This window comes from Streptomyces sp. NPDC006235, from assembly GCF_040613735.1.
Lineage (GTDB): Bacteria > Actinomycetota > Actinomycetes > Streptomycetales > Streptomycetaceae > Streptomyces.
The window spans coordinates 113452-226356 of the sequence record NZ_JBEXSR010000009.1 but is presented as its reverse complement, the minus strand read 5'-3'; the positions used below and the strand labels follow the sequence as shown (position 1 = coordinate 226356).

The 112905-nt window shown below is 72.6% G+C and carries 98 protein-coding genes and 3 pseudogenes (2 of these 101 cut by a window edge); 42 read left to right on the top strand and 59 right to left on the bottom strand.

What is annotated here, in order from left to right:
• Both cbiE and ABZ192_RS14535 read right to left on the bottom strand, forming a co-directional pair.
• On the bottom strand, nucleotides 1-555 hold the 5' portion of the coding sequence (gene cbiE, locus ABZ192_RS14540) for a precorrin-6y C5,15-methyltransferase (decarboxylating) subunit CbiE (protein ID WP_356924824.1). Its footprint begins 720 nt before the window's first position; the window shows 555 of its 1275 coding nt (coding positions 1-555); its start codon is at nucleotides 553-555; the stop codon falls past the left edge of the window.
• Nucleotides 556-694: 139 nt separating this feature from the next.
• The gene (locus tag ABZ192_RS14535) at nucleotides 695-1081 is read right to left on the bottom strand and encodes a (2Fe-2S) ferredoxin domain-containing protein (protein ID WP_356924822.1); all 387 of its coding nucleotides are present in this window, start codon (nucleotides 1079-1081) and stop codon (nucleotides 695-697) included.
• A gap of 133 nt (nucleotides 1082-1214) precedes the next feature.
• Between ABZ192_RS14535 and ABZ192_RS14530 the strand changes: the two genes are divergently transcribed.
• A complete protein-coding gene (locus ABZ192_RS14530; RefSeq protein ID WP_356924821.1) occupies nucleotides 1215-1988 on the top strand; it encodes a hypothetical protein in 774 nt (257 codons plus the stop codon).
• Here the strand turns inward: ABZ192_RS14530 and ABZ192_RS14525 are convergent.
• Nucleotides 1979-3145, bottom strand: coding sequence for an aromatic ring-hydroxylating dioxygenase subunit alpha (locus tag ABZ192_RS14525; protein WP_356924820.1), 1167 nt, complete (start codon nucleotides 3143-3145; stop codon nucleotides 1979-1981). The genes ABZ192_RS14530 and ABZ192_RS14525 overlap by 10 nt on opposite strands.
• A gap of 103 nt (nucleotides 3146-3248) precedes the next feature.
• Nucleotides 3249-4814 (bottom strand): IucA/IucC family protein, encoded by a 1566-nt coding sequence (locus tag ABZ192_RS14520; protein ID WP_356924851.1) that lies wholly within the window; start codon nucleotides 4812-4814, stop codon nucleotides 3249-3251.
• Nucleotides 4815-4941: 127 nt separating this feature from the next.
• On the opposite strand from ABZ192_RS14520, the gene ABZ192_RS14515 reads away from it, so the two are divergent.
• Genes ABZ192_RS14515 through ABZ192_RS14505 form a run of 3 tightly spaced genes read left to right on the top strand, consistent with a single transcriptional unit; the run spans nucleotide 4942 to nucleotide 8548 of the window.
• Nucleotides 4942-6438 (top strand): IucA/IucC family protein, encoded by a 1497-nt coding sequence (locus ABZ192_RS14515; protein ID WP_356924819.1) that lies wholly within the window; start codon nucleotides 4942-4944, stop codon nucleotides 6436-6438.
• A 44-nt stretch (nucleotides 6439-6482) separates the two neighbouring features.
• Nucleotides 6483-7757 (top strand): VWA domain-containing protein, encoded by a 1275-nt coding sequence (locus tag ABZ192_RS14510; protein WP_356924818.1) that lies wholly within the window; start codon nucleotides 6483-6485, stop codon nucleotides 7755-7757.
• Nucleotides 7757-8548 carry a hypothetical protein gene (locus ABZ192_RS14505; protein WP_356924817.1) on the top strand — a complete coding sequence of 264 codons (792 nt, stop codon included), beginning with the start codon at nucleotides 7757-7759 and terminating at the stop codon, nucleotides 8546-8548. The genes ABZ192_RS14510 and ABZ192_RS14505 overlap by 1 nt, the downstream gene beginning before the upstream one ends.
• Before the next feature lie 53 nt (nucleotides 8549-8601).
• On the opposite strand, the gene ABZ192_RS14500 is transcribed toward ABZ192_RS14505, so the two are convergent.
• Complete coding sequence (locus ABZ192_RS14500) at nucleotides 8602-9228, bottom strand: helix-turn-helix domain-containing protein (RefSeq protein WP_356924816.1); 627 nt, start codon at nucleotides 9226-9228, stop codon at nucleotides 8602-8604.
• Nucleotides 9229-9314: 86 nt separating this feature from the next.
• On the opposite strand from ABZ192_RS14500, the gene ABZ192_RS14495 reads away from it, so the two are divergent.
• The 3 genes from ABZ192_RS14495 to ABZ192_RS14485 all read left to right on the top strand — a co-directional run bounded on the left by ABZ192_RS14495 (nucleotide 9315) and on the right by ABZ192_RS14485 (nucleotide 11741).
• The gene (locus ABZ192_RS14495) at nucleotides 9315-10523 is read left to right on the top strand and encodes a pyridoxal phosphate-dependent aminotransferase (RefSeq protein ID WP_356924815.1); all 1209 of its coding nucleotides are present in this window, start codon (nucleotides 9315-9317) and stop codon (nucleotides 10521-10523) included.
• Between the two features lie 85 nt (nucleotides 10524-10608).
• The gene (locus tag ABZ192_RS14490) at nucleotides 10609-11238 is read left to right on the top strand and encodes a hypothetical protein (RefSeq protein WP_356924814.1); all 630 of its coding nucleotides are present in this window, start codon (nucleotides 10609-10611) and stop codon (nucleotides 11236-11238) included.
• An 80-nt stretch (nucleotides 11239-11318) separates the two neighbouring features.
• Complete coding sequence (locus ABZ192_RS14485) at nucleotides 11319-11741, top strand: acyl-CoA thioesterase (RefSeq protein WP_356924813.1); 423 nt, start codon at nucleotides 11319-11321, stop codon at nucleotides 11739-11741.
• Here ABZ192_RS14485 and ABZ192_RS14480 read toward each other — a convergent pair.
• The 9 genes from ABZ192_RS14480 to ABZ192_RS14440 all read right to left on the bottom strand — a co-directional run bounded on the left by ABZ192_RS14480 (nucleotide 11738) and on the right by ABZ192_RS14440 (nucleotide 20073).
• Nucleotides 11738-13423: a serine/threonine-protein kinase gene (locus tag ABZ192_RS14480; protein WP_356924812.1), complete on the bottom strand. Its 1686-nt coding sequence runs from the start codon at nucleotides 13421-13423 to the stop codon at nucleotides 11738-11740. The two genes, ABZ192_RS14485 and ABZ192_RS14480, sit on opposite strands and share 4 nt — an antisense overlap.
• 94 nt (nucleotides 13424-13517) lie before the next feature.
• Nucleotides 13518-14906 carry a nucleobase:cation symporter-2 family protein gene (locus tag ABZ192_RS14475; RefSeq protein WP_356924811.1) on the bottom strand — a complete coding sequence of 463 codons (1389 nt, stop codon included), beginning with the start codon at nucleotides 14904-14906 and terminating at the stop codon, nucleotides 13518-13520.
• A gap of 221 nt (nucleotides 14907-15127) precedes the next feature.
• On the bottom strand, nucleotides 15128-16507 hold the full coding sequence (locus ABZ192_RS14470; RefSeq protein WP_356924810.1) for an 8-oxoguanine deaminase: 1380 nt from the start codon (nucleotides 16505-16507) through the stop codon (nucleotides 15128-15130).
• A gap of 119 nt (nucleotides 16508-16626) precedes the next feature.
• The gene (pucL, locus tag ABZ192_RS14465) at nucleotides 16627-17550 is read right to left on the bottom strand and encodes a factor-independent urate hydroxylase (protein ID WP_356924809.1); all 924 of its coding nucleotides are present in this window, start codon (nucleotides 17548-17550) and stop codon (nucleotides 16627-16629) included.
• A 6-nt stretch (nucleotides 17551-17556) separates the two neighbouring features.
• Nucleotides 17557-17949 (bottom strand): hydroxyisourate hydrolase, encoded by a 393-nt coding sequence (uraH, locus tag ABZ192_RS14460; protein WP_356924808.1) that lies wholly within the window; start codon nucleotides 17947-17949, stop codon nucleotides 17557-17559.
• A 7-nt stretch (nucleotides 17950-17956) separates the two neighbouring features.
• Nucleotides 17957-18466 carry a 2-oxo-4-hydroxy-4-carboxy-5-ureidoimidazoline decarboxylase gene (gene uraD / locus ABZ192_RS14455; protein ID WP_356924807.1) on the bottom strand — a complete coding sequence of 170 codons (510 nt, stop codon included), beginning with the start codon at nucleotides 18464-18466 and terminating at the stop codon, nucleotides 17957-17959.
• Nucleotides 18467-18626: 160 nt separating this feature from the next.
• Entirely contained in the window at nucleotides 18627-18995 is a 369-nt protein-coding gene (locus ABZ192_RS14450) for a helix-turn-helix domain-containing protein (RefSeq protein WP_010039054.1), read from the bottom strand.
• Nucleotides 18992-19243, bottom strand: coding sequence for a hypothetical protein (locus ABZ192_RS14445; RefSeq protein WP_356924806.1), 252 nt, complete (start codon nucleotides 19241-19243; stop codon nucleotides 18992-18994). Before ABZ192_RS14445 ends, ABZ192_RS14450 begins: the two co-directional genes overlap by 4 nt.
• Nucleotides 19244-19443: 200 nt before the next feature.
• Complete coding sequence (locus ABZ192_RS14440) at nucleotides 19444-20073, bottom strand: LysE family transporter (RefSeq protein ID WP_356924805.1); 630 nt, start codon at nucleotides 20071-20073, stop codon at nucleotides 19444-19446.
• 200 nt (nucleotides 20074-20273) lie between these two features.
• On the opposite strand from ABZ192_RS14440, the gene ABZ192_RS14435 reads away from it, so the two are divergent.
• The 5 genes from ABZ192_RS14435 (at nucleotide 20274) to ABZ192_RS14415 (ending at nucleotide 25003) form a co-directional block, all read left to right on the top strand.
• The gene (locus tag ABZ192_RS14435) at nucleotides 20274-21095 is read left to right on the top strand and encodes a TIM barrel protein (RefSeq protein WP_356924804.1); all 822 of its coding nucleotides are present in this window, start codon (nucleotides 20274-20276) and stop codon (nucleotides 21093-21095) included.
• A 26-nt stretch (nucleotides 21096-21121) separates the two neighbouring features.
• Nucleotides 21122-22018, top strand: coding sequence for a 2-hydroxy-3-oxopropionate reductase (locus ABZ192_RS14430; protein WP_356924803.1), 897 nt, complete (start codon nucleotides 21122-21124; stop codon nucleotides 22016-22018).
• 200 nt (nucleotides 22019-22218) lie between these two features.
• Nucleotides 22219-23676 (top strand): catalase, encoded by a 1458-nt coding sequence (locus ABZ192_RS14425; protein ID WP_356924802.1) that lies wholly within the window; start codon nucleotides 22219-22221, stop codon nucleotides 23674-23676.
• Nucleotides 23677-23989: 313 nt separating this feature from the next.
• Nucleotides 23990-24229, top strand: coding sequence for a hypothetical protein (locus ABZ192_RS14420; RefSeq protein WP_356924801.1), 240 nt, complete (start codon nucleotides 23990-23992; stop codon nucleotides 24227-24229).
• A gap of 156 nt (nucleotides 24230-24385) precedes the next feature.
• Nucleotides 24386-25003, top strand: coding sequence for a TIGR04222 domain-containing membrane protein (locus tag ABZ192_RS14415; RefSeq protein WP_356924800.1), 618 nt, complete (start codon nucleotides 24386-24388; stop codon nucleotides 25001-25003).
• Between the two features lie 79 nt (nucleotides 25004-25082).
• Here ABZ192_RS14415 and gcl read toward each other — a convergent pair whose 3' ends face one another.
• Nucleotides 25083-26867, bottom strand: a complete 1785-nt coding sequence (gcl, locus tag ABZ192_RS14410) for a glyoxylate carboligase (protein ID WP_356924799.1) — start codon at nucleotides 26865-26867, stop codon at nucleotides 25083-25085.
• Between the two features lie 211 nt (nucleotides 26868-27078).
• Between gcl and ABZ192_RS14405 the strand changes: the two genes are divergently transcribed.
• Nucleotides 27079-27855 (top strand): hypothetical protein, encoded by a 777-nt coding sequence (locus ABZ192_RS14405; protein WP_356924798.1) that lies wholly within the window; start codon nucleotides 27079-27081, stop codon nucleotides 27853-27855.
• Here ABZ192_RS14405 and ABZ192_RS14400 read toward each other — a convergent pair.
• Nucleotides 27782-28535, bottom strand: a pseudogene (locus tag ABZ192_RS14400) (alpha/beta fold hydrolase). The gene ABZ192_RS14405 and the pseudogene ABZ192_RS14400 overlap by 74 nt on opposite strands.
• Nucleotides 28536-28618: 83 nt before the next feature.
• Between ABZ192_RS14400 and ABZ192_RS14395 the strand changes: the two are divergent.
• Both ABZ192_RS14395 and ABZ192_RS14390 read left to right on the top strand, forming a co-directional pair.
• Nucleotides 28619-29125 (top strand): GNAT family N-acetyltransferase, encoded by a 507-nt coding sequence (locus tag ABZ192_RS14395; RefSeq protein WP_356924797.1) that lies wholly within the window; start codon nucleotides 28619-28621, stop codon nucleotides 29123-29125.
• 39 nt (nucleotides 29126-29164) lie between these two features.
• On the top strand, nucleotides 29165-29689 hold the full coding sequence (locus tag ABZ192_RS14390; RefSeq protein ID WP_356924850.1) for a GNAT family N-acetyltransferase: 525 nt from the start codon (nucleotides 29165-29167) through the stop codon (nucleotides 29687-29689).
• Here ABZ192_RS14390 and ABZ192_RS14385 read toward each other — a convergent pair.
• Nucleotides 29602-31200 carry an AMP-binding protein gene (locus ABZ192_RS14385; RefSeq protein ID WP_356924796.1) on the bottom strand — a complete coding sequence of 533 codons (1599 nt, stop codon included), beginning with the start codon at nucleotides 31198-31200 and terminating at the stop codon, nucleotides 29602-29604. The two genes, ABZ192_RS14390 and ABZ192_RS14385, sit on opposite strands and share 88 nt — an antisense overlap.
• On the bottom strand, nucleotides 31197-32912 hold the full coding sequence (locus tag ABZ192_RS14380; protein WP_356924795.1) for an AMP-binding protein: 1716 nt from the start codon (nucleotides 32910-32912) through the stop codon (nucleotides 31197-31199). The genes ABZ192_RS14385 and ABZ192_RS14380 overlap by 4 nt, the downstream gene beginning before the upstream one ends.
• A gap of 125 nt (nucleotides 32913-33037) precedes the next feature.
• Here ABZ192_RS14380 and ABZ192_RS14375 point away from each other — a divergent pair, with 125 nt between their 5' ends.
• The 3 genes from ABZ192_RS14375 (at nucleotide 33038) to ABZ192_RS14365 (ending at nucleotide 37944) form a co-directional block, all read left to right on the top strand.
• A complete protein-coding gene (locus ABZ192_RS14375) occupies nucleotides 33038-33883 on the top strand; it encodes a helix-turn-helix transcriptional regulator (RefSeq protein WP_356924794.1) in 846 nt (281 codons plus the stop codon).
• 205 nt (nucleotides 33884-34088) lie between these two features.
• The gene (locus tag ABZ192_RS14370) at nucleotides 34089-36941 is read left to right on the top strand and encodes an AAA family ATPase (RefSeq protein WP_356924793.1); all 2853 of its coding nucleotides are present in this window, start codon (nucleotides 34089-34091) and stop codon (nucleotides 36939-36941) included.
• Nucleotides 36942-37152: 211 nt separating this feature from the next.
• Nucleotides 37153-37944, top strand: coding sequence for a serine protease (locus ABZ192_RS14365; protein WP_356924792.1), 792 nt, complete (start codon nucleotides 37153-37155; stop codon nucleotides 37942-37944).
• 107 nt (nucleotides 37945-38051) lie between these two features.
• Here ABZ192_RS14365 and ABZ192_RS14360 read toward each other — a convergent pair whose 3' ends face one another.
• The gene (locus tag ABZ192_RS14360; RefSeq protein ID WP_356924791.1) at nucleotides 38052-39170 is read right to left on the bottom strand and encodes a winged helix DNA-binding domain-containing protein; all 1119 of its coding nucleotides are present in this window, start codon (nucleotides 39168-39170) and stop codon (nucleotides 38052-38054) included.
• Nucleotides 39171-39297: 127 nt separating this feature from the next.
• On the opposite strand from ABZ192_RS14360, the gene ABZ192_RS14355 reads away from it, so the two are divergent.
• On the top strand, nucleotides 39298-39723 hold the full coding sequence (locus ABZ192_RS14355; RefSeq protein ID WP_356924790.1) for a DUF6003 family protein: 426 nt from the start codon (nucleotides 39298-39300) through the stop codon (nucleotides 39721-39723).
• A 70-nt stretch (nucleotides 39724-39793) separates the two neighbouring features.
• Here the strand turns inward: ABZ192_RS14355 and ABZ192_RS14350 are convergent, their stop codons facing one another.
• Nucleotides 39794-40759 (bottom strand): YihY/virulence factor BrkB family protein, encoded by a 966-nt coding sequence (locus tag ABZ192_RS14350; RefSeq protein ID WP_356924789.1) that lies wholly within the window; start codon nucleotides 40757-40759, stop codon nucleotides 39794-39796.
• Between the two features lie 127 nt (nucleotides 40760-40886).
• Between ABZ192_RS14350 and ABZ192_RS14345 the strand changes: the two genes are divergently transcribed.
• The 4 genes from ABZ192_RS14345 to argG all read left to right on the top strand — a co-directional run bounded on the left by ABZ192_RS14345 (nucleotide 40887) and on the right by argG (nucleotide 47404).
• Nucleotides 40887-42695, top strand: coding sequence for a methylmalonyl-CoA mutase subunit beta (locus ABZ192_RS14345; RefSeq protein ID WP_356924788.1), 1809 nt, complete (start codon nucleotides 40887-40889; stop codon nucleotides 42693-42695).
• On the top strand, nucleotides 42695-44887 hold the full coding sequence (scpA, locus tag ABZ192_RS14340) for a methylmalonyl-CoA mutase (protein ID WP_356924787.1): 2193 nt from the start codon (nucleotides 42695-42697) through the stop codon (nucleotides 44885-44887). The genes ABZ192_RS14345 and scpA overlap by 1 nt, the downstream gene beginning before the upstream one ends.
• A complete protein-coding gene (gene meaB / locus ABZ192_RS14335) occupies nucleotides 44884-45876 on the top strand; it encodes a methylmalonyl Co-A mutase-associated GTPase MeaB (protein ID WP_356924786.1) in 993 nt (330 codons plus the stop codon). Before scpA ends, meaB begins: the two co-directional genes overlap by 4 nt.
• Before the next feature lie 73 nt (nucleotides 45877-45949).
• On the top strand, nucleotides 45950-47404 hold the full coding sequence (gene argG, locus ABZ192_RS14330) for an argininosuccinate synthase (protein ID WP_356924785.1): 1455 nt from the start codon (nucleotides 45950-45952) through the stop codon (nucleotides 47402-47404).
• Between the two features lie 75 nt (nucleotides 47405-47479).
• Here the strand turns inward: argG and pntB are convergent, their stop codons facing one another.
• Both pntB and ABZ192_RS14320 read right to left on the bottom strand, forming a co-directional pair.
• Nucleotides 47480-48913: a Re/Si-specific NAD(P)(+) transhydrogenase subunit beta gene (gene pntB / locus ABZ192_RS14325; RefSeq protein ID WP_356924784.1), complete on the bottom strand. Its 1434-nt coding sequence runs from the start codon at nucleotides 48911-48913 to the stop codon at nucleotides 47480-47482.
• A gap of 6 nt (nucleotides 48914-48919) precedes the next feature.
• Nucleotides 48920-50476, bottom strand: a complete 1557-nt coding sequence (locus ABZ192_RS14320) for a Re/Si-specific NAD(P)(+) transhydrogenase subunit alpha (RefSeq protein WP_356924783.1) — start codon at nucleotides 50474-50476, stop codon at nucleotides 48920-48922.
• 301 nt (nucleotides 50477-50777) lie between these two features.
• On the opposite strand from ABZ192_RS14320, the gene ABZ192_RS14315 reads away from it, so the two are divergent.
• Both ABZ192_RS14315 and ABZ192_RS14310 read left to right on the top strand, forming a co-directional pair.
• A complete protein-coding gene (locus tag ABZ192_RS14315; RefSeq protein WP_356924849.1) occupies nucleotides 50778-52310 on the top strand; it encodes an MFS transporter in 1533 nt (510 codons plus the stop codon).
• A gap of 256 nt (nucleotides 52311-52566) precedes the next feature.
• Nucleotides 52567-54200, top strand: a pseudogene (locus ABZ192_RS14310) (IS200/IS605 family accessory protein TnpB-related protein).
• On the opposite strand, the gene ABZ192_RS14305 reads toward ABZ192_RS14310, so the two are convergent.
• From ABZ192_RS14305 to ABZ192_RS14280, 6 genes are all read right to left on the bottom strand, one after another.
• Nucleotides 54190-54615 (bottom strand): VOC family protein, encoded by a 426-nt coding sequence (locus ABZ192_RS14305; protein ID WP_356924782.1) that lies wholly within the window; start codon nucleotides 54613-54615, stop codon nucleotides 54190-54192. The pseudogene ABZ192_RS14310 and the gene ABZ192_RS14305 overlap by 11 nt on opposite strands.
• A 65-nt stretch (nucleotides 54616-54680) precedes the next feature.
• Entirely contained in the window at nucleotides 54681-55508 is an 828-nt protein-coding gene (locus tag ABZ192_RS14300; RefSeq protein WP_356924781.1) for an AraC family transcriptional regulator, read from the bottom strand.
• A gap of 20 nt (nucleotides 55509-55528) precedes the next feature.
• Nucleotides 55529-57190: a glycoside hydrolase family 13 protein gene (locus tag ABZ192_RS14295; protein ID WP_356924780.1), complete on the bottom strand. Its 1662-nt coding sequence runs from the start codon at nucleotides 57188-57190 to the stop codon at nucleotides 55529-55531.
• A gap of 22 nt (nucleotides 57191-57212) precedes the next feature.
• Entirely contained in the window at nucleotides 57213-58046 is an 834-nt protein-coding gene (locus ABZ192_RS14290; protein WP_356924779.1) for a carbohydrate ABC transporter permease, read from the bottom strand.
• Entirely contained in the window at nucleotides 58043-59107 is a 1065-nt protein-coding gene (locus ABZ192_RS14285) for a sugar ABC transporter permease (RefSeq protein WP_356924778.1), read from the bottom strand. The genes ABZ192_RS14290 and ABZ192_RS14285 overlap by 4 nt, the downstream gene beginning before the upstream one ends.
• Before the next feature lie 11 nt (nucleotides 59108-59118).
• On the bottom strand, nucleotides 59119-60420 hold the full coding sequence (locus ABZ192_RS14280; protein WP_356924777.1) for an ABC transporter substrate-binding protein: 1302 nt from the start codon (nucleotides 60418-60420) through the stop codon (nucleotides 59119-59121).
• Nucleotides 60421-60733: 313 nt separating this feature from the next.
• On the opposite strand from ABZ192_RS14280, the gene ABZ192_RS14275 reads away from it, so the two are divergent.
• Together ABZ192_RS14275 and ABZ192_RS14270 are read left to right on the top strand one after the other, a co-directional pair.
• On the top strand, nucleotides 60734-61774 hold the full coding sequence (locus tag ABZ192_RS14275) for a LacI family DNA-binding transcriptional regulator (RefSeq protein WP_356924848.1): 1041 nt from the start codon (nucleotides 60734-60736) through the stop codon (nucleotides 61772-61774).
• A gap of 54 nt (nucleotides 61775-61828) precedes the next feature.
• Nucleotides 61829-62641 (top strand): methyltransferase domain-containing protein, encoded by an 813-nt coding sequence (locus ABZ192_RS14270; RefSeq protein WP_356924776.1) that lies wholly within the window; start codon nucleotides 61829-61831, stop codon nucleotides 62639-62641.
• Here the strand turns inward: ABZ192_RS14270 and ABZ192_RS14265 are convergent.
• Nucleotides 62528-63115, bottom strand: a complete 588-nt coding sequence (locus ABZ192_RS14265) for a transcriptional repressor (RefSeq protein WP_356924775.1) — start codon at nucleotides 63113-63115, stop codon at nucleotides 62528-62530. The genes ABZ192_RS14270 and ABZ192_RS14265 overlap by 114 nt on opposite strands.
• Before the next feature lie 232 nt (nucleotides 63116-63347).
• On the opposite strand from ABZ192_RS14265, the gene ABZ192_RS14260 reads away from it, so the two are divergent.
• The 3 genes from ABZ192_RS14260 to ABZ192_RS14250 all read left to right on the top strand — a co-directional run bounded on the left by ABZ192_RS14260 (nucleotide 63348) and on the right by ABZ192_RS14250 (nucleotide 66235).
• Entirely contained in the window at nucleotides 63348-64763 is a 1416-nt protein-coding gene (locus ABZ192_RS14260; RefSeq protein ID WP_356924847.1) for a family 43 glycosylhydrolase, read from the top strand.
• A 79-nt stretch (nucleotides 64764-64842) separates the two neighbouring features.
• Complete coding sequence (locus tag ABZ192_RS14255) at nucleotides 64843-65751, top strand: polysaccharide pyruvyl transferase family protein (RefSeq protein WP_356924774.1); 909 nt, start codon at nucleotides 64843-64845, stop codon at nucleotides 65749-65751.
• 163 nt (nucleotides 65752-65914) lie between these two features.
• The gene (locus ABZ192_RS14250) at nucleotides 65915-66235 is read left to right on the top strand and encodes a hypothetical protein (RefSeq protein WP_356924773.1); all 321 of its coding nucleotides are present in this window, start codon (nucleotides 65915-65917) and stop codon (nucleotides 66233-66235) included.
• A gap of 54 nt (nucleotides 66236-66289) precedes the next feature.
• Here ABZ192_RS14250 and ABZ192_RS14245 read toward each other — a convergent pair whose 3' ends face one another.
• The 12 genes and pseudogenes from ABZ192_RS14245 to ABZ192_RS14190 form a co-directional block, all read right to left on the bottom strand.
• On the bottom strand, nucleotides 66290-67186 hold the full coding sequence (locus tag ABZ192_RS14245; RefSeq protein ID WP_356924772.1) for a glycosyltransferase: 897 nt from the start codon (nucleotides 67184-67186) through the stop codon (nucleotides 66290-66292).
• Complete coding sequence (locus ABZ192_RS14240) at nucleotides 67183-68064, bottom strand: glycosyltransferase (RefSeq protein ID WP_356924771.1); 882 nt, start codon at nucleotides 68062-68064, stop codon at nucleotides 67183-67185. The genes ABZ192_RS14245 and ABZ192_RS14240 overlap by 4 nt, the downstream gene beginning before the upstream one ends.
• The gene (locus ABZ192_RS14235; RefSeq protein ID WP_356924846.1) at nucleotides 68061-69056 is read right to left on the bottom strand and encodes a glycosyltransferase family 9 protein; all 996 of its coding nucleotides are present in this window, start codon (nucleotides 69054-69056) and stop codon (nucleotides 68061-68063) included. The genes ABZ192_RS14240 and ABZ192_RS14235 overlap by 4 nt, the downstream gene beginning before the upstream one ends.
• Before the next feature lie 59 nt (nucleotides 69057-69115).
• On the bottom strand, nucleotides 69116-70480 hold the full coding sequence (gene rfaE2 / locus ABZ192_RS14230; RefSeq protein ID WP_356924770.1) for a D-glycero-beta-D-manno-heptose 1-phosphate adenylyltransferase: 1365 nt from the start codon (nucleotides 70478-70480) through the stop codon (nucleotides 69116-69118).
• Nucleotides 70481-70721: 241 nt separating this feature from the next.
• A pseudogene (locus tag ABZ192_RS14225) lies at nucleotides 70722-71288 on the bottom strand (SIS domain-containing protein); the annotation flags it as partial.
• Nucleotides 71288-72505 carry a glycosyltransferase gene (locus ABZ192_RS14220; protein WP_356924769.1) on the bottom strand — a complete coding sequence of 406 codons (1218 nt, stop codon included), beginning with the start codon at nucleotides 72503-72505 and terminating at the stop codon, nucleotides 71288-71290. The pseudogene ABZ192_RS14225 and the gene ABZ192_RS14220, both read right to left, overlap by 1 nt.
• Nucleotides 72502-73452, bottom strand: a complete 951-nt coding sequence (locus ABZ192_RS14215) for a glycosyltransferase (RefSeq protein WP_356924768.1) — start codon at nucleotides 73450-73452, stop codon at nucleotides 72502-72504. Before ABZ192_RS14215 ends, ABZ192_RS14220 begins: the two co-directional genes overlap by 4 nt.
• Entirely contained in the window at nucleotides 73449-74441 is a 993-nt protein-coding gene (locus tag ABZ192_RS14210) for a glycosyltransferase family 9 protein (RefSeq protein ID WP_356924767.1), read from the bottom strand. The genes ABZ192_RS14215 and ABZ192_RS14210 overlap by 4 nt, the downstream gene beginning before the upstream one ends.
• A complete protein-coding gene (locus tag ABZ192_RS14205) occupies nucleotides 74438-75037 on the bottom strand; it encodes an HAD family hydrolase (RefSeq protein ID WP_356924766.1) in 600 nt (199 codons plus the stop codon). The genes ABZ192_RS14210 and ABZ192_RS14205 overlap by 4 nt, the downstream gene beginning before the upstream one ends.
• Entirely contained in the window at nucleotides 75034-76032 is a 999-nt protein-coding gene (locus ABZ192_RS14200) for a glycosyltransferase (protein WP_356924765.1), read from the bottom strand. The genes ABZ192_RS14205 and ABZ192_RS14200 overlap by 4 nt, the downstream gene beginning before the upstream one ends.
• Nucleotides 76029-77687 carry a carbamoyltransferase C-terminal domain-containing protein gene (locus tag ABZ192_RS14195; RefSeq protein ID WP_356924764.1) on the bottom strand — a complete coding sequence of 553 codons (1659 nt, stop codon included), beginning with the start codon at nucleotides 77685-77687 and terminating at the stop codon, nucleotides 76029-76031. Before ABZ192_RS14195 ends, ABZ192_RS14200 begins: the two co-directional genes overlap by 4 nt.
• A gap of 142 nt (nucleotides 77688-77829) precedes the next feature.
• Entirely contained in the window at nucleotides 77830-78792 is a 963-nt protein-coding gene (locus ABZ192_RS14190; protein WP_356924763.1) for an NAD-dependent epimerase/dehydratase family protein, read from the bottom strand.
• 126 nt (nucleotides 78793-78918) lie between these two features.
• Here ABZ192_RS14190 and ABZ192_RS14185 point away from each other — a divergent pair, with 126 nt between their 5' ends.
• Entirely contained in the window at nucleotides 78919-79686 is a 768-nt protein-coding gene (locus ABZ192_RS14185) for a polysaccharide deacetylase family protein (protein WP_356924845.1), read from the top strand.
• 291 nt (nucleotides 79687-79977) lie between these two features.
• Nucleotides 79978-80871, top strand: coding sequence for a virginiamycin B lyase (locus ABZ192_RS14180; RefSeq protein ID WP_356924762.1), 894 nt, complete (start codon nucleotides 79978-79980; stop codon nucleotides 80869-80871).
• A gap of 9 nt (nucleotides 80872-80880) precedes the next feature.
• Here ABZ192_RS14180 and ABZ192_RS14175 read toward each other — a convergent pair whose 3' ends face one another.
• Nucleotides 80881-81090 (bottom strand): hypothetical protein, encoded by a 210-nt coding sequence (locus tag ABZ192_RS14175; protein WP_356924844.1) that lies wholly within the window; start codon nucleotides 81088-81090, stop codon nucleotides 80881-80883.
• Between the two features lie 270 nt (nucleotides 81091-81360).
• Between ABZ192_RS14175 and ABZ192_RS14170 the strand changes: the two genes are divergently transcribed.
• Nucleotides 81361-81801, top strand: coding sequence for an SRPBCC family protein (locus ABZ192_RS14170; protein ID WP_356924761.1), 441 nt, complete (start codon nucleotides 81361-81363; stop codon nucleotides 81799-81801).
• A gap of 39 nt (nucleotides 81802-81840) precedes the next feature.
• Here the strand turns inward: ABZ192_RS14170 and ABZ192_RS14165 are convergent, their stop codons facing one another.
• From ABZ192_RS14165 to ABZ192_RS14145, 5 genes are all read right to left on the bottom strand, one after another.
• Nucleotides 81841-82992, bottom strand: a complete 1152-nt coding sequence (locus ABZ192_RS14165; RefSeq protein WP_356924760.1) for an XdhC/CoxI family protein — start codon at nucleotides 82990-82992, stop codon at nucleotides 81841-81843.
• A gap of 43 nt (nucleotides 82993-83035) precedes the next feature.
• A complete protein-coding gene (locus ABZ192_RS14160) occupies nucleotides 83036-84493 on the bottom strand; it encodes an NCS2 family permease (protein WP_356924759.1) in 1458 nt (485 codons plus the stop codon).
• 111 nt (nucleotides 84494-84604) lie between these two features.
• The gene (locus tag ABZ192_RS14155; RefSeq protein ID WP_356924758.1) at nucleotides 84605-87004 is read right to left on the bottom strand and encodes a molybdopterin cofactor-binding domain-containing protein; all 2400 of its coding nucleotides are present in this window, start codon (nucleotides 87002-87004) and stop codon (nucleotides 84605-84607) included.
• A 2-nt stretch (nucleotides 87005-87006) separates the two neighbouring features.
• A complete protein-coding gene (locus tag ABZ192_RS14150) occupies nucleotides 87007-87591 on the bottom strand; it encodes a (2Fe-2S)-binding protein (RefSeq protein WP_356924757.1) in 585 nt (194 codons plus the stop codon).
• Nucleotides 87591-88481, bottom strand: a complete 891-nt coding sequence (locus ABZ192_RS14145; RefSeq protein WP_356924756.1) for a xanthine dehydrogenase family protein subunit M — start codon at nucleotides 88479-88481, stop codon at nucleotides 87591-87593. The genes ABZ192_RS14150 and ABZ192_RS14145 overlap by 1 nt, the downstream gene beginning before the upstream one ends.
• Nucleotides 88482-88798: 317 nt before the next feature.
• On the opposite strand from ABZ192_RS14145, the gene ABZ192_RS14140 reads away from it, so the two are divergent.
• Both ABZ192_RS14140 and ABZ192_RS14135 read left to right on the top strand, forming a co-directional pair.
• Complete coding sequence (locus tag ABZ192_RS14140; RefSeq protein WP_356924755.1) at nucleotides 88799-90469, top strand: PucR family transcriptional regulator ligand-binding domain-containing protein; 1671 nt, start codon at nucleotides 88799-88801, stop codon at nucleotides 90467-90469.
• A 163-nt stretch (nucleotides 90470-90632) separates the two neighbouring features.
• A complete protein-coding gene (locus tag ABZ192_RS14135; protein WP_356924754.1) occupies nucleotides 90633-91397 on the top strand; it encodes a hypothetical protein in 765 nt (254 codons plus the stop codon).
• A 300-nt stretch (nucleotides 91398-91697) separates the two neighbouring features.
• On the opposite strand, the gene ABZ192_RS14130 is transcribed toward ABZ192_RS14135, so the two are convergent.
• The gene (locus ABZ192_RS14130) at nucleotides 91698-92516 is read right to left on the bottom strand and encodes a GntR family transcriptional regulator (RefSeq protein WP_356924753.1); all 819 of its coding nucleotides are present in this window, start codon (nucleotides 92514-92516) and stop codon (nucleotides 91698-91700) included.
• Nucleotides 92517-92686: 170 nt separating this feature from the next.
• On the opposite strand from ABZ192_RS14130, the gene ABZ192_RS14125 reads away from it, so the two are divergent.
• On the top strand, nucleotides 92687-93538 hold the full coding sequence (locus tag ABZ192_RS14125) for a (2Fe-2S)-binding protein (protein ID WP_356924752.1): 852 nt from the start codon (nucleotides 92687-92689) through the stop codon (nucleotides 93536-93538).
• A gap of 314 nt (nucleotides 93539-93852) precedes the next feature.
• Nucleotides 93853-94893, top strand: a complete 1041-nt coding sequence (locus tag ABZ192_RS14120; protein WP_356924751.1) for a DUF2637 domain-containing protein — start codon at nucleotides 93853-93855, stop codon at nucleotides 94891-94893.
• Between the two features lie 96 nt (nucleotides 94894-94989).
• Here the strand turns inward: ABZ192_RS14120 and ABZ192_RS14115 are convergent, their stop codons facing one another.
• Entirely contained in the window at nucleotides 94990-95472 is a 483-nt protein-coding gene (locus tag ABZ192_RS14115; RefSeq protein WP_356924750.1) for an ATP-binding protein, read from the bottom strand.
• A 430-nt stretch (nucleotides 95473-95902) separates the two neighbouring features.
• A complete protein-coding gene (locus ABZ192_RS14110) occupies nucleotides 95903-96526 on the bottom strand; it encodes a hypothetical protein (protein WP_356924749.1) in 624 nt (207 codons plus the stop codon).
• Between the two features lie 231 nt (nucleotides 96527-96757).
• On the opposite strand from ABZ192_RS14110, the gene ABZ192_RS14105 reads away from it, so the two are divergent.
• Nucleotides 96758-98098 (top strand): helix-turn-helix transcriptional regulator, encoded by a 1341-nt coding sequence (locus ABZ192_RS14105; RefSeq protein WP_356924748.1) that lies wholly within the window; start codon nucleotides 96758-96760, stop codon nucleotides 98096-98098.
• Here ABZ192_RS14105 and ABZ192_RS14100 read toward each other — a convergent pair.
• Nucleotides 98095-99837, bottom strand: coding sequence for a pyruvate dehydrogenase (locus tag ABZ192_RS14100; RefSeq protein WP_356924747.1), 1743 nt, complete (start codon nucleotides 99835-99837; stop codon nucleotides 98095-98097). The genes ABZ192_RS14105 and ABZ192_RS14100 overlap by 4 nt on opposite strands.
• A gap of 66 nt (nucleotides 99838-99903) precedes the next feature.
• Nucleotides 99904-102060 carry a protein phosphatase 2C domain-containing protein gene (locus ABZ192_RS14095; RefSeq protein ID WP_356924746.1) on the bottom strand — a complete coding sequence of 719 codons (2157 nt, stop codon included), beginning with the start codon at nucleotides 102058-102060 and terminating at the stop codon, nucleotides 99904-99906.
• Nucleotides 102061-102272: 212 nt separating this feature from the next.
• On the opposite strand from ABZ192_RS14095, the gene ABZ192_RS14090 reads away from it, so the two are divergent.
• The gene (locus tag ABZ192_RS14090) at nucleotides 102273-102755 is read left to right on the top strand and encodes a DUF456 domain-containing protein (RefSeq protein WP_356924745.1); all 483 of its coding nucleotides are present in this window, start codon (nucleotides 102273-102275) and stop codon (nucleotides 102753-102755) included.
• A gap of 13 nt (nucleotides 102756-102768) precedes the next feature.
• Here ABZ192_RS14090 and ABZ192_RS14085 read toward each other — a convergent pair whose 3' ends face one another.
• The 5 genes from ABZ192_RS14085 to ABZ192_RS14065 all read right to left on the bottom strand — a co-directional run bounded on the left by ABZ192_RS14085 (nucleotide 102769) and on the right by ABZ192_RS14065 (nucleotide 109107).
• Nucleotides 102769-103254, bottom strand: coding sequence for a methylated-DNA--[protein]-cysteine S-methyltransferase (locus ABZ192_RS14085; protein WP_356924744.1), 486 nt, complete (start codon nucleotides 103252-103254; stop codon nucleotides 102769-102771).
• The gene (locus ABZ192_RS14080) at nucleotides 103254-104669 is read right to left on the bottom strand and encodes an AlkA N-terminal domain-containing protein (RefSeq protein ID WP_356924743.1); all 1416 of its coding nucleotides are present in this window, start codon (nucleotides 104667-104669) and stop codon (nucleotides 103254-103256) included. Before ABZ192_RS14080 ends, ABZ192_RS14085 begins: the two co-directional genes overlap by 1 nt.
• Before the next feature lie 72 nt (nucleotides 104670-104741).
• Nucleotides 104742-105848, bottom strand: a complete 1107-nt coding sequence (rsgA, locus tag ABZ192_RS14075; protein ID WP_356924742.1) for a ribosome small subunit-dependent GTPase A — start codon at nucleotides 105846-105848, stop codon at nucleotides 104742-104744.
• Nucleotides 105849-106055: 207 nt separating this feature from the next.
• Nucleotides 106056-107546, bottom strand: coding sequence for a cellulose-binding domain-containing protein (locus ABZ192_RS14070; RefSeq protein WP_356924741.1), 1491 nt, complete (start codon nucleotides 107544-107546; stop codon nucleotides 106056-106058).
• Between the two features lie 235 nt (nucleotides 107547-107781).
• The gene (locus ABZ192_RS14065) at nucleotides 107782-109107 is read right to left on the bottom strand and encodes a radical SAM protein (protein ID WP_356924740.1); all 1326 of its coding nucleotides are present in this window, start codon (nucleotides 109105-109107) and stop codon (nucleotides 107782-107784) included.
• 196 nt (nucleotides 109108-109303) lie between these two features.
• On the opposite strand from ABZ192_RS14065, the gene ABZ192_RS14060 reads away from it, so the two are divergent.
• Together ABZ192_RS14060 and ABZ192_RS14055 are read left to right on the top strand one after the other, a co-directional pair.
• Complete coding sequence (locus tag ABZ192_RS14060; RefSeq protein WP_356924739.1) at nucleotides 109304-109969, top strand: hypothetical protein; 666 nt, start codon at nucleotides 109304-109306, stop codon at nucleotides 109967-109969.
• Entirely contained in the window at nucleotides 109966-110304 is a 339-nt protein-coding gene (locus tag ABZ192_RS14055; RefSeq protein ID WP_356924738.1) for an inner-membrane translocator, read from the top strand. The genes ABZ192_RS14060 and ABZ192_RS14055 overlap by 4 nt, the downstream gene beginning before the upstream one ends.
• A 21-nt stretch (nucleotides 110305-110325) precedes the next feature.
• On the opposite strand, the gene ABZ192_RS14050 is transcribed toward ABZ192_RS14055, so the two are convergent.
• On the bottom strand, nucleotides 110326-111333 hold the full coding sequence (locus tag ABZ192_RS14050; RefSeq protein WP_356924737.1) for a hydroxyacid dehydrogenase: 1008 nt from the start codon (nucleotides 111331-111333) through the stop codon (nucleotides 110326-110328).
• A gap of 227 nt (nucleotides 111334-111560) precedes the next feature.
• On the opposite strand from ABZ192_RS14050, the gene ABZ192_RS14045 reads away from it, so the two are divergent.
• Entirely contained in the window at nucleotides 111561-112817 is a 1257-nt protein-coding gene (locus ABZ192_RS14045) for a D-arabinono-1,4-lactone oxidase (protein WP_356924736.1), read from the top strand.
• A gap of 34 nt (nucleotides 112818-112851) precedes the next feature.
• On the opposite strand, the gene ABZ192_RS14040 is transcribed toward ABZ192_RS14045, so the two are convergent.
• On the bottom strand, nucleotides 112852-112905 hold the 3' end of the coding sequence (locus tag ABZ192_RS14040) for a helix-turn-helix domain-containing protein (RefSeq protein ID WP_356924735.1). It continues 297 nt past the right edge of the window; the window shows 54 of its 351 coding nt (coding positions 298-351); the start codon falls outside the window, past its right edge; the stop codon is at nucleotides 112852-112854.

Genomic DNA, 112905 nt, shown 5'->3' with positions numbered 1-112905 from the left:
GCCGCCGAGCTGTTCGAGGACGCGCATCCGGCTGGGCCCGAAGCCCCGGTCCCGCAGCAGGGCGGCGACCTCGCCGGGGGTGCCGGCGTCCGCGCTGAGGACGAGGAGCCGCCGGTTGTCGTGGAGGGCGGCGGCCAGGCGGGCGGCGGGCCGGCCGACGAGCGTGACGACCTCCACGTCCTCCAGCGGCCAGCCGAGCCGGGCGGCGGCGTAGGAGACCGAGGAGGGGTGCGGCAGGACGCGCAGGGCACCGGTCTCCTCGGCGAGGGCGCGGCCGATGCCGTAGAACATGGGGTCCCCGCTGGCCAGTACGGCGACCCGGCGGCCGGCGTGCGCGGCGAGCAGGCCGGGGACGGCGGGGCGCAGCGGCGAGGGCCAGGCGACGCGCTGCCCGGTGCACTCCGGGGGCAGCAGATCCAGCTGGCGGGGCCCGCCGATGACGACCTCGGCGTCACGCAGTGCGGCGCGGGAGGCGTCGGACAGTCCGGCCCAGCCGTCGGCCCCGAGCCCGACGACGGTCACGGCGGCGGTCGGTGCGGAGGGTTCGGGGGTCACTGCGCGGTACCTCGGGGCTCGGGGGCAACAGAGGCGCACTCTACTGGGCGCTGACCAGCGCACCTCTGCTCGGGGGCACCTGCCCTCGCCCGGCGCGGTGACCGTCCCGGCCCCGTCCCGGTGCAAGGCGGCTCCGGGGTCAGGGGGAGTCGGGGCGCCGTCGCGCGCGGGGACTGAAGACGTACAGGTCGAGGATGTCGGGCCGCGGGGCCACGCCCGGGCCGCCCTCGCGGACCCAGGAGACGACGTCCTCGGTCGCGGCCGGGTCGTTGACCAGCCCGAGCCACACCGGCCGGGCGCCGGCGGCCCGGCCCTCGGCGGACGGCTGGACGACGATGACGTTGGCCTGGTCGCAGACGTCGAGACAGGCGGAGATCCGCACCGGCCCCGCCGTGCGCAGCCGCTCGGTCTGGGCCGCGTGATCGACCCCGGTCACCTTGCCGCTGCCGCAGCAGCAGTCCCGGCACACGACGATGCGGCAGGGGGCCCGACCGGTCGCCGCTCCGTCCAGGGGATCGTCGCTCACACCGGGCTTCCTCGTCGTTCCGTCCTCACGCTGCCGCTGATCATCATTTCATGAGGCCGTCAGGTGCCAGGGGCTCGGCCCCGACGGGTTCGGATACCGTTCGGGCGGATCCGGCGAGACGTGGGGAGGCACGATGGGGTCGGGGGGACGGCAAGGGCCGGGGAACGTGATGTGGCTGCTGATGGGTGTCGCGACGCTCGTCACCGCGGTGGCCATGGCCCTGGAGGTCCGCGGTGCGCTGGACCGGGAGCGGGAGTTCCGTGCCGCGCCGGCCTGCGGCTCCGTCCCGGTGAAGGCGTCGGCGTGCCGGTGGGAGCAGGAGTTCACCGTCCGGAAGACCGACCTGAACCTCGGCAGGCGGAACGGCTCACCGGAGGCGGAGCTGCTGCTGCCCTCCGGCAAGCCCTGGCACGTGACCTTCCGGACGACCGATCCGGTCCTGTCGGAGCTCGAGCCGGGCGAGAAGGTCGTCGGCCTGATCTGGCACGGGCAGGTCGTCGAGGTGCGGGACGCCGACGGGCGGCGGCAGCAGACGTCCCGCGGGCCCGTGGGCTGGCCCGAGGACCGCCTCGGCGGCGCGCTCGCCTGTTTCGCGTTCGGCCTGCCCGCCCTCGTGGGCGGGGCGTGGCCGCTGTTCGCGCGGGGCGACCGGCGGCACGCGACAGCGGGAAGCGTGGTGCGGTGGCACGGCGTCTGCATGGGCGTCGCGGCCCTGTTCACCCTGTGGGCGCAGAGCGCCAACGGCTGGCCGTTCTGGGCGATTCCGGCGATCTGGGGACCGCTCGCACTGCTCGGCCTGGCCTCCATGACGGCCTTCGTCATCGCCGCCCTGCGCGGCGACATGGACGACGAGACCCCGCCCGTTCCGGAGCCGGATCCGACGGCACCGGCGTCAGGTCACTCCTGACCCCGGAGGCCGTCAGGAAGCCCCGCACCGTCGCACAGTGCCGCGCCGCCGCAGGCGGCGGCCCGGGCCCGGAGGGGGACGCCGTTTCTGCGCAGCACCTCGCGGACGTCGAGGATCAGCGGGAAGACCTCGTGGTTGCGGTCCTCGCCCTGCTCGTCCCAGGCCCGCTGCTCGGCTTCCACGGCCATGCGGTCCTCGGCGAACACCCGCTCGGTGAAACGCCTGATGAACGGCCAGGCCACTTGGAGGAGTCCGGGGATCCCGGGCTTCTCGATCATGAGCAGGCCGAAGGCGTGACACGTGCGCTGCTCGGCGTCCTCGGGCACGTAGGCGGCCCAGAGGCGGAAGGCCGGCCGTTCGGCGTTCTCCGGGACCAGGTCGAGCGTCTGGTACGGGTACTCGGTGCGGATCGTCATGACGTCGGCGGTGCCGCCCCCGAGGCCCTCGGCCGCCAGCAGCCCGGCGCTGCGGTTGCGCTTTCCCCCGGTGTGGGTGAACAGGTACCTGGCCTCCACGGACCGCTCGTCGGCCTCGTATCCCAGCAGTTCGGGGTGGAGCCTGCCGACGACGCCCCGGTGGAGGAACTGGTGGTTCATGTCGAGGAGGTTCTCGTGCATGAACGAGTAGTGGCAGCGCACGGTCCGGGAGTACGTCATGGTCCGGTACCGCGGGGAACCGAAGGCGGGCAGGTGCGGCAGCGGCGTGGCCGCAGCCAGCTGCGGGTCGCCCGGGAAGACGAAGACCAGGCCGTACGCCTCGCGCACGGGGTAGCCGCGCACGCCGCGGGGCGGCCGGCGATCGCCCTTGGCCAGGTACGGGATCTGCGAGATGCGGCCGTCGCCGCGATAGGCCCAGGCGTGGTAGCGGCAGCGGAGCGTCTCACCCTCCACGACGCCCATGCTCAACGGCACCTGCCGGTGGGCGCACCGGTCCTCCAGCGCGTGCACGTCGCCGCTCTCCGAGCGGAACAGGGCGATGCGCTCCCCCGCGAACGTGGCCGCCAGCACCCTGCCGGCGCGCACGCGCCGGGACAGGGCGACCGGATACCAGTGGTCCGGGTGCGCGCCCACCCTCCGCAGATCGGCCTTGGCGGGATCCGGGTCGGTGTGCTCCGAGGGCTCGGCGGCGAGGGCGGTGGCCCTGTCGGTCTCGGTCATACCTCTCCTCGCAGGGGGGACACGGCACGGACAGCCACCCTCACCCTGACCATGGCCCCGCGCCGGTGCCCTGCCGGAGGGTCCGGACGGGTGACCGGCTCGCTCAGGCGCCGCGCAGCGGGTTGGGCAACGGCAGGTAGCGCGCGTCCGCGCCGTTCGCGCCGGTCCAGCGCAGCAGCAGGTTCGTCTTGCCGGGGAGGGTGGGTGAGGCGAGCAGGGCGGGGATCTCGGGCACGTCGTGGTGGGCGAGTTCGCGGCGGGCCGCGGGCCAGGGGTCGAAGCCGGGATGGCGTTCCACGAGGGCGCCGGCGATCTCGCTGAGGTGGTTGACGACCAGGCAGTACACGAGCCGCTGCCAGCCGGCTTCGCGCGAGACGTCCGGCAGCAGTTTCACGCCCTCGGCGTCCCGGTACAGCGCCTGCACGGGCATGCCGCCGGCGTCCACGGCGACCAGGGTGTTCTGCAGGTGCGCCTCGATGACGACACCGTGCCGGGCGAAGGCCGTCAGGGCCGGGGGCACCACCCGCGCCAGGTACGCCGCCCACCAGGCCCCGGGGTCGGCGGCCCCGTCGAGCGGGCTGCCGTCGAAGCCCTCGACGAGACCGGCGGCGAGCAGCGGGGTCGCGCCGGGCAGGAGACGGCCTCCGAAACCGTCCCGGACGAGGACGGCCAGGGCCTCGAAGGCGAAGTCGGCGGTGCGGTACCCGCGGTCGCTCAGCCAGGCCGGGGGGCCTTCGAACGTGTCGAGGGCAGCGCGCACGGCGGTGTCGGTGCGGCGCAGGGCGAGCAGGTCGTGCCGCCACAGCCGGCGGATGTCGTTGGTGATGCGCACGTCCAGGCTGAACTTCAGGAAGAGGTCGTGCCCGGGCGCGTAGAGCGTGCGGATCGCGGCCGTCGGCCAGGTGCCGGGGGCGGCCGGGCCGAGCCGGACGAGTCTGCCGTCCGCGAAGGCGTCGGCGAGTTCCGCACCGGCCAGGTCGAGCTGCCAGGGGTGCGCGGGCAGCAGCCGGTAGCCGGGCGGGGCCGTGCCGAGGGCGTCGAGGGCGGAGGTGTCGCCCTCCTCGACGACGGTGTCCTCGCGCAGCCCGAGCAGGGTCAGCGGGAAGTCGGCGTACGCCTCTGGCGCGTAGGGCAGCCACCCGGCGGCGGGGCCGCCGCCGCGCGCCTTCGGGGCCGGGTGGTGGGTGTGGCCGGTGAGGAGGCACTGCTCGGAGCGCCGATAGGGGTCGTCGGGCGGGGTGGCCCGGGTGCGGGCGGCCAGCAGCGCGGCCACGGCGTCCCGGCTGTCGATCATCTCGGCGGGCAGTTCGTGGTTGGACAGCCCGGTGTGCCGGCGCAGTTCCTCGGCGACGAGTTTGACCAGTTCGGTGTGGCCGATACGGTGCCAGCCGCCGGCCGTGCGGACCTCGGGCCCGGCTGGCCGCCGCGTGCCGCGCACGCGCAGCAGGCGGTCCGCGCCGGGCAGGTGGTGGACCCGGTACTCGCCCGTTTCGCTCACCGGCCGGGCCACCTCCCGCAGCAGACAGTTCAGCAGCGGCACGGCGGCGTACTCGTCGGCCCGTTCGGCGAGGCCGCCGGTCACCGGGTCGTCCTGGGCGGAGACACCGTGTGCGGAGTCACCATGGGCACAGTCACCGTGGGCGGAGTCGTCGCCGTCGGGCGGGGGCATGAGGTCCACGCTTCCACTCGTTCCCTGCGGTCCTTGAAGGATTTCCGGACTTCCGGGCGGAGATGATCAGTATGCGTGCCGTCGTCATCCCGCCGTGACGCCCTATTCGTACCCGAGGAGCCCGCCCGTGCACCGTACCCCCACCGCCGAGGCCGAGGTCGCCGACGAACTGGCCGTCGCGCGGCCCGGTCTCCTGCCGCGGTACGAGGCCGAACTTCCCGGTGCCCGGGCGGCCGTGCTGTCCCGGCTGTGGCGCGGTCTCGCCCACGACCCGCTGCCCTGGGTCACCCGCCGCGAGCAGGGCGGGGACGGGCTGACCCTGTACCTGTCGGACGGCCGCCGGCTGCACGGCCCGCGGCCGGATCCGTACGCGACCGGCGCGTACGTCACCGTCGTACGGCTCGACGAGGCGGAGTACGACGATCCGGCCCGGCTGGTGACAAACCTCGCCGTACCGCACTCCGCGTCCTTCGCCGCCGAACTCGCGCACAGCGTCGCGTCGTTGGCGCTGTCGCGGGCCGGGCAGCAAGGGCACGCGACGGAGGGGCGGCCGGAGCGCGACTGGGAGTGGGAGCAGCGGATCGTCGACGGGCATCCGTTCCACCCCACGTGCCGGTCCCGGCCCGGCTTCTCGGTGGCGGAGCAGCTCGCCTACGGGCCCGAGCACCGGCCGCTGGTGGAGCTGGGGCTGGTGCCGGTGCGGGCGGAGGAGTGCCTGGTGACGGGGGCGTGGCCGCGGGAACTGCGGGACGGGGAGCGGGTGGTGCTGCCGGTGCACCCGTGGCAGGCGGCGCACGTGCTGAAGCGGGTCTGCGAGGAGCGGCGCGCCGGGCATCCCCTGATGGCGCTGCGGACGCTCGCGCTGCCCGGCGGGCCGCACGTCAAGACCTCGCTCAGCGCCCGGCTGACGTCCTCGGTGCGGGACATCTCGCTGGCCTCGGTCGCCGCGTCCGCGGTGCTGTCGGACTTCGCCGGGACGCCGGCGGCGCACACCGACGGCCTGCTGCACATGACCCGCACCCTGGGCGCGGCGGCGGCCGGTTCCCCCGACTTCGCGGCCGTCCTGCGGGAGCCGCCGGAGACGTACGCGGCGTCCGGCGAACGGGTCCTGCCGGTGGCGGCTCTCGCCACCACCGAGCTCCCCCGCTCCCCCGCCTGGCTGGCCGCCTTCGCGCGCCTCGCCCTCACCGTCGGTCTGCGGCTGCTGGAGCTGGGCGTGGCCCTGGAGGCGCACGGCCAGAACCTCCTGGTGATCCTCTCGCCGGCGGGCGATCCGCTGCGGCTGGTCTACCGCGACCTGGCCGACATCCGCGTCAGCCCGGTCCGTCTGGCCCGGCACGGCATCACGGTGCCCGACCTGCCCGCCCGTATGGTCACGGACGACGAACGGGCGCTGCGGCGCAAGCTGTTCGGCTCGCTGGTGGCGGGCGCGCTGGCCGGCACGGCGGGGTCGGGGGCGGCGCTCACGCAGGCGCTGGAGACGGCCGTACGGGATCTGCCCCGCACCCCGGACCTCGCGGCGCTGCGCGCGGAGCCCCTGCCCACGAAGGCGCTGACGCTGATGCGGCTCTCGCCGCAGGCGCCCGGCGACCAGTGGGCGGACCTGCCCAATCCCCTTGGCTGAGCCCCGTTTTGGATGACGGCATCCCTGATCAATAAGATCCGCCGATGATCACAAGAAAACGGCTGGCGGCGGGCGTCTGTGCCCTGCTCGCCGCGCTGACGGCCGGGCTCGCCTTCCCGGCCGGAGCGGCAGCCGGTGAACCCACCGGCCAGGACGCCCCCAAGGTCGACCTCGTCCTCGATGTCAGCGGCTCGATGCGGGCCCGCGACATCGACGGGCAGTCGCGGATGGCCGCCGCGAAGCAGGCGTTCAACGAGGTGCTCGACGCGACGCCGGAGGAGGTCGAGCTCGGCATCCGCACCCTCGGCGCGAACTACCCGGGCGACGACCGGAAGACGGGCTGCAAGGACACCGCGCAGCTCTACCCGGTCGGCCCGCTGGACCGCACCGAGGCCAAGACGGCCGTCGCCACGCTCAGTCCGACCGGCTGGACACCGATCGGCCCGGCCCTGCTGAAGGCGGCCGACGACCTGGACGGCGGTGACGGCTCCAAGCGCATCGTGCTGATCAGCGACGGCGAGGACACCTGCGCGCCGCTCGACCCGTGCGAGGTGGCCCGCGAGATCGCCGCCAAGGGCATCGGCCTGACCATCGACACGCTGGGCCTGGTGCCGACCGCCGAGCTGAGCAGGCAGCTGAGCTGCATCGCCGAGGCCACCGGCGGCACGTACACCTCGGTGGAGCACCAGGACGAACTCACCGACCGGGTCAACCAGTTGGTGGACCGGGCGGCCGATCCGGTGGTGACGCCGGTGCCGGTGGAGGGCGCCGCCGCGTGCACCGGGGCACCGGCGCTGAAGCCGGGGCTGTTCACGGACCGGGAGGGGTTCGGGCAGCAGCGCTGGTACCGGGTGGACGTGCTGCCGGGCCAGGAGCTGCGGGCCTCGGTGAGCGTGGCGGCCGACCGGGCCGTGAACCCCGGCTACGGGGTGCTGCTGCGGGCGGTCACGACACACGGCCGGGAGATCGTGCGCGGCGAGGCGGCGGGCAACGGCCGTACGGATGTGATCTCGGCGGGGCTGAGGTACCCCGAGCCGGAGCGTGACGACTCCGACGGGGACAAGCCGGCCGCGGAGACCGTGTGCCTGGCGGTCACCCACTCCTTCTCGCCGGCCTCCGGGGTGAAGACCACGCCCGGGCTGCCGCTGGAGCTGACGGTCGACGTCGTGGACGGCCCGAGCCAGGCGGGTGACGTGGCCTCCTTCGGCCTCGGCCGCGGCTGGTGGCTGCTCGGCGCGCTGATTCTCACCGGCTTCCTCGCCGGTCTTCTCTGGGGCTGGCTCTCGCGCTGGCGGGTCGCGGTCTGGAGGACCAACTGATGCGAATCGTACGTGCGTTGAGCGCCGCGCTGCTGACCCTCGGCCTGGCGGCCGCTCCGGCCGCGGCCGACGCCTCGCCGAGTCCGTCGCAGGACGCCTCGGCGGCACCCACCCGGGCTGGTACCTCCTTCCGTACGGCCACGGAGTTCGAGCAGGGGCAGCGGGCCACGGCGAGCGGCTCCACGGGCGACTACCTGTACTGGTCGTTCCCCGCCGACACCGGGCAGCGCCCCACGGTCAGGGCGACGGTGAAGCTGCCGGACACCCACGCCGCGCAGACCTGGCAGATCGACGTGTACGACGGCCTGCGCCGCCGTCAGGCCTGCCAGTACGGGGCACAGACCCGCACCGCGGCGGCGGACGCGCCCTCCGTGGAGCTGGCCTGTGTGCTGCGCACGGTCCGCGCCTGGTCGGAGCCGTGGGCGAACGACCCGCTGCCCGGCACGTACTACATCCGGCTGACGGCGGCCGGCGTCCCCGCCTCCGACCTGGGCCTCCCGGTCGACACCGAGGTCCGGGCCGACTCCGAGGACATCGGCGGCGCGGCGGCGGTGGACGGCTCGCTGTCCGAGCCCCTGGTGCCGGGCATCGCGGCGAAACCCGAGGACGAGCAGGAGAACGCGGCGGTGCTGGCCGGCCTCGAACCGGAGGACGGCTGGGCGTCCGGCTGGTGGTCGGACCGGTGGGCGTGGACGGCGGTGGGCGGCGTACTGGCCGCGCTGGCGGGTGTCGGCGGATACGCGCTGACACGCGGCGCGGGACGGCCCGTGCGGGTGCCGCCGAGCGCCTGACACCCATCAGTGCCTGACACCCGTCAGAAGGCCCGTGTCACACGGGCCTTCTTTCATGCCTCGCGCAGTGCCTTCGCGAGGGTGCCCTCGCCGCTCACCTGGAGCCGACCCTCGCGCACGGCCCGGGTCAGGCTCAGCTCCCCCCGGCTGAGCGCCGTGCACGTGCCGGTGTCCAGGACCAGCCGGGCGTCCGGCTCGCCGGGGGCGGGCCCGTCGCCGTACACGGGTCCCTCCTCCGCACCGGCCCGCAGGTGGAACTGCCCCTCCTCCAGGCGGACTTCGACGAGTCCCTCCCCGTCCAGCAGGCGCAGCAGGGGCAGGGCGAACCAGTGCGCCCGCACCGCGTCCGTCGGCCGCCGCTCACCCAGCTCCGCCTGCCCCCACTCCCCCAGCGCCTGGAGCACGGGCAGCAATTCGCGTCCCCGGGCGGTGAGTTCGTAGACATAGGCGGCGCCGGGCGGGGGCAGCCGGCGGCGGGTCGCGAGGCCGTCGCGCTCCATGTCCTTCAGCCGCGAGGCGAGTACGTCCGTGCTGACGCCGGGCAGGTCCGCGTGCAGGTCGGTGTAGCGGCGGGGACCGGCGAGGAGCTCCCGGACGATCAGGAGGGTCCAGCGGTCGCCGACGACATCGAGGGCGCGGGCGGCGGAACAGTACTGATCGTAGCTGCGGCGAGGTGGCATGCGACGCAGTCTAGACAAGTTGTTGGACTTTCCAAGCGGCTACTTGGTAAAACCAAGCAACACCAGTCGGCGAGGGGAAGCAGCGCATGGAGTTCCGGCAGTCGAGCAAGCTGAGCGAGGTCTGTTACGAGATCCGCGGCCCGGTGATAGAGCACGCCAACGCGCTGGAGGAGGCCGGTCACAGCGTGCTGCGCCTGAACACCGGCAATCCCGCCCTCTTCGGATTCGAGGCGCCGGACGAGATCCTCCAGGACATGATCCGGATGCTGCCGCAGGCGCACGGCTACACCGACTCGCGCGGCATCCTCTCCGCCCGCCGCGCGGTCGCCCAGCGCTACCAGACGCTGGGCCTGGAGGTCGGCGTCGACGACGTCTTCCTCGGCAACGGCGTCTCCGAACTGGTCTCGATGGCGGTCCAGGCGCTGCTGGAGGACGGCGACGAGATCCTCATCCCCGCCCCGGACTTCCCCCTCTGGACGGCCGTGACGACCCTCGCGGGCGGCAAGGCGGTCCACTACCTCTGCGACGAGCAGGCCGACTGGTACCCGGACCTGGACGACATGGCGTCGAAGATCACGGACCGTACGAAGGCCGTGGTCGTCATCAACCCCAACAACCCCACCGGCGCGGTCTACCCGAAGGAGATCGTCGAGGGCATCCTCGACCTCGCCCGGCGGCACGGCCTGATGGTGTTCGCCGACGAGATCTACGACCAGATCCTCTACGACGACGCCGTGCACCACTCGGCCGCCGCGCTCGCCCCCGACCTGGTGGTGCTCACCTTCTGCGGCCTGTCCAAGACGTACCGCGTGGCGGGCTTCCGCTCGGGCTGGCTGGTGGTGACGGGGCCGAGGCAGCACGCGAAGGACTACCTGGAGGGCCTCACGATGCTGGCCTCCATGCGGCTGTGCGCCAACGCGCCCGCCCAGTACGCCATCCAGGCCGCGCTGGGCGGCCGGCAGTCCATCCGCGACCTCACCCTGCCGGGCGGCCGGCTGCTCGAACAGCGCGACGTGGCCTGGGAGAAGCTGAACGAGATCCCCGGCGTGACGTGCGTGAAGCCGAAGGGGGCGCTGTACGCGTTCCCACGTCTCGACCCCAAGGTGCACAAGATCCACGACGACGAGAAGTTCGTCCTCGACCTGCTGCTGCGGGAGAAGATCCAGGTGGTCCAGGGCACCGGCTTCAACTGGCCCACGCCCGACCACTTCCGCATCCTGACCCTCCCGTACGCCGACGACCTGGAGGCGGCGATCGGGCGGATCGGGCGGTTCCTCGGCGGGTACCGGCAGTAGGCGCGATTGTCAGTGGCGGGTCGTAGCCTTCCAGCAGGTGGGGCGAGTGCCCCGGGGCCTGTCCCGTGCCGGAGAGGAGCGCGCCGTGACCCGACCGCCGACCGCCGCGCAGCGGCGGGTCATCGACGCCGCCGACCCGGTGACCGGCCGGCTGCGGGGGACGGAGGCGCAACTCGCGGCGCTGGTGAAGCGAGGGCTCGCCTTCCGGCACCCGCGACCGCCGCACGATCACTTTCTGACGCCGGAGGGGCACCGGGTACGGCAGGGCGTCATGCAGGTGCACGAGCCCGCCACCGAGGCCCCCGCCACCGCCGGTGTGTTCGCCGCGCGCGTCGGCGGGGAGGAGGCGGCACCGCAGAGCGGGCCCGCGCGGCGCCGTGAGGTGCACAGCGCCTGGCAGGGACTGCTGGAGCTGCGCCGGATGACCAACCCGGACGGCTCGGTGGAGCGGCCGTGCGGCTGGGAGCGTACGCATCTCGTGCAGGCCGCCGCCCTCGCGCTGGAGGCGGCCGGACACCACCCGGGCGGGCAGGGCGGCGGGGGCTACCGGGTGCGGGAGACCCCGCAGCCGGAGGCCGTCGCCGTGTACGAGCCGGACGGCGAGGCGCTGCGGGCCTGCGCGGCCACCCTGGAAGGGGCAGGCTGGCAGGTGAGCGAGCACCGCGCGCCGCGCACCGGGACCCGCTATCTCCTGGCCTCGCCCCGCCGGGCGTGACGGACATGCCAAGATCGGTGGATCGTTGCGTACGCCACGCGTGCCCGGTGTGACGCGTGCCCGGTGTGAGAGGGGAAGCCATGAGCGAGCCGTTTTCGGTCCCGGTGACCGTCCGCGGTTACGAGATCGACGTGCAGGGTCATCTCAACCAGAGCGTGTACCTGAACTACGCGGAACACGCCCGCTGGTCGTTACTGCGGGCCGCGGGGATCAGCCAGTCCGCCCTGATCGGCAGCGGTGTGGGCCCGGTCGCCCTGGAGACGACCATCCGCTACCAGCGCGAGCTGCTCGCGGGCGACGAGGTCGAGGTGACCTGCGCCTTCGCCTGGGGCGAAGGCAAGACCTTCCGCATCGAGCAGACGGTCCGCAAGGCCGACGGCACGGTGGCGGCCGAGATCACGGCGGTCGGCGGCCTGTTGGACCTCAAGGCCCGCAAGCTGGTCCCGGACCCCCGGGAGCACTTCCGGAAGCTGGCGTCGGACCCGGGCCTGTTCGGGCTCTAGGCCGCCTTCTTCCAGACGGTCATGTCCACCATGAGGGAGGCGAGCTCCGGCAGCGCCGTCGACTTCGTCTGGACCACGAGCAGGGCGATGTCCCCGGAGGGGTGCTTGACGCAGATCTGACTGCCGACCGCTACCGAGGCCAGCGTCCAGCGGCGACGGTCGGCAGCGCCGAGTATGAGCCGGCACTCGTCGAGGGAAACCGCCTCGTCGGTGAACATCTGGACGAACACGCTGCTGTCGCTCTCCAGCTCGCAGCTCGGGTTCTCACAGTTGAAGCGGATGTCTCCCTTGCGGTCGTCGCGCCAGAGCGGCTTCTCGAAGCTGAGCGAGGTCTTCGCGTTCAGCAGCAATGGCGCCTGTGTGATGACCTGCGGCGACTTGGACGCGGCCGGGGACGGACGGGACGCTTCCGGAGTTCCGCCGCCCGCTTCCGCCTCCGCTTCCGCTCCCGACGCGGGCCCGGAGCCCGAGCGCGCCCCGGTGGACGACTCCGGCGCGGCCGACCGTCCGGACTTCTCCGCGCCCGGCGTCGACGGTGCGCCCGCCACCCAGTCCCGGAATCTGTTCCCCGCGTCGGCGACCGTCCAGACCAGGCCGGTCAGCACCAGCGCCCCCGCCGTCACGGCCACGGTCGTGATCAGGGCGGTGCGCCGTCTGCGCGCCCGTCTCTCCTCCGGTCCCGGCGGCCGCGTCTGCGGCTGCGTGACGACCAGCGGCTGCATGTGCACCCTGGTCGGGTCCAGGGACGGCGCCGGGGAGGCCCAGGTGGCGTCGAGGTCCGCCGGGGAGGGGACCGTCACCTCCGGCCCCATGACGTCCCGCCAGACGGCCGGGCCCGCGCCCGCCTCCGCGTCGGCGCCCAGCGCCTGCCGGCACCACTCGACGATCTCCGCCAGACCGGCCCGGTCCTCCGGGGCGGCGGCCAGGCACCGGGCGATCAGCGGCCGGAGCTGGACGGGCAGCACGGACAGGTCGGGTTGATCGTGCACGATCCGGTACAGCACCCCGACCGCGGAGCCGTCCCCGTACAGCGGCCGGCCCAGCGCCGCGAACGCAGCCGTCTGGCCCAGCGCGAAGACGTCGGTCGCCGCCGTGACCTCGCCGCCGGACGCCTGCTCGGGAGCCATGAAGTGCGGCGTCCCGATGGTGGAGCCGGTGGCGGTGTGCGAGGTGAAGTCGGAGGCCAGCGAGATGCCGAAGTCGATCACCCGCGGCCCGTCGGCGGCGAGCAGCACGTTCGACGGCTTGAGGTCCCGGTGCACGATGCCCGCAGCGTGGATGGCCTGGAGTGCCTCGGCGACCCCCGCCATCAGCCACAGCACCGCGGGCGCCGGCAGCGGTCCGCGCCGGGCCACGGCCTCCGTCAGGGACGGGCCGGGCACGTACAGCGTGGCCGCCCAGGGCGGTGTGCCGTCCGCGTCGGCGTCGATCAGCTCGGCCGTGTACGCGCCCCGCACCCGCCGGGCCGCCTCGACCTCCCGGCGGAACCGCCGCCGGAAGGCCGGGTCGTCGGCCAGCTCCGGCCGCACCACCTTGATCGCCACCGGCCGGCCGCCCTGTGTGTGCGACAGGTAGACCCGGCCCATGCCGCCCGCGCCGAGCCGGGCGGCCAGGCGGTACCCGGCCACCACGGGCGGATCGTCCGCCTGCAACGGCTGGAACACCTCGGTCGCGTGGTTCATCGGTCCGTCTCCCCCTCGTCCCCTGTCCCCCCGGTCAACGGTGAGTTGACCGAGGCAGAAGCCTAAGCGGAGTTCGGAGCTGTTTTCGCCGATCTCACGGTGCTGCCGGGGCGCGGGGGACGCCCGTGATCTCCTCGCCCGCCTCCATCGGGTGGGTCACGTCGTGGGCGTCCCGGTCGCGCGGGCCCAGGTGGTTGAAGACCAGGTTCAGCAGGACCGCCGCGACGCAGCCCGTCGAGATGCCCGAGTCCAGGACGATCCGCGCCGTCTCCGGGAAGGCGTGGTAGAACTCCGGCGCCGTGATGGGGATGATGCCGACGGCCAGGGAGACGGCCACGATCAGGACGTTGTTGTCCTTCTCCAGACCGGCCCGGACCAGGGTCTGGATGCCGCTGGCGGCGACGGAGCCGAACAGGACCACGCCCGCCCCGCCGAGCACCGGGCGCGGTACGACGGCGATCAGCGAGGCGGCCATCGGGCACAGGCCCATCAGCACCAGGAAACCGCCGCCGGCCGCGACGACGTACCGGCTGCGGATCTTCGTCATCGCGACCAGGCCGATGTTCTGTGCGAAGGCGCTGCACATGAAGCCGTTGAAGAGCGGGCTGATCGCCGAGCCGAGGGTGTCGGCGCGCAGGCCGGCCGCGATGGTCTTCTCGTCGGCCGGACGGTCGACGATCTCGCCCAGCGCCAGCATGTCGGCGGTCGACTCGGTCATCGACACCACCATCACGACGCACAGGGAGAGGATCGCGGCGAGCTGGAACTGCGGGGCGCCGAAGTGGAAGGGCGTCGGGAAGCCGATGACGGCCGCGTCCGCGACCGGGCCGAAGTCCGTGGCACCGAACGGGATCGCGAGGAGCGTGCCCACGACCAGGCCGAGCAGCACGGCGATCTGCTTGACGAAGCCCCGGGTGAAGCGCCGCAGCAGCAGGACGACGACGAGCGTGCCGGCGGCGAGCCCGAGGTTGGTCGCCGAACCGTAGTCGTGCGCCGCCGGGTCGGGGCCCTGCGCCCAGCCGAAGGCCACCGGGAGCAGGGAGACGCCGATCAGGGTGATGACCGTTCCCGTCACGACCGGTGGGAAGAAGCGGACCGCCTTGCAGAAGACGGGGGCGGCTATGAAGCCGAGGAGTCCGGCGACGATGACCGCGCCGAAGATGACCGGCAGGGCGTCGGACTTGTCCTCGGTGGAGGCGACGATCGCGGTCATCGGGGCGACACCGGCGAAGGTGACGCCGTTGACGAACGGCAGCCGGGCGCCGATCTTCCAGACGCCGATGGTCTGCAGGAACGTGGCGAGGCCCGCGGTGAACAGACAGGCGCCGGTGAGGAAGGTCAGGTCGGTGGCGGTCAGGCCGATGGCCGCGCCGACGATCAGGGGTGGGGCGACGACTCCCGCGTACATGGCGGCCACGTGCTGGAGGCCGGTCGTCGCCATCTTGAGCGCGGGGAGTTTTTCGTCAACGGGGTGGTCGGCCACGGCGGCTTCCCTCCGGTCGGTTACACGGCTGCGCCGGATGACGGCCGTGGGTGTCAAGGAGGTGGTGCGGGCGGTCGTGCGGGACCGGACATGCGGGACGGGGGTGGCCGTTCCGGGGCGCACGCGTGTACGCGCGCCCCGGAGACGACCGCCGTGGACCCCGCTCGGGTCCGCGGCCACCGGCCGGGAGCCGTCCCTCCCGGCCGGAGTCATCGGGGCGTTCAGGCCTGCGCGGCGATCCTCGCCAGCCGCCGGGCTTCGTCCCGCGTGGCGCGGGCGATGGCGTCCTCGTCGGCCGTGAGCAGCCGCCCGTCCTCGACGATCTGCCGGCCGTCCACGAAGGAGGCGGTGACCGGTGCCGCCGCGCCGAAGACCAGGGCGGTCACCGGGTCGGCGATGGAGGCGTGGGCGAGCGTGTCCAGCTTCCACAGCACGAGGTCGGCGAGCTTGCCGGGCTCCAGTGAGCCGGTCTCCGCCGCCCGGCCCAGCACCTGGGCGCCGCCGTACGTGCCCAGGCGCAGCGCCTGGCGGGCGTTCAGGGCGGCCTCCTTGTGGGCGCCGAGGCGGTTGATGAGGAGGGCGTTGCGCAGCTCGGTGTGGAGTTCGCCGGACTCGTTGGACGCGGTGCCGTCGACGCCGAGGCCGACCGGGATGCCGGCCGCGAGCATGTCCGGGACGCGGGCGATACCGGCCGCGAGGCGGGCGTTGGACGACGGGCAGTGCGCGACGCCGGTCCTCGTGCGGGCGAAGGCGGCGATGTCGGAGTCGTTCATGTGGACGCAGTGCGCCATCCACACGTCCTCGCCGAGCCAGCCGGTGGACTCGAAGTAGTCGGTCGGGCCCATGCCGAACAGTTCGTGGCAGAACTTCTCCTCCTCCACGGTCTCCGAGCCGTGGGTGTGGAGCCGTACGCCGAGGCGGCGGGCCAGCTGGGCGCCGTCCCGCATCAGTTCGGTGGAGACGGAGAAGGGCGAGCAGGGCGCGACGGCGACCTGGGTCATGGCGTCGAAGGAGGAGTCGTGGTGCTGCCGGACGGTCTCCTCGGTGGCGGCCAGCGCCCCGTCGAGGGTCTCGACGGCGAAGTCCGGGGGCAGGCCGCCGTCCTTCTCGCTGCGGTCCATGGAGCCCCGGGCGAGGGTGAAGCGGACGCCCATGTCGCGGGCGGCGCCGATGATCGCGCCGGACAGGTCGCCGGAGCCGTGCGGGAAGACGTAGTGGTGGTCCATGGCCGTGGTGACGCCGCCGCGGGCCATCATCGCGAGCGAGCCCTGGGCCGCCGCGCGCACCATCGGCTCGTCGATGCGCGCCCAGACCGGGTACAGCGCGACCAGCCAGTCGAACAGGTTGTGGTCCGTGGCCAGACCACGGGTGATCCACTGGTAGAAGTGGTGGTGGGTGTTGATCAGTCCGGGGGTGACGAGGTGACCTGAGGCGTCGATACGGCGTACGACGTTCTCCAGGCCCTCGGGGGCCTTGCCCGCGCCGACCGACTCGATGCGGTTGCCGGCGAGGACGACGTGCCCGGAGACGTACTCGGTGTCGTCGGCGTCGACGGTCGCGATCGCACAGTTCTCGATGACGATGCGCCGGGCTGCTGCCATGGTTCGTCCTTTGCGCTGGGGTGGAGGGGGCACGGCAGGACCCTGGGATTTTGAGTGCCGTGGCCGAGGAGGAGGGTTCCCCGGCCACGGGTGCCGAAAGAGGGAACGTCAGGAGGACGTCAGAGGTTGGTGAGGTCCACGGGGATCTTCGCCTCGCAGCCGTCCCGCAGGATCGTCGCCTCGATCAGGCCGTAGGGCCGGTCGGCGGCGAAGTACACCTCGTTGTCGTTCTGCAGGCCGAACGGCTCCAGGTCCACCAGGAAGTGGTGCTTGTTCGGGAGGGAGAAGCGGACCTCGTCGATCTCGCTGCGGTTGTTGATGATCCGCGCGCCCATCTGGTACAGCGTCTGCTGGAGCGAGAGCGAGTACGTCTCGGCGAAGGCCTGGAGCATGTGCTTCTTCGTCTGCTCGTAGGACTTCTCCCAGTGGGGCATGCGCTGGTCGTCGTCGGTCCAGTTGAACCGCCAGCGGCCGGAGACCTGGGTGGCCAGGATGCGGTCGTAGGCCTCCTTCAGCGTCGTGTACTTGTCCTTGACGTAGCCCCAGAACTCGGAGTTGGTCGAGTTCATCACGACGAGGTCCTTCAGGCCCGAGATCACCTCCCACGAGGAGCCGTCGTAGGTGATCTGGGTCAGCCGGGTCTCCTGGCCCTTGCGGACGAAGGAGTGCTTGACCTCGTCGGCGCCGATGAACTGCGAGTTGGCGTCGGAGGCCTCGATCCGCTCCCAGGCGTACTCCTCGATACGGATCCGGGCCCGGTGGATCGGCTGCTGGCTGGTGACGAAGTGGCGGGCGAGGTGGATGCCGAACTGCTCGGCGGACTCGATGCCGTACTCCTTGGCGAACGCGTACACCGTGTTCTTGGTGGTGTCGGTGGGCAGGACGTTGGCGTTCGAGCCGGAGTAGTGGACCTCTTCCATGTCGCCGCTCAGCGACACGGAGACGTTCAGGTCCTTGATGTGGTGGGTGGCGCCGTCCCGCGTGATCTTGACGACTCGGTTCTCGGCCTTGCCGTACTGGTTCTGTCCCAGAATGGTGGGCATGAGTAGCTAGCTCCCTCGGTATACGGAGTAGCCGAACGGGTTGAGCAGCAGCGGTACGTGGTAGTGCTCCCCGGGCGTCACGGCGAAGGTGATCGCCACCTCGGGGAAGAACACGGCACCGCTGTCCCGATTCGCGGGGGCGTCCTGCTGCGCATCGGCTTGCTTCTTCTCGAAGTACGGCTCCACCGCGAAGTCGAGCCGTACGTGGGTGGTGCCCTCCGGCAGCGCCGGCAGGTCCTTGCACCGCCCGTCCGCGTCGGTCGCGGAGCCGCCGAGCGCCTGCCAGCCGGCCTCGCGCCCCGAGCGGGCGGAGAGGTGGACGGCGACGCCCTCGGCGGGGCGGCCGGCGGACGTGTCCAGGATGTGCGTGGACACGGATGCGGTGGCGGAGGTGCTCATGCTGCGGTCAGTCCTCTTCGACGAGTCGGGCCAGACGGATGCGGTTGATCTTCCCCAGTTCCGTGCGGACGATCTCGCGCTCCCGCTCCGGCGTGTTGCCGAGCCGTTCCCTGACCGCGTCGCGCATCTGCTCGCCGGTCCGTCCGGTGGCGCAGATCAGGAAGACGTGGCCGAACTTCTCCTGGTAGGCGAGGTTCAGCTCCAGCATCTCCGCCTTGAGCGCCTCGGAGGCGCCGGCCATGCCGCTCTGCTCCCGGGCCGAGGTGGGGTCGCCGGGTTTCGGGCGGCCGATGGGCGGGTGGCCGGCCATCGCCTCCGCGAGGTCGCCGGCCGTCAGCTCCGCCATGGCGGCGTCGCTCGCGTCGTACAGGGCCTGGCAGGCGGCGTAGGGGCGGGCGGCGAGCAGGCGCTTCGCCCACGCCGTGGAAGCGCACACCTCGTGGAGCGCGGTGAAGGCCGCGTGCTCCTCGAGGGCGTTGAACCGGGCCAGGCCCGGCGGCATGGAAGTGGACGTCACGGGAGCCTCCGTGGCCGGGTACGGCCTTCGTGCTGAACGGGCGTGCCGATAGCTAACGCCCTTCCGCGACAGCACGTCAACAGTTTGTTGAAAATTCCGCGTGACGAAACCCGGCGAGGCGGCGGAACCCGACCAGGGGGGCGAAATCGGGCGGGCCCGGTCAGGCCCCCTTCTCGCGGTTGAGGTAGTTGTAGACGGTGAAGCGGCTGACGCCCAGGGCGCTCGCCACGGTCTCCACACCGTGCCGTACGGAGAAGGCGCCGCGCGCCTCGAGTATCCGCACGACCTCCTGCTTGGCCTTGCGGTCCAGGTCGGCCAGGGGCATGCCCTTGCGGCGCTCCATGGCGGCCAGGATGTGGTCGAGGGAGTCGGCGAGCTGCGGTAGCCGTACGGCGACGGCGTCGCGGCCCTCCCAGGACAGGACGACGTCGTCGGGGCCGGCCTCGTCGGGCGGGATCATCTCGCCGCCCATGGCGTCGACCAGGGGCTTCACGGCCGCGATGAACGGCTCGTCCCCGGCGCCGCTCACGCCTCGCCCTCCCCGATCACGTTGACCTGGAGGGAGACCCGGGTGGCGCCGGCCTCCAGGGTCTTGCGCAGCAGCGCGTCCACGGCGGTGAGCACCGCGTCGGCACCGCCCTCGGCGGTGTTGCCGAACGGGCCGACGTCCACGGCGTCCAGTTCGGCGGCCTCCACGACCTCGCGGGCGACCAGCGCGTGCGCGGGTGCCTCGTCGAGGTCGAAGGGCTCGGTCGTGAACTCCACTCTCAGTCGCATGCTGCCCCCAGAACCGTCGTGACCTGTGCGACCCTAGCCGACGCCGGGGCGGACCGGACCGCCCTGGATACGGGCACCTTTCCCGCTCACGCGCGGGCACGCCCCTGGCTCTCCATTGTCCTCAGCCGCCGGGAAGCGGGCCGCCGGAACGCGGGCCGCCGGGAAGCGGGCCGCCGCACACGGCGCGGTCTCGCCCTCCGTCAGCCGACGGCCTGGTACGCGAGGACGCCGCCGAAGAAGATGACGCCGACGCCCGCCAGGAGGTCCACGCCCTGGAGCATCCGGGAGGTGAACCAGCGGCGGAACAGCATGGCCCCGGCACTGAGGGTGGTGAACCACAGCAGCGTGCCCGAGCCGACGCCGACGAGCATGGCCAGTGAGTCCGCGAGCGTGTCGGTGACGTTCGCCGCCGTGGCGGCGGCGAAGGCCGCCGCCCAGTAGCCGATCGTCGCCGGGTTGGCCGTCGTCGCCGTGAGAGCGGTACGGAAGGCCTCCCACGGCTGCACCGTCTCACCCTCGGTGTCGACGACCGCGCTCCTGGCGCGGAAGGCCGACCGCACCGAGCGGACGCCGAGATACGCCATGACCAGGGCGCCGGCGAGCCCCAGAGCGGTCCGCAGCACCGGGATGTCCAGCAGCTTGCCGACACCCGCGAGGCCGAGGCCGGCGTACAGCACGTCGACGGCCGCCGCGCCGAGGCCGATGGCGAATCCGCAGAGAAAGCCGTTGCGCAGAACACTGCGCACGCACAGCAGCCCGATGGGACCGAGCGGCAGGGCGACGAGAAACCCGAGTCCGAGACCCGCGCTCCAGGCCGGAACCACACTCACCGTCCACTCCCCCGCCGCATGGCCGAAGCGTACCCAGCGAACACACGTCGGCCCTCTGCTTTTCCGGCCGGCCTCGGCCGGGACGTCCTCGCGGGGTCCGCCTCCGCCCCCTTGACAAGTCACGACACGCAACGGCAGTCTTCCGGTAAGCAGAATCCAACTTCCACATTGCGGAAACCCCCGGAAGGGAGCGCGGCCCGATGGGATTCGCAGACCAGCGCTTCAACGTCAACCTGTCGATCCTCTTCACGGAACTCCCGCTCCTGGAGCGCCCCGCGGCCGCCGCCGCGGCCGGCTTCACGGCGGTCGAGCTGTGGTGGCCCTGGATCGACTCGCCCACCCCCGCACAGGCGGAGCTCGACGCCCTGAAGAAGGCCGTCGAGGACGCGGGTGTCCAGCTCACGGGCCTCAACTTCTACGCCGGCCGGCTGCCCGGCCCCGACCGCGGCGCCCTGTCGGTCCCGGGCGAGGAGTCGGAGAGGTTCCGCGCCAACGTCGACGTGGCGGCCGGCTTCGCCGCCTCCCTGGGCTGCACGGCGCTCAACGCCCTGTACGGCAACCGCGTCGAGGGCGTGGACCGGGCCGAGCAGGACGCGCTCGCGCTGGAGAACCTGGTGCTCGCGGCCCGGGCCGCCGACCGGATCGGCGCGACCTTGCTCATCGAGGCGCTCAACCGGCCCGAGTCGCCTGCGTATCCGCTGGTGTCCGCACCGGCCGCCGTCGGTGTCGTCGACAAGGTCAACGCCACGACGGGGCTGGACAACGCCCGCTTCCTCATGGACCTCTACCACCTGTCCATGAACGGCGAGGACCTGCCGCAGGTGATCGCCCGGTACGCCGCGAAGACCGGCCACGTCCAGATCGCCGACAACCCGGGCCGCGGCGCCCCCGGGACGGGCTCGCTGCCCCTCGAAGACCTCCTCGACCAGCTGAACAAGGCGGGTTACGACGGCTGGGTCGGCCTCGAGTACAAGCCGGGCGACCGCCCGAGCGCCGAGGCCTTCGACTGGCTGCCCCGCTGACCCCCGCACCGAAAGGCATCCCCATCATGACCACCACCGCTCTGCCCAAGATCGCCTGGATCGGCCTCGGCATCATGGGCTCCCCCATGTCCGAGAACCTCATCAAGGCGGGTTACGACGTCACCGGCTACACGCTGGAGCGGGAGAAGCTGGACCGCCTCGCCGCGGCCGGCGGCACGGCCGCCGGTTCGATCGCTGAGGCCGTGCGGGACGCCGACGTCGTCATCACGATGGTGCCGGCCTCCCCGCAGGTCGAGGCCATCGCCTACGGCCCGGACGGCATCCTGGAGAACGCGAAGTCCGGCGCCCTGCTGATCGACATGTCCTCGATCACCCCGCAGACCTCGATCGACCTGGCGAAGGCGGCGAAGGACAAGGGCATCCGCGCCCTGGACGCCCCCGTCTCCGGCGGCGAGGCCGGCGCGATCGAGGCCGTGCTGTCCATCATGGTCGGCGGCGAGCAGGCCGACTTCGACCAGGCCAGGCCGATCTTCGAGGCGCTCGGCAAGACCATCGTGCTGTGCGGTCCGCACGGCTCCGGCCAGACCGTGAAGGCCGCCAACCAGCTGATCGTCGCCGTGAACATCCAGGCATGCGCCGAGGCCGTGGTCTTCCTGGAGAAGTCCGGCGTGGACCTGAAGGCGGCCCTGGACGTCCTGAACGGCGGTCTCGCCGGCTCGACCGTGCTGACCCGCAAGAAGGACAATTTCCTCGGCCGGGACTTCAAGCCGGGCTTCCGGATCGATCTGCACCACAAGGACATGGGCATCGTCACGGACGCCGCCCGCACCGTCGGCGCGGCCCTGCCCGTCGGCGCCGTGGTCGCCCAGTTGGTCGCGTCCCTGCGTGCGCAGGGCGACGGCGGCCTGGACCATTCGGCACTGCTGCGGGCCGTGGAGCGGCTCTCCGGCGCCCAGGTCTGACCCCGCGATCCCTCCGGGGGTCTTCCATACTCCGGGCGGCGTCGCCGCTGACACCTGTCCTGTCGCGCCCAAAGCGGCGGCGCCGCCCGGACCCACCCATGCCCACCGCTTCAACAGACTGTTGATGCTCTGATCACCCCGACCCTAGGCTCCACGAAGCGGAAACATTTTTCCGCTGCCCTCTCGTACGGAAGGTCACGATGTCGCAGCGCGTGCTCACCACCGAGTCCGGCGCCCCCGTCGCCGACAACCAGAACTCCGCCACCGCCGGCGTCGGCGGCCCGCTCCTGCTCCAGGACCAGCATCTGCTGGAGAAGCTCGCCCGCTTCAACCGCGAGCGCATCCCGGAGCGCGTGGTGCACGCCCGGGGTTCCGGCGCCTACGGCCACTTCGAGGTGACCGACGACGTCACCGCCTTCACCCAGGCCGACTTCCTCGGCGAGACCGGGAAGCGGACCGAGGTGTTCCTGCGCTTCTCGACCGTGGCCGACAGCCTCGGCGGCGCGGACGCCGTGCGCGACCCGCGCGGTTTCGCGGTCAAGTTCTATACGGCCGAGGGCAATTACGACCTCGTCGGCAACAACACCCCGGTGTTCTTCATCAAGGACGCCATCAAGTTCCCGGACTTCATCCACTCGCAGAAGCGCGACCCGTTCACGGGCCGTCAGGAGCCGGACAACGTCTGGGACTTCTGGGCGCACTCCCCCGAGGCCACGCACCAGGTGACCTGGCTGATGGGCGACCGCGGCATCCCGGCCTCGTACCGGCACATGAACGGCTACGGCTCGCACACCTACCAGTGGACGAACAGCCGGGGCGAGACCTTCTTCGTCAAGTACCACTTCAAGACCAACCAGGGCATCCGCTGTCTGAGCAGCGAGCAGGCCGCCGAGCTCGCGGGCAAGGACCCGAACTCGCACCAGACGGACCTGCTCCAGGCCATCGAGCGGGGCGTGCACCCGTCCTGGACGCTCTACGTCCAGATCATGCCGGCGGCCGAGGCGGACGGTTACCGCTTCAACCCGTTCGACCTGACGAAGGTGTGGCCGCACGCCGACTACCCGCTCCGGCGCGTCGGCCGGCTGGTGCTGGACCGCAACCCGGACAACGTCTTCGCCGAGGTCGAGCAGGCCGCGTTCTCGCCGAACAACTTCGTGCCGGGCATCGGCCCCTCGCCCGACAAGATGCTGCAGGGCCGCCTGTTCGCCTACGCCGACGCCCATCGCTACCGCCTGGGCGTCAACCACACCCAGCTGGCCGTCAACGCGCCCCGGGCCACGACCGCGCGGAACTACGGCCGGGACGGCCTGATGGCGTCCAACGCCCAGGGCCGGTACGCCAAGAACTACGAGCCGAACTCCTACGACGGCCCGGTGGAGACCGGCCGCCCGCTGTCGGCCCCGCTGGCGGTCACCGGCCACACGGGCACCCACGCGGCGCCCCTGCACACCAAGGACGACGACTGCTTCCAGGCGGGCGAGCTGTACCGGCTGATGTCCGCCGAGGAGAAGTCCCGCCTGGTCGCGAACATCGCCGGCGGCCTCTCGCAGGTCTCCCGCGACGACGTGATCGAGAAGAACCTCGCGCACTTCCACGCCGCCGACCCCGAGTACGGGCGGCGCGTGGAGGAGGCGGTCCGCGCCCTGCGCGAGGACTGAACTCCCTGACCGCGTCCGACCGCGCGGGGCGACCCGGATGAGGGGTGGTCGCCCCGGGCACGGACGCGGGCAGGGCGCGGACCGCGGCGGAGCGTGAGCCAGTGCGGTGGTGAAGGACCCGGCCGGGCGTCTCGACCTGAGGGAAGCCCGTCCGGACTCCGTCGCGCCCGCCGCGGTCCCAGCACCATCACCAGCCCACCCCCGCAGACCCGTCCGGCGGCGCGAACGTCCTGTCGCGCCCAGCCTCGCGCCGTCGGACGGCCAGCCCGTCCCCCGGGGTGCGGAACCGCCCCCGCAGGAGCAGCCTGAAGGCATGGCACCTCCACCGACCGAGCACCCGCACGTCGTGGTCCACGCTCCCGCCCTGGACGGATCACGGCGGGTCACGCTGGGCGACGAGCCCTTGGGCGTCGCCACACACGTCGACGACGTGGCGGAGATCCTCCGGCTGGCCGACCTCTACGTCACCGACGTCGAGGAGAACGACCTCGTCGAGTGGCAGGGCGGTGGCCCGGACGACTGGCCGGGACTCTCGGAGCACCACGGCACATGAGCGCGTACGGCACCGGTCGTACCCGCCGTACGGAACCCTCAAATGAACCTCTGAACCCGGCCCCGGGGGCTTCAACCGCCCCCGGGGCCGGGCACATTCTCGGCACACGGGACCCGCCGGCACGGGGGCGGCGGGCCCCGGCACGGGGGTGAAGCCATGGATGACGGTACGGCGCTCCGCCTGGAGCCGCACGAGATCGCACTGCTGGGGGACGGTCCCCGGGCCGCCGTCACCGTCGCCGTGGTGGATCTGTATCTGCGGGGCCTGGTGGAGGCGGACCGGCCGGGGACGGTGCGGGCGGGCATCGCGGACGCCGTGAGCGCGGAGCGGCCGCCCTCTCCCCTGGCCCAGGAGGTGCACGCCTGTCTCCACGAACCCGCCGGTCTGCGGACGTTGGTCAAGGACCCGGGCGTACGGCTCGCGGTGGCCCTCATGCGCATCCCGCTCGCGGAGGCGGGCCTGCTGCGCTACCCGCTGCTCGGCCCGACGCGCGGCGCCCGACGCCATGTGCGGGACCTGCGACAGCTCCACCCGCTGCCCGCGAGCAGACGCGGCCTGACCGACCACGACCGGCTGCTGGCCGTCGCCCTGCACGGCGAGGCGGCCCTGCGGCTGCTGGTGCCGCGCTTCGCCCTGCGGGCCGGGCTGATCCGCCGCGTCGAGGTGGGCGGCAAGAGCCTCCTCAAGCACTCGCGCGGTCCCTACGGAGGCGGCAGTGCGGGCCACGCCTACTGCGGCGGGGGCGGAGGCGGATGCGGGGGTGGGGGCGCGTAGTGAACGCGTGAACGCGACAGGGGCGGTCCGTCCTGGAGGACGGGCCGCCCCTGTCGTACGCGGGTGTCGTGCGCGGGTGTCAGACCTTCAGCGGCTTGATCGAGGTCGGTGCGTGGCCGGGCTCGGTGGCCAGCTCCTCGAACTCCACGACGTTGCCGATGTCGTTGGTCGTCGACATGGAGATGTTGGTGACGCGCTCCAGGATCGCCTCGACGACGACCGGGACCCGGTACTCCGCGGCGAGCTTCTTGGCCTGCTCGAACGCGGCGCCGAGTTCGGCCGGGTCGGTGACGCGGATCGCCTTGCAGCCGAGACCCTCGGCGACCTTGACGTGGTCGACGCCGTAGACGCCGAGCTCGGGCGCGTTGATGTTCTCGAACTCCAGGTTGACCTGGAAGTCGATGTCGAAAGCCCGCTGCGCCTGGCGGATCAGGCCCAGGTAGGAGTTGTTGACGAGGACGTGCACGTACGGGATCTTGTGCTGCGCGCCGACGGCCAGTTCCTCGATCATGAACTGGAAGTCGTAGTCACCGGAGAGCGCGACGACGGAGGCCTCCGGGTCGGCCTTGGCGACGCCGAGCGCGGCCGGGACGGTCCAGCCGAGCGGGCCGGCCTGGCCGCAGTTGATCCAGTGGCGGGGCCGGTAGACGTGCAGCATCTGGGCGCCGGCGATCTGCGAGAGGCCGATGGTGGAGACGTACCGGGTCTCCGGGCCGAAGGCCTTGTTCATCTCCTCGTAGACGCGCTGCGGCTTGATCGGGATGTCGTCGAAGTGCGTACGGCGCTGGAGGGTCGCCTTGCGCTCCTGCGCCGAGGCCGCCCAGGCGGAGCGGTCGGGCAGTCTGCCGGCCGCCTTCAGCTCGCGCGCCACCTCGACGAACAGCTCCAGCGCGGCCCTGGCGTCGGAGGCGATGCCGTAGTCGGGGGCGAAGATCTTGCCGATCTGGGTGGGCTCGATGTCGACGTGGACGAACGTGCGCCCCGCCGTGTAGACGTCGAGTTTGCCGGTGTGGCGGTTGGCCCAGCGGTTGCCGATGCCGAGGACGAAGTCGGACTCCAGGAAGGTCGCGTTGCCGTAGCGGTGCGAGGTCTGGAGGCCGACCATGCCGGCGTTCAGCTCGTGGTCGTCGGGGAGGACGCCCCAGCCCATGAGGGTGGGGACGACCGGGGTGCCGGTCAACTCCGCGAATTCGACGAGCAGTTCGGCGGCATCGGCGTTGATGACACCGCCGCCCGCGACGATCAGCGGCCGCTCGGAGGCGTTCAGCATCCCGATCGCCTTCTCGATCTGGGCGCGGGTCGCGGCGGGCTTGTAGACCCCGAGCGGCTCGTACGTCTCCGGGTCGAACTCGATCTCCGTGAGCTGGACGTCGATCGGCAGGTCGATGAGGACCGGGCCGGGGCGGGCCGAGCGCATCAGGTGGAAGGCCTGCTGGAAGACGCCGGGGACCTGCGCGGCCTCCAGCACGGTCACGGCCATCTTGGTGACCGGCTTGGCGATCGAGGCGATGTCGACGGCCTGGAAGTCCTCTTTGTGGATCACGGCGGTCGGGGCCTGGCCGGTGATGCACAGGATCGGGACGGAGTCGCCGGTCGCGGAGTACAGGCCCGTGATCATGTCGGTGCCGGCCGGGCCGGAGGTGCCGATGCAGACGCCGATGTTCCCCGCGTGGGTGCGGGTGTAGCCCTCGGCCATGTGCGAGGCGCCCTCCACGTGGCGGGCGAGGGTGTGGTGGATGCCGCCGGAGGCCTTGAGTGCCGCGTAGAAGGGGTTGATCGCCGCGCCCGGGACACCGAACGCGTCGGTGACGCCCTCACGCTTGAGGATCTCAACTGCCGCGCGGGCAGCGGTCATTCGAGCCATCGAGTACTCCTGCTTCGGCTGTCGGATTCGCACTCCCGTCGCGCCCTGCGGTGAGCTCTTCCGTATTGCGGAAATAAACTTCTACTATCTGGAATGAATGTATGTGGGGTGGGCAAAGGGCGTCAAGAGAGGGGGCAAGCGGCGGACAGGCGGGGCCTCATCGGCGCACGATGGACGCGCAGTCCCTATGTCACGCCGTACGGGAGTGGTCATGGCCGAGAGCGTGCCGGTGCGCTGTCCGTCCTGCCGACGAGAACACCGCTTCACGGCCCCGTCGTACCCGTGCGTGTGCGGAGCGCCCGTCGCTCCACGGCTCGACCCGGACGGCACGGTGACGCCCGTCTCCCATCGCGTCTGGCAGGACGACTGGATGACGGTGCGCTGCGCGTCCTGCGGCCGACGCGGGGAGTGGCCGCGGCCGGAGGTGGGGTGCTCGTGCGGGGTGGTGCTGCGGGTGCCGGTGGTGGAAGGGCGGGGCGCGGCCGGGCGGGACGGCGCGCAGGGCGGGAGTGCCCAGACCGGCCCCCTCGACGCCGCAGCCGCCGTCGAGGGGGCCCCTGCATCAGCCGGTCCCGCCGACGGTACCGGCACGGCCCGGCCGCCCTTCCGCTCCGTCCCGGTCCGTACCGCGCTCGACGCCGTCACCGCCGCCGCGCTCTATCTGCGCTGGCTCGGCTACCGGGGCGTCCGGCGGGCGGATCAGCGGCCGCCGTCCGGGATCGGTCTCGCCGCCCGCGGCGTCGTCGCGCTGGTCGACCCGGCCGTGCGCCCGGCGACCGTGCGGGACGTGGAGTGCCTGTGGCTGACGGCCATGACGGAGTCGGCGGACTGCCTCTGCTTCTCCCTCGCCGGGTACGCGCACGACGCCCGGTCCCGCGCCGACGCCCTCGGCGTCCCGCTGTTCGTCCTCGACCTCACCGGCACACCGCGGCCGGTGAACGCCCCGGCCGGGGCTCTGACCCGTCCTGGTCCTCCTTCTGGTCCGTGAGCGCCGCCGCGGTGGCGCGGGCGAAGGCTTCCGGGTTGTCCAGCATGACCGGCCTCGGGCAGCAGGAAGGTCCGGGGGATCCTTAGGTCCAGCAGGAGTTCGTGCATGGTGGGGACGGTGCCGCGGACGAGGTGGACCGCGCTGCGGTGCAGGGCTTCCCGGACGGCCAGGCGCATCGTGGACCACCAGTGGGGGCCGACCCGGTCGCGCACCTCTTCCCATCCCCCGGCCAGGAACTGCTGCTCGGTGTAGGCGGCGATCGCGCTGCTGCCCGACGATCCGGCGGCGCGCGGTATCGGGTCGAGGTTGGCGTCGACCAGAACCAGACGGGAGACCAGGTGGGGATGGCGCGCGGCCAGGACGATGGCCACCGAGCCGCCCATGCTGTGTGCGATCAGCTCCGTCCCGGTGACGCCCGCGGCGGTGAGCGCCGCGGCGAGCGCGTCGGCGTGTGCTTCCAGGGTGTAGTCGAAGCTCGTGGGCCCGTCGCTGATGCCGTGCCCGAGCAGGTCGACGAGCAGCGAACGGTGACCGGCCAGCAGGGGGTGGACCGCGATGTGGGTGAAGTAGGCGGGCGATGTGGCGCCCAGGCCGTGCACGTAGACGCGTGGCGGTTCCTGTCCCGGCAGTTCGACCCAGCGGATCCGGTCGCCCTCGGGCGTCACGGCGGCGTCGCGCACAGTCTGCTCCCCCTCGCGGTGGAAGTCGGTGTGGAGGGACGAGAGTAGCCACAGGGTCCCGCACCGCGCCGCATACTCACCCCATGCGTATCCGCCCCGCGACCGCCGCCGAGCTCCCCGCCCTCCAGGACATCGAACGGGCCGCCGGTGCCCCCTTCCGCGACCTCGGCATGCCGGAGATCGCCGACGACGCACCGCCCCCGCTCGGCGTACTGGAGCGCTACCGCGGGGCGGGCCGCTGCTGGGTCGCGGCCGACGAGGAGGATCACCCGGCCGCGTACCTCCTCGCCGAACCCGTGGACGGCGCCCTGCACATCGAGCAGGTCTCGGTCCACCCGCGCGCCGCGCGCCGGGGCGTGGGCCGGGAACTCCTCGCGTACGCCGCCGACCGCGCCCGCGAGGAGGGCCTGACCGCCCTGACCCTGACCACCTTCACGGAGATCCCGTGGAACGCCCCCTACTACGCCCGCCTCGGCTTCCACACCCTCGCGGAGGAGGACCTCACCCCCGGCCTGCGCGAGATCCGCGCGACGGAGGCCGAACACGGCCTCGACCGCTGGCCCCGGGTGTGCATGCGCGCACCGCTGTGACCGAAGCGCGGTAATCCGCGCGCGGCCCGGCCCCCACCGCTGCCACGATGCGCCCCATGGGCGACATCGAACCCGGCACGCTCGTCGTGCGCCGCGCCGTCGGACCACACGGCGCTGACCGAGACCGACCCGATCGCGGCGGCGGGAGACCGGGCGCGCCGCGCCGGCATCCGGCACTGGTGCGAGCAGGGCAGGGCGCTGCTGGCCGAAGACGCGCGCGGCCCCGTGGGCTACGCCGTGCTGGAGTACACCTTCTTCGAGCAGGGCTTCCTCACCCTGCTGACGGTCGCGCCCGCCGCACGCCGGCAGGGTGTGGCCACGCGGCTTCTCACGGCCGTCGAAGCCGCGTGCACCACGCCCAAGCTGTTCACCTCGACCAACGTCTCCAACCAGCCCATGCAGCACCTGCTCCTGAGCGCCGGCTGGCGACCCGCCGGTCTGGTCCACGGCCTCGACGACGGCGACCCCGAGCTCTTCTATCTCCGCCCGCCCGCGAACCTCTCCCGCAGTTCCACCTTGCGTACCTTCCCGGACACCGTCATCGGGAAGGAGTCGAGGAGCTGAAGACGGGTCGGGATCTTGTAGTGGGCCAGGCGGTCCTGGCAGAAGGTCTGGAGTTCGTCCAGGGTGAGCGGGTCGGCGGGGTCGTGGGGGATGACGCAGGCGAGGACCTCCTCGCCGTAGCGTTCGTGCGGGACGCCCACGACCTGGACGTCCTGGATCTTGGGGTGGGCGTAGAGGAACTCCTCGATCTCGCGGGGGTAGATGTTCTCCCCGCCCCGGATGATCATGTCCTTGATGCGGCCGACGATCTCGACGTAACCGTCCTCGCGCATCACCGCGAGGTCGCCGGTGTGCATCCAGCGGCCCGCGTCGATGGCCTCGGCGGTCTTCTCCGGCTCGTTCCAGTAGCCGAGCATCACGCTGTAGCCGCGGGTGCACAACTCGCCCGCCGTGCCGCGTGGTTGGGTGACGCCCGTCGCCGGGTCGATGATCTTCACCTCGATGTGCGGCAGCACGCGGCCGACCGTGCCGGTGCGGTGTTCCAGGTCGTCGTCGCGCCGCGTCTGCGTGGAGACGGGTGAGGTCTCCGTCATGCCGTAGCAGATGGACACCTCGGCCATGTTCATCTCGTTGACCACCCGCTTCATCACCTCCACCGGGCAGGGCGAGCCCGCCATGATGCCGGTGCGCAGGGAGGAGAGGTCGTACGAGGCGAAGCCGGGGAGGTTCAGCTCCGCGATGAACATGGTCGGGACGCCGTAGAGGGAGGTGCAGCGCTCCTGCTGGACCGCCTCCAGCGTGGCCTTCGGGTCGAAGGACGGGGCCGGGATCACCATGCAGGCGCCGTGCGAGGTGGCCGCGAGGTTGCCCATGACCATGCCGAAGCAGTGGTAGTAGGGCACCGGGATGCAGATCCGGTCCTGCTCGGTGTAGGCGATCGACTCGCCCACGAAGTAACCGTTGTTGAGGATGTTGTGGTGGGAGAGGGTGGCCCCCTTGGGGAAGCCCGTCGTGCCCGACGTGTACTGGATGTTGATCGGGTCGTCGCAGGACAGGCCGTCGTCCTGGAGCCGGGCGCCGGGAGTTCCCCGCCCGAGCAACGCGTCCCAGCTCGGGTCGCCGAAGTACACGACCTCGCGCAACTCGGGGCACCTGCCCCGCACCTGCTCGACCATCGCCCGGTAGTCGCTCGTCTTGTGGCCGAGGGAGGCGAACAGGAAGGAGATCCCGGCCTGGTTGAGGACGTACTCGACCTCGTGGGTGCGGTAGGCCGGGTTGATGTTCACCATGATCGCGCCGATGCGGGCGGTGGCGTACTGGACCAGGACCCACTCGGGACAGTTGACCGCCCAGATGCCCACCCGGTCGCCCTTGGCGACCCCGGAGGCCAGGAGGGCGGAGGCCAGCTCGTCGACGGCCGCGCCGAACCGCGCGTACGTCCAGCGCCGCCCGGACGGCACGTCGACCAGCGCCTCACGGTCCGGCCAGGTGGCCACCGCCCGGTCCAGGTTCGCCCCGACCGTGTCGCCGAGCAGAGCCGTCCCGCTGGTGCCATGACTGTACGAGTTCACCGGAAGTCCTCCTCGCGGTACTCGGCGTCCGACCCGGCCGCCGTCGCCTCGCGCAGCTCGATGCGGCGGATCTTGCCCGAGACGGTCTTGGGCAGGGCCCCGAACTCCAGGCGGCGGATGCGCTTGTAGGGGGCGAGGGCCTCACGGGAGTGCTCGAACAGCACCTTCGCCGTGTCGGGGCCCGGCTCCCAGCCCTCCGCCAGGACGACGTACGCCTTCGGCACCGCGAGCCGCAGCTCGTCCGGCGCGGGCACCACGGCCGCCTCGGCCACCGCCTCGTGCTCCAGCAGCGCGCTCTCCAGCTCGAAGGGGCTGATCTTGTAGTCGGACGCCTTGAAGACGTCGTCCGCGCGGCCGACATAGGTGATGTAGCCGTCCTCGTCCCGTGCGCCGATGTCGCCCGTGCGGTAGTAGCCGCCGGCCATCGCCTCCGCCGTGCGGTCCGCGTCGCCGTGGTAGCCGGTCATCAGGCCGACGGGGCGGTCCGACAGGTCGAGCGCGATCTCGCCCTCGTGCGCGCCGGGCGCACCCGAGACGGGGTCCAGCAGTTCGACGCGGTAGCCGGGGCTCGGCCGGCCCATCGAGCCGGTCTTGAGGGGCTGGCCGGGGCTGTTGGCGACCTGCACGGCCGTCTCGGTCTGGCCGAAGCCGTCCCGGATGGTGACGCCCCAGGCGCGGCGGACCTGTTCGATGACCTCCGGGTTGAGCGGCTCACCGGCGGCGACGACCTCACGGGGCCGGGTGCGCAGCTGCGTCAGGTCGGCCTGGATGAGCATGCGCCAGACGGTGGGCGGCGCGCAGAAGGTGGTGACCCGGGCCCGGTCCATCTCGGCCATGAGCCGGGCGGCGTCGAAACGCGTGTAGTTGTACAGGAAGACGGTCGCCTCGGCGTTCCAGGGGGCGAAGAGGTTGGACCAGGCGTGCTTGGCCCAGCCGGGTGAGGAGATGTTCAGATGCACGTCGCCGGGCTTGAGGCCGATCCAGTACATGGTCGACAGGTGCCCGATCGGGTACGAGGTGTGGGTGTGCTCGACGAGTTTGGGCCGGGCGGTGGTGCCCGAGGTGAAGTACAGCATCAGCGGGTCGTCGGCCCTGGTCGGGGCGTCGGGGGTGAAGCCGGCGGGGGCGCCGTAGGCGTCGTCCAGCGGCAGCCAGCCCTCGGGCACGGCTGCCGCGTTTCCCGCCTTTCCGGCGTCTCCCGCGTTTCCGGCGTCTCCCGCGGCGATGCGGGTGTAGTCGCCGGGGACCTCGGCGAACTTGCCCGCGTCCTCGGAGCGCGCGATGACGTGCCGGACCCGGCCGCGGTCGACGCGGTCGCGCAGGTCGGCGGGGCCGAGCAGCGGGGTGGCCGGGATGACCACCGCGCGCAGTTTCATCGCCGCGAGCGCGGTGATCCACAGTTCGGCCTGGTTGCCGAGCATCACGAGGATCCGGTCCTCGGCGCGCACGCCCCGGGCGCGCAGCCAGTTGGCGAACCGGTCGGAGCGTTCGGACATCTCCTCGAAGGACAGCCGTGTCTCGCGGCCGTCCTCCTCGACGATGTGCAGCGCGGTACGGGCGTTGCCGTGCGCGATCTCGTCGAACCAGTCGAGCGCCCAGTTGAAGTAGTCGGGACGGGGCCAGCGGAAGCCCTCGTAGGCCGTGCCGTAGTCCTCGCGGTGCTCCAGCAGGAAGTCCCGCGCGCCGCGGAACGCATCCGTCGCCGATGTCATGTGTCCTCCTTGGTACCGGACCATTGCCGGGCGGCTCCGAGCCATCGTGTAATCCGTGATGCAGGTCTCACTACCCCCGAACGGGGGGTGCGGCCGCGCAGGAGCCGTAGTGAAGGGGCGATCAGGTGACAGCAGACGCGTCCGACGCGGTCGAGATACGCGACGCGCTGCTGCGTCTGCGGCGCGCCACCGGCCTTCCGGTCGCCTTCGGCGGCCTGATGGAGGCCGGGCAGCGGATGCGCATCAGCGAACTGAGCGGCACGGCGACGCACGCCCTGCGTTCGCTGGTGGTGACGTCCGGGAACGGGCTGGGCGGCAAGACGCTGGTGCTCGCCCGGCCGTGCGTGGTGACGGACTACTCGGTGTCGCGGCAGATCAGCCACGAGTACGACGCCCCGGTGGCGGTGGAGGGACTGCGCTCGGTGCTGGCCGTGCCGGTGATCGTGCGGCACTCGGTGCGCGGGGTGCTGTACGGGGCGCTGCGCACGGCCCTGCCGCTGGGCGGGCGCATGCTGGACGAGGCCGTGGAGGCGGCGCGGGACGTGGAGCGGGCGCTGGTCGTGCGGGAGGAGGCGCGCACGCTCGCCGCGGAGGGCGGGGTCGGCGCTGGACGGGAGTTCGTCGCCGGAGGCGGGCCCGGCGCGGGACGCGAGCAGGTGCGGGAGGCGCACGCGGCGCTTCGGGCGCTGGCCCCGAAGATCGCGGATCCCGAGCTGCGGGCCGAGCTGCTCGACGCGTGTGCCCTGCTCACGGCCGGCACCACACCGTCGGACCGGGTCCGGCTCACGCCCCGCGAGGTGGACGTGCTGGCGTGTGTCGCCGCGGGGGCCACGAACGCGGTCGCGGCCGAGCGATTGGGGGTGACGCCCGAGACGGTCAAGGGGTATCTGCGGTCGGCCATGCGCAAGCTGCGGGCCCGGACCCGGGGCGAGGCCGTGGTCGCGGCACGCCGGGCGGGATGGTTGCCGTAGGTTTGTGTTGTTTTTCCGTTTTCCCCCTGCCGTTCGATATGCCGACGGGTTCCCGACCGGGCGCCACCGCCGTGTTCCGCCGCATTCGGGAGACCGATGAATTCACGCTCGACCTGCGTTGTTATTTCCCTCACCACGCCGTCCGTCCGAAATTCAAAGAGCTGTTGCCTAATATTGGCCAGGACACGCCACACGGAGGGGAGCGGTGACCGTGCCACGGGACTTCCAGGAGCCTCCCAGGAGCCGCCCCGACGTGGTCATCGGCCGGGAGGACCTGTTCACGTCGGCGCGTGAACAGCTCGGCCGAGGCGGCAGTGTGCTGCTCCACGGCCCCGCGGGAATTGGAAAGTCGACGGTCTTGCGGGCGCTGACCGCCGATTACGCCGGTGCGGCCCGGACCGTGTTGCGCTGCTCGGCCACCGAGTCCGAATCCCACCTGCCGTTCCTGGCGCTGGCCGATCTGTTCGGCCTCGTCCTCGACGACGTCTCCGGCGCGTTGCCCGCCGCCCAGCGCACCGCGCTGGAGTCCGCCCTCACCGGGCGCGGCGAATCCACCCTCCAGCGCGACGGACTCGCGCTGCGCCTCGCCGTGCTGTCGGCGCTGCGCGCGCTGGCCGCCCAGGGCCCGGTGCTGGTCGTCGCCGACGATCTGCAGTGGCTGGACGCGGCCAGCGCCGAACTGCTCGGTTTCGCCGCGCGCCGGCTGGGCGACACGCCCGTGCAGATGCTGTGCGCGGTGCGCACCGAGGGCCAGGAGTACGACCGCCATCTACGCGCGTCTCCGCCCGACACGCTCGCCGTCCGGCTCGGCCCGCTGTCCCGCACGCAGGTGTCCGCGCTGCTCGACCACCGCGGCTACACGCCCCTGTCCCGCTCCACGATCCGCGACATCCACCGCACCAGCGGCGGCAACCCCCTCTTCGCGCTGGAACTGGGCCGCGCCCTCGCCGAGAGCCCGACCCGGCCCCGGCCCGGCGAGCCGCTGCCCGTGCCCACCTCGCTGCGGGCGCTGGTGCTGAGCCGGCTGGAGATGCTGTCGGACGAGGCCCGCCGCACCCTGCTCGTGGCCAGCGCCGGTGCCCGTCCCACGCTGGCGCTGCTGCACGCGGCCGGCCGGGAGCACGCCGAGGCCGAGACCGCCCAGGCCGCGGCGCTGGGACTGCTGGCGACCGAGGGGGAGGGCCCCGCCGTACGGTTCGCGCATCCGCTGATCTCGGCGGCGCTGTACGCGGAGGCCCCGGCGCACGAGCGGCGGGCCGTGCACGCCGCGCTGTCCACGGCGGCGTCCGACCCGATCGAGCGGGCCCGGCATCTGGCCCTGGCGACCACGGGCACCGACCCGGAGGTGGCGGCCCGGCTCGCCGAGGCCGCCGCGCTGGCCCGGGACCGCGGGGCGCCGTCGGTGGCCGCCTCGCTCGGGCTGCTCGCGGCGCGGCACACCCCGGCGGACAGTGCGCCGGGCCCGGACGAGCGGCGGCTCCAGGCCGCGGAGGACGCGATCACCGCCGGCGAGGCCGACCTCGCCCGGGACATCGCCCGGGACGTGCTGACCCGGGCCGCCGTGCCCGCGGAGCGGGTGAGGGCCTGGATGGTGGTCATCGAGGCGGCCGGGCAGGCGCTCGGCGACGTCGACGCCGTCTTCCCGCAGGCCCTGGCCGACGCCGGCGACGACCCGCGGCTGCTCGCCCTGGTCCACTACCAGCTGGCCTGGCGCGGCCTGGTCGTCGAGGGCGACTTCGCCGAGGCCCGGCAGGAGGCCGCGCACGCGGCGGAGCTGGCCGCCCGCGGCGAGGACCGGCGCACCGAGCTGATGGCGCTGTCCTTCCAGGCCTCCACCGAGACCCTGATGGGCCACCCGGACGCGCCCGCGACCGTGAAGCGGGCGCTGAAGGAGCCGCAGGACCCGTATGTGGCCTGCCATCACAACGGCGCCGGCTCGGCCCGGTTCCGCTGGCTGATCATGAGCGACCAGCTGCCCGAGGCGCGGGCGACCATCACCGCGCTGCTGCGTGAGGTGCGCAGGCGCGGCATGGTCGAGAGCGAGGTGCACTTCCTGCGTTTCCTCGCCGACACGGAACTGCGCTCCGGGCACTGCGGCCGGGCACTGGACCTGGCCCGCGAGAGCCTGCGGCTCGCCCGGGACGCCGGGATCGGCGAGGGCGCCTCCGCCATGCTCGCCTCCCTCGCGGAGGCCTCCGGCGGGGACGTCGACCGGGCGCTGGCCCTGGCCCGTGAGGCGGCCGACCACGCCGAGGTCGACGGCGACCAGATGTACCTGTCCCGGGCGCTGGCGGCCCTGGGGTACGCCCAGTCGGTGGCCGGGGACCCGGCGGGCGCGGTCCGTTCGCTGCGCCGGGTGCGCGAGCTGGAGCACGGCCTCGGCATCAACGACCCGGCGCGCGGCCGCTGGCACGGCGACCTCGCCGAGGCCCTGGTCCGCGTCGGCGAACCGGGCGAGGCCCAGGACGTCATCGACACGGCACGGGTGCACGCTCTGCGGCTGGGCCGGGAGAGCGTGCTGGCCGTCCTCGACCGGGCCGAGGCGCTGGTGCGGGCGGCACGCGGCGAGCACGAGGCCGCCCTGGTCCGGCTGACGTCCGTCCAGGACCGGCTCGGCCGTCTGGGCTACGGCCTGGAGGAGGCGCGGGCCGCCTTCGCGCTGGCCCGGCTGCGCGCCCGGACCGCCGCTTACCCCCGCACCGGCGGCACTCCCCTGCCGGGGCCGGCGTCGTACGACGAGGCCGCCCGGCTGTTCCGGCGCTGCCGGGCGCTGCCCTGGCTGCGGCAGGTCGACGCGGCCGCCGCTGCCGGTCCCGCGGCGGTGGAGCCGGCCTCCGCCGCACCGCCCGTCGCGCTCGACGCGCTGGAGGGCCTTGCGGCGATGGAGCGTCAGGTCGCCTCATTGGTGATGGAGGGCGCGACCAACCGGGAGATCGCGGCCCGGCTGTTCATCAGCGTCAAGACCGTCGAGGCGACCCTGACCCGGGTCTACCGGAAGCTGGGGATCCGGTCCCGGGTGGACATCGTCCGGCTGGCGGCCGGCCGGCGCACGACCTGACCCGCCTCCGTCCACCAGGTCCGTTCGGCCCGACCGAGGGTTTTCCCTGCCCAACTCCCTTAGGGGGTTCCCTCATTGGGCGCCCGCCGCCGCGGGCTCTAGCTTTGCCGTGTGCCGCTCGCCGGGCACACGGAGATCCGAACAACGGCGTCAGGGTCACCGTGCACCACCACCCGCGCGACCCCCCACCGGCAACTCCCCGAGGAGACCCATGTTCGGGTTCGACCGTGCCAGAAAAGCCGCCGCCGTCGCCACGGCGACCGCTGCCGCCGCCGCGACCGCGCTGCTCGCCGCTCCCTCCGCCGTCGCCGCGCCCCAGCCGATCGTCGGCGGCACCACGACCACGACGACCGCGTACCCGTTCGTCATGCAGATCACCGACGCCTCGCAGAACCAGTTCTGCGGCGGCACGCTGGTCTCGCCCACGAAGGTCGTCACCGCCGCCCACTGCATGGTCGGCGAGACCACCAGCAGCGTGCGCGTCGTCGGCGGCCGCACCTACCTCAACGGCACCAACGGCACGGTCGGCAAAGTCGGCAAGATCTGGATCCACCCGAACTACACCGGCGTCACCGACGGCGAGGACGTGGCCGTGCTGACGCTGTCGACGTCGATGCCGTACACGCCGGCGAAGTACGTCTCCGCCTCGCAGACTTCGGTGTACGCGGCCGGCACCACCGCCCGCATCCTCGGCTGGGGCACCACCTCCTCGAACGGCAGCGCCTCCAACCAGCTGCGCACCGCGACCGTACCGACCGTGTCCGACTCCAGTTGTGCGAGCTCCTACGGCTCCGACTTCGTGAAGAGCGACATGGTGTGCGCCGGGAAGACCTCCGGCGGCGTGGACACCTGCCAGGGCGACAGCGGCGGTCCCCTGCTCATCGGGGGCGTCCTGGCAGGCATCACATCCTGGGGCGAGGGCTGCGCCCAGGCCGGTTACCCGGGTGTCTACACCCGGCTGACCACCTTCTCCAACCTGGTCACGACACAGATCAACTCGTAGCCGGGCAAAGCTCCTGAGTACCCCTCAGGTGACAGACCAGGGGGCGTTGCGGGCCTCCACGAGCGGCCCGCAACGCCCCCTCTCCATGTGCGGGGCCGGGCCCGCCGTCACGCGTCGCGTACGACGCCGAAGCGGATGTCGTACGACGTCTCCGGGTGCATCGTCCGCAGCATCCGCTCCCCCTCGGCGGTGACCTCCTCCCGCTGGGCCCTGGTGAGGCGGCCGAACGGCTCGATGACGAGCGCGTGCTCCTCCAGGCGCCACAGACCCGCGAGGAACCCGTCGACGAGGAGGGTGCGGTAGGCGATGTTGCCCTGCCAGGCGCGGCCCCGGTACTCGGGCGGGACGACGCGGGTGCGGTCGGCGTGGGAGAGCAGCAGGTTGTCGAACTCGGGCAGGAAGCGCGGCGGCGCCGGGGTGTCCGGGTCGGGGCGGGGGGCGTCCGGCAGGTCGAAGAGCTCGACGCCCTTGTCGTCCCGGAACGTGACGAGTCGCGGGCGGAGGCGTTCGAAGGCGTCGCGCAGACGGGTCAGTCCGGCCCAGGTCTGCGTGTCCCGCACGGAGGCCGGGCCGAAGGCGGCGAGGTAGCGCAGGACGACCGAGTCGGGCGTGGCGGCCGGTCCGGCGGGCCGCCCGAGCCAGTGCTCGGCGGTGGTCAGGCTGACCTGCCCGCTCCGGCCCCACAGGCCGCGCGGGGTCACCTGCACGAGCGGCAGCCGGCACCGGGCGGCGACGGACAGGGCCTGCGGATCGGCGTCCGGCCACTCCTGGAGCAGGGCCTCGCGCAGTTGCTTCATGGTGCGCGGCTCGGTCTCGACGAGCTCGCGGGCGAGGGCGGCGAGCCGGTCCAGGTCGACACCGGCGAGCCCCTTGCGGAACTGCGTCAGCTCCCGGTCCCGGGCGGGCTGCACCAGCGGACGCAGCGTGAGGCAGTCGTCCGCGGTGTGGGTGTGGATGGTGGAGCGCATCGTGACGATCCGTACGACCTCGCGGTCGGCCATCGGCCGGGACAGCGCCTCGGGGGTGAAACCGTCGAGGCGGGCGGCGAGCGCGTAGTACGGGGGCTTGACGTTCTGCGCCTGGAGACCGACCAGGTGCTCGACGGCCGCGGTGGCGGAGATCCTGGCCGGGCGCAGGAGCAACTGGCGCTCCAGGGTGGCGCGGTTGAGGGCCCGGGTACCGAGGTGGGGTGCCGCGCCGACGACGCTCCGCTTGGTGTTCGTCATAGGGGCACGGTAGCGAGAGTTGCGGACAGGTTCTGGCCGCGACGGCCGAGACTCCCCGGGCCGGCGGTATTCCGGGCGCGGCGGGGTAATGGGATTCGATCAGCCCCCAGTTGAGAAGGAGCCGAGGATGACCGACGACGCCTACCTGTTCCTGCTTGACGACGCGTCCGCGCGGCTCGGCGTGGCCCCCGCCGCCGTCGGGGAGCTCGCCTGCATGGAGACCCCCGCGGTGCGCGCGTGGCTGGACGCTCAGGGAAGCACGCCGGCCTCCCCTCACCTGCGCCTGCTGCCGCCGGAGGAGACGGCGGCCATCCCCGAGGGAGCGGAACGGCTGCCCGTCCCGCTGAGCGACGAGGAACTGAGCCGGGTCCGCCACCGGATGGCACCGGAGCCGCTCGCGCGGGTCGAGGAGGAGCTGCTGGCCTACCGCGACTGCGCGGACGGGCGGGACGGCCTGATCGGACGGGCGCTGGCCGCCGGCGTGCCACCGCACCGCATCGCCGAACTGACCGGGGTGGACCCCGCGACGGTGTCCGCTGCGGCGAGCCGCTGAGGCCACCCGCGACGGTGATCGCCGCGGCGAGCCGCTGAGGACGCTGCGGCGGCTCGCCCGGCGTCCGGGCTCACGCGCCGGGTCCCGGGTCCGGCTGGACGGCTGACTCGATGCCGGCGCGGGCCGCTTCCAGCTGGGCGGCGAACGCGATGCCGAGGAAGAGCGCGACGGCGGTGAGGTTGGCCCACAGCAGCAGGGCGATGAAGGCGGTGAGCGGCCCGTACACGGCGCCGAAGGCACCGCTCTCCTCGACGTACAGCGCGAGCAGCCAGGTGGCCGACACCCACAGCAGCAGGTGCACGGCCGAGCCGAAGGCGAGCCAGGTGTAGCCGGGCTGGACGCGGCGCGGCGACCAGCGGAAGATCACGGCGGAGGCCACCCAGGCCAGTGCGAGTCCCACGGGGATGTCGAGCACGCCCCACCACCGTGACCCGCTGTCCTGCCAGCCGGCCGAGTCCGCCACGGCGTCGCCCACGGCCTCGCCTGCCACGAGGACGACGAACCCCAGCACCAGGGGCAGACCGGCGGCGAGCGCGAGCACGATCGCCCTTCCGTACTTGCGCGGGAAGGGACGGTCGCGCTCGATGCCGTAGATGCGGTTGGCGCCGCGCTCGATCTGGCCCATGGCCGAGGCGAGGTTCAGCAGCGCGAAGCCCAGACCGAGCCACAGGGCGAGCGTGCCCCAGACGTCGCCGTGCGCGGTGCGCCGCGTCCCTTCGAAGGCGTCCTCGACGATCTGCGCGCTGGCCCCCGGCACGATCCGGCCGAGCGTGAGCTCGATGACCCGGCCCACGCCCTCCGTGTGCACCGACGTGGCGAGACCGACGAGCGCCACGGTGCACGGGACCAGCCCGAGCACGACCTGGAAAGCGAGGGCCCGCGCGTTGGTGAAGCCGTCCGCGTACCGGAACCGTGCGAAGGAGTCGGTCAGCAGCCGCAGCCCTCCGTAGTGGCGCAGGGCGGTGAACGCCTCGTCTCCGGAGAGCTCGTCTCCGATCATGTCCCGGGTCTGCGGGACGTGGACGACGGTACCCATGGCGTGCACACTCCTTGCTGTACGTCCGAACCGTGCGGAGGGGAGATCGGGATCACAGAATCGGCGAGGGAAAGGTCACAGCCTCGTCCACTGCTGCTCCTCTGTGTCCGTGTCCTAGCATCCGAGCATGACGGTCCTGCCTGACGACGGGCTCGAGCTGGCCGGCGACTTCCCTGATGTGCCCCATGAGCAGTGGCAGCGCCTTGTGGCGGGTGTGCTGCGCAAGTCGGGCAAGGAAGTGGAGGGCGCCGAGGCCGAGGAAGCCCTGTCCACCGCGCTGGAGGACGGGTTGCGCACCCGGCCTCTCTACACCGCGCACGACACCGCGCCCGAGCCGGGCTTGCCCGGATTCGCGCCCTTCGTACGGGGCGGCCGGGCCGAGGGGAACACGCTCGGCGGCTGGGACGTACGGCAGCGGCACACGGTGGCCGACGGCGGGGCGGTGCTCGGGGACCTCGAGAACGGTGTCACTTCCCTGTGGCTGGCCGTGGGGGAAGGCGGCATCCCGGTGCCGGAGCTCGGCCGGGTCCTCGACGGCGTCCTGCTCGACCTCGCCCCCGTCGTCCTCGACGCGGGGCGTGACTGCGACGCCGCCGCGCGGGAGTTGCTGCGGCTGTACGAGGAGCGCGGTGTCGCCCGGGAGGCGGCGCGCGGCAATCTGGGCGCCGACCCGCTGGGCCAGGAGGCCCGGACCGGGCAGGAGGGCGACGTCGCTCCGGCGGCGGAGCTGGCGCGGCGGTGTGCCGAAGGGCACCCGGGGCTGCGGGCGCTGACCGTGGACGCGCTGCCGTACCACGAGGCCGGCGGTTCGGCCGCCCAGGAGCTGGGCTGCTCGCTGGCCACGGGAGTCGCGTATCTGCGGCACCTCACCGAGGCCGGGCTGAGCGTCGAACAGGCTTGTGGGCAGCTGGAGTTCCGGTACGCGGCAACCGCCGACCAGTTCCTGACGATCGCCAAGCTGCGGGCCGCGCGCCGGCTGTGGGCGCGGGTCGCCGAGGTCTGCGGCGCGCCGCGCGCGGGGGCTCAGCTCCAGCACGTCGTCACCTCCCCGGTGATGATGACGCGCCGCGACCCGTGGGTGAACATGCTGCGCACCACCATCGCCACGCTGGCCGCCGGTGCGGGTGGGGCCGACGCGGTCACCGTGCTGCCCTTCGACCACGCCCTCGGCCTGCCGGACGCGTTCGCGCGCCGTATCGCCCGCAACACCTCGACCATTCTCATCGAGGAGTCGCACCTCGCCCGGGTGATCGACCCGGCGGGCGGCTCCTGGTACGTGGAGCGGCTCACCGACGAACTCGCCCACGCGGGCTGGGAGTTCTTCCGGAGGATCGAGCGGCTCGGCGGTCAGGCTGGTGCCCTGCGGTCGGGGGACCTCGCGCGGGACCTGGCAGAGACGTGGCAGGCCCGCCGTACGAAGCTGGCGAAGCGGCGCGAACCCGTCACGGGCGTCAGCGAGTTCCCGTACCTCGCGGAGAAGCCGGTGGTCCGCGAGAGCGCCCCCGAGCCGCCGTCGGGCGGGCTACCGCGGGTGCGCCGCGACGAGGAGTTCGAGGCGCTGCGCGCCCGCTCCGACGCCCACCTCGCCGCGACCGGCTCCCGGCCCCGGATCTTCCTCGCCGCGATCGGCCCGGCCGCCGCGCACACCGCGCGCCTCACCTTCGCCTCGAACCTCTTCCAGGCGGGCGGCATCGAGCCCGTCACGGACGGAACCTTCGAGGACAGCGGGGCGACGGAGGCCGTGCTGTGCTCCAGCGACGCGCTGTACGAGGAGAAGGCTTCGGAGGTGGCCGCCGAACTGCGGTCGGCCGGCGCCTCGCACGTGTTCCTCGCGGGCCGTCCCGGGCAGTACGCCGGTGTCGACGCGTACGTCTTCGCGGGCTGCGACGCCGTGGCCGTGCTCTCCGCGACCCTCGACCGCATGGGAGTGTCCTGATGACCGCCCCCTCCGACCGTTCCGTCCCCGACTTCTCCGGGATCGAGCTGGGGACCCCGTCCCCGGACGGCGGCCCCGACGAGTGGCGTACGGCGGTCAAGAACGCCTCCGGCGGCGACGACCTGCTCTGGGAGACCCCGGAGGGCATCGTGGTCAAGCCGCTGTACACCGGGCGTGACCTGGAGGGCCTGGACTTCCTGGAGACGTACCCGGGCGCGGCGCCGTATCTGCGGGGCCCGTACCCGACGATGTACGTCAACCAGCCCTGGACGATCCGCCAGTACGCCGGTTTCTCCACGGCCGAGGAGTCCAACGCGTTCTACCGGCGCAACCTCGCGGCCGGGCAGAAGGGCCTGTCGGTCGCCTTCGACCTGCCCACGCACCGGGGCTACGACAGCGACCACCCGCGGGTGACCGGTGACGTCGGCATGGCGGGCGTGGCGATCGACTCGATCTACGACATGCGGCAGCTGTTCGACGGGATCCCGCTGGACAAGATGACCGTGTCGATGACGATGAACGGCGCCGTGCTGCCGGTGCTGGCGCTGTACATCGTGGCGGCGGAGGAGCAGGGCGTGCCGCCGGAGAAGCTGGCGGGGACCATCCAGAACGACATCCTCAAGGAGTTCATGGTCCGCAACACCTACATCTATCCGCCGAAGCCGTCGATGCGGATCATCTCCGACATCTTCGCCTTCACCTCGCAGCGGATGCCGCGCTACAACTCCATCTCCATCTCCGGCTACCACATCCAGGAGGCGGGCGCGACGGCCGATCTGGAGCTGGCGTACACGCTCGCGGACGGCGTGGAGTACATCCGGGCGGGCCGTGAAGCCGGCCTGGACGTGGACGCGTTCGCGCCCCGGCTGTCGTTCTTCTGGGCGATCGGCATGAACTTCTTCATGGAGGTCGCCAAGCTGCGGGCGGCGCGGCTGCTGTGGGCGAAGCTGGTCAAGCAGTTCGACCCGCAGAACGCCAAGTCCTTGTCCCTGCGCACCCATTCGCAGACCTCAGGCTGGTCGCTGACGGCGCAGGACGTGTTCAACAACGTGACGCGCACCTGCGTCGAGGCGATGGCGGCGACGCAGGGGCACACGCAGTCGCTGCACACCAACGCCCTCGACGAGGCGCTGGCCCTGCCCACCGACTTCTCGGCGCGCATCGCCCGCAACACGCAGCTGCTGCTCCAGCAGGAGTCCGGCACGACCCGGGTCATCGACCCCTGGGGCGGCAGCGCGTACGTGGAGAAGCTGACGTACGACCTCGCCCGGCGGGCCTGGCAGCACATCCAGGAGGTCGAGGCCGCGGGCGGCATGGCCAAGGCCATCGACGCGGGCATTCCCAAGCTGCGCATCGAGGAGGCCGCGGCCCGTACCCAGGCCCGGATCGACTCGGGCCGGCAGCCCGTCATCGGCGTCAACAAGTACCGCGTCGAGACCGACGAGCAGATCGACGTGCTCAAGGTCGACAACTCCTCCGTGCGCGCCCAGCAGATCGAGAAGCTGCGGCGGCTGCGGGCGGAGCGGGACGAGCGGGCGTGCCAGGACGCGCTGGAGGCGCTGACCCGGGCCGCCGCGGGCGAGGGCAACCTGCTGGAGCTGGCGGTGCACGCGGCCCGTGCGAAGGCGACCGTCGGGGAGATCTCCGACGCCCTGGAGAAGGTGTACGGCCGGCACGCGAGCCAGATCCGTACGATCTCCGGCGTGTACCGCAACGAAGCAGGGGAGTCCCCGTCCGTGGACCGCACCCGAGCCCTGGTCTCCGACTTCGAGGAGGCCGAGGGCCGCCGCCCGCGCATCCTGGTCGCGAAGATGGGCCAGGACGGCCACGACCGCGGCCAGAAGGTGATCGCGACCGCCTTCGCCGACCTCGGCTTCGACGTGGACGTCGGCCCGCTGTTCCAGACCCCGGCCGAGGTGGCCCGGCAGGCCGTCGAGGCGGACGTGCACATCGTCGGCGTCTCGTCGCTGGCGGCCGGTCACCTCACCCTCGTCCCGGCGCTGCGCGAGGCGCTGGCCGAGGAGGGGCGCGAGGACATCATGATCGTGGTCGGCGGGGTGATCCCGCCGCAGGACGTGCCGACGCTGCTGGAGATGGGCGCGGCGGCGGTCTTCCCGCCCGGGACGGTGATCCCGGACGCGGCGTACGACCTGGTGAAGCGGCTGTCGGACGGACTCGGGCACGACCTGTGATCGATGTCGACGCGTATGTGAAGGGCGTACTCGACGGGAAGCGGGCGCTCATCGCCCGGGCCATCACGCTCGTGGAGTCGACCCGCCCCCAGCACCGGGTACTGGCCCAGGAGTTGCTGACCGCGCTGCTGCCGCACAGCGGGCGGGCCCGGCGGATCGGGGTCAGCGGGGTGCCGGGCGTGGGCAAGTCGACGTTCATCGACGCGTTCGGCACGATGCTGACGGGGCTCGGGCACCGGGTGGCGGTGCTCGCCGTCGACCCGTCCTCCAGCCGTACCGGCGGCTCGATCCTCGGCGACAAGACGCGCATGGAACGGCTGGCCGTGGACCCGGCGGCGTTCGTCCGCCCCTCCCCCACCGCGGGCACGCTGGGCGGGGTCGCCAAGGCGACGCGTGAGTCGATCGTGGTGATGGAGGCGGCGGGCTACGACGTCGTCCTGGTGGAGACGGTCGGCGTCGGCCAGTCCGAGACCGCGGTCGCGAACATGGTCGACTCCTTCCTGCTGCTCACCCTCGCCCGCACGGGCGACCAGCTCCAGGGCATCAAGAAGGGCGTCCTGGAACTGGCCGACGTGATCGCCGTGAACAAGGCGGACGGCCCGCACGAGCGCGACGCCCGTGCCGCCGCGCGCGAGCTGGCGGGCGCGCTGCGGCTGATGCACGGCAAGGACGCGTTCTGGACCCCGCCCGTGCTCAGTTGCAGCGCCCGGGAGTCGAGCGGCCTGGACACGGTGTGGGAACGCCTCGAACACCACCGCACGCTGTTGGACTCGACGGGCCGCCTCACCGCCAAGCGCCGTGACCAGCAGGTCGACTGGACGTGGACCATGGTCCGCGAGGAGCTCCTCGGGCGGCTGCACGCGGACCCGGCGGTGCGGGCGCTGGCGCCGGTGCTGGAGCAGCGGGTGAGGGAAGGCGAGCTGACGCCGACGCTGGCGGCGGAGCGGATCCTGGGTGCCCTCGGTGGCTCCGAGGCAACGGATTCCTGAACCGGAAGCAACCGGAAGGGCGAATTCGCATGCCCGGCTTGCATGACTATGCAAAGTGATACATACTCTTTCTATGTCCAAGGTCCTCACCTCCCTGCCCGCCGGCGAGCGCGTCGGCATCGCCTTCTCGGGCGGTCTCGACACCTCCGTCGCGGTCGCGTGGATGCGCGACAAGGGCGCCGTCCCGTGCACCTACACCGCCGACATCGGCCAGTACGACGAGCCCGACATCGCGTCGGTGCCCGGCCGTGCGAAGACCTACGGGGCCGAGATCGCGCGCCTGGTCGACTGCCGTGCCGCGCTGGTCGAGGAGGGCCTGGCGGCGCTGACCTGCGGCGCGTTCCACATCCGCTCGGGCGGGCGGGCGTACTTCAACACCACGCCGCTCGGCCGTGCCGTCACGGGCACGCTGCTGGTGCGCGCGATGCTCGAGGACGACGTCCAGATCTGGGGCGACGGTTCGACCTTCAAGGGCAACGACATCGAGCGGTTCTACCGCTACGGCCTGCTCGCCAACCCGCACCTCAGGATCTACAAGCCCTGGCTGGACGCGGCGTTCGTGACCGAGCTCGGCGGCCGCAAGGAGATGTCGGAGTGGCTCGTCGCGCACGGGCTGCCCTACCGCGACAGCACGGAGAAGGCGTACTCCACCGACGCCAACATCTGGGGCGCCACGCACGAGGCGAAGACCCTGGAGCACCTGGACACCGGCGTCGAGACCGTCGAGCCGATCATGGGCGTGAAGTTCTGGGACCCCGAGGTCGACATCGCCACCGAGGACGTGACGATCGGCTTCGAACAGGGCCGCCCCGTGACGATCAACGGCAAGGAGTTCTCCTCCCCCGTCGACCTGGTCATGGAGGCCAACGCCATCGGCGGCCGGCACGGCCTGGGCATGTCGGACCAGATCGAGAACCGGATCATCGAGGCCAAGAGCCGCGGCATCTACGAGGCCCCGGGCATGGCCCTGCTGCACGCCGCGTACGAGCGGCTGGTCAACGCGATCCACAACGAGGACACCCTCGCCCAGTACCACACCGAGGGACGGCGGCTCGGCCGGCTGATGTACGAGGGCCGCTGGCTGGACCCGCAGGCGCTGATGATCCGCGAGTCGCTCCAGCGGTGGGTCGGCGCGGCCGTCACCGGCGAGGTGACGCTGCGGCTGCGGCGCGGTGAGGACTACTCGATCCTCGACACGACCGGCCCGGCGTTCAGCTACCACCCGGACAAGCTGTCCATGGAGCGCACCGAGGACTCCGCGTTCGGCCCGGTGGACCGGATCGGCCAGCTCACCATGCGCAACCTGGACATCGCCGACTCGCGCGCCAAGCTGGAGCAGTACGCCGGCATCGGCATGATCGGCACCGGCAGCCCGACCATCGGCGCCTCCCAGGCGGCCGCGACCGGGCTGATCGGCACCATGCCGGAGCTGCCGCAGGGCGGCGCCGAGGCCATCGCCTCCCGGGGCGCGGTCTCCGAGGAGGACGCGTGGCTGGACCGCGCCGCGATGGACTCCGGCACGGACTGAGCCCACGGAGTTGTCCGAACGGAGAGGCCGGCTCGACGGTGTCGAGCCGGCCTCTCCGTTCGGGTCCCCGGCGGGTCAGCGGGACGTGCCCGCCATCTCCCGGACGGGTGCGTCCAGGGCGTCGAGGATGCGCAGGATGTCCTCCACGCGCTGCTTGGCGTCGCCGAAGAGCATCTGGCTGTTCTCCCGGAAGAACAGCGGGTTCTGCACACCCGCGTACCCGGCGGCCATCGACCGCTTGAAGACGACCACGTTGGCCGCCTCCCACACGTGCAGCACCGGCATCCCGGCGATGGGGCTGGCCGGGTTGTCGGTGGCGGCCGGGTTGACCGTGTCGTTGGCGCCGATGACCAGGACGACCGAGGTGTCGGCGAAGTCGTCGTTGATCTCGTCCATTTCCAGGACGATGTCGTACGGCACGTTCGCCTCGGCGAGCAGCACGTTCATGTGCCCGGGCAGCCGGCCGGCGACGGGGTGGATGCCGAAGCGCACCTCGACGCCCCGCTCGCGCAGCTTGCGCGCCAGTTCGGCGACCGGGTACTGGGCCTGGGCGACCGCCATGCCGTAGCCGGGAGTAATGATCACCGAGGAGGCGTCGCGCAGGAGTTCTGCGGTCTCCTCCGCGCTGATCTCCCGGTGCTCCCCGTGCTCGGCGTCGTCGGCCGCTGCCGCCGGGGTGCCGAAACCGCCCGCGATCACCGAGAGGAAGGAGCGGTTCATCGCCTTGCACATGATGTACGACAGGTAGGCACCGGAGGAGCCGACCAGCGCGCCGGTGACGATCAGCAGGTTGTTGGCGAGCAGGAAGCCCGAGGCGGCGGCGGCCCAGCCGGAGTAGCTGTTGAGCATGGAGACGACCACCGGCATGTCACCGCCGCCGATGGAGGCGACCAGGTGCGCGCCAAGGGCGAGGGCGATGACGGTGACCGCGACGAGGAGACCCAGGTTCGGGCGTGCCACGAACGCGATGGTCAGTCCGACGAAGGCGACCAGGGCCCCGATGTTCAGGACGTGCTTGCCGGGCAGCGTGAGCGGGCGGGAGTCGATGCGTGCCGAGAGCTTCAGGTACGCGACGACGGAACCCGTGAAGGTGACGGCGCCGATGAACACCCCGATGAACACCTCGGCGTGGTGGATGCCGAGGAGCGAACCGGTGAGCTCGGCGTCGACGTCGAGGTAGCCGTTCCAGCCGACGAACGTGGCGGCGAGGCCGACGAGGCTGTGCATGATGGCGATCAGCTCGGGCATGCCGGTCATCTCGACCACCCGCGCCCGCCACAGTCCGATGCCCGCGCCGATGGCGGTGGCGACGGCGATCAGCACGAGACCGGTGGCGGTGATGTCCTTCGACGCGAGGCCGACGGTGGCGGCCAGCGCGACGATCATGCCCGCGATGCCCCAGACGACTCCCGAGCGGGAGGTCCGGTGCTGCGAGAGCCCGGCGAGGCTGAGGATGAACAGCAGCGCGGCGACGACGTAGGCGGCTTCTGAGGCCGTGACTGTGGTCATCCGTGATCAGCCCTTCGAGAACATGCCGAGCATCCGGCGGGTGACGGCGAATCCGCCGAAGATGTTGATGCTCGCCAGCAGGATCGCGGCGAACGACAGCACGGTGACGGCGGTGTTCCCGTGCCCGATCTGGAGCAGCGCGCCGACCACGACGATCCCGGAGATGGCGTTGGTGACCGACATCAGCGGGGTGTGCAGCGCGTGGTGCACGTTGCCGATGACGTAGAAGCCGATGACGATCGCCAGCACGAACACCGTGAAGTGGCCGATGAGTTCGCTCGGCGAGAAGGCCGTCACCAGGAACAGCGCGAGCGCCCCGGCGCCGACGAGGGCGTACGAGGACCAGGCCGGGCGGGAGGGCTTCGCCGGTGCCTCGGAGGGGGTCGGTTCCGGCTCCTTCGCCCCGCCCGGGGCCGGTGCGGCGGACACCTGGACCGGGGGCGGCGGCCAGGTCTTCTCGCCCTCGCGGACCACGGTCATCGACCGCTGCACCACGTCGTCGAAGTCCAGGACGAGCCGGCCGTCCTTGCCCGGCGTGAGCAGCTTCATCAGGTTGACGACGTTGGTGCCGTACAGCTGCGAGGCCTGGGCGGGAAGCCTGCCGGGCAGGTCGGTGTAGCCGATGATCGTCACGTCGTTGTCGGTGACGACGGCCTTCCCGGCGACCGTGCCCTCGACGTTGCCGCCCTGGGCCGCCGCCATGTCGACGATCACGCTGCCGGACTTCATCCGCGCCACGTCCTCGGCGGTGATCAGCCTCGGCGCCGGGCGGCCCGGGATGAGCGCGGTGGTGATGATGATGTCGACGTCGGCGGCCTGCTCGGCGTACAGCTGCGCGGCGAGCCGGTCGTAGTCCTCCGAGGTGGCCTTCGCGTAGCCGTCGGTGCTCACCTCCTGCTCGACGCCCACCGACAGGAACTCCCCGCCCAGCGAGCGGACCTGCTCGGCGACCTCGGGCCGGGGGTCGGTGGCGCGGACCACGGCGCCGAGGCTGCGGGCCGCTCCGATCGCGGCGAGCCCGGCCACCCCGGCACCGGCCACCAGCACCTTGGCGGGCGGCACCTTGCCGGCGGCGGTCACCTGGCCGGTGAAGAACCGGCCGAAGGCGTGCGCGGCCTCGACCACGGCCCGGTATCCGGCGATGTTCGCCATCGAGCTGAGCACGTCCAGAGACTGGGCGCGCGAGATGCGCGGCACGGCGTCCATGGCGAGCACGGTGATCGGCCGCCGCGCCAGCTCGTCGACCAGTTCCGGGTGCAGCGCGGGGCCGATGAGCGCGATCAGCGTCGCCCCGTCCCGCAGCCGGCCGATCTCCTCGCTGGAGGGGCCGTTCACCTTGAGCACGATCTCCGCCTGCCACGGGTCGCCGAGCCGCGCTCCGGCCTCCTCGTAGGCCGCGTCGGAGAAGCGGGACGAGGCTCCCGCCCCCGGTTCGACCACCACCTCGTAGCCGAGCGCGGCAAGTCTTCCCACGGTGGCCGGCGTCGCCGCCACCCTGGTCTCGCCCGCAGTGGACTCGGCGGGTATGCCGATCCGCTGGGGTTCCGGTTCCGCTGGGACCATCGTCTGCCTCTCCGTCGTCGGGGGTGCCTGTCCTCCCTTGGTGCCCGCATCCTGCACGTTCGACGCCGTGTCCGTGGCGGGCCGTGGTCACATGGCCGACGAGGTCGTCCTCACATCGCCGAGGGGTTGCCGTGAGGCTCTTTCGGCGGTATCACGCGTGCCGTATGGGACACAAGGGCCTTCTGATGCGTCACCGCGGCCCCGGGCGCAGACTGAATCCGTGAGCAGCACGCGCCCGGGGCGCGGCGGGACCGCGGCCCCCTCCCGAACGGTGTCGCAGCAGACTGTGGCACTGGCGGCGATGATGTTCGCCGTCGCCATGACCTTCATCGACCAGACGATCGTGTCCATCGCGGCACCGGACATCGTCCGCGAACTGGGTCTGTCGTCGTCCGGCATGCAGTGGGTGGTGAACGCCTACCTGCTGTCCCTGGCGGCGTTCTTCGCCCTCGGCGGGCGTTTGGCGGACCTCTACGGGCCTCGCCGGATCGTCGTCATCGGCACGGTGGTGTTCGTCGTGTCGTCGGTGCTGTGCGGCTGCGTCCCCGCGGGCGGCGCCGCGCAGGCCTGGCTGATCGTGTTCCGCGCCACCCAGGGACTCGGGGCCGCGCTGCTCTTCCCCGCGGCGCTCGCCGTGGTCGTGGCGGTGTTCCCGGTCGAGCGGCGCGGACGCGCCCTCGCCCTGTTCTTCGGCGTCTCCGGCGCCCTGACGGCCCTCGGCCCGCTGCTGGGCGGCTGGCTCACGGGCTGGACGTGGCGAGCCGTGTTCTGGGTCAACGTGCCCGTGGCGATCGTGGCACTGGTCCTCACGGCCCTGGCGCACCTCTCCGACCGGCGGCGGTCCGGGACCCTGGACGTCCGTGGCGCCGCCCTGGTCGCGGCCGGCATGGGCCTGAGCGTCCTCGGCTTCCAGCAGGCCTGGTCCTGGGGCTGGGACAGCTGGGCGACCTGGGTGTGCGTCGCGGGCGGGCTCGCGGTGCTCTACGGGTTCGTCCGGTTCGAGCGCCGGGTGCGGCATCCGCTGATCGACCTGCGGGTCTTCCGGGACAAGGCGTTCACCGTGGACGCGGCGGTGCTGTTCTTCGCGATGCTCGCCTTCGTCCCGGTGTTCTTCTTCAGCTCGGTGTACGCCCAGGTGTCCCTGAGCGCCTCGCCGAACCAGGCGGCCCTGTTCCTGCTGTACTTCTTCGCGGGCTTCGCGATCGCCTCGCAGTGGGGCGGCCGGATCCTCGACAAGCAGGGCGCGCGTCCGGCCCTGAAACTGGGCACCGCGGTGGGCTGCGCCGGGTTCGCTCTGTGGGCGAACAAGCTCACCGACCTGTCCATGCACGACCAGTGGCCCTACGCGGCCCTCGCCGGGGCGGGGATCGGCTTCGTCCTCGCGCCCGCCTCGACGGACGCCGTCAACCGGGCCATCGGCGCCTCCTACGGCGAGGTCACCGGCATCACCCAGACCGTGCGCAACTACGCGGCGAGCGTGGGCCTGGCCCTCTACGGCACCGTCCTGACCCACGTCACGACCGACAAGGTGGTGCAGACCCTGCGATCCCGCGGCATGCCCGCCGGCGACGCGGACACCGTGGCCCGGGACATCACCGAGTCGGTCACGGGCAACGGCGACTCCCGGCCGCCCACCGGCACCGGCCCCGCCGCCGAGGCGACACGGGACGCCATGAGCGCCGTCCGCATGGACTTCGCCGAGGCCAACCAGTGGGTGTTCTACGGCATGGCCATCGCCCTGGGCATCGGCTTCCTGTGCGCCCTGCGCCACCCGGGCGGCCGGGCGGCGGCCACGGCGGAGGAGAAGGGCGAGCCGGTCGGGCAGACACGCTGACCGCCGTACGGCGAACTCGTCAGGTGAACAGGTCGGTCGTGCGCTTCTGGATCTCCTGTGGGTTGGTGCTGCTGCGGCTTGGTCGAGCGTAGGCGTGTATGAGCGAGTGAGAGTGAGTGCCGGTGCTGCCGACGAGGGGACGCAGACGGCTTCGGAGTCAGGGGAACGGAAGTTTGTCTGTCGAATGTGTGACCTTTGCGGCTGTGCCTCGTTGGATGCGCTGACGGATCTTCGAAGTCGAGCCGGGGGTGACGGGGTGGGCGGGCTGCGTGAGGTGGCGGCGCCGTTTGTGGTGCCCGGCCCTTCGGGGGTGGCGATCCGCGCCCGTCTGCGGGTCTCGGAGACGGACGCGGCGGTTTTGCGTGAGGTCGGCGTGTCCCTCGGTGGGCTTGCGGCGCGGGATCTCGCGGCGCGCTCACGGCGGGGGCTGGCTCACGATGCCACCGCGTGGGCTGCTCGTAAGCGAGAGTTGACCGGGTCCTCGTCGGCGCGGTGGGCGGGCAGCATCACCAAGGCCACCCATGATCAGTGGGCGCTGACGCGGCGTGGTCAGGCGGCGGAGATGGTGTGGCTGCGTGGGCAGGTCGCCTCGATCGAGGCGAGGCTGGCCCGGCCGCTGGGCGCCAAGGCGAACAAGCGCGAAGGGCTGGTGCGCGGGTACGGCTCGCGGGCGGAGTGGCACGCCAAGGCCCGCCGGCTGCACACGCTGAGGACCGGCTCGCCGGCCTGGAAGCGGATTGGGCGGCGGGCCGGGTGCATGTGGTGCGGGGCGGCAAGCAACTCGCCCGCGTGCGTCACCACCTGGACCAGGCCGGACTGGAGGAGGCGGGCTGGCGGGAGCGGTGGGAGGCGGCGCGGATGTTCCTGGCCGCCGACGGGGAGTCCGGCAAACGCTTCGGCAACGAAACCATCCGCATCACCGACTCCGGGCAGGTCTCGATCAGGCTGCCGGCCGCCCTGGCCCATCTGGCCAACGCCCCGCACGGCCGCTACGTCCTCGAGACCACCGTGGTGTTTAAGCACCGGGGCGAGGAATGGGCGGACCGGATCAGCGCGAACCGGGCGGTGGCCTACCGCATCCACCACGACCCGGTCCGCCGCCGCTGGTATGTCACCGCTTCCTGGCAGCGCCCAGCTGTCCCGGTCCTGCCGATGGATACGGCCTTGGCCAAGGGGGTGGTGGCGGTGGACATGAACGACGACCACCTCGCCGCCTGGCACCTCGACGTCCACGGCAACCCCGTCGGCGAACCCCAGCGCTTCTTCTACAACCTGTCAGGTAATACCTCGCACCGGGACGCCCAGATCCGCCATGCGCTGACCCGGCTGCTGCACCACACCCGCCGCCGCGGTGCTGCCGCCATTGCGGTCGAGCACCTCGACTTCACCGACGGCACCAGCAGGGAGCGGCACGGCCGTAACAAGCGGTTCCGGCGTCTGATCTCCCGCTTTCCCACCGCGAAGCTGAAGGCGCGGCTGGTGTCGATGGCCGCCGAGCAGAACATCGCGATTGTCGCGGTGGATCCGGCGTACACCTCCCGGTGGGGTGCCCAGCACTGGCAGCAGCCCCTCACTAGCAAGAACCGTGACACCACTCGCCACGACGCGTCAGCCGTGGCGATCGGACGGCGCGCCCTTGGGCATCCGATCCGGCGACGGACGGCACCGCCCCCACACGACCAGAGTGATCGTGCGGGGCATCGGACCGCCCAGGCCCGACCGGAGACCCGACGGCGCGAGGAAACCCGCCCCCGCGTACCCGGACCACGATCACGAGTCGTGCCGCCCGGACGCGGAGCGAAAGCGGGCGACCAGCGTGCCCAACACCGTTCGGAGCACGCGGCTGAGCATGAGCCCTGGCAACAGGACACACTCCCGCTCAGTCTTTAGGAACGGTCAGCTCCTCGATCGTCTGGGAGATCATCCAGAGATGGCCGAACGGATCGGCGAGACGGCCGCCGCGCTGCCCGTAGTGCTGGTCGGCGACCGGATACACCACGCTCGCCCCGCCCCGCAGCATGGCCTCGGCCACGGCGTCGGCGTCGGACACGTCCAGAGCCATGATCACCGGGCTGCCGCCGAGCGAATCCGGCGACGGGTCGCTCGCGTCGGCGTCCTTGACCGCGATCACCGCGTCGCCGAGCCGCAGCATGGCGTGCACGATCTTCCCGTCGGGGCCGGTGTACCGCTCGATCTCCTCGGCGCCGAACGCGGTCCGGTAGAAGTCGATCGCCCGGGGCCCGTCGGAGACCACGAGGCGGGCGTAGAGCCGGGTGAGGGAGAGAGTGCCGTTTGTGTTCGTCATGCCTTCACCATGGCCGGGTCCGGGCGGCCGTGGATTGTAGAAAACGGCCGGCCGGGCAGGACCCGTCACCCACCGAGCGGAACGTGGTTGCGTTCCCGGGGCGAGCGCGGCGCGTACGCGGTCGGGGTGATCCCGGCGAGCGCACGGAACTCGTGGATCAGATGCGCCTGGTCGTGGTAGCCGCACTCGGCGGCCAGGAGCGCCCAGTCCGGCTCCCCGGGCCATGCGTTCACACGGCCCAGCAGCCGCTGGAAGCGCCGTACCCGCGCATACCGTTTCGGCGGGAGTCCCAGCTGTCCGGTGACCCTGCGGGCCAGCCGCCGGGAGGTCCAGCCGAGCCGGTCGGCGACCTCGCCCACCGGCGTTCCGCGGTCGAGCAGCACCGCGGCGAGACGGATCGCCGGGTCGGGCTCCAGGGGACGTGCCGTCCGCCGCAGCAGAACCGTCTGCAGCTCCCGCAGGCACGCCTCCGGGCCACCGGCGGCCATGGCCTCCAGCAGCCGCTCGCGCAGCACCGCGCCGTCCGTGCCCCACAGCTCGTCGAGCCCGGCGAGCCGGTCGCGGACCGCGCTGACCGGCACGGTGAGGAACGGATACGCCCCCGCGGGCCGGAACGCCACCCACAGGACCGCGCGCTGCTGCGCCGGGTCGATCACCGACGGCCCCGTGTACGGCCCCTGCAGGGCCGCACCCCGGGTCCGCCCGTCCGATGAGCCCAGTGCGTCCTCGTCGAGGTTCACCAGCAGCTGCGCCCCGCCCGTCGGCAGGGACAGCTCGGCGGGGTGCGCGAAGCGTCCCTCGACATAGCCGAGCGCACCGATCAGCGGCACGAGCGCCGGCGCCGACGGCCGGACCGTGAGCGAGACGGGAATCTCCTCCGCCGTGCGAGCCATACGCCCAGCCTAGGATCCCGCTACACCGCCAGCCACACCGCCTGGTCGGGCCCCAGCAGGCCGTCCTCGAGCGGCCCGCCGGCCAGGAGAAGCTCGGTGTGTGCGGGCAGCTCGCACGGCTCCGAGGAGAGGTTGACCAGGCATGCGAAGCCCGGCTCGCGGCTGAAGGACAGCACGCCCTCGGGGGCGTCCTGCCAGGTCATCGTGCCGTCGCCGAGGGCGGGGTGCTCGCGGCGGATGCGCAGGGCCGTGCGGTAGAGCTCCAGCATGGCGGCGGGGTCTCCGGTCTGGGCCTCGACGGTCAGTGCGGCCCAGTCGGTGGGCTGGGGCAGCCAGGGTTCGGCCGTGGTGTCGGCGGGGCTGAAACCGTAAGGAGCGGCCTGGCCCGACCAGGGAATGGGGACGCGGCAGCCGTCACGGCCGCGGTCGGTGTGGCCCGAGCGTTCCCAGATCGGGTCCTGGAGGGCGGATTCGGGCAGGTCCTCGACCTCGGGGAGGCCGAGTTCCTCGCCCTGGTAGACGTAGGCGCCGCCGGGCAGGGCGAGCATCAGCAGGGCGGCGGCCCGGGCCCGCCGGGTGCCGAGCTCCAGGTCGAGGAAGCCGTCGGGTTCGAACCGCGCGTTGGCCATCCAGCTGCGCGCGGCGGTACGGCCGTAGCGGCTGGGGTGGCGCATGACGTCGTGGTTGGACAGCACCCAGGTGGCGGGGGCGCCGACGGAGCCCAGCATGGCGAGGGAGTCGTCGATGACGGCGCGCAGGTCCTTGGCGTCCCAACCGCACATGAGGAAGTCGAAGTTGAAGGCGGTGTGCAGGCCGTCCCGGCGGACGTAGGCGGCGAGGCGTTCGGGGGTGTCGGCCCAGGCCTCGGCGACGAAGGAGCGGTCGCCGGGGAACTCGTCGGCGACCTTGCGCCAGGTCCGGTATATCTCGTGCACCTCGTCGCGGTCCCAGTGCGGATGGTCCAGGTGCCGGCGGATCTCGTCCCGGCGGGTGAGCGGGCCGGTCACCGCGGGTTCGGCGCGGGGCGGCAGGTCGGGCAGTTCCGGGTGCTTGATCAGGCCGTGGGCGACGTCGATGCGGAAGCCGTCGACGCCCCGGCTGAACCAGAACCGCAGGATCGACTCGAACTCGGCACGGACTTCGGGGTGTCGCCAGTTGAGGTCGGGCTGCTGGGGTGCGAACAGGTGCAGGTACCAGTCGCCGTCGGGCAGCCGGGTCCAGGCCGGGCCGCCGAAGCAGGACACCCAGTCGTTGGGGGGCCGGCTGCCGTCGGGTCCGCGGCCGGGACGGAAGACGTAGCGCTCGCGTTCCGGGCTGCCGGGCCCGGCGGCCAGCGCGGCCTGGAACCAGGTGTGCTGGTCGGAGGTGTGGTTGGGCACGATGTCGGGGATGACGCGGATCCCGTGCGCGTGTGCTTCGGTGATGAGTTGTTCGGCGTCGGCGAGGGTGCCGAAGCGGGGGTCGATGGCGCGGAAGTCGGCGACGTCGTAACCGTGGTCGGCCATGGGGGACTTGTACCAGGGGTTGATCCAGATGGCGTCCACGCCGAGGGACTTCAGATACGGCAGGCGGGAGCGGATGCCGGCGATGTCGCCGACACCGTCGCCGTCGGCGTCGGCGAAACTGCGGATGTAGACCTGGTAGATGACGGCACTGCGCCACCAGGGTGCGGTGGGGGACACGTGGCTCCTTGTGGACGTCGGGTTACTTCGCGGCGCCGGCTGTGAGCCCAGCGACGATACGGCGCTGGAACAGCAGCACCATCACGACCAGCGGAATGGTCACCACGACGCCCGCGGCCATCTGGCTGCCGAACGGCGTCTGGTACGTGGTCGCCCCCGAGAACTTGGAGATGGCGACGGTCGCGGTCTGCATGCCGGGCTTGTTGGTCATCGACAGGGCGATGAGGAACTCGTTCCAGGCGGCGATGAAGGTGATGATCGCGGTGGTGAAGATGCCCGGCGCGGCGAGCGGGACGATGACCTTGCGGAAGGCCTGGCCGCGGGTGCAGCCGTCGACCATGGCGGCGTGTTCCAGTTCGTCGGGCATCTGCCGGAAGAACGTGGTCAGGTTCCACACCGCCAGCGGCAGCGTGAAGGACATACTGGGCACGATCATGGACTGGTAGGTGTTGATCCAGCCGATGTCGGTGAACAGCTTCAGCAGCGGCACGACGATCGAGACCACCGGGAACATCGAGGTGGCGATGATCAGCGTGAGGATCAGCCGCTTGAAGCGGAACTCCAGCCGGGCCATCGCGTACGCGGTGAACGTGGCCAGCAGCAGCGACAACGCGGTCGTGACGCCGGCGACGATCAGGCTGTTGAGCAGGGCCCTGGTGAAGCCCTGGCCCGGGCTGAACACCGATCGGTAGTTCTCGAGCGACACCGCGGAGGGGAACAGGGAGGTGCTGAAGATGTCGCCGGTGCTGCGGAGGCTGGAGACCAGCATCCAGTAGAAGGGGGCCAGGCAGTAGGCCACCACCAGGGCGATGCCCAGGTAGGGCAGCCGCTGCCGCCACTTGGCCGTGAGGGTCATGCCGTCACCTCCCGGACGCGGCGGCGCGGCGTTCTGACGGCGTGGCTCTTGTGCTTCCTCGTCCCGCCCGCGCCGCCGATGAGGTCGGCGCCGAGCAACCGGACGAAGGCGAGCGCGATGAGGAAGACGTAGAGGAAGAGGAGGACCGCGTAGGCGGAGGCCGGGCCGAAGCGGACGTTGGACGCCTCGTTCTGCGCGAGCATCGACAGCGTCTCGACGGAGCCCTTCTGGGCGCCGATGAGGATGTAGGGCAGGTCGAACATCCGCAGCGCGTCCAGGCAGCGGAACAGCACCGCGACCATCAGCGCGGGCTTCACCAGCGGCAGGGTGATGCGCCAGAACTGCTGGAGGGCGCTCGCCCCGTCGAGCCGGGCCGCCTCGTAGACCTCCTTCGGGATCACCTGGAGGCCGGCCAGGACCAGCAGGCCGATGAAGGGGGCGGTCTTCCACACGTCGGCGATGACGACCGCGATCTTGGCGGAGAAGCCGTCGGCGGTCCACAGGACCTGGTGGCCGATGAGGACGTTGGCGATCCCGTCGGCGTTGAAGATCCACTTCCAGAGCAGTCCGGAGATGGCCGTGGGGATCGCCCAGGGGACGAGGATGCTGGCCCGCACCACGGCCCGGCCCCGGAAGGCCCGGTGCATGATGAGCGCCATGGCGACGCCGATCACGGTCTCCAGCGACACCGTGACGACGGTGAAGAAGGTGGTGTTCCAGAAGGCGTTCCAGAAGCGGTCGCCGGCCTGGGTGAAGATGTCGGTGTAGTTCTTCAGCCCGACGAACGGCTCGGTGTTGCTGATGAATCCGGTCTTCGGATCCAGCCCCTTCGGCCCGTACAGGGACTCGTCGAGTGCCATGAGCGTCGGGTAGAGCACGACGACCGTCAGCACCAGCAGCGTCGGGGAGACCAGCAGCGCGGCCAGGCGGCCGGTGCCCGCGGTGGCCCGGGGGCGGCGGCGCCGGGGGCGTTCGGGTGCCGGGGGCCGCCCGGGGCGGCGGGCGGCCGCCGTCCCGGGCGCGTGCGGGGCGGTGTCGGGCGGGATCGCGGTGTCGGCCATGACCCGCGGCCTCACTGCGCCGTCAGCTTCTGAAGGTCCCCCTGGAGGTCCTTCAGGGCCTGTGCGCTGCTCTTCTTGCCGGTGAGCGCGGCGTAGACCTCGTTCTGGATCGCGGCGGTCACGTCGCCGTACTGCACGACGCGCGGGCGCGGCACGGCCTTGGTGATCGACTGCTTGAGGTCGGGCAGGTACGGATACTGCTTGTCCAGGGACGCGTTGTCGTAGAGGTCGGCGTAGGGCGGGGCGAGGGAGGCGTTCTTGAGGAAGTAGGTCGCGCTCTCCTCGCTGGTGAAGAACTTCATGAAGTCCAGTGCCGTGGCCTTGTTCTTGGCGAAGGACGACAGGGCCAGGTTGGAGCCGCCGAGGCTGGAGGCGCCGGGGCCGTTCAGGCCGGGCAGGGGTGCGACGGCGAACTTGCCCTTGATGGCGCTCTTCTGGGCGAGGGAGTACACGTAGGGCCAGTTGTTCAGGAAGATCAGCTTGCCTGCCTGGAACGCCTGGCGGCCGTCCTCCTCCTGGTAGGTGATGGCCTCCTTCGGGATCGTCTTGTCCTTGAAGGAGTTGACGAGGAAGTCCAGGCCCTTCTTGGCTTGCGGGGTGTCGACGTCGGGCTTGCCGTCGGCATCGACGATCTTGCCGCCGGCGGAGTTCACGGCCTCGGCGAAGTTCACCGTCAGTCCCTCGTACTTCTGGAACTGCCCGGCGTAACAGGACATGTTCTTCGCCTGGGGGAGCTTCTTCACCTTGGCGCAGTCGGCGGTCATCTGGGCCCAGGTGGTGGGCGACTGGGTGACGCCGGCCTTCTTCAGCAGGTCGGTGCGGTAGAACAGCAGGCCGCCGTTGGAGCTGGCGGGGACGGCGTAGAGCTTGCCGCGGTACTGGGCGGTCTGCACGACCGGCTGGAGCATCTTGCCGAGCGGGAACTGGTTCGCGGGCAGCGGCTCGATCCACTGGTGGGCGGCGAACTCCGACGTCCACACGACGTCGGTGGCGAGCACCGTGTAGGCGTCGGACTTCGTCTCCGCGTTCTGGATCATCTGCTGGCGCTGCGAGTCGGCGTCCGTCGGCAGCTGGATGAAGGTGACCTTCTCCTTGGGGTGCGCCTTGTTCCAGCGGTTGATGATCGTCTGGACGGTGCCGGTGGTGTCCTTGCCCGCGACGTATGTGATGGGGCCGCGGCCCTTGAACGTCGCCGGCGCGGCCTGCGCGGAGCCGGAGCCGCTGCCGCCGGACGAGCCGCAGGCGGTGAGGAGGAGTCCGGCGGCGGTGAGCGCTGCGGAACACTGAATCGCTCTGGCGGTGCTGGTCTTCACTGTCTCTCCTGGTCGTGATGGACCGAAGTCGTGTCTGTTCCCCCGGAATGGCTTTGGTCATGAGATTGCGTTGCCACGGCATTCCGCTGATAAAAACCGCAGTTCACAGCGGATAAGAGGCGTCCCTCCGGGGCGACTTCGAACCTGTCGAGACAACGTTTGCACGCTAGGAGCGCCGGGCCGGGAAGTCAATGCGTCGCGACGTGGTAAGAAGGCAAGAATCAGGTGAGACAGCGCTGTCACCAAGGGCCGTGCAGCGCAGGGTTCCTGTGCTAGCGTCCGGCGCATGCCACCAGGTCAGCGGCACCCCACGATGGCTGACGTCGCCGAACGGGCCGGGGTCTCCACCTCCACGGTCTCGCGCACGCTGCGCGGGCTGTCCACCGTCTCGCCCGAGGTCCGCGCCCGCGTCGAACAGGCCGCCCGGGAGCTGAACTTCGCGGTCTCGCGCCATGCCGCGAGCCTGGTGACCGGCAGGACGTGCAACGTCGCGGTGCTGGTGCCCACGCTCAGTTCGTGGTTCGTGGGCGCGGCACTGTCGGGTCTCGCCCTCGTCCTGCGGGCGGCCGGCATGGAACTGACGGTCTATGTGATCCCCGGCATGGCCGAGCGCACGGCGTTCTTCGAGCACCTTCCCGCGCGGCGCAACGCGGACGCTCTGCTGGTGTTCTCCTTCGACCTCACCGAGGAAGAGACCGCCCGGCTGGACAGCCTCGGCATGCCGGTCGTGTACGTCAGCCAGCATGTCGACGGCCGCCCGAGCGTCTACGTCGACGACGTGGCGGGCGCCCTGCGCGGCACCCGGCATCTGCTGAACCTCGGCCACCGCCGGATCGCCTACGTACGGACGGTGGGCACGGGCGGCTTCTCCTTCAGTTCGCAGGAGCGGCTGGTCGGTTACCGGCAGGCGCTGGCCGAGGCGGGTCTGCCCCTGGACGACGAGCTCGTCGTCGCCACCCCGGCGGGCGACAAGCGGGGCGCCGCCGAGGCGGTCGGCAGGCTGCTGGGGCTGCGGGAGCCGCCCACCGCGGTCTTCGCCGAGCAGGACGAGGTGGCCGTCGCCGTGATCTGGACGCTGCGCGCGACGCGGGTCGAGGTGCCCGGGCAGGTGTCCGTGATCGGCTTCGACGACCAGCCGGTGGCCCAGTGGTTCGATCTGACGACCGTGGCCCAGTCGCCCTCGGCCATCGGCCGGGAGGCCGGCGCGCTCGCGCTGTCACTCGTCAACGATCCCGGAGGGGACCGCGAGCGGCACGTCGTGCTGCCCACCCATGTGCTCCCCCGGACGACCACCGCCCCGCCTCCCGCGCCGCGCGCCACGGCCGAGGAGCCGTCCCGGCCGCCGCCGGCCTGACGACGCTCGCCGTCCCTCGGCCTCGACTCGGCCGAAAACGGGGGGCGGTTGCGTATGACCACCGGAGAGAACATCGTCGGGGACGTCTTCAGCGCGGGGGCGCGGGAGTTCCACAGCTGGTCCCGGGTGTTGTGGGACCCGGTCGGCGAGGTGACGGCGGAGGCGGCCGGCCTGACCGGCGGTGAGTCGGTGCTGGACGCCTGCTGCGGGGCGGGGGCGTCGGCGCTGCCGGCCGCGCGGGCCGTGGGGGCGGCGAGCCGGGTGGACGCCGTCGATCTCGCGGACGGGCTGCTGGCGATCGGGGAGCGCCGGGCGCGTGAGGAGGGCCTGGCGCACCTCCGCTTCCACCGCCACGAGGTCACCTCGTGGCCCGCGCCCGGCCCGGGCTACGACGTCGTGCAGTGCGGGCTCGGGGTGTTCTTCTTCCCGGACATGGACCGGGACTCGGCCGCGCTGACGCGGATGCTGCGTCCCGGGGGCCGGTTCGTCGTGACGGTCTGGGAGAAGGGCGCGCTCGGCGGCTGGCAGGCGGCGCTGCGGGGCGCGGTCCTGACGCAGCGCGATCTGCCCCGCCCGCCGCAGATGGACCAGCTGGCGCGGATCGACACCGCCGGCGCCCTCGCGGCCTGGCTGACGGATCTGGGCGGGAGCCAACCCCGGGTCGGCCGGCGGCGCTTCGAGGCACCGCTGTCCCCGGAGACGGGGTGGGCGCCGGCCACCGGCAGCGGGACGCGCCGGATGCTGGACGGGCTGTCACCGGCCGCCGTCGAGCGGGTGCGGGCCGAGTTCACCGCCCGCCTCACCGCCGACTCGGTCACCGACCTCGACGTACGCGCCCTGACGGGGACGACCCGCTTCCCCGGCTGACCGGCCGGCGGGGCGGGGCGGCGGGCAGGAGGCCGCGGCCGGCCCGCGCCCGCAGGAGCCGCAGACGCCGCTCAGTTCGAGGGTGTGTTCCAGCTCCGTGTAGCCCGTGGTCTCGGCGAGCCGGGCGGCCCACTCCTCGACGGCCTCCGCGTCGACGGGCCGGCTGCGCCCGCAGCGGCGGCAGATGAGGTAGTGGCGGTGCCCGCCGGCCGGCCGACCCAGGTAGAGCCGCTCGCCGCCCTCGTCGCGTACGACGTCCACTGATCCGGCGCGGTCCAGTTCGCGCAGGGTGCGGTAGACGGTGGTGAGCCCGACGGTGCTGCCGGAGTCGGCCAGCAGCGCGTGCAGCTCCTGCGCGGAGACGAACTCGCGGCAGCGGCCGAGGACATCGAGCACGGCCCGGCGCTGCCACGTACTGCGCAGCCCCGGCGTGTGGAGGCGCTCCACGGCAGGGCTCTCCTCCGCTTCGCCCATCACTGGACTCCTTGCTCGGCCGGCGCGGTCATCGACCCCATGCTAGATGAACATGATTTTCACCGCGATGACCAACTCGGACCCGCCCGCCCGTCAGCGCCTGCGCAAACCGTTGACGGAGGTAAGAGCCCCACTTATCTTCTGATCGAATTCACGAACTGCGTTCGAGATGTCGGACACAGTGGCCCCCTTTTGGAGAACTCCCTTGAGACACACAGCCGTCCGGCTGCTCCTGGCCGCCCTCGTCGCCCTCGCGACCTGCCTGGCGGGCGCGCCCGCGCACGCCGCCGTGCCCGACTCCCCCGCCGTCACGTACACCAACCCGATCGCCGAGAAGCGGGCCGACCCGCACATCTTCAAGCACACCGACGGCTACTACTACTTCACGGCGACCGTCCCCGAGTACGACCGCATCGTGCTGCGCCGGGCGACGACCATCCAGGGGCTCAAGTCGGCCCCCGAGACGACCATCTGGACCAAGCACGCCAGTGGCGTGATGGGGGCCCACATCTGGGCGCCCGAGATCCACTTCATCGACGGCAAGTGGTACGTGTACTTCGCGGCGGGCGCCACCAACGACATCTGGGCGATCCGCATGTACGTCCTGGAGGGCACGGGCGCCAACCCGCTCACGGCCACCTGGACCGAGAAGGGGCAGATCAAGACGCAGTGGGAGAGCTTCTCCCTGGACGCCACCACCTTCGTCGTGAACGGCGTGCGCTACCTGGCCTGGGCACAGCGCGACCCGTCCGTGAACAACAACACCGACGTCTACCTCGCCAGGATGGCCAACCCCTGGACGATCACCGGCACTCCGGTGATGCTGACGCGTCCCACCTACTCCTGGGAGACGGTCGGCTTCAAGGTCAACGAAGGCCCGGCGGTCATCCAGCGCGGCGGCAAGGTCTTCATGACGTACTCCGCCAGCGCCACCGACAGCAACTACTGCCTGGGCATGCTCACCGCCTCCGCGAGCGCGAACCTGCTCAGCCAGGCGTCCTGGAGCAAGAGCCCCACCCCGGTCTTCGCCAGCAGCGCCGCGACCAGCCAGTACGGCCCGGGCCACAACTCCTTCACCGTCTCCGAGGACGGGAAGAGCGACATCCTCGTCTACCACGACCGCAGCTACAAGGACATCAGCGGCGACCCGCTGAACGACCCCAACCGCCGCACCCGCGTGCAGAAGGTCTACTGGAACGCCGACGGCACCCCGAACTTCGGCATCCCCGTGGCCGACGGGGCCACCCCGCAGCGCTTCTCCTCGTACAACGTCCCGGACCGGTTCATCCGCCACTACGACTACCGGGCCCGGATCGAGGCGAACGTCACCAAGCTCGCCGACTCGCAGTTCCGGGTCGTGCCGGGACTGGCCGGCAGCGGCACCGTCTCGCTGGAGTCGGCGAACTTCCCCGGGTACTACCTGCGGCACAAGAACTTCGAGGTGTGGCTGGAGAAGAACGACGGCAGCGCGCAGTTCGCCTCCGATGCCGCCTTCCACCGGCGTGCCGGGCTGGCCGACCCGGCGGGCGTCTCGTACGAGTCGTACAACTACCCGGGGCGCTACGTCCGCCACTGGGAGTACCTGCTGAACGTGCAGGCGGTGAGCACGGCGACCGACCGGGCGGACGCCACCTTCTACGCCCAGTAACCACGGAGTCGTCGCCCGTAATGCCCTGATTGTCTTCCCGGTGGGCGGGCACTCAGGGCGTGTGCACATTCAAGACGGCATGCGACCGCGCAGGGTTCTGCTGACCGGGTGGTTCAGCTTCCGGGACGGAGAGGCGACCGCCGGGGACGTGCTGGCCCTGGGCCGGGTCGAGGACGTACTGCTGGGCACGGGCATCCCCTACGACGTCGCCTGGAGCCCCGGCTTCCGCCCGGAGGCACTGCACCTGGACCGGCTGTGGCCGGAGGACTACTCGCACCTGGTGTTCGTCTGCGGGCCGCTGCACGGGCCGCAGATCGAAGAGCTGCACCGGCGGTTCGCGCACTGTGTGCGGATCGCCGTCGGCACCTCGGTGATCGACCCCGCCAGCCCGGCCGTGACCGGCTTCCACCGGGTGCTGCCCCGGGACGGGCCGGACAGTGAGCCGGTGGAGGACCTCGCGGCCCGTGCCCCGGACGCGCCCGCCCGGCCGGTCGTCGGGGTGATCCTCACGCACGGGCAGCAGGAGTACGGGGAGCTGCGGCGGCACGCGCAGGTCGCCGAGGAGGTGACGCGCTGGCTGGCCGGCAAGGACTGCGGCCGGCTGGAGCTGGAGACGCGGCTCGACACGCACGACTGGCATCTCAGTGCCACCCCCGCGCAGCTCCAGTCCGTGCTGGCCCGGCTGGACCTCGTCGTCACCGACCGGCTGCACGGGCTGGTCATCGCGCTGCGGGTCGGCACTCCGGTGCTGGCCGTCGACCCGGTCGAAGGCGGCGCGAAGATGACCGCGCAGGCCCGGGCCTGCGGCTGGCCGGCGCTGGTGCCCGCCGAGCGGCTGGACGTGCGGCAGTTGGACCGCTGGTGGGACTGGTGTCTGACCGGCGGCCGGGTCGCAGCCCGGCAGATCCGGGACGGGTTCCGTGAAGGCACGGTGCCGGACAGCGCGGACCGGCTCGTCGAGGCGCTGGCGCGGCCGGTCCCCGGTTAGTTCCCGGGTTGCACGGGGCACCCGCTTGTACGTCCGCCGCTGTACGTCCCCCCGTCGCACGTCCCCCGCCTGTACGTCCCCGTGGTACGTCCCCCGCTTGTACGTCCCTGTGGTACGTCCCCCGGGAGGAGAGACGGTCCGGCCGCCCGGAAGGAGAAAGCGCGTGTCCATCGGCCGACTTCCCGAGAACGAGCAGCGCATCCTCGACGAGATGGAGCGCGCGCTGCGCCGCGACCGCCGCCTCGACCGCCGGCTGCGCACCCTGCGACTGAGCCGCCGCCCCGACCCCGCCCGGCTGCTGGCCCGCCTCGGCTCCTACCGCCCGCGCGTCTTGACCGTGGCGGTGCTGCTCGCGGTGTCGGCCGGGCTGTTGGTGGCCGGGATCGTCACCTCCGAGCCGGGGGTGATCTGGGCCTTCGCCGCCCTCTGGCCGCCGACGCTGTTCGCCCTGTTCCGGCTGATGTGCCGGTGGTGCGGGGGCTGAGTGTCCGCCGCTGATCCGACGGGCTGAGCCCGCATCCCGCGTGGGGGTGCGGGCTCAGCCCGTGTAGCGGCGGGCCTTCGAGGCGCGCTGGGCCGGTTCCAGCAGGCGCAGGCGGGACTCGACCTCGTGCGGGAGCACGCGGCGTTCGCGCAGCACCCACGGGAGGGCGGCGGCGGCCTCGGCGAAGGCGCGCAGGGACGCCGTGTCGCGCGGCACCGTGCGGGCCAGGTCCACGGTCCGGCGCAGGGCGGGACTGGCCGGGCGGCGCAGCCAGGTGAACCACAGGGTGTTGCGGATGCCGTGGGACCGGCGCAGGGTGGCGTCCCGGGCCACGGACGGGTGGTGGTGCACCACCAGGTGGTCTGCGTACGTCAGCCACCATCCGTCGGCCGCCAGGTCCGCGGCGAGCAGCTCCTCCTCGCCGCCCAGCCACAGCCTCGGATGGAAACCGCCCGCCGCCCGGAAGGCGTCGGTGCGCAGCACGGTCGCGGCGGCGAGGAACGAGCCGAGGGCCGGTCCGGGCAGCCAATCGGGCCCGGGGACGGGTGAGTTGCGCAGTTCCTCGACGATGGGGTCGTCGGTGCCGTCCGGTTCGACGACGATCCGGACCGTGACCGAGCCCACGGCCGGGTAGCGGTCGAGCAGGTCGGCGGCCCCCGCCAGCGATCCCGGTGCCCACCAGGAGTCGTCGTCGCAGAAGGCGATGTAGGGCGTACGGACCTGCCGGATCGCCAGGTTGCGGCCCACGGCACCGAGGTTGCGGCCGGGCCGCAGCAGCCGGACCCACGGGTGACTGCGGGCCACGGCGTCGGCCGTGCCGTCCGTGGAGCCGTTGTCGGTGACGATCACCGGTGGCTTCTCCGGCAGTTCGGCGAGCCGGTCGAGCGTGCGCAGCAGTTCCCGCCGACGGTTGTGGGTGATGACGACGACGGTGGTACGGGGGTCGGTCATGCGGCGGCTCCCTCCAGCAGGCGCGCGGCTCGCTCCACGTGCGGCGGCAGCGGCCTGCGGGCGCGCAGGGCCGCGGGCAGCCGGGCGAGCGTCCCGCGCAGGGCCTGCCGGGCGTGGTCGTCGTGCCGGGCCTCGGCGGCGAGGGCCCGGGTGCGGGCGAGTGCGAAGGGCACGGGGCGGCGCAGCCAGGCGGTGAGGAGTTCGTTGCGGCGCTGGACGACCGGCCGGCCGGTGCGGGGTGAGGGCGCGGGGTGGTGGTGGGCGACGATGTCCGGGCAGTGGGTGACTCCCCAGCCGCGGGCCGCCATGTCGTAGGCGAGGAGGGTCTCCTCACCTCCGAAGAACAGCAGCCGGTGGAATCCGCCCGCGTCGAGATAGGCGCTGCGGCGGACGACGGAGGCGCAGGCCAGGAAGCCCAGGACCTGGGTGCCGGGCAGGTCGGCGGCCGGCCCGAGGGGCGAGGCGGCGAGGACCTCGTTGAGCGGGTCCGGGTCGGCGGTGGGGCCGACGAGGGTGTGGGCGGCGATGAGGCCGAGCCTCGGATGCTCCTCGAACAGGCGGGCTGCCCTGGTCAGGGCGCCGGGTGCCCACCAGGAGTCGTCGTCGCTGAACGCCACGTAGGGGGTGTCCAGAACCCGGGCACCGTGGTTGCGCGCCAGGGCGCCGTGGTTGAACGGCAGCGCCAGGACCTGGACCTGGGGGAAGTCGCGGGCGAGCATGACGCGTGTGTCGTCGGTGGAGGCGTTGTCCGCGACGAGGATCCGGGGTCCTTCGGCGAGGGCGACGAGGTGGCTCAGGGCCTCGGCGAGGGCGGCGCAGCGGTTGCGCGTGGCGATGACGATGCCCACGGGCGTGGCGTCCGGGTACGGGATGGTCATCGTGCGGTGCCCCTCACGGAATTTCGGGTGCCGGGAAGTTCGTCGACGGCGCCCAGGACGTCGTCGGGGGTGATGCGCAGCAGCGCGGGGTCGGGGTGGCGGCCGTGCGGGTCGCCCTCCGGGCCGTACCACAGCGCGCGGTGGCGCGGGCCGGGCGGCGGGCCCCAGCGGCTCGGCGCGACGGGGCCGAAGAGGGTGACGGAGCGCGTGGCGTGGGCGGCGGCGAGGTGGGCGATGCCGGTGTCGCCGCTGATCACGGCGTACGCGTCGGCGACGAGGGCCGACAGCCGCCCGAACGGGAGGCCGCCGCCGAACACGTCGGTGTCGGGCAGACCGGCCTGCTTGGCGAGCCGGGCCACCAGGTCGCTCTCGTCCGGGCCGCCGGTCACCACGACCCTCAGGCCCCGGGCGCGCAGCCCGTCGGCGACGGCCGCGTACCGCTCGACGGGCCAGCAGCGGGCGGGTGAGCCGGCGCCGGGGTGCAGCACGACCGCGCCGGGTGCCGGGGAGGCGGTGCTCGGCCGGGGCAGGTGCAGGTCGGCCGGGTCGGCGTCGATGCCGTACGACTGGAGCAGCCGGCACCAGCGGTCGCGTTCGTGTTCCTCCGCGTACCAGGGCGGGCCGTCGATCTCGGGCATGTCCGGGTGGGCGAAGGCGAGCAGCTTCAGCGGACGCATGCCCATCAGGAGCCGGTGGCTGGGTGTTCCGTTGCCGTGCAGGTCGACGGCGACCTCTGGGGACGGACCGCTCCAGTCGAGGGAGCGCGGCACGCCCCGCCCCGGCGCGGCGGCGGGCAGCAGCCGGTCCACGGCACCCGTCGCCTCGGCGACCGGCGCCAGTTCGGCGGGCGCGGCCAGGACGAGTTCGTGGTCCGGGTAGGCCCGCCGAAGCCCACGCAGCGCGGGAACCCCGGCGAGGAGGTCGCCGAGGCCCAGGGCGCGCAGGACGAGGAGGCGGGGTGTCGTCGCGTCGGGTGCCGTGTCCGGTGTCATGGCAGCAGACTGCCGCGTGTCCTCGGTGTCCGCCCCCGCGACCGGGCTCATCGGGTGGGTCATCGCGCTCCTTCCGCCGCCCGTTCCATCAGGGCCGTCGAGGAGCGGCCGTCGAGGTAGGGCAGGAGGACCGCCTGGCCGCCCCACTTCTGGAGGAGGGCGGCTTCCGGAAGGTCTGCGGCCGCGTAGTCGCCGCCCTTGACCCAGACGTCGGGGCACAGGTCGGCCAGGAGCCGCTCGGGGGTGTCCTCGTCGAAGACGGCGACCGCGTCGACGCAGGCCAGCGCGCGCAGGACCCGGACCCGGTCGGCGAGCGGGTTGACCGGGCGGCCACCGCCCTTGCGGCGGCGTACCGAGTCGTCCGAGTTGACGCACACCACCAGGCAGTCGCCGAGCCGCCGGGCGGCCTGGAGCAGACCGACGTGGCCGGCGTGCAGCAGGTCGAAGCAGCCTCCGGCGGCGACGACGGTGCCGTGGGCGGCGCGGATCCGGGCGGCCAGGGCGTACGGGTCGTCGTCGCCGGGCGGCGGTGCCGGTGCGGCGTCCGCGCTCGGTACGGCGGCCGCTCCGCCCGCCGCGACGAAGCCGGTCGCGGCGGCGACGGCGCCCTCGACGGCCTCGGCGACCAGGACCCCGTCGGCGAGCAGCCCGGCCGCGGTGGCGGCGAACCGGTCCCCGGCCCCGCAGCTGTCGCCGGGGTGCGCGGCGGGCGCGGGGACGAGCAGCGGGTGTTCCCCGTAGGACAGCAGGGCGCCGCGGGAACCGAGGGTGACCGCGACGGCGGCGGCCCGCCAGTGCCGTACGAGGGCGGCGGCGCTGTGGGCGGCGGCGTGCAGGTCGCGGCGGGCGGTGCCGTCCTGCGGGACGAGGCCGTGGGCCTCCTTCTCGGCCGGTGTCACCAGCCGGGTGCCGGGCACGGGCGCACCGCCGCGCGGGTGCGGGTCCCAGACCAGCGGCGGGCGGGCGGCGAGGACGTCGCGCAGGGCGTCGGCGGTGCCACGGCCGTAGTCGGAGACCAGGACGGCGGGCGCGGCGCGGACGGCCTCCCGGGCGGCGTCCGTGGCCTCGCGGGTGCGGCCCGCGCCGCGGTCCAGCCGGACCACCGGGCGGTCCTGCGCGAGGACGCGGGTCTTCTCGGACAGCGGGCCGGCCAGGGGCAGCGGGACGAGGGTGAGCCAGGGCTCCAGGAGGCGGCGCAGCGCGTGGCTGGCCGGGTCGTCGCCCACTCCCGCCACCAGCGTGACGTCGCGGCCGTCGCGGGCGGCGAGGTAGGCGGCGAGTGCCGCGCCGCCGGGCCGGGTCCGCTCCCCGCAGTCGTCGACGACCGGCACGGGCGCGTCGGGCGCGAGCCGTTCGGCGCGGCCGGTCACGTCCCGGTCCAGCAGCGCGTCACCGACGACGACGAGGGGTGCCTTGCCGTTCATGTCACCTCCTGCCGTCGCCGTCGCGCCGCGGGTCGCCGCCGTCACGCCACCGGCCGTCGCGGCCTGGCCGGCCGCCGTGCCCGTTCTGCCGGCCGCCGCTGCCGTCGAGCCACCGGTCGTCACCGCCACGCAGGTCGCCGTGCCCGTCCCGCCGGCCGTCGCCGTCCCACCTGCCACCTGGCCCGTCCCGCCGGCCGTCGCCGTTCTGCCGGCCGGCGTCATGCGTGCGCCAGGTCCCGTTCTCCACCGCCGCGTCGAACGCCTCGCACACCATGTGCACCGCCACCAGGTGGAGTTCCTGCACGGTGGCCCCGGTCGGCGCCTCGACGCACAGGGACTCGTCGCCGCCCGCCATCAGCGGGTTGGGCGCGGGGCCGGTGAGGGCCCACACCCGTACGCCGGCCGCGCGGGCGGCGTCCGCGGCGGACAGCAGGTTGGCGCTGGCGCCGCTGGTGGACAGCAGCATGAGGACGTCGCCGGGACGGCCGTGGGCGCGGACCTGGCGGGCGAACACCTCGTCCACACCGTAGTCGTTGGCGATGGCGGTGGTGCTGGAGGTGTCGGCGTGCAGGGCGATCGCCGAGAAGGCGGGCCGGTCGTCGCGGTAGCGGCCGACGAGTTCGGCGGTCAGGTGCTGTGCCTGGGCCGCGCTGCCGCCGTTGCCCGCGGCCAGCAGCCGGCCGCCGCCGGTGAGCACGGCCGCCAGGTGCTCGCCCCACCGCTGGGTGATGTGCGCCGAGGCGCGGAACGCGGTCAGGGCGTCCTGGAGTTCGTCGCAGTGCACGGTGACGGGCGGGTGCACGGTCATCACGCCACCTCCTTCTGCTGTGCGTGTCCGGCGAGGACCTGGCGGTGGACCTGCTCCACGCCGTCGGCGACGCGCCGCCAGGTGTAGTGGGCGAGGACGCGGTCGCGGCCGGCGCCGCCGAAGCGGCGGCGCAGTGCGTCGTCGGTGAGGAGTTCGCGTACGGCGGCGGCGACCGACTCGGGGTCCTGCGGCGGGACGAGCCGGCCCGTGGCGCCCTCGGCGACGCTGTCGCGGTGGCCGCCGACGTCGGTGGCGACGACGGGTACGCCGCAGGCCATCGCCTCCAGCGGCACGATGCCGAACGGCTCGTAGACCGGCGTGCACAGCACCAGGTCCGCACTGCCGATGAGTGCGGGCATGCCGTCCGGGTCGACCGCGCCGAGCAGCCGCACCCGGTCGGCCACGCCGGCGCTCCGCGCGAGCCGCCGCAGCCGCCGCGCCTCGGGGTCGTCGGCGAGCCGGTCGGCGGCGGGTCCGCCCGCGATGAGGAGTTCGGCGTCCGGGATCCGGGCGAGGGCGCGTACGGCCTGGTCGTAGCCCTTGCGCGGGACGAGCCGGCCGCAGGCGAGCAGCCGGTGCCGCTCGCGGCGCGCCGGGACGCCGTCGGACCGTACGCCGGGCCGGAAGTGCTCGGCGTCCACCCCGCAGGGCACCACGGACACCTGGCGGCGCGGCACGCCCAGCTCGGCCAGTTCGTGCACCTCGTCGGTGCAGGTGGCCAGGACGCGGGCGCAGCCCCGGCCGATCTGCCGCTCGATGCCGACGCGTTCGGGCGGGCTGGTGTCGAGCCTGCCCTGGTGGCGGCGCTTGACGGTGCCGAGGGCGTGGAAGGTCTGCACGACGGGCACGCCGTGCGGCTGGGCGCCGATCCGGGAGGCCATGCCGGACATCCAGAAGTGGGCGTGTACCACGTCCGGCCGCTCGTGGGCCCAGGCGCGGGCCAGCCACGCGCCGAAGTCGGGCATGTACGGGAACAGTTCGTCCTTGGGGACGGGCGCGGCCGGCCCGGCGGGCACGTGCTCGACGACGGCCCCGCCGGGCAGCGGCACCCGGTCGGGCAGGCCGGCCGCGTCACGCCGGGTGTAGACCGTCACGTCGTGGCCGCGCCGGGCCAGTTCCTCGCTCAGGCGGGCCACGTACACGTTCTGGCCCCCTGCGTCGACGCCGCCGAGCGCGGCGAGGGGGCTCGCGTGCTCGGACACCATGGCGATCCTCATCGCGCCACCTCCTTCAGCAGCCGCTCCCAGTCGTCCAGGAAGCGGGAGAGCCCGTAGCGGGCGAGCGCCGCCGCCCGTGCTCCCTCGCCGACCATCCGCGCGTGCAGCGGGTCGGCGACGAAGTCCCGTACGGCGCGGGTCAGTTCGTCGATCCGGTTGGAGACAACTCCGGCGCCGGGCGGTACGGCCTCGGTCACCTCGGTGGTGGCGAGCGCGACCACGGGCATGCCGAGGTGCATCGCCTCCAGCAGGGACAGGCCGAGGGAGGTCCAGCGGACGGGGTGGACGTAGACGCGTCGCCGCGCCATGGCCGAGTGCAGTTCGCTCTGGGTGAGTTCGTGGGAGCGGCAGCGGTCGGCGGGGATGCCGAGATGGCCGGCGAGGTCCTCGGTGCCCATGCCGAAGACGTCCAGCGGGGCCGCCTCGGCGAAGGCCGGCAGCAGGTCGGTGCCGGTGGTACGGCCGCGCCGGACCGGCTCGTTGACGGCGACGGCGGCGCGTTCCAGCTCCCCGGTCCACAGCGGCCCGGGGTCGACGATGCCGTGCTCGATGACGGTGCTGGGCGTCGGACCGGCGTCCCACATCAGCCGGTTGAAGTGCGTGACGTGGACGAGGGTGACACCGGGGATGCCCGCTGCCGGATGGCGAGTGTCGGGCACCTCGCCGTGCGGGGCGTTGTGCTCCAGGTACACCAGCGGCGGTCGGCGGCCCAGCCACCGGTCGACCAGGTCGAGTTCGTGCGGGCGTTGCAGCACGACGACGTCGATGTCCTCGTCCCGCAGCCGCTCCGGCGGCACTTCGACGACCGAGTCGGGCCAGTCCCAGGTGCGGGCCCGGCCGAGTCCGTCGGGGCCCCGGTCGGGCGTGATGGGCACGACGTAGGTGTGCGGGCCCCGCACGAACGCGGTGGTCCACGACCCGTGCACGTGCCAGAGCAGGATCCTCATGCCGCCTCCCCCATCAGCTTCTCGACGGCGGTCACCACGTCGTGCGCGGTGACGGTGTCCAGGCAGGGATGACCGGGCACGGGGCATTCCCGCGCCCTGCTGTCCGCGCACGGGGCGTCCTGGTCGCCGAGCAGCACGTACGGGACGCCGTACGGCCGCCAGCGCTCGGCGGGGACGACCGGGGAGAACAGGGACACCACCGGGATGCCGACGGCGGCGGCGAGATGGGCGGGGCCGGTGTTGCCGGTGACGACGACGGTGGCGCCCGCGAGGACGCCGGCGAGTTCCGCGGCCCCGGTGCGGCCGCCGAGGTCGAGGGCCTGCGAGCCGGCGACGTGCGCGGTCAGGTCCCTCTCCCCCGCGCCGCCGGTGACCACCACGCGGTGCCCGGCGGCGGCCAGTTCGCGCACCGCCTCGGCACAGCGGCCGGGGCTCCAGGCGCGGGCGGGGACGCTGGCGCCGGGGTGCAGGACGACGTACGGCTCCGGGCCGGTGAGCCCTGCGGTGGCCGGTGGCGGAAGGACCCGGGGCCGGCCGTCGTCGGGCGGCGGGAACCCGGCGGCCTCGGCGAGGTCGAGCGCGGCCTCCACCTCGTGGGCGTGCGGGGCGCGGTGGTGGCGTACGTCGAGGAGGGAGCCCGGGTAGTCCTCGCTGTCGGCGGCGATGAAGTCCACGCCGGCCAGGCGCAGCAGCAGCGCGGTCGGCAGCGGGGACTGGTGGAACGACGTCAGGATCAAGGCCGTGTCGGCGTCGATGGTGTCGAGGAGCAGTTCGACCTCGCCGCGGCCGACGGGCGGGGGCGTGAGGCCCACCCAGGGCGCGTCCCACACGAGGACGTCGTCGACGCCCGGGAGCAGCCGGGCGGCGGGCGCGCCGCGCGGTCCGCACAGCAGGGTGACGGTGTCGGCGCGGGCGGCGACCGCGCGGATGGCGGGTCCGGCGAGCAGGACGTCGCCGAAGCTGTCGAGCCGGGTGACGAGTGCCTTCACGCGTCCCTCCGCTGCCCCGGGGCGGCCGTGTAGGCCTCCTGGATCGGGCGTTCGTCGGCGAGGACGCGGCCCTTGGGCGGTCCGTCCAGGACGGCGCGGACGGCGGTCAGCAGGTCGGGGGCGACGTGGTCGGCGTCCGCGGTCTCCTCGGGACGGGTCTGCGCGGTGGGGACGAGGATGCCGTGGGCGCCGGCGCGGCGGGCGGCCTCCACGTCGGCGCCGATGTCGCCGATGACGACGAGGTCGGCGGGGTTGGTGCAGATCCGCCCGGCCGCCCACAGCACCATGCCGGGCTGGGGCTTGCGGCAGTGGCAGCCGTCGTCGGGGCCGTGCGGGCAGACGGCGAACACCTCGAAGGGGCCGAGGAGTTCGTCGACGCGGTGGTTGACGCGGCGGACGTCGGCCTCGGTGAGCAGCCCGCGCGCCACACCGGACTGGTTGGTGACGACGCCGGTGCGGATGCCGCGTTCGCGCAGGCGGGCGAGTGCCTCGCGGGCGCCCTCGACGGGGCGTACGCGGTCGGGGTCGGCGTTGTAGGGGACGTCGTGGACGAGGGTGCCGTCGCGGTCGAACAGCACGGCCTTGACCGGGGTCATCGTGCCACCTCCTGCCAGGAGGGGGCATGGCGGTGGCGCAGGGCGCCGGTCAGCCGGTGCCAGGTCGCGGCGGGCGGGATGAGCACGCTGGTCGCCAGCATGGTCGTCACTTCCTCGCGGGTGCGCGGGCCGGGTGTGATGCGGGCCCGGGCGAACTCCGCGGTGCCGGCCGCCCAGCCGAGCGCGCAGGCCGCGGCGGCCCGGCCGTGTCCCGTGGCGGCGAGGGCGCAGGCGGCTACGCCCGCGGTGGTGATCGCCGCGTGCTTGCGGATCCGGCCGCGCGGCGCGACGGCCTTGTCCCACCAGTCGGGTCCGTGCAGCCGCCGCATGAGGGCGTCGTCGGCGTTGCCGCGCTGCTGGCGCACGGACACCCAGCGGTCGGCGGGGCGCACGGGGTGGCGGGTGGTGCGGCGGCCCTGCCGGATGCGCCAGCCGGCGTCGAGGAGGCGCAGCGCGAGGTCGGCGTCCTCGCGGAAGGCGCGCCGGAAGCGTTCGTCGAAGCCGCCGACCTGCTTGAGGGCGTCGGTGCGGTAGGCCATGTCGGCGGTGATCCAGTGGGCGCGGGCGAGTCCGGCGGTGCCGCGTTCCCAGTCGGTGGGGCGGCGTTCGCCGGGCAGCGGGACGGTGATGTCGCCCTGGACGCCCGCGATGTCGGGGGACGCCTCGGCGAGGTCCTCGGCCAGTTGGTCGGCCCAGTGGGGTCCGACCTGGACGTCGTCGTCGAGGAACACGGTCCACGGCGCGGTCACGGCCCGCAGCCCGGTGTTGCGGGCGGCGGCGGGCCCGCGTCCGCCACCGGTGAGTACGGTCGTGCACTCCCGGAGGTCGCCGAGGACGCTCAACGGGTGCTCCAGTTTTCCGGGTTCGGGGTCGGGCCGGTCGTCGACGAGGACGATCTGCTCGGGGCGCGGCCCGGTCGCGGCGGCGAGCGCGGCGAGACAGTCGGCGAGGGTGTCCCGTACGAGGGTGGGGATGACGACGGCGTAGGAGGTCATGCCGCTGCCCTCCCCGCGTCGAACATCCGCCCCCGGCGGACCGCGTACGGGCCGATGGCCAGCAGGTCGACGGGCGCGGAGCCGAAGCACTCCAGGGCGTCGCGCGGGTCGTCGACCATGGGCCGCCCGGCGGTGTTGAGGCTGGTGTTGACGACCACGGGCAGTCCGGTGCGCCGCTCGAAGGCGCTCAGCATCCGCGCCACCAGGGGTTCGCGCCTTTCCTCGACGGTCTGGATGCGGGCGGTGCCGTCGACGTGCACGACGGCCGGGATGCGGTCCCGCCACTCCTTCGCGACGTCGTGCACGAACAGCATGTACGGGCTGGGCAGCGGGCCGCCGGAGAACAGGTCGGCGGCGCGGTCGGCGAGGACCATCGGGGCGACGGGCCGGAACTCCTCACGGCCCTTGACGTGGTTGAGGCGTTCCAGGTTCTCGGCGCGGCCCGGGTGGGCGAGCAGGGAGCGGTGCCCGAGGGCGCGCGGCCCGTACTCGCTGCGGCCCTGGAACCAGGCGACCACTCCGTCCCGGGCCAGTTCCTCGGCGACGGTCTCGGCGATGTCGTCGGGCTTCTCGTAGGGGATCGCCGCCGTGTCGAGCCAGGCGCGCAGTTCGTCGTCGCTCCAGCCGCGGCCGAGGTCGGCGCCGGGCATCGGCTCGGGCTGTCCTGTCTCCGTCGCAGCGAGGTGCAGCGCGCCGCCGAGCGCGGTGCCGGCGTCCCCGGCGGCGGGCTGCACCCACACGTACCGGTACGGGCCCTTGGCCACGATCTTCGAGTTGGCGACGCAGTTGAGGGCGACGCCCCCGGCCATCGTGAGTGCGTCGCCCCCGGCCTCGCGGTGCAGCCAGTGCACGAGTTCCAATAGGACCTCTTCGAGGACGGCCTGGGTGCTCGCGGCGAGGTCGGCGTGGTCCTGGTTCCAGGGTTCGCCCTTGGCGCGGGGCGGCGCGAACGCGGCCCAGTCGACGCCGTGGGCGCGGAAGCCGCCGTGGCCGGTGGGGTGGACGTACTGCCGCAGCTGCGGCAGGAAGCGCGGGGTGCCGTAGGAGGCGAGGGCCATCACCTTGTACTCGTCGCTGCTGCGCAGGAACCCGAGGTGTTCGGTGAGGTCCTCGTAGACCAGGCCGAGGGAGTCGGGCAGCGCCTGCGTGGCTAGGGTGTCGAGCTTGCCGTCGCGGTAGCGGCCGGCCAGGTGGGAGGCGGCCTCGCCGCGGCCGTCCAGGACGAGGACGGCGCTGTCGGGGTGCGGGGAGGCGGGCCCGGCGGAGGCGGCGTGCGCGACGTGGTGGGGGACGAAGACGACCCGCTCGGGGTCGAGGCCGGGCAGGGCCTCGGCGAGGAACTCGGGGGCGCGGCGCGCGTACTCCAGGCGCAGCGGGTCCCAGGGGTCGTTCAGGCCCATGTCGCGGGCGGGCCGGGCGAGCTTCGGGTCGAAGGAGTAGGTGACGGCGTCCAGGTCCGCGGGCCGCAGGCCCGCCTGCTGCAGGCACCAGCGGGCGGACAGCTCCGGCAGCTCCCACGCGGAGAACGGCAGCGGGCGCTTGCCGTGCTTGCGCCGGCTGAAGCGCTCCTCCTCGGCGGCCGCGACCGTGTGGCCGTCGATGACGAGAGCTGCGGCCGGGTCGTGGAAGAGGGCATTGATACCAAGGATGCGCATGGGCTCCATCCCGAGCTGTGAGGCGTTCGGTGCCTCGGCGAGTGCCGTACCGCGGCTGTCTCAAACACTTGGAGACAACTGACCGCCCGATAGCCGGATTTTTCACTTGATGTAGTACTGAAGGCTCACGCTGTAATCACACTCAGGCGGCCACCGACCGCGAGAACCAGCCAATGGTCCGTTCCAGCCCTTCGCTCCACCCGACGCGGGGTTGCCAGTCGAGCCGTTCCCGGGCGAGGCGAGTGTCGGGGCGGCGTCGGGCCGGGTCGTCGACGGGGCGGTCCACGAACCGGATCCGGGAGGCGGAGCCGGTGATCTCCACGATCCGGCGGGCCAGCTCCAGCATCGTGATCTCGTCGCCGCCGCCGATGTTCACGGGCCCGGTCTCGGTGGAGGCGGCCAGCGCGAGGACGCCGTCCACGGTGTCGTCGACGTAGCACAGCGAGCGCGTCTGCCCGCCGTCTCCGGCGACGGTCAGGGGCATGCCGTCCAGGGCCTGCGCGATGAAGGTGGGGACGGCGCGGCCGTCGCCGGTGCGCATGCGGGGGCCGTAGGTGTTGAAGATGCGGACGATGGCGGTGTCGGTGCCGCGCGCCTGGCGGTGGGCGGTGACCAGGGCCTCCGCGAACCGCTTGGACTCGTCGTAGACGCTGCGCGGTCCGATCGGGTTGACGTTGCCCCAGTACGTCTCGCGTTGCGGGTGCTCCAGCGGGTCGCCGTACACCTCGGAGGTGGAGGCGAGCACGAGGCGGGCAGCGTCGGCGTGGGCCCGTTCCAGCGCGAGACGGGTGCCGGTGCTGCCGACGTCGAGGGTCTCCAGCGGCAGTCGCAGGTAGTCGGCGGGCGAGGCCGGGCAGGCGAAGTGCAGGACGAGGTCGAACCGGCCGGGCAGCGCCCGCCAGACCGCCGGGTCGGTGGCGTCACCGCGCACGAAGCGGAAGCCGGGCCACTGCTCCAGGTCGGCCACGTTGGCGCGGGAGCCGGTGGCGAGGTTGTCCAGGCAGACGACCTCCGTGCCGGCGTCGAGCAGCCGTGCGCACAGATGGGACCCCACGAATCCCGCACCGCCGGTCACCAGGGCCCGCCGCCAGGCGCGTCCGCTCACAGGACTCTCCTTCCGCTGGCGTTCACTTGCGTATCGGCGCGAGTAACCAGGCGGGGAGCCGGAACACTAGAAACCGGGACTATACACACTGTGTATAGTCCCGGCATGCCTTCTCTGACCAAGAAGATGAAGAAAACGGGGATCGCGTTCCGAACGGCCGGAACGCTCGCGGCGACCGCCGCCCTGACACTGCTCCTGAGCGGCTGCTCGGGACCCGACACCACGGCTCCCAGCGCCGTCCGTGCACAGGCGGCGACGGACGTCCGGGCAGCGCGCTTCGGCACCGTCGACTGCCGTGAGGTGAAGTGCATCGCGCTCACCTTCGACGCCGGGCCGAGCGAGCACTCCGCACGCCTGCTGGACAGCTTGAAGGAGAAACAGGTCCCGGCGACCTTCTTCCTCCTCGGCAAGCGGCACATCGAGAAGTACCCGGAGCTGGTGCGGCGGATGGCGGACGAGGGCCACGAGGTGGCCAGCCACACCTGGGACCACAAGATCCTGACCCGGCTCAGACCCGAGGAGATACGCGAGGAGCTCGAACGCCCCAACCAGGAGATAGAACGCCTCACCGGACAGCGCCCGACCCTCATGCGCCCGCCGCAGGGCCGCACCGACGACACCGTCCACGAGATCTGCCGCGAGCTGGGCCTCGCCGAGGTGCTGTGGAGCGTGACGGCGAAGGACTACACGACGACCGACCCGGACCTGATCACCCGCCGCGTCCTCGCCCAGGCGTCCCGGGACGGGATCATCCTGCTGCACGACATCTACGACGGCACGGTGCCGGCGGTGCCGGGGATCATCGACGCGCTCAAGGAACGGGGCTATGTGTTCGTGACGGTGCCGCAGCTGCTGGCACCGGGGAAGGCGGAACCGGGGAAGGTGTACCGGTAGGGGCCGACAGAGGGTCGACGGCCCGGCGGGAAAAAGGAGTTGCGGCCGCCCTCGCGCGCGGGGAGGGTGCGAGGGGTGTCCGCAAAGTCCCGTCGTCCGCCCGGAGGGCGGGCCCGGAGGCGTCCGGTGCGTGCTCTGGGGGTCTCCCCGGCCGAAGGCTGGAGGAGTGCCGGGCGGACGCCCGCGTACTGGTTGTACGCGGGTGTTCGGCCGGTGCGGCGAGAGGGCGTGCCGGGCGTCGCAGGGCAGGCGGGACTCTGCGGACACCCCCTAGCGCTGAAAGGAGCACCGTTGTCGCACTCTGACGTTCCGGTCGTCCGGGAGTTCGCCGTGGCGGACCGGGACGCCGGGCCGTACGGCATCACCGCCGGGCCGGACGGGGCACTGTGGCTCACGTTCGTCCACAACGGCCGGATCGGGCGTCTCACGCCGGACGGCGAGCTCACGGAGTTCGCTCTGGACTCGCCGTCCTGCCGCCCCATGGTCATCGCGCCCGGGCCGGACGGGGCGCTGTGGTTCACCCGCTCCGCGGACCACCGGATCGGCCGCGTCACGGTCGACGGCGAGACGGCATCGTTCGCCGTGCCGACGCCCGACTGCGGCCCCTACGGCATCACGGCGGGCCCGGACGGCGCGGTCTGGTTCACGCAGATGAACACGGACCGCATCGGCCGTCTGACGACCGACGGGGAGATCACCGAGTTCGCCCTCCCGGTGACGGGCGCCTTCCCCTCGGCGATCACCGCGGGCCCGGACGGCGCCCTGTGGTTCACGCTCAACCAGGCCAACGCCCTCGGCCGCATCACCGTCACCGGCGACATCCGCCTGTACCCCCTGCCCACCCCGGACGCCGGCCCGGTCGGCATCACCAGCGACGGCACCGACCTGTGGTTCGCCGAGATCGCGGCCGGCCGGATCGGCAAGGCCTCCCCCGACGGCCGGATCGAGGAGTTCCCCCTCCCCGACCGCGACTCCCGCCCCCACGCCATCACCACGACCTCCCGCGGAGGCTGCTGGTTCACGGAGTGGGGCACCAACCGCATCGGCCACCTCTCCCCCACGGGAAACCTCCTGGAACTCCCCCTCCCGTCCCCGGACTCCGAACCGCACGGCATCACGACGACCCCGGACGGCACCGTGTGGGCGGCCCTGGAGAGGGGAGCTGTGGCACGGGTGACTCCGTAGCGGCGGGGGTCATTGGCCGCTCCGCGACAGACCCTCCACGAGTTGGGAGACGACGTCGAGAATGGTCTGCCCGAATGCGGTGGGAGCGATGAGCACGCCCAGCGTGAGGCAGAGGACCACGGTCATCTTCTCGTCGAACCGGCTTCGGGCGTGAGTGCGACGACGCAGCCGGACGACGACGATGACGGCAAGCAGAACAGCCACGTTGACGGTCACCACCACGCGCTCGGACCTCCCGTCAGCCCACAACTCTCCTGGTGATACCGGACCTCGACTCCGTTCTTGTGTAGCGTGAACGGTCTTGTGCCGAGGCGGGATCACCCCGCATTGGCGGCAAAGCACCCTCTCGTGGCGTGATCCCGCAGGCCCGAGAGCGGGGACCTGGAGTCAGCGCTCTCGTGGGCCGCGCGGCGGGCGCCGGCTGGGCCGGGTGGGTGAGGCGAGGGCGGGCGCAGCGCCTGGTGGTGGGGGAGTCCTTACGATCGTCGCGTGGCGAACATCCTGCTCGTACGTACCGTCCCGCTTCCCCTCGACGAGGCGTGGCGGCGGATCACGCTGTGGCCGCGGCACGGTGACGTGGTGCCGTTGACGTCGGTCAGGGTGGTCCCGCCCGAGCCGACCTGCGTGGGCACGGTCGTCGTGGCCCGCTCCGGTGTCGGGCCGCTGTCCTTCGAGGACCCGATGGAGGTCACGGTGTGGCAGCCACCGGAGGGCGGGGCGCCGGGGATGTGCCGTCTGGAGAAGCGGGGCCGGGTGGTGCTGGGCTGGGCGGAGCTGGAGGTGCGGCCGGGGCCCGGGAGCCGCAGCCGTGTGCTCTGGCGGGAGGAGATCCGGATCCGGCTGCTGCCGTCGCCCTTCGACGGCCTGCTGCGGCTCTCGGCGCGGTCCGTGTTCGGCCGGGCGCTGAACCGATTGCTCAGACGTCCGTGACGCCCCGGCGGCAGCCACGGGTGGCCCGTTGAGTCGACCTCACGCCACCGAGCCGATCCGGCCGGCCGTCTTCTGCCCCGGCTCGTGGTGGATCGGCGTATGCGCCCCGGTCAGCGAGACCCCGCTGCCGCCGCGCCGTCCGGCGACGATCTCCGACGCGATCGACAGGGCCGTCTCCTCGGGCGTACGGGCCCCGAGGTCCAGGCCGATCGGCGAGTGCAGCCGGCTCAACTCCAGCTCGGTCACGCCGACTTCGCGCAGGCGCGCGTTGCGGTCCAGGTGGGTGCGCCGGGAGCCCATCGCACCGACGTACGCCACCGGCAGCCGCAGCGCCAGCTTCAGCAGGGGCACGTCGAACTTGGCGTCGTGGGTGAGGACGCACAGGACCGTGCGCGCGTCGACGTCCGTGCGCTCCAGGTAGCGGTGGGGCCACTCGACGACGATCTCGTCGGCCTCCGGGAAGCGCGCCCGGGTCGCGAAGACGGGGCGCGCGTCGCACACCGTGACGTGGTAGCCGAGGAACTTGCCGATACGGACCAGGGCGGAGGCGAAGTCGATCGCGCCGAAGACGATCATCCGGGGCGGGGGGACGGATGACTCGACCAGGACCGTGAGCGGTGCTCCGCAGCGAGAGCCCTGCTCTCCGATCTCCAGGGTGCCGGTGCGGCCGGCGTCCAGGAAGGCGCCCGCCTCGGCGGCGACCGTGCGGTCCAGTTCCGGATGGGCGCCGAAGCCACCGTCGAAGGAGCCGTCGGGCCCGACCAGCAGGGCCCGGCCCGTCAGTTCGCGCGGGCCCGACACGATCCGCGCCACCGCCGCCGCTTCCCCTCGCGCGGCGGCGGTGAGCGCGGACGCGACCACCGGGCGGACCGGATCGCCGGCCCGCACCGGGGTGACCAGGATGTCGATGACGCCGCCGCAGGTCAGCCCCACGGCGAAGGCGTCGTCGTCGCTGTATCCGAAGCGCTCCAGGACGGTTTCGCCGTCCCGCAGCGCCTGCTCGCACAGCTCGTAGACCGCGCCCTCCACGCAGCCGCCGGAGACCGAGCCGATCGCCGTGCCGTCGGCGTCCACCGCGAGCGCGGCACCGGGCTGCCGGGGCGCGCTGCCGCCGACGGCCACCACGGTGGCCACGGCGAAGTCACGGCCCTGCTCGACCCACCGGTTCAGCTCCTCGGCGATGTCCAGCATCTGTCTCGGTCTCCTTGAGGCTGCACGACTGGGGCGACGGGCGTCAGTGGACGCCCAGCCAGCTCTCGATCGGGTTGAGGGCGAAGTAGACGAGGAACACCGCCGTCAGGATCCACATGAAGGCGCCGATCTCCCGCACCTTGCCCTGGGCTGTCTTGATGGCGACGTAGGAGATGACGCCCGCGGCGACACCGGTGGTGATGGTGTACGTGAACGGCATCAGGACGACCGTCAGGAACACCGGGATGGCGGTGGCACGGTCGGACCAGTCCACGTGCCGGGCGTTCATCAGCATCATCGCGCCGATGACGACGAGGGCGGCGGACGCGACCTCCTGCGGCACGATCGCCGTGAGCGGCGTGAAGAACAGGCAGGCCGCGAAGAACGCTCCCGTGACCACGGACGCGAGACCCGTCCGGGCACCCTCGCCGACCCCCGTGGCCGACTCGATGAACACCGTCTGACCCGAGCCGCCGGACACGCCTCCGATCGCGCCGCCGGCCCCGTCGATGAACAGCGCCTTGGACAGGCCCGGCATCCGGCCCTTGTCATCGGCGAGCTTCGCCTCGGTCCCGACGCCGATGATGGTCGCCATCGCGTCGAAGAACCCGGCCAGCACCAGCGTGAACACGATCATGCCGACGGTCATCGCGCCGACCTCGCCCCAGCCGCCGAACTCCACGTCCCCGAAGAGCGAGAAGTCGGGCATGGACACCGCGCCGCCGTGCAGCTCGGGGGCGCCGGCCGCCCACTGCTTGGGGTCGATGACGCCCGCGGCGTTCAGGATCGCGGCGACGACCGTGCCGCTGACGATGCCGATGAGGATGGCGCCCGGGATGTTCCGGGCCTGGAGCATGAAGATCAGCAGCAGGGTGCCGGCGAAGAGCAGCACCGGCCAGCCGGCCAGTTCGCCCGCCGGGCCGAGCGTGACGGGAGTGGCCTTCCCCTGGTGCACGAAGCCGGACTTGTAGAAGCCGATGAGGGCGATGAACAGGCCGATGCCCATGGTGATGCCGTGCTTGAGCGCGAGCGGGATCGCGTTCATGATCATCTCGCGCAGGCCGGTGACGACCAGCAGGCAGATGACCAGGCCGTACATCACGCACATGCCCATCGCCTGCTGCCAGGTCATCTCGGGCGCGACCTGGGAGGCGAGGACCCCGGAGACGGAGAGGCCGGCGGCGAGGGCGAGCGGCACCTTGCCGACGAGACCCATCAGCAAGGTGGTGAGGGCCGCCGCGAACGCGGTCGCGGTGATCAGGCCCTGCTGCGCGAGGGTGTTCCCCGCCACGTCCCTGCCGGACAGGATCAGGGGGTTGAGCAGGAGGATGTACGCCATCGCCATGAAGGTGGTGACGCCGCCGCGCACTTCGCGCGCGACCGTGGACCCTCTGTGGGATATGTGGAAGTACCGGTCGAGCCAGGACCGTCCGGCCGGGACGCGGGTGCCTTCGCCCGCGTCTTCGGCTGTGGTCCTCGGCTCAAGTGACTGCTGGGTCATGTGGGCCTACTCCCAAGTTTCATAGGGGGTTGGGACGCACGACCCGGGGGACGGCCCGAGGCGAACGAAAGGGGTCCGGGGGACGCGGTCCCCCGGACGGAACTCTCCTGCTCAGGCCTCGGAGAGTGACGTGCCCGTCAAGTGCTCGGGCCGTACCGGAGTCCGGTTCAGCTCGAGCCCGGTCGCGTTCCGGATGGCCGCGAGGACCGCCGGCGTCGACGACAGGGTGGGCGCCTCACCGATGCCGCGCAGCCCGTACGGGGCGTGGTCGTCGGCGAGTTCGAGCACGTCGACCGGGATGGTCGGCGTGTCGAGGATGGTCGGGATCAGGTAGTCCGTGAAGGAGGGGTTCTTCACCTTCGCCGTCTTCGGGTCGACGATGATCTCCTCCATGACGGCCACGCCCAGGCCCTGTACGGTGCCGCCCTGGATCTGGCCGAGCACCGACAGCGGGTTGAGCGCCTTGCCGACGTCCTGGGCACAGGCCAGTTCGATGACCTTCACCAGGCCGAGCTCGGTGTCGACCTCGACGACGGCGCGGTGCGCGGCGAAGGAGTACTGGACGTGCCCGTTGCCCTGCCCGGTGCGCAGGTCGAAGGGCTCGGTCGGCCGGTGCCGCCACTCCTCCTCGACCTCCACGACCTCGTCCTCCAGGACGTCGGCCAGATCCCCGAGGACCTCACCGCCGTCGGTGACGACCTTGCCGCCCTCCAGGAGCAGTTCGGCCGTCGCCCAGGCCGGGTGGTAGGAGCCGAACTTGCGGCGGCCGATCTCCAGCACCTTCTCGCGGACCAGCTCACAGGCGTTCTTCACGGCACCGCCGGTGACGTACGTCTGCCGGGAGGCCGACGTCGAACCGGCGCTGCCCACCCGGGTGTCGGCGGGGTTGATGGTCACCTGTGTGACGCCCAGTTCGGTGCGGGCGATCTGGGCGTGGACCGTGACCCCGCCCTGGCCCACCTCGGCCATGGCCGTGTGGACGGTGACGACGGGCTCGCCGCCGACGACCTCCATCCGGACCTTCGCGGTCGAGTAGTCGTCGAACCCCTCGGAAAAGCCCACGTTCTTGATGCCGACCGCGTAGCCGACACCGCGTACGACGCCTTCGCCGTGCGTGGTGTTGGACAGGCCGCCCGGCAGCTCCCGCAGGTCGGCGCCCTCGCTGGACTCCCACTGGCGCTCCGGCGGCATCGGCATCGCCTTGACGCGGCGCAGGAGTTCGGCGACCGGGGCCGGAGAGTCGACCGGCTGCCCGGTCGGCATGAGCGTGCCCTGCTCCATGGCGTTGAGCTGCCGGAACTCCACCGGGTCCATGCCGAGTTCCTTCGCCAGCTTGTCCATCTGCGCCTCGTAGGCGAAGCAGGCCTGGACCGCGCCGAAGCCGCGCATGGCGCCGCAGGGCGGGTTGTTGGTGTAGAGGGCGATGGCCTCGATGTCCACGTCGTCGATCACGTACGGGCCGACCGACAGGGAGGAGGCGTTGCCGACGACCGCCGGGGAGGCGGAGGCGTAGGCGCCGCCGTCCAGGACGATCCGGCACTTCATGTGCGTGAGCTTGCCGTCCTTGGTGGCCCCGTGCTCGTAGTAGAGCTTGGCGGGGTGGCGGTGGACGTGCCCGAAGAAGGACTCGAACCGGTTGTAGACGATCTTGACGGGCTTGCCCGTGCGCAGCGCCAGCAGGCAGGCGTGGATCTGCATGGACAGGTCCTCGCGGCCGCCGAACGCGCCGCCGACGCCGGACAGCGTCATCCGCACCTTGTCCTCGGGCAGGCCGAGCACGGGCGCGATCTGGCGCAGGTCGCTGTGCAGCCACTGGGTGGCGATGTAGAGGTGGACGCCGCCGTCCTCCTCCGGCACGGCGAGACCGGACTCGGGGCCGAGGAAGGCCTGGTCCTGCATGCCGAAGGTGTACTCGCCCTCGACGATCACGTCGGCCCGCTCGCGGGCCCGGGCCACGTCCCCGCGGACGATCGGCTGGCGGTGGACGATGTTCGGGTGCGGGACATGACCGGCGTGGTGGTCGTCGCGGTTCTCGTGGACGAGGATCGCGTCCGGCGCGGTGGCCGACGCCTCGTCGGTGATGACGGGCAGTTCGCGGTAGTCCACCTTGATCTTGGCGGCGGCGCGGCGCGCGGTCTCCGGGTGGTCGGCGGCGACGAGCGCGACCGGCTCGCCGTGGTGGCGGACCTTGCCGTGGGCGAGGACCGGGGTGTCCTGGATCTCCAGACCGTAGTTCTTCACGTCCGTCGGCAGGTCGTCGTACGTCAGCACGGCGTAGACGCCCGGCGTGGCCAGGGCCTCGCTCGTGTCGATGGACACGATCTCGGCGTGCGCGACGGTCGACCGGAGGATCTGGCCCCACAGCATGTCCTCGTGCCACATGTCGGACGAGTACGCGAACTCGCCGGTGACCTTGAGGGTGCCGTCCGGGCGCAGCGTGCTCTCGCCGATGCCGCCCTTGGTCTGGGATCCCTGGGTGATCTTCGTGGGGGTTCCGCTGGGGGAAGCCATGATCAGACCGCCTCTCCCTGCCGGGCGGCCGCCAGGCGGACCGCGTCCATGATCTTCTCGTAGCCGGTGCAGCGGCACAGGTTGCCCGACAGGGCCTCGCGGATGTCCGCGTCGGTCGGGGTCGGGTTGCGCTCCAGCATCTCGTCGGCGGCGACCAGCAGACCGGGCGTACAGAAGCCGCACTGGACGGCGCCGGCGTCGATGAACGCCTGCTGGATCGGGGACAGCTCGGCGCCCTCGCCGGTGTGGGAGTCCTGGCCCTTCGCCACCCACTGCTGAGCATCCTGCAGCGAGGTACCGCAGGCACTCGTGGCGCAACCACCGTGCTCGGCGCGCTGCCTGGCGTAGTCGGCCAGCCCCTCGACGGTGACGACCTCGCGGCCCTCCACCTGCCCGGCGGCGACCAGGCAGGAACACACCGGCACGCCGTCCAGCCGGACCGTGCACGATCCGCACTCGCCCTGCTCACAGGCGTTCTTCGAACCCGGCAGACCGAGCCGCTCCCGCAGCACGTAGAGCAGGGACTCGCCCTCCCACACGTCGTCGGCTTCCTGCGGACGGCCGTTGACCGTGAAGTTGACGCGCATTACGCAGCTCCCTCGGTGGTGCGGCGGGTGCCGCGGTAGGACTCCCAGGTCCAGGTCAGCGTGCGGCGGGCCATGACGCCGACGGCGTGGCGGCGGTAGCTCGCGGTGCCTCGGACGTCGTCGATCGGGTTGCAGGCGGCGGAGCACAGGTCCGCGAACTGCTTGGCGACCGACGGGGTGATGATCTTCCCGTTGTCCCAGAAGCCGCCCTCCTCCAGAGCGGCGTTCAGGAATTCCTCCGCGGCCTTGGCCCGAACGGGTGTCGGCGCTGCCGAGCCGATGCCGGTCCGCACGGTCCGCGTCTTCGGGTGCAGTGCCAGCCCGAAGGCGCACACGGCGATGACCATCGCGTTCCGGGTCCCCACCTTGGAGAACTGCTGCGGCCCGTCGGCCTTCTGCACGTGCACGGCGCGGATCAGCTCATCGGGGGCCAGCGCGTTGCGCTTCACACCCGTGTAGAACGCGTCGATCGGGATACGGCGCGCCCCGCGCACCGACTCCACCTCCACCTCGGCGCCCGCGGCGAGCAGGGCGGGGTGGGCGTCGCCGGCCGGGGAGGCGGTGCCGAGGTTGCCGCCGACGCCGCCGCGGTTGCGGATCTGCGGGGAGGCGACCGTGTGCGAGGCCAGGGCGAGCCCCGGCAGCTCGGCGCGCAGGTTCTCCATGATCTTGGTGTACGGCACGGAGGCACCGAGCCGTACGCTCTCCTCGCCGACCTCCCACTCGCAGAGGTCTCCGATGCGGTTCAGGTCCATGAGGTACTCGGGCCGGCGGTGGTCGAAGTTGATCTCGACCATCACGTCGGTGCCACCCGCAATCGGCACAGCGGTGGGATGCTCGGCTTTCGCGGCGAGCGCCTCCTCCCAGCTGGCGGGGCGAAGGAAGTCCATGACCGGCTCTCTTCTTCGTCTTCTCGTGGGGCGTTCAGATTGAGCCAATCCGTGTGCGGCGGTCCCGGCTCGTTCCTGTGCTGTCAACGCGTAGTGGCCTCAGTACACAGGCCGGTGCTCCGGCGCGGTCAGTCACGGAAACCATGAAGGAGTTGGCTGGCCAGGACGGTCATCTTGTAGATTCGTATGAACGGAGGCCATCAGCAACCTCCTCGTTTTCCTGTGGAAACGCGCGACACAGCCGCGTGACCTGGGACACAGCCAGGACCGGCAAGATCCACCATGGATTTCGAGACAAAGAACGGCGGCGACGAGAAATGCGGCTGCGCGCACTGCTGGACACCGACGCGCTGGGCCTCAAGCTGCTCGGCGGCGAGGACGAGCTGGACCGCACCGTGCGCGGGGTGATGACCACCGACCTGCGCGACCCGAGCCGCTACCTCTCGGGCGGTGAGTTGGTGCTGACGGGCCTGGCCTGGCGGCGGGACGCCGCGGACTCGGAGCCGTTCGTGCGGATCCTGGTGCAGGAGGGGGTCACGGCCCTCGCCGCGGGCGAGGCCGAGCTCGGCGACGTACCGGACGACCTGGTCGAGGCCTGCGCCCGCCACCGCCTCCCGCTCTTCGCGGTGCACGAGTCGGTGGCGTTCGCGACGATCACCGAGCACGTCGTACGGCAGGTCTCCGGCGAACGCGCGGGCGACCTCGCGGCCGTGGTCGACCGCCACCGCCGGATGATGACCTCCGGCCCGGCGGGCGGCGGCCCGGACGTCGTCCTGGACCTCCTGGGCTCCGACCTGGACCTGCGCGCCTGGGTCCTCTCCCCCACCGGCCGCCTGATCGCGGGCCCGAAGGCGTCCGGCCCCGCCCTCACCGCCGAGGCCTGCGGCCGGCTGGCGGCGGAACACCTGGCCGCCACCCGCACGGGCCGCCGCGCCCCGCACCGCGTCCTCCTGGGCGGCACCACCTACTCCCTCTTCCCCATCCGCTCGACGGGCCGCGCACCGCAGACCGCCCGGGACGCCCGCGAGACCGTCCTGTCCGACTGGCTGCTCGCCGTCGAGGCGGACGCCGGGGACTGGGCGGAGGAGCGTCTCGACCTGCTCTACGGCGTCACCCAGCTGATCGCGGTCGAGCGGGACCGCCGCGACGCCGCCCGCACGGTCCGCCGCCGCCTCGCCCAGGAGGTCCTGGAACTGGTCCAGACGGGCGCGGCCCCCGCGGAGATCGCCGCCCGCCTCCGGGTGGCCGCCCCCGTCCTGCTGCCCGGCCTCGGGGCCGCGCCGCACTGGCAGGTGGTCGTGGCCCGCGTCGACTGGGACGGCGCCGAGATCGAGGAGGGCCCGGTCGCCCAGGCCCTGCTGGAGGAGATCCTCGTCGACCCCCTGGCGGCCGGCCCGGAGCACTCCGACCGCATCGCCGTGGCCCACACGGGCGACGAGGCCGTCGCCCTCGTCCCGCTCCCCGCCGTCCCGACGGAGCACGACGGCTCCAGCGACGTCCTCGCGGACGCGCTCCTGGAGTCCGTACGGGATCCCCTGACGGCCGGCCTGAACGACGACGGCCGTCTCACGCTGGGCGTCAGCGCGGCCGTGCACTCGGCGGAGGGCCTGCGCGGCGCGCTGGAGGAGGCCCGCCACGCCCGCCGGGTGGCGGCCGCCCGCCCGGGCCGGGTCTGCGCGGCGGGACACCAGGAACTGGCCTCCCACGTCCTGCTGCTGCCCTTCGTCCCGGACGACGTCCGCCGCGCCTTCACGGCCCGCCTCCTGGACCCGCTGCGCGACTACGACCGCCGCCACCGCGCCGAGCTGATCCCCACGCTGGAGGCGTTCCTGGACTGCGACGGCTCCTGGACCCGCTGCGCCACCCGGCTGCACCTCCACGTCAACACCCTGCGCTACCGGGTGGGACGCATCGAGCAGTTGACGAGCCGTGACCTGTCCCGCCTCGAAGACAAGCTGGACTTCTTCCTGGCCCTGCGGATGAGCTGAGACACGGGGCGCCCCGGCGCGAACACGGGCGCCCAGGAGTCCCACGACTTTGTGAAATCCTTCACCCACCCTCTTGGCCCGGCCCCGCGATTCGTGCTGAGATGCCGCCACCACTCAACAGCTCGATGGCGTGCTCGGGGAGGGCAACGTGGCGCATTCCGCCATGTCTGGTAACGGAACGACCGCCGGTGACGATCCCCTCCAGACCGCGGTATGGCGGCTGCGCTCACGCGCGTGCTGGTCCGACGCGGCCGCCCTGCTGCTACCGGCCACCCCCGCGGCGGCGCTGCAACGCGCCTCGCTGCTGGTGGAACGGTGTCTGTACACGGAGCAGGGCTGGGAGGAGGCCGAGGACGCCCTGCGCACGGCGGAGGCGCTGGCTCACAGCGACGACGAGCGGGGCGCGGCCGCTTGTGAACGCGGGTACTTGGCCTACGCCGCGACCGTGCTCGCGGTGCGCGACCGGGCCGACGAGGCGCGGGCGGCGCTGGGGCGGGCCGCGGCGCTGGTCCCTCCGGGGGCTCCGCAGCGGGCCCTGCTGGACTTCCGTCGTGGGCTGCTCGCGGAGAACCTGACGCGTTCCCCGCAGGCGGCGCGGGCCGCGTACCGCCGCGCGCACGCGGGGGCGACGGCGCAGTCCGACCCGTTGCTGCTGTCCTTCACGTGGCGGCACCTGGCCGGACTCGCGTTGCGGGAGGGGGAGTTGGCGGAGGCCCGGCACGGTTTCGCGGAGTCGCTGCGGATCCGTGAGGAGCTGGGTTATCTCGTCGGTACGGCACCGGCACTGGTGTCGCTCGCCGACACGGAGACGGAGCCGGAGGCGTCGCGCCTGCGGGAGGAGGCCCGGCGGTTGTTCCGGTTGCTCGGGGGTGTGCCGACGTGGCTGGCACGGCAGTTGGCACCGGTGCCTCCCGCGGCGACGGCTTGAGGGCGCTGTCAGGTGCCCGGCGTGGTCACTGAGGCCGGGTGGGTGCGCAGCTCGGCGTTGCGGGGTGCCGACGGCAGCAGCCCAGGGGGTTTCGCAGCCCGGCGTTGCGGGGTGCCGCTGCGCCCACCCGTGCCGCCCTGGGGTACCTCCCAGGCCCTTAAGGCACTGGGGGAGGCACGACTGCCCGCAGCTAAGCGGGAGGTCGGTACGCAACCCCATCGCGCCGTTCCGAGGACGGACACCCCCCGGCGCGACCCCGACCCACAAGCCAGCCGCAGGCGCACGGCGCGACACCCCCACTCAGCCCGCGCCGGCGAAGTGCTCCCCCACCAGCGCCCGCACCACGTCCAGATCCCTGGCGATCAACGCGTCCAGCAGCGCCGTGTGTTCATGTGCGTCCGCCACCAGATCGGCCCGGCCCCGCATCCCCGGCCCGCTCCCCACCAGCGGCCACTGCGCCCGCCGGTGCAGATCCTCCGCGACCTGCACCAGCTGCTCGTTCCCGGAGAGGGACAGCACCGCCCGGTGGAACCCCCGGTCGGACTCCGCGTAGGTCGCCCGGCAGCCGGAGGACGCCGCGCGGACCGTCGCCTCGGCGAGGGGACGCAGCTCGGCCCAGCGCTCCGCCGGCACCGTCCGCGCCAGCCGCAACATCACCGGCACCTCGATCAACGCCCGCACCTCGGCCAGCTCCGCGAGCTCCCGGGCCCCCCGCTCGACCACCCGGAACCCGCGGTTCGGCACGACCTCGACGGCGCCCTCCAGGGCCAGCTGCTGCATGGCCTCCCGCACCGGCGTCGCCGAGACCCCGAACCGCTCGCCCAGCACCGGCGCCGAGTACACCTCCCCGGGCCTGAGGTCCCCGGCCACCAGCGCGGCCCGCAGCGCATCGACGATCTGCCCGCGCACCGATGACCGCTGCACGACGGGCCGGCTGCGCGGAGCAGCCGGCGGGGCGGGCTCACTGTGCGTGTGCTCCCCCCGCACCTCGGCACTGGCGCCAGGCCTCACCCGACCCGCATCCGCCGCCCCAGCCTGCTGCGGCACCCGGACCTGCCCACCCGGCAGCTCCACCCCCGGCACCTCCGCCCCGGCGGAGCCCTGCGCGCCCTGCTTCACGGCTCGGCTCCTCCTCCGGACGTATCGGTACTTGGGGTCATTACGGCGGGTTGTTACTCGCCCGTCAAGCACCATAAGCGCACCGGCCCCCAGTTCAAATCCCAGCGATCTTCGGTAAGGTAAGGCTTACCTTCAAACGACCCGTTCAACAGACGCGGACCGGTGATCACATGCCCCAGCCCCCTTCGGCCCTCTCCGGCGCGTACGCCCGTCTGGCCGAGGTCCTCCCGGGGCTGGCCATCACGGAGCTGACCGCCGGGGACGAAACCCCCCACGGCGGCAACTGGATCACCGCCGCCGCGCTCGCGGAAGCCGGCTCCGGCCTCGACACCTACCTGTCCTGGGACGACGCCCGGATACGCCGGGACTACGGCCGGCAGGCACGGCCCGACGTCATCGCCAGCTTCGGCCTGCACCGCTACGCCTGGCCCGCCTGCCTCCTGATCACCGTCCCCTGGTTCCTGCACCGCCGCGTCCCCCGCTACCCGGTGACACACGTCTCCTACGACCGCACCACCCCCGCCCACCCCGTCGGCCACCTGGCCGTCCGCCCGTCCGGTTTCGCCTGCCTGCCCGGCGACGAGGCCGCCGCACTGCCCGGCGCCCGGGTCGTCCCGGACGAGGAGGCGCTGCGGGCCGAGGTGCGGTCGGCGGTCGCGGAGCACCTGGAGCCGGTCCTGGCCGGTTTCGGCCCCCGGATGCGGCGCCGCGGCCGGGCCCTGTGGGGTATGGCGACGGACGAGATCGTCGAGGGGCTCTGGTACGTCGCCCAGCTGCTCGGCGAGATCGAGGAACGGCGCGCGATGCGCGAGCTGGAGCTGCTCCTGCCGGGCGCGACCAAGCCGTACGTGGGCACGGCGGCTTTCCGCGAACTGACCGGCCCCGACGGGAAGCGGCTGCGCACCCGGGACCGCGCGAGCTGCTGCATGTTCTACACCCTGCGCCCCGAGGACACCTGCGCCACCTGCCCGCGCACCTGTGACGCCGACCGGGTCACCAAGCTGCTGGCCACGGCCAGTTGAGGCAACCCCGGGCAGACCCGGACAGAGCAGTCCCGCCACCCCGGTAGGATCATCGCCGAACCGGCCACCCACTCGCGCGCAGCCGATTCACACCTTCCTCACGGGTCACGGAAGCTTTCCGGGGAACCACCCGTACGGGTACTCTTCTTCGAACTCAACTCCTGCCCCTCAAGCGGCAGTTCGAGCAGAATGCCGCCCTGGGCAATCCCTTGCACTTCCTTGGCGGCCTCTTGCGCCGAAACCCCCTGAGGGCCGGTGGGATTGGGCCACTATGGCGGGCGTTACGCCCTATCCCAATGCAAGGGACCACCCAGATGAGACTGACCGACATATCGCTGAACTGGCTGCTTCCGGGCGCCGTGCTTCTCCTGGGCATGCTGGCGGCGGTGGCGGTGCTCGCGCGCGGCAAGCGCTCCTCGGTCAAAGACACGAGCGCGGACGATTCCTGGGAGCGCAACGAGGAACGCCGCAGACGCAAAGAGGCCCTTTACGGCACCGTCTCCTACGTCCTCCTGTTCTGCTGTGCGGCCGTCGCCGCCGCGCTCTCCTTCCACGGCCTGGTCGGCTTCGGCGAGCAGAACCTCGGCCTTTCCAACGGCTGGCAGTACCTCGTCCCGTTCGGCCTGGACGGCGCGGCGATGTTCTGCTCCGTACTCGCCGTGCGCGAGGCCAGCCACGGTGACGCGGCGCTCGGCTCGCGGATACTGGTCTGGACGTTCGCCTTCGCCGCGGCCTGGTTCAACTGGGTGCACGCGCCCAGGGGCGTCGGCCACGACGGCGCCCCCCACTTCTTCGCCGGCATGTCCCTCTCGGCGGCGGTCCTCTTCGACCGCGCGCTGAAGCAGACCCGCCGGGCCGCCCTGCGCGAGCAGGGCCTGGTGCCGCGCCCGCTGCCGCAGATCCGTATCGTGCGCTGGCTGCGCGCCCCGCGCGAGACGTACAGAGCCTGGTCGCTGATGCTCCTGGAGGGTGTGCGCAGCCTGGACGAGGCCGTCGACGAGGTGCGCGACGACAAGCGCAAGAAGGACGAGGCCCGCCAGCGTCGGCGCGACCAGCAGCGCGTGGAGCGCGCCCAGTTGAAGGCGATCAGCCGCGGTCACCGCGGCCATCTCGGCCGTGGTGGCGGCCGGCAGCTGGAGGTGCAGGTGGAGCGCGGCTCCTCGCAGGTCTCCGCGGAGCCTGCCATATCCGCACCGGAACCACTGCCCGTGCGCTCGCGTCCCTCCCTTCAGCCCGTTCGCCACGGGGCTGACCCGGTGACCGTCGACCTCACCGCGGAGGACGACACGCAGGCGCTGCCGCGTCTGGACTCCCTGGAGCGCAAGCTCAAGGACCTGGAGCAGCAGTTCGGCTGACCGAGCGGCTCAGAAACAGCGCCGGGAAGGGGCGTGGCCTGCGGGGCCGCGCCCCTTTCTCCGTTCTCCTGTCCTGCTCTCTCCGTGCGGCCGCGTTCACGCCGCCTCGGCCTCCAGCTCGAACCAGACGGCCTTGCCCACGCCGTGCGCCCTGACTCCCCAGGCGTCCGCGAGGGACTGCACCAGGAACAGGCCTCTGCCGTTCGTACCGTCGTCGGCGACCGGTACGCGCAGCCGGGGCCTGCGGGCCACGAAGTCCCGTACCTCCACCCGTAGTCCGCGGGGCCCGACGGTGGCCGTCAGGACCGCGTCGTGGTCGGTGTGGACGATCGCGTTGGTGACGAGTTCGCTGGTGAGCAGTTCCGCCACGTCCGCTCGCGCGGTCCTCCCCCACTGCCCGAGCAACTCCCGCAGGGCTCTGCGGGCTTCCGGCACGGCCCGCAGGTCCGCCCGCCCGAGTCTGCGCCTCAACTGAGGCGCCGGCACCTGCTCCGTGACGTCTTCGGCCTGGTCCTCCACCGTCTTCGCCGAGAAGGCCCCGATCGTTATGGGACCGCCTCCTCGTGCCTGCCTCTCCATGACCCCCGCCCGCGCGCCGATGTCGGTTCCCCTCCTGCTCGAACACGTTCACGGGGATCCATGCCCCATCGGGCACGCGGCAGTCATGTCGGATCGTCAACGACCGGATGTTCGGCCATGCGGCGCGACCGGCGGGGCCGGGCGGAGGGGCCCTGAGCAGTACGACGGCGAAGGGAAGGGGGACAAGAGGGTAGCCGCAAGACGTCCCGCGCCGGATCCTGACCGCCGGAGATCGGACGAACTGCCGATGGCCGGCTGCCCATCCTTCCGTACGCGGTGAAGGGATGGGGCGGCCGGCCCCCGTGCGGGGCGGTCCGGTGAAGTTGGCCGAAGTACGACGGTTTCCTCCGCGGGTTCCGGCCGGTACGGAGCCGTCCTCCCGACCCCCGTGGCGGGAGGACGGCCCCGGTCCCTTCCGGTGGCCGCCCGGTCAGTACAGCTTGTTGACGGCAGTGGTCGTCGTCTTCTTGAAGGCCGCCACGGGCGCGTCGTCGAAGTCGCCCATCTGCCCCCACTTCACGACGGTGACGGTCCTGCCGTCCCGTCCGACGGACAGCAGCGAGATGTCCGTGGCGCCCCAGGACGTCTCGGTGTGCAGGCCATGGACGCGGGCGCCCTCCTCGACCGGCAGGGAACCGTAGTCCCGGCCCTCGGCCTCGACGTCCGGGGAGGATTCCTCGATCCGGTCGGCGCAGGTGCGGATCAGGTCGTCGTAGTGCTTCGCCAGAGCCTTGGCCAGGGCGGGTGTGCCCGTCACGACGGTCAACTGCACGGCGCCGGTGTCCAGGTCGGTCCGGAACTCCCGGTGCCGGTAGTCGTAGTCGAGCACGCCCTCCGTGCTCACGCAGGAGCCGAGTCCCTCCGGGAACCCCTCGGTGACCGGGCCGGCCGTCCAGTCCGAGGTCGGGTGCGGCGGCAGCTGGGACGCCGACAGGAACTTCGGCGCGGCGGCCTTCGGCGCGGCACCGGCGGCCGGTGCCGTGAGGACCGTGCCCGCCGCGAGGGCGGCGACGGTCAGGGCGGTGAGAGCGCTTGCTCGGATGCGCATGGGCATGGGTGTTCCCCCGTGGACGAGTGCGTGGATGTGGATGCCGCAGCGAGGCGGGCTGGTCGGCCCGGGCCTGGTCGGTGCGACACCAAGAGCATCAGCGGTCCCACCGCCCGGATGCAACAGCTCGCAGCCGGTCCGGCGCGGTGGAACCATCCCAGCCCGTCTGACGTGCAGGTACATGGGGTGCCTGGGATGCCGTTCCGGGCCGGGCCGAGCCGAAAGGACGGGGGAACGGTGTCGGTACAGGACGACGTCGACGACGTCGGGGAGTTCGCGGCGCTGCTGAGGACGCTGAAGGAGCGCACGGACCGCAGTTACGGTTCACTGGCCCGGCGCCTGGCCATGAACACCTCGACCCTGCACCGCTACTGCGCGGGCGAGGCGGTCCCGCTCGACTTCGCACCCGTGGAGCGCTTCGCCGCCCTGTGCGGGGCGTCAGCGGAGGAACGTCTGGAGCTGCACCGCCGCTGGCTCCTCGCCGTGGCGGCGCGGCAGCGTCCTCGGCCGGCGAGCGCTGCCGGTACGGCGGAGACGGACACGGATACGGACACGGATACGGACACCGGCACCGGCACCGGCACCGGCACCGACATGGTGGACGGCCCTGTCGAAAGCCCTGCGGAAGCGGGCTCACTCCCCGGTCTCCCCTGGTACCGCCGCAGACGCGTCGCGGTCGGACTGGCCGCCGCCTGCGCGGTGTTCGCGGCGCTCGGGAGCCTCGCCGCGCTGCCGGACGGGCGGCGAGCGTCCGCCGGTGACCGGCCCGGCACTGCCGCTCCGGCCCCGTCCGGCACGGCGAAGACGGAAGCCCCGGACGGGAGGAAGAGCCCCTCCCCTCCCCCCAGCGGCACCTCCCCCGCTCCGCGGCGGTCTTCGCCCTCCGCCACCCCGAAGCGGCTGAAGCCCTCCCCGTCACCCTCCGTCCGCACCACCCCACCCGCCGGCGGAACCGCCTCCGGCCCACCCCTCACCTGGTCCGCCGACTCCCAGGCGTGGAAGCTCGGCTGTGGTCACGACTACGTCGTCGCCAAGCCGCCCGCGCAGGTGCCCCCGCCTCCCGTCCCGCAGGACGCCGGGGTCTGGGCCGCGTCGCAGAACGCGGTGCACGGCGGCGAGACGCTCGTGCGGCTGTCCGTGCAGGGGCGGACCGACACGGCCGTCGTGCTGGAGGCGCTGCGCGTTCGCGTGGTGGGGCGCTCGGCACCCGCGCCGGGCAACGCCTATGCCATGGACCAGGGCTGCGGCGGTTCGATCACCCCGCGCTCCTTCGACGTGAACCTGGACAAGGACCGCCCCATCGCCCGCGCGGTGGCCGGGAGCGACGCGGGTACGCCGATCCCGGCGGTGCGCATGCCTTACCGGGTCTCCGCCCGCGACCCCGAGGTGCTGCTGGTCAACGCCAGGACCCACGGGTGCGACTGCCGCTGGTACCTGGAGCTCGACTGGTCCTCCCAGGGCCGCACGGGCACGGTCCGGATCGACGACGCCGGCCGCCCGTTCCGGACCAGCGGCATCAAGGGCCTGCCCCGCTACACGTACGACACCTCCGAACGCCGGTGGGCGCCCTACAGCTAGAGCCTGGGCACGTTGCGCAGGTTGGAGCGGGCCATCTGGACCATGCGGCCGACGCCGCCGTCCAGCACCATCTTGGAGGCGGACAGGGCGAACCCGGTCACCATCTCCGCCTTGATCTTCGGCGGGATGGACAGGGCGTTGGGGTCGGTGACGACGTCGACGAGGGCCGGACCCTTGTGCTTGAAGGCGTCCTTCAGCGCCCCGGCGAGGTCCTTCGGTTTCTCGACGCGTACGCCGTAGGCGCCGCAGGCCTGGGCGACGGCGGCGAAGTCGGGGTTCTTGTTGGTGGTGCCGTAGGACGGGAGTCCGGCGACCAGCATCTCCAGCTCGACCATGCCGAGGGAGGAGTTGTTGAAGAGGACGACCTTGACCGGGAGGTCGTACTGCACCAGCGTCAGGAAGTCGCCCATCAGCATGGAGAAGCCGCCGTCGCCGGACATCGACACGACCTGCCGCTTCCGGTCGGTGAACTGCGCGCCGATCGCCATGGGCAGCGCGTTGGCCATCGAGCCGTGGGAGAAGGAGCCGATGACGCGGCGGCGGCCGTTGGGTGAGATGTAGCGGGCGGCCCAGACGTTGCACATGCCGGTGTCGACGGTGAACACGGCGTCGTCGGAGGCGACTTCGTCGAGCACGGACGCCACGTACTCGGGGTGGATCGGGGTGTGCTTCTCGACCTTGCGGGTGTAGGCCTTCACCACCCCCTCCAGCGCGTCCGCGTGCTTCTTCAGCATCCGTTCGAGGAAGCGGCGGTTGGTCTTCTCCCGCACCCGCGGGATGAGGCAGCGCAGCGTCTCCCGTACGTCGCCCCACACCGCGAGGTCCAGTTTCGAGCGGCGGCCGAGGTGTTCGGGCCGGACGTCGACCTGGGCGATCTTCACGTCGTCGGGCAGGAACGCGTTGTACGGGAAGTCCGTGCCGAGCAGGATCAGCAGGTCGCACTCGTGGGTGGCCTCGTAGGCGGCGCCGTATCCGAGCAGCCCGCTCATCCCGACGTCGAACGGATTGTCGTACTGGATCCACTCCTTGCCGCGCAGGGCGTGCCCCACCGGGGACTTGATCTTCCCGGCGAACTCCATGACCTCGGCGTGCGCGCCGGCCGTGCCGCTGCCGCAGAACAGGGTGACCTTGTCGGCTTCGTCGATCATCTCGACGAGCCGGTCGATCTCGGCGTCGCCGGGACGGACCGTCGGCCGGGAGGTGACCAGCGCGGTCTCGGGGGCCTGTTCCGGGGCGGGCTCATCGGCGATGTCGCCGGGCAGGGAGACGACGCTGACGCCGGAGCGGCCGACGGCGTTCTGGATGGCGGTCTGGAGCAGCCGGGGCATCTGCTTCGGGCTGGAGATCAGCTCGCTGTAGTGGCTGCACTCGGCGAACAGCCGGTCGGGGTGGGTCTCCTGGAAGTAGCCGAGTCCGATCTCGCTGGAGGGGATGTGCGAGGCGAGGGCGAGGACCGGGGCCATGGAGCGGTGGGCGTCGTAGAGGCCGTTGACGAGGTGGAGGTTGCCGGGCCCGCAGGAGCCGGCGCAGGCGGCGAGCTTGCCGGTGATCTGCGCTTCCGCCCCGGCGGCGAAGGCGGCGGTCTCCTCGTGCCGGACGTGGATCCAGTCGATGGCGGAGTTGCGGCGGACGGCGTCGACGATGGGGTTGAGGCTGTCGCCGACGACCCCGTAGAGGCGTTTGACTCCGGCGCGGGTCAGGATGTCGACGAACTGTTCCGCGACGTTCTGTTTGGCCATGTCTCTCGTCTGCCCCTTCGGTCTCCTGGGATCCCTCCGGGTTCCATCAAGTCACAGGTGACGTCCTCACGCCTCCCAAACGGCCGCGGCCGTACGGTCGTCCGCATAACCCTTGACCCGTACTTGGGAATCCGCGAGGAACGCGGCGAGGCCGGGCGGCTCGGGGCGGGACCACCGCTCGGCGAGGTAGTCGCCCAGTTCGGGTTCGCCGCGCAGCGGGTCGGCGAGGCCGGCGCTGCACACCAGGAGCGTGTCACCCGGGCGGGCGACGGAGGTACGGAAGCGGAAGGGTTCGCGGGGTGGCTCCGGGGCCGGTTCGTAGGGGCTGGGCGGGGTCGGGATGCCGAGGTCCATGGTGAGCCGGTCGCCGTCGGGCGTCTCGGAGGGTGGCGATCCGAAGCCCACGACGGGTTCGCCCTTGATCTCGGCGACCTGGGGTTCTATGTCCTGCCACTCGCCGTCCCGCAGCCGGAACAGCCCGCCGGGCCCGACACCGAAGAAGACGCGCGTACGGCACTCGGGATCGGCCGGCAGCAGCAGACAGCGCAGGCCGGCCGCGTACTCCTCCGGGTCGACGCCCTGTTCGGCGGCGCTGGCGCGGAGCTTGCCGAGGCTGCGGTCGGTGAGGCGGTGCAGCCCGGACTTGAGGTCGCCGCGCCGCCCCGCCCTTATGTCCTCCACGAGCCGCGCGTGACTGCGCCCGACGGCCCGCCCGATCCAGTGACACGCCTCGGCGGCGGCTCGGTGCGCCCCCGGCCTGGCCCGGGCCCCGGTCGCCATCGCCACCAGCAGCAGCGCCTGCTCACCGGTGCCGAACCGCGCGGTCAGCAGCGAGTCCCGCCGTGGCTCCCCCCGGTACCGCGCGGAGTCCCCCCGCACGGACACGGCCCGCAACGTACAGGCCCCGTACCGGGCCCCGTCGAGCACGGTGTCCGCGACGAGGTCGTCCAGGTCATCGGGGTCGGCGAGCGGAAGGGCAGTGGGCTCGGCGTCGTAGGTGGGCGGCCGCGAGCCGACGTGCCCCCGGGCCGGGGGGGAGGACACGGGGCGCTCGAACCTGGATCCGGATTGATCGGGCGCGAGGTCGGCGGGCGGTGGTGGGGAGTCGGGGGGCGGAGGTGGGGTGGATGCGGAGCCGGCGGGCGGGGGTGGCGCGAGCGGGGAGCCTACCGGCGGTGGTGGCGTGGGCCCGGAGCCCACGGTCGGGGGTGACGTGGGCGCGGAGCCGACCGGCGGGGGCGGCGTGGACACGGACCCCCCGGACGGGCGTGATGTGGGCGCGGAGCCAGCAGGCGGAGGTGGCGTGGGCCCGGAGCCGAGCGGCGCGGGTGGCGTGGGCCCGGAGCCGACCGGCGGAGGTGGCGTGAATGGGGCGTCCACGGGGGGCGGTGGCGGCGTGGACACGGACCCCCCGGACGGGGGTGACGTGGGCGGGGAGCCGGCAGGCGGTGGTGGCGTGGGCCCGGAGCCCACGGGCGGGGGTGATGTGGACGCGGAGCCGACCGGCGGGGGCGGCGTGGACACGGGCCCCCTGGACGGGGGTGACGCAGGCGCGGAGCCGGCAGGCGCAGGTGGCGTCAGTGGGGGGTCTACGGGGCGTGCTGGTGCCGGCGAACGATCGGCCGGGGCCGGGGACGCGGTCCCGCCGGGCCCGGGGGCGTGGAGCGCGGTCTCCTCAGGCCCGGTCCCGGAGGGCTCGGCGTCGTCCGGCTCGGCTGCGGTGCCGTCGGCCGCTCCGGGGCGCGGCTCGGCTGCCGGGGCCGTGGGACCCCTGGGCGCGGCCCCCGCCGTGGTGGAACCGGTCGCCTCGGGGCTCGGCCAGAAGGGAGGCGTCGGGGGTGGCGGAGGGACCGTCGGTGGGGCGGGGGGCGTTCCCTCCGGCCCCTGCCGTTTCGTCGTGGTCGGGAAGGTCACCGGGCCCGTGGGGCGCGCGGGCGGCGGTTCCCAGGGGGCGCGCTGGGGTGACGGGCGGGAGGCGCGTGGGGTGTCCAGGAGGTCGTCGGCCCCCGCCCGCGGCGCCGGAACCACTGGCTCGGAGACGGCCCTCTCCCCCGCCCCGGCCCCTGGAGCACTCCGGCCCTCCACCGCCCCCGCCGCCGAGGCGAAACGGTCGTCGAGGGAATCGGGTGCGGGTGTGGGGCCCGTGTCGCCGGTGGAGTCGTCGTACAACTGCCCCCACCAGTCGTCCTCGGGACCGGTGGGCCTTCCCCCCTGCTGGCTCATGCCCCTAATTGTCCACCGCACAGGCCGGATGAAAACGGGGCTTGTGGAAAAACCGGCCTCTTCCGGCACCGGGAACCCGTGCGTCGGGTGAGCCGTGGAACAGTCATGCGATAGGAGGGCCGATCACCGGACGCGACCGGCTGACCTGCGGGTCTGGGTCACGACCACGCTTCTGACCTGCGCCTTCTTCCGTGTTCCGGCAGGCTGGTCAGATGGGAGTGTGGGACCTCCTGCTGGTCGGGCTGGTCATCCTGCTCGGTCTGTACGGAGTGCTGCTGCCCGCGGTGCCCGGATCACTGCTGGTGTGGGCCGCGGTCATGTGGTGGGCCCTGAAGGATCCGCAGCCCGTCGCCTGGTGGATCCTGGTGGGAGTCACGGCCCTGATGTTCGTCTCCCAGGGCGTGCGCTGGGCCCTGCCGCCCCGGCGGCTGCGGGCGAGCCGCGCCACCCACCGCATGCTGTCCTACGCCGGAGCGGGATCCACCCTCGGTTTCGTCCTGCTCCCGGTGATCGGCTCGATCCCCGGCTTTCTGGCCGGTATCTACCTCGCCGAACGTCTCCGCCTGGGCCGCCACGCCGAGGCCGTCGCGGCGGTGCGCACGGTGATGCGCTCGGGCGGCTCCGGCGTGCTGGCGGAACTGTTCACCTGCCAGCTGGTCGCGGCGGCCTGGGTGGGCGCCGTGTTCGGTGCCTGAGAGCGCCCGGCCCCTACAGCACCTTCTCGTGCGTCAGCAGCCGTACCTTGCGCTCCAGGCCGCCCGCATAACCGGTCAGTGTCCCGTCGGCCCCGATCACCCGGTGGCACGGCCGGACGACCAGCAGCGGATTGGCGCCGATCGCCCCGCCCACGGCCCGCACGGCGGCCCTGGGCGCTCCGATGCGCGCGGCGATCTCGCCGTAGGTGACGGTCGAGCCGTAGGGGATGTCGTCCAGCGCGGCCCAGACCTTCTCCCGGAAGACGGAGCCGTCGGTGCGCCACGTCAGCCGGAACTCCTTCAGTTCCCCGGCGAAGTAGGCGGCGAGCTGCTCCGCGGCCTCCCGGAAGGGCCCTGGGTCCTGCCGCCAGTCGTCCTCCACCCCGCGTCCGCCCTTCTGACCGGGTACGGACAGCGAGGTCAGCGCACCGTCCGGAGCGGCGGTGAGGAGCAGCGGCCCGAGCGGGGAGGCCACGTTCGTCCAGTACGTCGAGGTCATCACAACTCCCACTTCCCTGCTGCGCGCAGGTGGTTCAGGGCGTACGAGCGCCAGGGGCGCCAGCTGTCGGGGACGTCGGCGCCGGGTGGGGCGACGTCGGGGTCGCCGAGGGCGCGGGTGCGGATCTCGGCGATGGTGCGGGTGTCCAGGCCGGGCACGGCGCGCAGGGCGTCCTGCGCGTCGTCGCGGTCGGCCCCCGGGTCCAGGCGTACGGCGTGGTCGGCGAGGGCGGCGGTGAGCGCGCCGAGGGTGCCGCCGGGTTCGGCGCCCGCGAGCACGGCCGGTTCGGGGAACAGGTGGGTGAGGCTGCCGCAGGGGGCGTCGAGGGCCTTGCCGTAGTGCCGTACGAGCCGTTCCGCCTCCGTCCGGCCGACGAGTGCGCGTACCGCGAGTTCCTCCGGATCGGCGGTACCCGGCGAGCGCAGGCCGGGCCGGGCGGCGACCAGGGGCGCGAGCACCGGGTCGGCGCCGAGGCGCTCGTCGACGGCGTAGGGGTCGGCGTCGAGGTCGAACTGCCGCCGCAGCCGCTGCACGGCGGTGGTGAGGTCGCGGGGGTCGGTGAGGTGCAGCCGGGCGTGGAGCCAGCCGCCCGGGTGGGCGCCGGATCCGGTCCGGGCGGTGCCGGGGCGTTCGTCGACGGCGACGATGCCGGTGCCGTACGGCAGGCGCAGCGTGCGCCGGTAGGTGCGCGCGCCGGGCGGGCCGCCGACCTCTTCGACGCCGGGCACGGCCTCGCGTGCCAGCAGGTCGAAGACGGGGCCGGCCTGGTAGGGGCCGCGGTGGGCGAGCCGGAGCGGGATGCCGGCGTCCGGGGTGGCGGTACGTCGGGCCCGGCCGTTCTTCGGCGTTGCGGCGGCGCGCAGCTCGCTCGGGGTAGACGCGTAAACGGCCCGGATGGTGTCGTTGAACTGCCGGACGCTGGCGAAGCCCGAGGCGAACGCGATCTCGGTGATCGGCAGGTCGGTGGTCTGCACGAGGACGCGCGCGGTGTGGGCCCGCTGGGCCCGGGCGAGGGCGACCGGCCCGGCACCGAGTTCCGCGGTGAGCTGGCGCTGCACCTGCCGCGCGCTGTAGCCGAGCCGTCCGGCGAGCCCGGCGACGCCCTCGCAGTCGACCACGCCGTCGGCGATCAGCCGCATGGCCCGGCCCACCACGTCCGCGCGGACGTTCCATTCGGCGGAGCCGGGCACGGCGTCCGGGCGGCACCGCCGGCAGGCCCGGAAGCCCGAGCCCTGCGCGGCGGCGGCCGTGGCGAAGAACCGTACGTTGGCCCGCTTCGGGGTGACCGCGGGGCAGCTCGGCCGGCAGTAGATGCCGGTCGTCTCGACGGCGAAGAAGAAGGCGCCGTCGAAACGCCCGTCACGACTGCGTACGGCCTCGTACCTGGGGTCTTCCCCCGTGTCTGCGTCCCTCACGGTGTCCAGTCTCCGCCGTCGGCGGGACTCCTGCTGGCGGAAATCGGACACGACGCTCGGGACGCCATGCCGTTACGAACGCCAGTGCGCTCCGCGCTTCGCCTCCATCGCGGCCCGTCCGATCGCACCCTTGCGCTTCCAGTCCTTGCGGATCTCCGCGCGGAGCCGGGCGTCCGTCTTGGCGACGATGCGCTGGTTCTCCCGCAGGAGCTTGCGGTAGCTGTGCAGCCGCCGCTCGGGCAGGTCGCCCTCCTCGACGGCGGCCAGCACGGCACAGCCCGGCTCGGCCTCGTGGGCGCAGTCGTGGAAGCGGCACCGCTCGGCCAGTTCCTCGATCTCGGAGAACACCTGCCCGACGCCGGTCCCGGCGTCCCACAGGCCGACGCCCCGCAGTCCGGGCGTGTCGATCAGGACGCCCCCGCCGGGCAGCGCGAGCAGGTTGCGGGTCGTCGTGGTGTGCCGGCCCTTGCCGTCGACGTCCCGGGTGGTCTGGACGGTCATGACGTCCTCGCCGAGCAGCGCGTTGGCGAGGGTGGACTTGCCCGCGCCGGACTGCCCGAGCAGTACGGACGTCCCCCCGGCGACGATCGCCGCGACCACGTCGAGACCGGCGCCGTCGACGGCGCTGACGGGCACCACCGGCACGCCGGGCGCGCTGGTCTCCACGTCCTGGACGAGGTGGGCGAGGGTGACGGCGTCCGGCACGAGGTCGGCCTTGGTGAGGACGACCAGGGGCTGTGCCCCGGATTCCCAGGCGAGCGCGAGAAACCGTTCGATACGGCCGAGGTCGAGCTCGCCGGTGAGGGGCACGGCGACGATGGCGTGGTCGACGTTGGCCGCGAGGATCTGCCCCTCGGACCGCTTGGAGGAGGTGGAGCGGATGAACGCGGTGCGGCGCGGCAGGTAGGCGCGGACGTAGCGCGGGTTCCCGCCGGGTTCGACGGCGACCCAGTCGCCGGTGCAGACGACCCGCATCGGGTCGTGCGGCGTGACGAAGGCGGTGTCGGCCCGCAGCACTCCGTCTGCGGTGACGACGTCGCACTGCCCGCGGTCGACCCGGATCACGCGTCCGGGCAGCAGTCCTTCGGTGTCGTACGGGGCGAACTCGTCCGCCCACGCGTCGTCCCAGCCGTAGGGAGCGAGCGCGGCGGAAACGGAGGAAGCAGAGCTGGAAGTCAAGGGTGACCCTTCTCAGGTCGGCCCCCGGCCCGACAGTCGGTCGGATCAGCCGGCGGCCACGGAGGTGGACGTGATGGATTCCTGGATGCGGGCAGCGCCCATCGCAATGACAGCCATCGGTCAACACCTCCTCGATCCTCGACTCTTCGTGTTCCCCCGGCACTTCGTGGAACGGGCGTCACGCTACCCCGTCACGGGCCGGCCGCGTCAACTGCTTTTCGCACAGTCCTGCCCGTTCAGCGTGAAGTCGTACGGCGGGGAGTTCTTGCCGCGCCAGGAGGCGATCAAGCCGAAGGCCAGGTCGCCGCCCGCGGGGACCGCCTTGTTGTAGTCGGCGGCGGTGGCGGTGACGCGGGAGCCGTCCTGGGAGACGGAGGCGTCCCACATCTGGCCGACCTGCTGGCCGTCGCGGAAGGACCAGGACACGCGCCAGGAGTCGAGGGGCTTGCTGCTGGTGACGGTGACGGTGGCCTGGAAGCCGTCGGGCCACTGGTTGACCAGGTCGTACTCGACCCGGCAGGTGGGGCTCTCGCTCTCGCGGTCCTCCGTGGGAGTGGAGGTGCCCTGCGGTTCGGTGTGGCGGTTTCGGCCCTCGGGTTTGGCCGGTTTCTCCGATTTGCCGGTGTTCTCGGTGGCGTTGCCGGCCGGCTTCGAGGTCGCGGGAGGCAGGTCGGGGGCGGACGGCAGGGGCGGGTCGGGGTTGGGGTCGGCCACCGGCTGCCGGCCTGCGTCGCCGCGTACCCCGAGGTCGTCGCCGGAGCCACCGAAGGGCATCATCGAGACGCCGAGCGCGAGGACGGAGACCAGGACGGCGGCGACCAGGAGGCCGTTGCGGGCGACGCGCGCCTTCTGCTCCCCCTCCTCCGGTTCTCCCGTCGCCTTGTCCGCCGCGTCGGGCCGGCCGACGCCGAGCCGTACCTCGGCGGCACGGCGGCGGCGCTCCAGGTAGGCCAGGCCGCCCCAGCCGATCACCCCGCCGGCCAGTGCCCCGGGCAGTCCGCCGCCGTGCAGCCGCAGACAGGCGGCGGCCTCGGCGCACTGGACGCAGGTGGCGAGGTGCCGGGAGAGGTCGCCCGGGGTGTCGGCGGCACAGGAGCGGGTGACGGCGTCCAGCAGCCGGGCGTAGCTGCGGCACTGGGCGTCCATCGGGGTGTCGAGGTGGTTGCGGTGGCAGCGGTCCCGGAACAGGGTGCGCACCTGCTGGAGTTCGTCGCCGGCGGTGGCCGGGTCGAGGCCCAGGCGGCGGGCGACCACGGACAGCGGCAGCGCCTCCACCTCGGCCAGCCACAGCAGTTCGGCGTCGGCCTGCTGGAGGTCGCGCAGGCCGCGCAGCGCGAGCGGGCGCGTCAGGGGCGGGCCGGTGAAGCGGGCGGCCTTGTCCGAGTTGAGCCACAGGCGCAGGTCGGGGTCGAGTTTGTGGCCCTGCCCCTCCTCTTCCCAGGCTGCGGCCGTGGTGCGGACGGCGGTCAGCAGCAGGGGTATCCGGGGCAGCCGGGCCGCGCGGCGGCCGGCGTTTCTGGCCTGGCCGGTCTCGGCCGCGCGGGCCTCACGTGTGCCGTGTGCGAAGGCCTCGCGGCCCAACTGTGCGGCGGCGGCGGAGCCGGACGTGCACAGGTCGGCGTACGCGAGGACCGCGTCCCAGCACTCGGAGAACAGCGCTGCCTCGGCGGCGTCCTGAGGGGTCGGCAGGTCGGGCATGGGTCTCCTGCATCCACGAGCGAGGTCAACTCACCACTTCGGCAATGGAGTTGGGGGAAACCTCGCGGCAGGGCAAGAGCTTTTCACGCCACCCACACAACTGACAAGCGCCCTGTTCAGATGTCAGGGCAGGGCGGCAGGCCCCCACGGCTCCGGCCTTTGCATGCCGTACGGACACGGCCGCCCTGTGACTCAACGCCGTACCGCAATGATGGACGACGTCATCGAAGCGTTATCAAACGGCGGTGGGTTCGTCCGCCGGGAGGCTGTCCATGAAGGAGCTGACGGAGAAGACCGCGTTGCCGGCGCCGGGCGGGCCGTAGCCGGGGGGCGAGGAGAGGCCGAAGTCCTCCATGGTCTGCCGGTACGCCTGGAGCAGGCGGATGTGGTACTCCAGCGGCGCACCCTGGGGGTTGGCCTTGCCGAGGGGCGTCGTGGGCTCCGGGCACCAGGTGGTGAAGCGGGGCGTGATGCCGTGCGACATGAAGAAGCGCAGACCCTCGGCGGTGGAGGCGATGGCCTCGTCGACCGTCTTGAAGCCGAAGGGCTCGGCCATCTCGACTCCGGCGACGAAGTTCGGGATGACGTTGCGCGCGCCGAAGATCTCCGCCGAGTCCAGGATGCGCTTGTGCCACTCGTCGCGGCCGACGTAGCGCTCCTTGCCGGGGCAGTACATCTTGAACAGGTACTCGTCCCACACCTCGTAGTTGGGGTGGTAGATCTGCACGCCGTAGTCCTTGAAGCGCTGGACGTCGTCGCGCGGCAGCGCCTGGGCGACGACCTTGCCGATCCACCGGCCGGGGAAGCGCTCCTCGATGGCCTTGGCGTAGTGGCCGTAGAAGTCGGCCTCGTCGCGGCCGGAGACCGTCTTGGTGATGGCGCCGCCGGTGAGGGTGTAGGCGGTGGAGGCCTTCGCCGTGTCGTAACGGTCGATGATCTCCAGGGCCTCCAGGACCTCCTCGACGTCCTTGACCCCGGTGTACGGGCGCCCGGCGGCCTTGTGCTGGCGCCAGTTGTGGTTGATGTCGCAGTACTGGCACTCCTCCTTGGCGCCGAAGTACTGGCAGACCCGGAAGACGGTCAGGTAGATCAGGTAGCCCCACTGGATGGTCGGGGCCACCTCCATGACCGACTTCCCGCTGGCGAGGGTGTGCCGGTAGTACTCGGGCATCGGCGGCACGCCGACGTCGGAGATGCGTTTGCCGTCGAGGTAGAGGCCGAGCACGCCGTCCTCGTTCGCGGCGACGCGGTACGGCGAGGAGGGGTTCACGCGCACCGAGACGACGGTCCGGCGCAGGTCGTAGGGGCCGCCGGTGAGGATGATCTCCTCCGGCGGGCGGCGCAGCGCGGCCTCGCCCAGCTCGGGCAGGGTGCCGTGGTCGAAGGAGAAGATGAAGTACGACTTCGGCTTGACCTCGCCGCCCTCGTTGTCGCTGAGCGCGGACGGGTCGAAGGCCACACCGCCCCGGAGCAGGTCCTCCTTGAAGACGGCCTCCCGCGGGACGTGCGGGAAACGCTCCATCAGATCCTCGACCAGCGCGGTACGGCTGCCGCTGCCCATGCCGTGTCTCCTCCCGGTTCGGACGTACGACTCCTCACGGTATGCCCATGGGTGTGCGAGGCCGGGACCGGGTCCCCCTGACCCGGACGAATGTCCCTTATATCCGCGAGTTACCGCCGGCTCGCGATCAGCGGCGTGACGCACTGTAGCGTGCCGACTCGCGGTGGATCACAGCCGCGGGCACGAAGGAGCGGGGATGTCAGGAATACGCAGCCGAAGGATCACACCACTGAGCAGGATGGGCGGCCTGGCCGTCGACCCGTGGAAGTCGGCGCGGCGCACGGCCGGGGTGGCGGCGTTCGGATGGGCGTCCGCGGCGGCCATCACCGGCCTCGCGTACCTGACCTTGGGCTCGGAGGCGGTCCCCATCATGGTCGGGGTGGCCCTGTGCATCACCTTCGCCGTGTTCTTGCTCCTTCTCCACCGAGCCGTGTGGCTGACCGCACTGTCCGCGGTGCCCGCGTTGTTCGTCCTCGTCGGGGCCGTCCAGTACGCGCCCGAGGCGGCCCTGGAACAGCGTGGCGTGCGCGAGAGCGTGGTGATCGTGGCCGACAGCGCGGCCGGCACGTCGAGTGAAAACCATCGCTTCACCCTCCGGGGCACGGACGGAAAGGAACTGGAGGAGAAGCTGGGGTTCGACGGTGACGCCTGGGCTCCGGAGGTGGGTGACCGGCTCGACGTCATCCGCGACCCCGAGGGCGCCGTCCCGATGGAACAAGCGGATGACGTCGATGCCGCGGGCCGGCTGGGCGGCCTGATCGGCGGCACGGTGACGTGGACGCTGATGGCGGTGCTGGCGGGCTGGCGCGGCCATGTCCGCCGCCGCCGGGGGCGCGACTCCCTGATGTACCAGCTCCTGTGACCCGGAGCGAGCGTGAGCAGCGCGCCGCCGGGACCGATGCGCTCACCGGGGGGTGTCTCCTGTTGCTCGTGCTGCTGGCGGACGCGGGGGCCGCATTTCTGGTCGTCCTCCTGCTCGCGGTACGGGGGCTGGGCCGGATGGACGCCGGCGCCGGGCAGCACCCGGCCGGCCCGCCGCCCACGGACTGGGTGCCGCTGCTGTCCTTCGGGGCCCTGGCCCTGGCCGTGGGAGTGACGGGCGTCCTGCTGCTGCGGGTCGGGAACCGGTTCACCGGAGCGGTCCAACCGGTGCTGTGCGTCCTCCTTGCGGGCCACGCGCTGAGGTCATGGCCCTGACTCGGGAACGCTCAAGGCGGCCTAGGCCTCGCGCTCCAGTGCCGCCGGGTCGACCGCGTACGCCAGTTTCCCGCCGGTCAGCAGCCGTTCCGCCTCCTCGGCGACCGTCAGGCCGAGGCGGGCCAGCTCATTGCCCTGGGAGCCCGCGAGGTGCGGGGTGACGAAGGCTCCGGGCAGGTCGTAGAGGGGCGAGTCGGTGGGCAGCGGCTCGGGGTCGGTGACGTCGAGGATCGCGGTCAGGCGCCCGGCGCGCAGCTCCGCCACGAGGGCGTCGTGGTCGACCAGGGCGCCGCGCGCGGTGTTGATGAGCACCGCCCCGTCGGGCATCAGGGCCAACTCGCGGCGGCCGATCAGATGGTGGGTCTCGGGCGTCTCGGGGGCGTGCACGGTGACGATGCCGGACGTGCGCAGCAGGTCGTCCAGCGGCAGCAGGGGGACGCCGAGCGCGGCGGCCTCCCGCTCGTCGACGTACGGGTCGGTGAGGACGGGCCGCAGATCGAAGGGGCGGAGCAGTTCGAGGACGCGGCGGCCGATGCGGGAGGCGCCGATGACACCGACGCGGCGGCCGTAGTTGCCGATGCCGGGGACGACGCCCCAGCCGGAGGAGGTGCGGGTGGTGCGCATCCGGTCGCGGGCGGCGAGCACGTCCTTCCCGGCGAGCAGGATCATGGCGAGGGTGTACTCGGCGACCGGCAGCGCGTTGGCGGCGGCGGCCGAGGAGACGGCGATGCCGCGCCGCCAGATCCCGGGGGTGGCGAAGGACTTGACCGAGCCGGCCGAGTGCAGCACGGCGCGCAGCCGGGGAGCCGCGTCGAGGACCGCCTCGTCGAGCCGGGGGCAGCCCCAGCCGGTCACCAGGATCTCGGTCCGGGCCAGCGCGTCGCGCACGCCGGGGTCGGCGAAGTCCCGCACCACGAGCGCCGGGTCGATGTCCACGGACTCCCGCAGCCGGGAAAGCACCTCGGGCGGGAAGACCTGCGGCACGTTCTCGGCGGTCATGGCGAACAGTGCCTGGGGGCGCTGGCTCAAGGAGGTGACCTTCCGGCTCGGAGAAGGGATGGGGGCAAGGGCTGGCGGATGAAGGCCGGTCCGGTTTGCCACTTGGGACGGCTCGCTCGGAATGCCGGTAGAAACCGCTCTCTACCGCTCTGTCCACGGTAGACCGAGCCGGGCGGCAGCGGCAACGGAGGGCGGGCCGGGGTAGGTTCCGGCAGGGGGCTTTCCCGGTCCCCGCCGTTTCGGGGAAGGACGACGCGATGAACGGGACCGTGACCAACTGGGCGGGGAACATCACCTACGCGGCCAAGGAACTGCACCGGCCGGGCTCGCTCACCGCGCTGCGCTCGCTCGTCGCGGACAGCGACCGGGTGCGGGTGCTGGGCAGCGGACACTCGTTCAACGAGATCGCCGAGCCGGGCGCCGAGGGCGCCCTGCTGTCGCTGGCCGACCTGCCGCAGGAGGTGGACGTCGACACGGCGGCCCGCACGGTGCGGGTCGGCGGCGGCGTGCGCTACGCGGAACTGGCCCGCCGGGTGCACGAGCAGGGGCTCGCCCTGCACAACATGGCGTCCCTGCCGCACATCTCGGTGGCCGGGTCGGTCGCGACCGGCACCCATGGCTCGGGCGTGCTCAACGGCCCGCTCTCGGCGGCCGTGCGCGAGGTGGAGCTGGTCACGGCGGACGGCTCCACGGTGACCATAGGCCGCGACGAGGAGCGGTTCGGCGGGGCCGTCACCTCGCTCGGCGCGCTCGGCGTGGTCACCGCGCTCACCCTCGACCTGGAGCCCACCTTCGAGGTCGAGCAGCACGTGTTCACCGAACTGCCCTTCGCGGGGCTGGACTCCGGCACGTTCGAGACGGTGATGGCGACGGCGTACAGCGTCAGCCTGTTCACCGACTGGCGCGCGCCGGGCTTTAGGCAGGTGTGGCTCAAGCGGCGCTCCGACCAGCCGCTGCCCGCCTTCCCCTGGGCCTCCCCCGCCACCGGGAAGATGCACCCCGTGCCGGGGATGCCCGCGGTCAACTGCACCGAGCAGTTCGGTGTGCCGGGGCCGTGGCACGAGCGGCTGCCGCATTTCCGGGCGGAGTTCGTCCCGAGCAGCGGGGCGGAGCTGCAGTCGGAGTACCTGCTGCCGCGCGGGCACGCCGTCGAGATGCTGCACGCACTCGACGCGATCCGGGAGACCATCGCCCCCGTCCTGCAGACCTGCGAGGTGCGCACGGTCGCCGGCGACGACCAGTGGCTGAGCCCCTCCTTCGGCCGGGACACCGTCGCGGCGCACTTCACCTGGGTCGAGGACACACCGGCGGTGCTGCCGGTGGTACGGCGGGTGGAGGAGGCGCTGGAGCCGTTCGGGGCGCGGCCGCACTGGGGGAAGGTGTTCACCGTGCCCGCGTCCGCTCTGCGCGGGCTGTATCCGCGGCTCGGTGATTTCCGGGCGCTGGCGCGGGAGCTGGACCCGGAGGGGACGTTCGCCAACGCCTTCGTGCGGGACCTACTGCGGGAGGCGTAGCGGCCCCGAGGGACGACGCGCAGCGGTCCGCGCGTCAGGTCCTGGCGTGCGGCCGGCCGCGGTCGCCGGGGGGCGTGGCGCGGTCGGC

Bases quoted from the DNA above. Each gene is read 5' to 3' on its own strand.
- ABZ192_RS14530 (WP_356924821.1), top strand. From the start codon at position 1,215: ATGGGGTCGGGGGGACGGCAAGGGCCGGGGAACGTGATGTGGCTGCTG.
- ABZ192_RS14525 (WP_356924820.1), bottom strand. From the start codon at position 3,145: ATGACCGAGACCGACAGGGCCACCGCCCTCGCCGCCGAGCCCTCGGAG.
- ABZ192_RS14520 (WP_356924851.1), bottom strand. From the start codon at position 4,814: ATGCCCCCGCCCGACGGCGACGACTCCGCCCACGGTGACTGTGCCCAT.
- ABZ192_RS14510 (WP_356924818.1), top strand. From the start codon at position 6,483: ATGATCACAAGAAAACGGCTGGCGGCGGGCGTCTGTGCCCTGCTCGCC.
- ABZ192_RS14505 (WP_356924817.1), top strand. From the start codon at position 7,757: ATGCGAATCGTACGTGCGTTGAGCGCCGCGCTGCTGACCCTCGGCCTG.
- ABZ192_RS14500 (WP_356924816.1), bottom strand. From the start codon at position 9,228: ATGCCACCTCGCCGCAGCTACGATCAGTACTGTTCCGCCGCCCGCGCC.
- ABZ192_RS14495 (WP_356924815.1), top strand. From the start codon at position 9,315: ATGGAGTTCCGGCAGTCGAGCAAGCTGAGCGAGGTCTGTTACGAGATC.
- ABZ192_RS14485 (WP_356924813.1), top strand. From the start codon at position 11,319: ATGAGCGAGCCGTTTTCGGTCCCGGTGACCGTCCGCGGTTACGAGATC.
- ABZ192_RS14480 (WP_356924812.1), bottom strand. From the start codon at position 13,423: ATGAACCACGCGACCGAGGTGTTCCAGCCGTTGCAGGCGGACGATCCG.
- ABZ192_RS14470 (WP_356924810.1), bottom strand. From the start codon at position 16,507: ATGGCAGCAGCCCGGCGCATCGTCATCGAGAACTGTGCGATCGCGACC.
- pucL (WP_356924809.1), bottom strand. From the start codon at position 17,550: ATGCCCACCATTCTGGGACAGAACCAGTACGGCAAGGCCGAGAACCGA.
- uraH (WP_356924808.1), bottom strand. From the start codon at position 17,949: ATGAGCACCTCCGCCACCGCATCCGTGTCCACGCACATCCTGGACACG.
- ABZ192_RS14445 (WP_356924806.1), bottom strand. From the start codon at position 19,243: ATGCGACTGAGAGTGGAGTTCACGACCGAGCCCTTCGACCTCGACGAG.
- ABZ192_RS14435 (WP_356924804.1), top strand. From the start codon at position 20,274: ATGGGATTCGCAGACCAGCGCTTCAACGTCAACCTGTCGATCCTCTTC.
- ABZ192_RS14430 (WP_356924803.1), top strand. From the start codon at position 21,122: ATGACCACCACCGCTCTGCCCAAGATCGCCTGGATCGGCCTCGGCATC.
- ABZ192_RS14425 (WP_356924802.1), top strand. From the start codon at position 22,219: ATGTCGCAGCGCGTGCTCACCACCGAGTCCGGCGCCCCCGTCGCCGAC.
- ABZ192_RS14420 (WP_356924801.1), top strand. From the start codon at position 23,990: ATGGCACCTCCACCGACCGAGCACCCGCACGTCGTGGTCCACGCTCCC.
- ABZ192_RS14415 (WP_356924800.1), top strand. From the start codon at position 24,386: ATGGATGACGGTACGGCGCTCCGCCTGGAGCCGCACGAGATCGCACTG.
- gcl (WP_356924799.1), bottom strand. From the start codon at position 26,867: ATGGCTCGAATGACCGCTGCCCGCGCGGCAGTTGAGATCCTCAAGCGT.
- ABZ192_RS14405 (WP_356924798.1), top strand. From the start codon at position 27,079: ATGGCCGAGAGCGTGCCGGTGCGCTGTCCGTCCTGCCGACGAGAACAC.
- ABZ192_RS14395 (WP_356924797.1), top strand. From the start codon at position 28,619: ATGCGTATCCGCCCCGCGACCGCCGCCGAGCTCCCCGCCCTCCAGGAC.
- ABZ192_RS14380 (WP_356924795.1), bottom strand. From the start codon at position 32,912: ATGACATCGGCGACGGATGCGTTCCGCGGCGCGCGGGACTTCCTGCTG.
- ABZ192_RS14365 (WP_356924792.1), top strand. From the start codon at position 37,153: ATGTTCGGGTTCGACCGTGCCAGAAAAGCCGCCGCCGTCGCCACGGCG.
- ABZ192_RS14360 (WP_356924791.1), bottom strand. From the start codon at position 39,170: ATGACGAACACCAAGCGGAGCGTCGTCGGCGCGGCACCCCACCTCGGT.
- ABZ192_RS14355 (WP_356924790.1), top strand. From the start codon at position 39,298: ATGACCGACGACGCCTACCTGTTCCTGCTTGACGACGCGTCCGCGCGG.
- ABZ192_RS14350 (WP_356924789.1), bottom strand. From the start codon at position 40,759: ATGGGTACCGTCGTCCACGTCCCGCAGACCCGGGACATGATCGGAGAC.
- ABZ192_RS14345 (WP_356924788.1), top strand. From the start codon at position 40,887: ATGACGGTCCTGCCTGACGACGGGCTCGAGCTGGCCGGCGACTTCCCT.
- scpA (WP_356924787.1), top strand. From the start codon at position 42,695: ATGACCGCCCCCTCCGACCGTTCCGTCCCCGACTTCTCCGGGATCGAG.
- argG (WP_356924785.1), top strand. From the start codon at position 45,950: ATGTCCAAGGTCCTCACCTCCCTGCCCGCCGGCGAGCGCGTCGGCATC.
- pntB (WP_356924784.1), bottom strand. From the start codon at position 48,913: ATGACCACAGTCACGGCCTCAGAAGCCGCCTACGTCGTCGCCGCGCTG.
- ABZ192_RS14320 (WP_356924783.1), bottom strand. From the start codon at position 50,476: ATGGTCCCAGCGGAACCGGAACCCCAGCGGATCGGCATACCCGCCGAG.
- ABZ192_RS14315 (WP_356924849.1), top strand. From the start codon at position 50,778: ATGATGTTCGCCGTCGCCATGACCTTCATCGACCAGACGATCGTGTCC.
- ABZ192_RS14305 (WP_356924782.1), bottom strand. From the start codon at position 54,615: ATGACGAACACAAACGGCACTCTCTCCCTCACCCGGCTCTACGCCCGC.
- ABZ192_RS14300 (WP_356924781.1), bottom strand. From the start codon at position 55,508: ATGGCTCGCACGGCGGAGGAGATTCCCGTCTCGCTCACGGTCCGGCCG.
- ABZ192_RS14290 (WP_356924779.1), bottom strand. From the start codon at position 58,046: ATGACCCTCACGGCCAAGTGGCGGCAGCGGCTGCCCTACCTGGGCATC.
- ABZ192_RS14285 (WP_356924778.1), bottom strand. From the start codon at position 59,107: ATGGCCGACACCGCGATCCCGCCCGACACCGCCCCGCACGCGCCCGGG.
- ABZ192_RS14275 (WP_356924848.1), top strand. From the start codon at position 60,734: ATGGCTGACGTCGCCGAACGGGCCGGGGTCTCCACCTCCACGGTCTCG.
- ABZ192_RS14270 (WP_356924776.1), top strand. From the start codon at position 61,829: ATGACCACCGGAGAGAACATCGTCGGGGACGTCTTCAGCGCGGGGGCG.
- ABZ192_RS14265 (WP_356924775.1), bottom strand. From the start codon at position 63,115: ATGGGCGAAGCGGAGGAGAGCCCTGCCGTGGAGCGCCTCCACACGCCG.
- ABZ192_RS14255 (WP_356924774.1), top strand. From the start codon at position 64,843: ATGCGACCGCGCAGGGTTCTGCTGACCGGGTGGTTCAGCTTCCGGGAC.
- ABZ192_RS14245 (WP_356924772.1), bottom strand. From the start codon at position 67,186: ATGACCGACCCCCGTACCACCGTCGTCGTCATCACCCACAACCGTCGG.
- ABZ192_RS14240 (WP_356924771.1), bottom strand. From the start codon at position 68,064: ATGACCATCCCGTACCCGGACGCCACGCCCGTGGGCATCGTCATCGCC.
- ABZ192_RS14235 (WP_356924846.1), bottom strand. From the start codon at position 69,056: ATGACACCGGACACGGCACCCGACGCGACGACACCCCGCCTCCTCGTC.
- rfaE2 (WP_356924770.1), bottom strand. From the start codon at position 70,480: ATGAACGGCAAGGCACCCCTCGTCGTCGTCGGTGACGCGCTGCTGGAC.
- ABZ192_RS14220 (WP_356924769.1), bottom strand. From the start codon at position 72,505: ATGAGGATCGCCATGGTGTCCGAGCACGCGAGCCCCCTCGCCGCGCTC.
- ABZ192_RS14215 (WP_356924768.1), bottom strand. From the start codon at position 73,452: ATGAGGATCCTGCTCTGGCACGTGCACGGGTCGTGGACCACCGCGTTC.
- ABZ192_RS14205 (WP_356924766.1), bottom strand. From the start codon at position 75,037: ATGACCCCGGTCAAGGCCGTGCTGTTCGACCGCGACGGCACCCTCGTC.
- ABZ192_RS14200 (WP_356924765.1), bottom strand. From the start codon at position 76,032: ATGACCTCCTACGCCGTCGTCATCCCCACCCTCGTACGGGACACCCTC.
- ABZ192_RS14195 (WP_356924764.1), bottom strand. From the start codon at position 77,687: ATGCGCATCCTTGGTATCAATGCCCTCTTCCACGACCCGGCCGCAGCT.
- ABZ192_RS14185 (WP_356924845.1), top strand. From the start codon at position 78,919: ATGAAGAAAACGGGGATCGCGTTCCGAACGGCCGGAACGCTCGCGGCG.
- ABZ192_RS14165 (WP_356924760.1), bottom strand. From the start codon at position 82,992: ATGCTGGACATCGCCGAGGAGCTGAACCGGTGGGTCGAGCAGGGCCGT.
- ABZ192_RS14160 (WP_356924759.1), bottom strand. From the start codon at position 84,493: ATGACCCAGCAGTCACTTGAGCCGAGGACCACAGCCGAAGACGCGGGC.
- ABZ192_RS14155 (WP_356924758.1), bottom strand. From the start codon at position 87,004: ATGGCTTCCCCCAGCGGAACCCCCACGAAGATCACCCAGGGATCCCAG.
- ABZ192_RS14150 (WP_356924757.1), bottom strand. From the start codon at position 87,591: ATGCGCGTCAACTTCACGGTCAACGGCCGTCCGCAGGAAGCCGACGAC.
- ABZ192_RS14145 (WP_356924756.1), bottom strand. From the start codon at position 88,481: ATGGACTTCCTTCGCCCCGCCAGCTGGGAGGAGGCGCTCGCCGCGAAA.
- ABZ192_RS14140 (WP_356924755.1), top strand. From the start codon at position 88,799: ATGCGGCTGCGCGCACTGCTGGACACCGACGCGCTGGGCCTCAAGCTG.
- ABZ192_RS14135 (WP_356924754.1), top strand. From the start codon at position 90,633: ATGTCTGGTAACGGAACGACCGCCGGTGACGATCCCCTCCAGACCGCG.
- ABZ192_RS14125 (WP_356924752.1), top strand. From the start codon at position 92,687: ATGCCCCAGCCCCCTTCGGCCCTCTCCGGCGCGTACGCCCGTCTGGCC.
- ABZ192_RS14120 (WP_356924751.1), top strand. From the start codon at position 93,853: ATGAGACTGACCGACATATCGCTGAACTGGCTGCTTCCGGGCGCCGTG.
- ABZ192_RS14115 (WP_356924750.1), bottom strand. From the start codon at position 95,472: ATGGAGAGGCAGGCACGAGGAGGCGGTCCCATAACGATCGGGGCCTTC.
- ABZ192_RS14110 (WP_356924749.1), bottom strand. From the start codon at position 96,526: ATGCCCATGCGCATCCGAGCAAGCGCTCTCACCGCCCTGACCGTCGCC.
- ABZ192_RS14100 (WP_356924747.1), bottom strand. From the start codon at position 99,837: ATGGCCAAACAGAACGTCGCGGAACAGTTCGTCGACATCCTGACCCGC.
- ABZ192_RS14095 (WP_356924746.1), bottom strand. From the start codon at position 102,060: ATGAGCCAGCAGGGGGGAAGGCCCACCGGTCCCGAGGACGACTGGTGG.
- ABZ192_RS14090 (WP_356924745.1), top strand. From the start codon at position 102,273: ATGGGAGTGTGGGACCTCCTGCTGGTCGGGCTGGTCATCCTGCTCGGT.
- ABZ192_RS14085 (WP_356924744.1), bottom strand. From the start codon at position 103,254: ATGACCTCGACGTACTGGACGAACGTGGCCTCCCCGCTCGGGCCGCTG.
- ABZ192_RS14070 (WP_356924741.1), bottom strand. From the start codon at position 107,546: ATGCCCGACCTGCCGACCCCTCAGGACGCCGCCGAGGCAGCGCTGTTC.
- ABZ192_RS14065 (WP_356924740.1), bottom strand. From the start codon at position 109,107: ATGGGCAGCGGCAGCCGTACCGCGCTGGTCGAGGATCTGATGGAGCGT.
- ABZ192_RS14060 (WP_356924739.1), top strand. From the start codon at position 109,304: ATGTCAGGAATACGCAGCCGAAGGATCACACCACTGAGCAGGATGGGC.
- ABZ192_RS14045 (WP_356924736.1), top strand. From the start codon at position 111,561: ATGAACGGGACCGTGACCAACTGGGCGGGGAACATCACCTACGCGGCC.